Annotated in this window: 116 protein-coding genes, 1 pseudogene and 1 riboswitch (1 of these 118 running past the window's edge); of the genes and pseudogenes, 67 read left to right on the forward strand and 50 right to left on the reverse strand. The window is 58.7% G+C overall.

Annotation, left to right across the window (positions count from 1 at the left end; all coding sequences use genetic code 11):
- Positions 1-63: 63 nt before the first annotated feature.
- The 4 genes from SHM7688_RS05640 to SHM7688_RS19335 form a co-directional block, all read right to left on the reverse strand.
- Positions 64-654: a L,D-transpeptidase gene (locus tag SHM7688_RS05640; protein WP_058239065.1), complete on the reverse strand. Its 591-nt coding sequence runs from the start codon at positions 652-654 to the stop codon at positions 64-66.
- 42 nt (positions 655-696) lie between these two features.
- Positions 697-1209: a disulfide bond formation protein B gene (locus SHM7688_RS05645; RefSeq protein ID WP_442416241.1), complete on the reverse strand. Its 513-nt coding sequence runs from the start codon at positions 1207-1209 to the stop codon at positions 697-699.
- Positions 1210-1322: 113 nt separating this feature from the next.
- On the reverse strand, positions 1323-2585 hold the full coding sequence (locus SHM7688_RS05650; protein ID WP_058239066.1) for a multicopper oxidase family protein: 1263 nt from the start codon (positions 2583-2585) through the stop codon (positions 1323-1325).
- A gap of 125 nt (positions 2586-2710) precedes the next feature.
- Complete coding sequence (locus tag SHM7688_RS19335; protein WP_082204816.1) at positions 2711-3292, reverse strand: L,D-transpeptidase; 582 nt, start codon at positions 3290-3292, stop codon at positions 2711-2713.
- A 179-nt stretch (positions 3293-3471) separates the two neighbouring features.
- Between SHM7688_RS19335 and SHM7688_RS05660 the strand changes: the two genes are divergently transcribed.
- Entirely contained in the window at positions 3472-4308 is an 837-nt protein-coding gene (locus tag SHM7688_RS05660; protein ID WP_012187184.1) for a DUF305 domain-containing protein, read from the forward strand.
- A 12-nt stretch (positions 4309-4320) separates the two neighbouring features.
- Positions 4321-5085, forward strand: coding sequence for a MauE/DoxX family redox-associated membrane protein (locus SHM7688_RS05665; protein WP_012187037.1), 765 nt, complete (start codon positions 4321-4323; stop codon positions 5083-5085).
- Between the two features lie 21 nt (positions 5086-5106).
- On the opposite strand, the gene cueR (SHM7688_RS05670) is transcribed toward SHM7688_RS05665, so the two are convergent.
- Entirely contained in the window at positions 5107-5505 is a 399-nt protein-coding gene (gene cueR / locus SHM7688_RS05670; protein ID WP_038008399.1) for a Cu(I)-responsive transcriptional regulator, read from the reverse strand.
- 12 nt (positions 5506-5517) lie between these two features.
- The gene (locus SHM7688_RS05675) at positions 5518-8028 is read right to left on the reverse strand and encodes a heavy metal translocating P-type ATPase (RefSeq protein ID WP_058239123.1); all 2511 of its coding nucleotides are present in this window, start codon (positions 8026-8028) and stop codon (positions 5518-5520) included.
- Positions 8029-8180: 152 nt separating this feature from the next.
- Here SHM7688_RS05675 and SHM7688_RS05680 point away from each other — a divergent pair, with 152 nt between their 5' ends.
- Positions 8181-8381, forward strand: a complete 201-nt coding sequence (locus tag SHM7688_RS05680) for a heavy-metal-associated domain-containing protein (protein ID WP_058239067.1) — start codon at positions 8181-8183, stop codon at positions 8379-8381.
- A 42-nt stretch (positions 8382-8423) separates the two neighbouring features.
- On the opposite strand, the gene SHM7688_RS05685 is transcribed toward SHM7688_RS05680, so the two are convergent.
- The 7 genes from SHM7688_RS05685 to SHM7688_RS05715 all read right to left on the reverse strand — a co-directional run bounded on the left by SHM7688_RS05685 (position 8424) and on the right by SHM7688_RS05715 (position 14019).
- Positions 8424-9155 carry a DsbA family protein gene (locus SHM7688_RS05685; RefSeq protein WP_040182558.1) on the reverse strand — a complete coding sequence of 244 codons (732 nt, stop codon included), beginning with the start codon at positions 9153-9155 and terminating at the stop codon, positions 8424-8426.
- A 1-nt stretch (position 9156) separates the two neighbouring features.
- Positions 9157-9639: a c-type cytochrome gene (locus tag SHM7688_RS05690; RefSeq protein WP_058239068.1), complete on the reverse strand. Its 483-nt coding sequence runs from the start codon at positions 9637-9639 to the stop codon at positions 9157-9159.
- Positions 9636-11030, reverse strand: coding sequence for a multicopper oxidase family protein (locus tag SHM7688_RS05695; RefSeq protein ID WP_058239069.1), 1395 nt, complete (start codon positions 11028-11030; stop codon positions 9636-9638). The genes SHM7688_RS05690 and SHM7688_RS05695 overlap by 4 nt, the downstream gene beginning before the upstream one ends.
- 43 nt (positions 11031-11073) lie before the next feature.
- Positions 11074-11991 (reverse strand): c-type cytochrome, encoded by a 918-nt coding sequence (locus tag SHM7688_RS05700; protein ID WP_040182554.1) that lies wholly within the window; start codon positions 11989-11991, stop codon positions 11074-11076.
- Positions 11992-11993: 2 nt separating this feature from the next.
- Positions 11994-12587: a c-type cytochrome gene (locus SHM7688_RS05705; RefSeq protein ID WP_040182553.1), complete on the reverse strand. Its 594-nt coding sequence runs from the start codon at positions 12585-12587 to the stop codon at positions 11994-11996.
- A 372-nt stretch (positions 12588-12959) separates the two neighbouring features.
- A complete protein-coding gene (locus SHM7688_RS05710; protein WP_046212138.1) occupies positions 12960-13430 on the reverse strand; it encodes a c-type cytochrome in 471 nt (156 codons plus the stop codon).
- Between the two features lie 28 nt (positions 13431-13458).
- Positions 13459-14019 carry a L,D-transpeptidase gene (locus SHM7688_RS05715; protein WP_046212139.1) on the reverse strand — a complete coding sequence of 187 codons (561 nt, stop codon included), beginning with the start codon at positions 14017-14019 and terminating at the stop codon, positions 13459-13461.
- Positions 14020-14175: 156 nt separating this feature from the next.
- On the opposite strand from SHM7688_RS05715, the gene SHM7688_RS05720 reads away from it, so the two are divergent.
- On the forward strand, positions 14176-14478 hold the full coding sequence (locus SHM7688_RS05720; RefSeq protein ID WP_046212140.1) for a DUF2933 domain-containing protein: 303 nt from the start codon (positions 14176-14178) through the stop codon (positions 14476-14478).
- 285 nt (positions 14479-14763) lie between these two features.
- Positions 14764-16893, forward strand: a complete 2130-nt coding sequence (locus SHM7688_RS05725) for a protein-disulfide reductase DsbD family protein (protein WP_046212141.1) — start codon at positions 14764-14766, stop codon at positions 16891-16893.
- A 28-nt stretch (positions 16894-16921) separates the two neighbouring features.
- On the opposite strand, the gene ccmI is transcribed toward SHM7688_RS05725, so the two are convergent.
- From ccmI to SHM7688_RS05790, 13 genes are all read right to left on the reverse strand, one after another.
- Positions 16922-18073, reverse strand: a complete 1152-nt coding sequence (ccmI, locus tag SHM7688_RS05730) for a c-type cytochrome biogenesis protein CcmI (protein ID WP_050686135.1) — start codon at positions 18071-18073, stop codon at positions 16922-16924.
- Positions 18070-18543 carry a cytochrome c-type biogenesis protein gene (locus SHM7688_RS05735; protein WP_058239070.1) on the reverse strand — a complete coding sequence of 158 codons (474 nt, stop codon included), beginning with the start codon at positions 18541-18543 and terminating at the stop codon, positions 18070-18072. The genes ccmI and SHM7688_RS05735 overlap by 4 nt, the downstream gene beginning before the upstream one ends.
- Positions 18540-19106, reverse strand: a complete 567-nt coding sequence (locus SHM7688_RS05740; RefSeq protein WP_046212144.1) for a DsbE family thiol:disulfide interchange protein — start codon at positions 19104-19106, stop codon at positions 18540-18542. Before SHM7688_RS05740 ends, SHM7688_RS05735 begins: the two co-directional genes overlap by 4 nt.
- Before the next feature lie 8 nt (positions 19107-19114).
- Entirely contained in the window at positions 19115-21115 is a 2001-nt protein-coding gene (locus tag SHM7688_RS05745; protein ID WP_046212145.1) for a heme lyase CcmF/NrfE family subunit, read from the reverse strand.
- 65 nt (positions 21116-21180) lie between these two features.
- Positions 21181-21486 carry an SHOCT domain-containing protein gene (locus SHM7688_RS19975; RefSeq protein WP_223229242.1) on the reverse strand — a complete coding sequence of 102 codons (306 nt, stop codon included), beginning with the start codon at positions 21484-21486 and terminating at the stop codon, positions 21181-21183.
- Positions 21422-22888: an ATP-binding protein gene (locus tag SHM7688_RS05755; protein ID WP_058239125.1), complete on the reverse strand. Its 1467-nt coding sequence runs from the start codon at positions 22886-22888 to the stop codon at positions 21422-21424. The genes SHM7688_RS19975 and SHM7688_RS05755 overlap by 65 nt, the downstream gene beginning before the upstream one ends.
- Entirely contained in the window at positions 22888-23610 is a 723-nt protein-coding gene (locus SHM7688_RS05760) for a response regulator (protein WP_046212146.1), read from the reverse strand. Before SHM7688_RS05760 ends, SHM7688_RS05755 begins: the two co-directional genes overlap by 1 nt.
- A 211-nt stretch (positions 23611-23821) precedes the next feature.
- Complete coding sequence (locus tag SHM7688_RS05765; RefSeq protein WP_058239071.1) at positions 23822-25183, reverse strand: ISKra4 family transposase; 1362 nt, start codon at positions 25181-25183, stop codon at positions 23822-23824.
- A gap of 329 nt (positions 25184-25512) precedes the next feature.
- Positions 25513-26412 (reverse strand): c-type cytochrome, encoded by a 900-nt coding sequence (locus tag SHM7688_RS05770; protein ID WP_046212312.1) that lies wholly within the window; start codon positions 26410-26412, stop codon positions 25513-25515.
- Between the two features lies 1 nt (position 26413).
- Entirely contained in the window at positions 26414-26983 is a 570-nt protein-coding gene (locus SHM7688_RS05775; RefSeq protein ID WP_046212313.1) for a c-type cytochrome, read from the reverse strand.
- Positions 26984-27098: 115 nt separating this feature from the next.
- Positions 27099-27560, reverse strand: a complete 462-nt coding sequence (locus SHM7688_RS05780; RefSeq protein WP_046212314.1) for a hypothetical protein — start codon at positions 27558-27560, stop codon at positions 27099-27101.
- The gene (locus SHM7688_RS05785; protein WP_058239072.1) at positions 27557-28819 is read right to left on the reverse strand and encodes an ABC transporter ATP-binding protein; all 1263 of its coding nucleotides are present in this window, start codon (positions 28817-28819) and stop codon (positions 27557-27559) included. The genes SHM7688_RS05780 and SHM7688_RS05785 overlap by 4 nt, the downstream gene beginning before the upstream one ends.
- 58 nt (positions 28820-28877) lie before the next feature.
- The gene (locus SHM7688_RS05790) at positions 28878-29162 is read right to left on the reverse strand and encodes a copper-binding protein (RefSeq protein ID WP_046212316.1); all 285 of its coding nucleotides are present in this window, start codon (positions 29160-29162) and stop codon (positions 28878-28880) included.
- 880 nt (positions 29163-30042) lie between these two features.
- On the opposite strand from SHM7688_RS05790, the gene SHM7688_RS05800 reads away from it, so the two are divergent.
- From SHM7688_RS05800 to SHM7688_RS05825, 6 genes and pseudogenes are all read left to right on the forward strand, one after another.
- Positions 30043-31857 carry a copper resistance system multicopper oxidase gene (locus SHM7688_RS05800; protein ID WP_083498968.1) on the forward strand — a complete coding sequence of 605 codons (1815 nt, stop codon included), beginning with the start codon at positions 30043-30045 and terminating at the stop codon, positions 31855-31857.
- Between the two features lie 27 nt (positions 31858-31884).
- Entirely contained in the window at positions 31885-32589 is a 705-nt protein-coding gene (locus tag SHM7688_RS05805) for a copper resistance protein B (protein WP_058239074.1), read from the forward strand.
- Positions 32590-32998: 409 nt separating this feature from the next.
- Positions 32999-33403: an IS66-like element accessory protein TnpA gene (gene tnpA / locus SHM7688_RS20145; RefSeq protein WP_050687135.1), complete on the forward strand. Its 405-nt coding sequence runs from the start codon at positions 32999-33001 to the stop codon at positions 33401-33403.
- Positions 33400-33753 carry an IS66 family insertion sequence element accessory protein TnpB gene (tnpB, locus tag SHM7688_RS05815; RefSeq protein WP_050687139.1) on the forward strand — a complete coding sequence of 118 codons (354 nt, stop codon included), beginning with the start codon at positions 33400-33402 and terminating at the stop codon, positions 33751-33753. Before tnpA ends, tnpB begins: the two co-directional genes overlap by 4 nt.
- Positions 33754-33807: 54 nt before the next feature.
- Positions 33808-35366 (forward strand): annotated as a pseudogene (gene tnpC, locus SHM7688_RS05820) (IS66 family transposase).
- Between the two features lie 4 nt (positions 35367-35370).
- Positions 35371-36066 carry a hypothetical protein gene (locus SHM7688_RS05825; RefSeq protein ID WP_223229243.1) on the forward strand — a complete coding sequence of 232 codons (696 nt, stop codon included), beginning with the start codon at positions 35371-35373 and terminating at the stop codon, positions 36064-36066.
- On the opposite strand, the gene SHM7688_RS05830 is transcribed toward SHM7688_RS05825, so the two are convergent.
- The 4 genes from SHM7688_RS05830 to SHM7688_RS05845 all read right to left on the reverse strand — a co-directional run bounded on the left by SHM7688_RS05830 (position 36063) and on the right by SHM7688_RS05845 (position 42429).
- Positions 36063-36578, reverse strand: coding sequence for a disulfide bond formation protein B (locus tag SHM7688_RS05830; protein WP_050687143.1), 516 nt, complete (start codon positions 36576-36578; stop codon positions 36063-36065). The genes SHM7688_RS05825 and SHM7688_RS05830 overlap by 4 nt on opposite strands.
- Positions 36579-36679: 101 nt before the next feature.
- On the reverse strand, positions 36680-37021 hold the full coding sequence (locus tag SHM7688_RS05835) for a copper-binding protein (protein WP_050687155.1): 342 nt from the start codon (positions 37019-37021) through the stop codon (positions 36680-36682).
- Positions 37022-37054: 33 nt separating this feature from the next.
- Positions 37055-40237 (reverse strand): efflux RND transporter permease subunit, encoded by a 3183-nt coding sequence (locus SHM7688_RS05840; protein ID WP_058239075.1) that lies wholly within the window; start codon positions 40235-40237, stop codon positions 37055-37057.
- Positions 40234-42429 (reverse strand): efflux RND transporter periplasmic adaptor subunit, encoded by a 2196-nt coding sequence (locus SHM7688_RS05845; RefSeq protein ID WP_058239076.1) that lies wholly within the window; start codon positions 42427-42429, stop codon positions 40234-40236. The genes SHM7688_RS05840 and SHM7688_RS05845 overlap by 4 nt, the downstream gene beginning before the upstream one ends.
- Before the next feature lie 125 nt (positions 42430-42554).
- Here SHM7688_RS05845 and SHM7688_RS19715 point away from each other — a divergent pair, with 125 nt between their 5' ends.
- The 4 genes from SHM7688_RS19715 (at position 42555) to SHM7688_RS05865 (ending at position 46461) form a co-directional block, all read left to right on the forward strand.
- Positions 42555-42938: a hypothetical protein gene (locus SHM7688_RS19715; RefSeq protein WP_158500669.1), complete on the forward strand. Its 384-nt coding sequence runs from the start codon at positions 42555-42557 to the stop codon at positions 42936-42938.
- A 94-nt stretch (positions 42939-43032) separates the two neighbouring features.
- Positions 43033-43815 carry a DsbA family protein gene (locus SHM7688_RS05855; RefSeq protein ID WP_058239078.1) on the forward strand — a complete coding sequence of 261 codons (783 nt, stop codon included), beginning with the start codon at positions 43033-43035 and terminating at the stop codon, positions 43813-43815.
- A gap of 32 nt (positions 43816-43847) precedes the next feature.
- The gene (locus SHM7688_RS05860; RefSeq protein WP_233486596.1) at positions 43848-44330 is read left to right on the forward strand and encodes a rhodanese-like domain-containing protein; all 483 of its coding nucleotides are present in this window, start codon (positions 43848-43850) and stop codon (positions 44328-44330) included.
- 16 nt (positions 44331-44346) lie between these two features.
- Positions 44347-46461 (forward strand): protein-disulfide reductase DsbD family protein, encoded by a 2115-nt coding sequence (locus tag SHM7688_RS05865; RefSeq protein WP_058239127.1) that lies wholly within the window; start codon positions 44347-44349, stop codon positions 46459-46461.
- A 5-nt stretch (positions 46462-46466) separates the two neighbouring features.
- Here the strand turns inward: SHM7688_RS05865 and SHM7688_RS05870 are convergent, their stop codons facing one another.
- The 5 genes from SHM7688_RS05870 to SHM7688_RS05890 form a co-directional block, all read right to left on the reverse strand.
- On the reverse strand, positions 46467-47120 hold the full coding sequence (locus SHM7688_RS05870; protein ID WP_058239080.1) for a DUF3047 domain-containing protein: 654 nt from the start codon (positions 47118-47120) through the stop codon (positions 46467-46469).
- An 8-nt stretch (positions 47121-47128) separates the two neighbouring features.
- Positions 47129-47896, reverse strand: a complete 768-nt coding sequence (locus tag SHM7688_RS05875; protein ID WP_058239128.1) for a MauE/DoxX family redox-associated membrane protein — start codon at positions 47894-47896, stop codon at positions 47129-47131.
- Between the two features lie 16 nt (positions 47897-47912).
- Positions 47913-48851: a DUF6692 family protein gene (locus tag SHM7688_RS05880; protein ID WP_083498970.1), complete on the reverse strand. Its 939-nt coding sequence runs from the start codon at positions 48849-48851 to the stop codon at positions 47913-47915.
- Between the two features lie 68 nt (positions 48852-48919).
- Positions 48920-49321 carry a Cu(I)-responsive transcriptional regulator gene (gene cueR / locus SHM7688_RS05885; RefSeq protein ID WP_058239082.1) on the reverse strand — a complete coding sequence of 134 codons (402 nt, stop codon included), beginning with the start codon at positions 49319-49321 and terminating at the stop codon, positions 48920-48922.
- A 12-nt stretch (positions 49322-49333) separates the two neighbouring features.
- Positions 49334-51844, reverse strand: a complete 2511-nt coding sequence (locus SHM7688_RS05890) for a heavy metal translocating P-type ATPase (RefSeq protein ID WP_058239083.1) — start codon at positions 51842-51844, stop codon at positions 49334-49336.
- 206 nt (positions 51845-52050) lie between these two features.
- Between SHM7688_RS05890 and SHM7688_RS05895 the strand changes: the two genes are divergently transcribed.
- From SHM7688_RS05895 to SHM7688_RS05905, 3 genes are read left to right on the forward strand one after another with little or no spacing between them, the layout of a single operon-like run.
- Complete coding sequence (locus tag SHM7688_RS05895) at positions 52051-52344, forward strand: hypothetical protein (protein WP_058239084.1); 294 nt, start codon at positions 52051-52053, stop codon at positions 52342-52344.
- Between the two features lie 51 nt (positions 52345-52395).
- Positions 52396-52608, forward strand: a complete 213-nt coding sequence (locus tag SHM7688_RS05900) for a heavy-metal-associated domain-containing protein (RefSeq protein WP_058239085.1) — start codon at positions 52396-52398, stop codon at positions 52606-52608.
- An 8-nt stretch (positions 52609-52616) separates the two neighbouring features.
- Positions 52617-52886 carry a hypothetical protein gene (locus tag SHM7688_RS05905; RefSeq protein ID WP_058239086.1) on the forward strand — a complete coding sequence of 90 codons (270 nt, stop codon included), beginning with the start codon at positions 52617-52619 and terminating at the stop codon, positions 52884-52886.
- Positions 52887-52920: 34 nt separating this feature from the next.
- On the opposite strand, the gene SHM7688_RS05910 is transcribed toward SHM7688_RS05905, so the two are convergent.
- The 8 genes from SHM7688_RS05910 to SHM7688_RS05945 form a co-directional block, all read right to left on the reverse strand.
- Positions 52921-53589 carry a L,D-transpeptidase gene (locus tag SHM7688_RS05910; RefSeq protein ID WP_058239087.1) on the reverse strand — a complete coding sequence of 223 codons (669 nt, stop codon included), beginning with the start codon at positions 53587-53589 and terminating at the stop codon, positions 52921-52923.
- A gap of 54 nt (positions 53590-53643) precedes the next feature.
- Positions 53644-54372: a DsbA family protein gene (locus tag SHM7688_RS05915; RefSeq protein WP_058239088.1), complete on the reverse strand. Its 729-nt coding sequence runs from the start codon at positions 54370-54372 to the stop codon at positions 53644-53646.
- Positions 54373-54382: 10 nt separating this feature from the next.
- On the reverse strand, positions 54383-54859 hold the full coding sequence (locus SHM7688_RS05920; RefSeq protein WP_058239089.1) for a c-type cytochrome: 477 nt from the start codon (positions 54857-54859) through the stop codon (positions 54383-54385).
- Positions 54856-56241 carry a multicopper oxidase family protein gene (locus SHM7688_RS05925; RefSeq protein WP_058239090.1) on the reverse strand — a complete coding sequence of 462 codons (1386 nt, stop codon included), beginning with the start codon at positions 56239-56241 and terminating at the stop codon, positions 54856-54858. Before SHM7688_RS05925 ends, SHM7688_RS05920 begins: the two co-directional genes overlap by 4 nt.
- 198 nt (positions 56242-56439) lie before the next feature.
- Positions 56440-56754, reverse strand: coding sequence for a c-type cytochrome (locus tag SHM7688_RS05930; protein WP_223229255.1), 315 nt, complete (start codon positions 56752-56754; stop codon positions 56440-56442).
- A 125-nt stretch (positions 56755-56879) separates the two neighbouring features.
- The gene (locus tag SHM7688_RS05935) at positions 56880-57449 is read right to left on the reverse strand and encodes a L,D-transpeptidase (RefSeq protein WP_058239091.1); all 570 of its coding nucleotides are present in this window, start codon (positions 57447-57449) and stop codon (positions 56880-56882) included.
- 121 nt (positions 57450-57570) lie between these two features.
- Positions 57571-59016 (reverse strand): ATP-binding protein, encoded by a 1446-nt coding sequence (locus SHM7688_RS05940; protein ID WP_223229244.1) that lies wholly within the window; start codon positions 59014-59016, stop codon positions 57571-57573.
- A gap of 5 nt (positions 59017-59021) precedes the next feature.
- The gene (locus SHM7688_RS05945; protein ID WP_058239093.1) at positions 59022-59750 is read right to left on the reverse strand and encodes a response regulator; all 729 of its coding nucleotides are present in this window, start codon (positions 59748-59750) and stop codon (positions 59022-59024) included.
- A gap of 245 nt (positions 59751-59995) precedes the next feature.
- On the opposite strand from SHM7688_RS05945, the gene SHM7688_RS05950 reads away from it, so the two are divergent.
- Genes SHM7688_RS05950 through SHM7688_RS05965 form a run of 4 tightly spaced genes read left to right on the forward strand, consistent with a single transcriptional unit; the run spans position 59996 to position 62506 of the window.
- Positions 59996-60382: a DUF6010 family protein gene (locus SHM7688_RS05950; protein ID WP_223229245.1), complete on the forward strand. Its 387-nt coding sequence runs from the start codon at positions 59996-59998 to the stop codon at positions 60380-60382.
- A 3-nt stretch (positions 60383-60385) separates the two neighbouring features.
- Positions 60386-61045 carry a TVP38/TMEM64 family protein gene (locus SHM7688_RS05955; RefSeq protein WP_058239095.1) on the forward strand — a complete coding sequence of 220 codons (660 nt, stop codon included), beginning with the start codon at positions 60386-60388 and terminating at the stop codon, positions 61043-61045.
- Between the two features lies 1 nt (position 61046).
- Entirely contained in the window at positions 61047-62060 is a 1014-nt protein-coding gene (locus tag SHM7688_RS05960; RefSeq protein WP_083498972.1) for a cation diffusion facilitator family transporter, read from the forward strand.
- On the forward strand, positions 62057-62506 hold the full coding sequence (locus SHM7688_RS05965) for a DUF411 domain-containing protein (protein ID WP_058239096.1): 450 nt from the start codon (positions 62057-62059) through the stop codon (positions 62504-62506). Before SHM7688_RS05960 ends, SHM7688_RS05965 begins: the two co-directional genes overlap by 4 nt.
- Here the strand turns inward: SHM7688_RS05965 and SHM7688_RS05970 are convergent.
- Positions 62503-63066: a Crp/Fnr family transcriptional regulator gene (locus tag SHM7688_RS05970; protein ID WP_058239097.1), complete on the reverse strand. Its 564-nt coding sequence runs from the start codon at positions 63064-63066 to the stop codon at positions 62503-62505. The genes SHM7688_RS05965 and SHM7688_RS05970 overlap by 4 nt on opposite strands.
- 76 nt (positions 63067-63142) lie before the next feature.
- Here SHM7688_RS05970 and SHM7688_RS05975 point away from each other — a divergent pair, with 76 nt between their 5' ends.
- A complete protein-coding gene (locus tag SHM7688_RS05975; protein ID WP_058239098.1) occupies positions 63143-63667 on the forward strand; it encodes a hypothetical protein in 525 nt (174 codons plus the stop codon).
- Positions 63668-63775: 108 nt separating this feature from the next.
- Positions 63776-64333, forward strand: a complete 558-nt coding sequence (petA, locus tag SHM7688_RS05980) for a ubiquinol-cytochrome c reductase iron-sulfur subunit (protein ID WP_058239099.1) — start codon at positions 63776-63778, stop codon at positions 64331-64333.
- Positions 64334-64403: 70 nt separating this feature from the next.
- On the opposite strand, the gene SHM7688_RS05985 is transcribed toward petA, so the two are convergent.
- A complete protein-coding gene (locus SHM7688_RS05985; RefSeq protein WP_058239100.1) occupies positions 64404-65471 on the reverse strand; it encodes a helix-turn-helix domain-containing protein in 1068 nt (355 codons plus the stop codon).
- 227 nt (positions 65472-65698) lie between these two features.
- Between SHM7688_RS05985 and SHM7688_RS05990 the strand changes: the two genes are divergently transcribed.
- The 27 genes from SHM7688_RS05990 (at position 65699) to SHM7688_RS06120 (ending at position 97263) form a co-directional block, all read left to right on the forward strand.
- On the forward strand, positions 65699-66580 hold the full coding sequence (locus SHM7688_RS05990) for a recombinase family protein (RefSeq protein WP_058239101.1): 882 nt from the start codon (positions 65699-65701) through the stop codon (positions 66578-66580).
- Positions 66581-66714: 134 nt separating this feature from the next.
- On the forward strand, positions 66715-67908 hold the full coding sequence (repA, locus tag SHM7688_RS05995; RefSeq protein ID WP_058239102.1) for a plasmid partitioning protein RepA: 1194 nt from the start codon (positions 66715-66717) through the stop codon (positions 67906-67908).
- On the forward strand, positions 67892-68821 hold the full coding sequence (gene repB / locus SHM7688_RS06000; RefSeq protein WP_058239103.1) for a plasmid partitioning protein RepB: 930 nt from the start codon (positions 67892-67894) through the stop codon (positions 68819-68821). The genes repA and repB overlap by 17 nt, the downstream gene beginning before the upstream one ends.
- A 213-nt stretch (positions 68822-69034) precedes the next feature.
- The gene (repC, locus tag SHM7688_RS06005; protein WP_058239104.1) at positions 69035-70246 is read left to right on the forward strand and encodes a plasmid replication protein RepC; all 1212 of its coding nucleotides are present in this window, start codon (positions 69035-69037) and stop codon (positions 70244-70246) included.
- 1219 nt (positions 70247-71465) lie between these two features.
- Entirely contained in the window at positions 71466-71936 is a 471-nt protein-coding gene (locus SHM7688_RS06010) for a hypothetical protein (protein WP_223229247.1), read from the forward strand.
- A gap of 40 nt (positions 71937-71976) precedes the next feature.
- Positions 71977-72927 (forward strand): ArdC family protein, encoded by a 951-nt coding sequence (locus SHM7688_RS06015; RefSeq protein ID WP_058239106.1) that lies wholly within the window; start codon positions 71977-71979, stop codon positions 72925-72927.
- Between the two features lie 23 nt (positions 72928-72950).
- On the forward strand, positions 72951-73160 hold the full coding sequence (locus SHM7688_RS06020; protein ID WP_005617043.1) for a DUF6330 family protein: 210 nt from the start codon (positions 72951-72953) through the stop codon (positions 73158-73160).
- A gap of 87 nt (positions 73161-73247) precedes the next feature.
- A complete protein-coding gene (locus SHM7688_RS06025; RefSeq protein WP_058239107.1) occupies positions 73248-73637 on the forward strand; it encodes a DUF3768 domain-containing protein in 390 nt (129 codons plus the stop codon).
- Positions 73638-73794: 157 nt separating this feature from the next.
- Positions 73795-75777, forward strand: a complete 1983-nt coding sequence (locus tag SHM7688_RS06030; protein WP_058239108.1) for a ParB/RepB/Spo0J family partition protein — start codon at positions 73795-73797, stop codon at positions 75775-75777.
- A 76-nt stretch (positions 75778-75853) separates the two neighbouring features.
- Complete coding sequence (locus tag SHM7688_RS06035; RefSeq protein WP_058239109.1) at positions 75854-76447, forward strand: hypothetical protein; 594 nt, start codon at positions 75854-75856, stop codon at positions 76445-76447.
- Positions 76447-77100 carry a DUF6927 domain-containing protein gene (locus tag SHM7688_RS06040; RefSeq protein WP_024099305.1) on the forward strand — a complete coding sequence of 218 codons (654 nt, stop codon included), beginning with the start codon at positions 76447-76449 and terminating at the stop codon, positions 77098-77100. The genes SHM7688_RS06035 and SHM7688_RS06040 overlap by 1 nt, the downstream gene beginning before the upstream one ends.
- A gap of 124 nt (positions 77101-77224) precedes the next feature.
- Complete coding sequence (locus SHM7688_RS06045) at positions 77225-77551, forward strand: type II toxin-antitoxin system PrlF family antitoxin (protein ID WP_005668772.1); 327 nt, start codon at positions 77225-77227, stop codon at positions 77549-77551.
- Positions 77548-78066, forward strand: a complete 519-nt coding sequence (locus SHM7688_RS06050; protein ID WP_024099306.1) for a type II toxin-antitoxin system YhaV family toxin — start codon at positions 77548-77550, stop codon at positions 78064-78066. The genes SHM7688_RS06045 and SHM7688_RS06050 overlap by 4 nt, the downstream gene beginning before the upstream one ends.
- 94 nt (positions 78067-78160) lie before the next feature.
- Positions 78161-78325 carry a hypothetical protein gene (locus tag SHM7688_RS19835; protein WP_009819683.1) on the forward strand — a complete coding sequence of 55 codons (165 nt, stop codon included), beginning with the start codon at positions 78161-78163 and terminating at the stop codon, positions 78323-78325.
- On the forward strand, positions 78315-78467 hold the full coding sequence (locus SHM7688_RS06055; RefSeq protein WP_043754116.1) for an antitoxin PaaA2 family protein: 153 nt from the start codon (positions 78315-78317) through the stop codon (positions 78465-78467). The genes SHM7688_RS19835 and SHM7688_RS06055 overlap by 11 nt, the downstream gene beginning before the upstream one ends.
- 102 nt (positions 78468-78569) lie before the next feature.
- Entirely contained in the window at positions 78570-82832 is a 4263-nt protein-coding gene (locus tag SHM7688_RS06060; protein ID WP_058239110.1) for a strawberry notch family protein, read from the forward strand.
- 14 nt (positions 82833-82846) lie between these two features.
- Positions 82847-83149: a hypothetical protein gene (locus SHM7688_RS06065; protein ID WP_058239111.1), complete on the forward strand. Its 303-nt coding sequence runs from the start codon at positions 82847-82849 to the stop codon at positions 83147-83149.
- 124 nt (positions 83150-83273) lie between these two features.
- The gene (locus tag SHM7688_RS06070) at positions 83274-84002 is read left to right on the forward strand and encodes a DUF736 family protein (RefSeq protein ID WP_058239112.1); all 729 of its coding nucleotides are present in this window, start codon (positions 83274-83276) and stop codon (positions 84000-84002) included.
- 154 nt (positions 84003-84156) lie between these two features.
- Positions 84157-84693 carry a hypothetical protein gene (locus SHM7688_RS06075; protein WP_223229248.1) on the forward strand — a complete coding sequence of 179 codons (537 nt, stop codon included), beginning with the start codon at positions 84157-84159 and terminating at the stop codon, positions 84691-84693.
- A 148-nt stretch (positions 84694-84841) separates the two neighbouring features.
- Positions 84842-85423, forward strand: a complete 582-nt coding sequence (locus tag SHM7688_RS06080) for a rhomboid family intramembrane serine protease (RefSeq protein ID WP_058239131.1) — start codon at positions 84842-84844, stop codon at positions 85421-85423.
- A 398-nt stretch (positions 85424-85821) separates the two neighbouring features.
- A complete protein-coding gene (locus tag SHM7688_RS06085) occupies positions 85822-88275 on the forward strand; it encodes an AAA family ATPase (RefSeq protein WP_058239113.1) in 2454 nt (817 codons plus the stop codon).
- Positions 88276-88994: 719 nt separating this feature from the next.
- Positions 88995-89924: a DUF2493 domain-containing protein gene (locus tag SHM7688_RS06095; protein ID WP_058239115.1), complete on the forward strand. Its 930-nt coding sequence runs from the start codon at positions 88995-88997 to the stop codon at positions 89922-89924.
- 156 nt (positions 89925-90080) lie between these two features.
- Entirely contained in the window at positions 90081-91073 is a 993-nt protein-coding gene (locus SHM7688_RS06100; protein ID WP_262974993.1) for a nucleotidyltransferase family protein, read from the forward strand.
- Positions 91074-91612: 539 nt separating this feature from the next.
- Complete coding sequence (locus SHM7688_RS06105) at positions 91613-91819, forward strand: hypothetical protein (protein WP_007120662.1); 207 nt, start codon at positions 91613-91615, stop codon at positions 91817-91819.
- A 515-nt stretch (positions 91820-92334) separates the two neighbouring features.
- Positions 92335-92916, forward strand: coding sequence for a helix-turn-helix domain-containing protein (locus SHM7688_RS06110; protein ID WP_058239117.1), 582 nt, complete (start codon positions 92335-92337; stop codon positions 92914-92916).
- The gene (locus SHM7688_RS06115; RefSeq protein ID WP_058239118.1) at positions 92903-95254 is read left to right on the forward strand and encodes a relaxase/mobilization nuclease domain-containing protein; all 2352 of its coding nucleotides are present in this window, start codon (positions 92903-92905) and stop codon (positions 95252-95254) included. Before SHM7688_RS06110 ends, SHM7688_RS06115 begins: the two co-directional genes overlap by 14 nt.
- A gap of 8 nt (positions 95255-95262) precedes the next feature.
- Positions 95263-97263, forward strand: coding sequence for a type IV secretory system conjugative DNA transfer family protein (locus SHM7688_RS06120; RefSeq protein WP_035252735.1), 2001 nt, complete (start codon positions 95263-95265; stop codon positions 97261-97263).
- A 172-nt stretch (positions 97264-97435) separates the two neighbouring features.
- On the opposite strand, the gene SHM7688_RS06125 is transcribed toward SHM7688_RS06120, so the two are convergent.
- The 3 genes from SHM7688_RS06125 to SHM7688_RS06135 all read right to left on the reverse strand — a co-directional run bounded on the left by SHM7688_RS06125 (position 97436) and on the right by SHM7688_RS06135 (position 99645).
- Positions 97436-98374: a cation diffusion facilitator family transporter gene (locus SHM7688_RS06125; protein WP_058239119.1), complete on the reverse strand. Its 939-nt coding sequence runs from the start codon at positions 98372-98374 to the stop codon at positions 97436-97438.
- A complete protein-coding gene (locus SHM7688_RS06130; RefSeq protein WP_035253419.1) occupies positions 98364-99125 on the reverse strand; it encodes a transglutaminase-like domain-containing protein in 762 nt (253 codons plus the stop codon). The genes SHM7688_RS06125 and SHM7688_RS06130 overlap by 11 nt, the downstream gene beginning before the upstream one ends.
- A gap of 91 nt (positions 99126-99216) precedes the next feature.
- Positions 99217-99645 carry a MerR family transcriptional regulator gene (locus SHM7688_RS06135; protein ID WP_035253418.1) on the reverse strand — a complete coding sequence of 143 codons (429 nt, stop codon included), beginning with the start codon at positions 99643-99645 and terminating at the stop codon, positions 99217-99219.
- A 206-nt stretch (positions 99646-99851) separates the two neighbouring features.
- Between SHM7688_RS06135 and SHM7688_RS06140 the strand changes: the two genes are divergently transcribed.
- The 12 genes from SHM7688_RS06140 (at position 99852) to SHM7688_RS06190 (ending at position 107461) form a co-directional block, all read left to right on the forward strand.
- Positions 99852-100415 (forward strand): SCO family protein, encoded by a 564-nt coding sequence (locus SHM7688_RS06140; RefSeq protein ID WP_046212147.1) that lies wholly within the window; start codon positions 99852-99854, stop codon positions 100413-100415.
- A 5-nt stretch (positions 100416-100420) separates the two neighbouring features.
- Positions 100421-100843, forward strand: coding sequence for a disulfide bond formation protein B (locus SHM7688_RS06145; RefSeq protein WP_035253416.1), 423 nt, complete (start codon positions 100421-100423; stop codon positions 100841-100843).
- Positions 100840-101499: a DsbA family protein gene (locus SHM7688_RS06150; protein ID WP_035253415.1), complete on the forward strand. Its 660-nt coding sequence runs from the start codon at positions 100840-100842 to the stop codon at positions 101497-101499. The genes SHM7688_RS06145 and SHM7688_RS06150 overlap by 4 nt, the downstream gene beginning before the upstream one ends.
- Positions 101500-101545: 46 nt before the next feature.
- Positions 101546-101986, forward strand: coding sequence for a copper chaperone PCu(A)C (locus tag SHM7688_RS06155; protein ID WP_035253414.1), 441 nt, complete (start codon positions 101546-101548; stop codon positions 101984-101986).
- Positions 101986-102618 (forward strand): SCO family protein, encoded by a 633-nt coding sequence (locus SHM7688_RS06160; RefSeq protein ID WP_058239120.1) that lies wholly within the window; start codon positions 101986-101988, stop codon positions 102616-102618. The genes SHM7688_RS06155 and SHM7688_RS06160 overlap by 1 nt, the downstream gene beginning before the upstream one ends.
- 208 nt (positions 102619-102826) lie before the next feature.
- On the forward strand, positions 102827-103981 hold the full coding sequence (locus tag SHM7688_RS06165) for a M23 family metallopeptidase (RefSeq protein ID WP_370001670.1): 1155 nt from the start codon (positions 102827-102829) through the stop codon (positions 103979-103981).
- A 3-nt stretch (positions 103982-103984) separates the two neighbouring features.
- Positions 103985-104440, forward strand: coding sequence for a DUF411 domain-containing protein (locus SHM7688_RS06170; protein WP_035253402.1), 456 nt, complete (start codon positions 103985-103987; stop codon positions 104438-104440).
- Between the two features lie 99 nt (positions 104441-104539).
- Complete coding sequence (gene lspA, locus SHM7688_RS06175) at positions 104540-105022, forward strand: signal peptidase II (RefSeq protein WP_035253400.1); 483 nt, start codon at positions 104540-104542, stop codon at positions 105020-105022.
- Positions 105023-105287: 265 nt separating this feature from the next.
- The gene (locus tag SHM7688_RS06180; RefSeq protein ID WP_035253399.1) at positions 105288-105623 is read left to right on the forward strand and encodes a DUF1636 family protein; all 336 of its coding nucleotides are present in this window, start codon (positions 105288-105290) and stop codon (positions 105621-105623) included.
- 144 nt (positions 105624-105767) lie between these two features.
- A riboswitch (cobalamin riboswitch) is annotated at positions 105768-105981 on the forward strand.
- 34 nt (positions 105982-106015) lie between these two features.
- Positions 106016-106186 carry a CbtB domain-containing protein gene (locus SHM7688_RS19345; protein WP_074964317.1) on the forward strand — a complete coding sequence of 57 codons (171 nt, stop codon included), beginning with the start codon at positions 106016-106018 and terminating at the stop codon, positions 106184-106186.
- 4 nt (positions 106187-106190) lie between these two features.
- Positions 106191-106889 carry a CbtA family protein gene (locus SHM7688_RS06185; RefSeq protein ID WP_035253423.1) on the forward strand — a complete coding sequence of 233 codons (699 nt, stop codon included), beginning with the start codon at positions 106191-106193 and terminating at the stop codon, positions 106887-106889.
- 68 nt (positions 106890-106957) lie between these two features.
- Positions 106958-107461, forward strand: a complete 504-nt coding sequence (locus SHM7688_RS06190) for a hypothetical protein (protein ID WP_035253397.1) — start codon at positions 106958-106960, stop codon at positions 107459-107461.
- Positions 107462-107599: 138 nt separating this feature from the next.
- Here the strand turns inward: SHM7688_RS06190 and mntR are convergent, their stop codons facing one another.
- Positions 107600-108049, reverse strand: coding sequence for a manganese-binding transcriptional regulator MntR (gene mntR / locus SHM7688_RS06195; RefSeq protein WP_035253395.1), 450 nt, complete (start codon positions 108047-108049; stop codon positions 107600-107602).
- 137 nt (positions 108050-108186) lie between these two features.
- Between mntR and SHM7688_RS06200 the strand changes: the two genes are divergently transcribed.
- Genes SHM7688_RS06200 through phnE form a run of 4 tightly spaced genes read left to right on the forward strand, consistent with a single transcriptional unit; the run spans position 108187 to position 112410 of the window.
- The gene (locus tag SHM7688_RS06200) at positions 108187-110040 is read left to right on the forward strand and encodes a cytochrome c peroxidase (protein WP_035253393.1); all 1854 of its coding nucleotides are present in this window, start codon (positions 108187-108189) and stop codon (positions 110038-110040) included.
- Positions 110040-110900 (forward strand): phosphate/phosphite/phosphonate ABC transporter substrate-binding protein, encoded by an 861-nt coding sequence (locus tag SHM7688_RS06205; RefSeq protein ID WP_035253390.1) that lies wholly within the window; start codon positions 110040-110042, stop codon positions 110898-110900. The genes SHM7688_RS06200 and SHM7688_RS06205 overlap by 1 nt, the downstream gene beginning before the upstream one ends.
- Entirely contained in the window at positions 110897-111667 is a 771-nt protein-coding gene (locus SHM7688_RS06210) for a phosphonate ABC transporter ATP-binding protein (RefSeq protein ID WP_035253388.1), read from the forward strand. The genes SHM7688_RS06205 and SHM7688_RS06210 overlap by 4 nt, the downstream gene beginning before the upstream one ends.
- Positions 111667-112410, forward strand: coding sequence for a phosphonate ABC transporter, permease protein PhnE (phnE, locus tag SHM7688_RS06215; RefSeq protein WP_046212119.1), 744 nt, complete (start codon positions 111667-111669; stop codon positions 112408-112410). The genes SHM7688_RS06210 and phnE overlap by 1 nt, the downstream gene beginning before the upstream one ends.
- Positions 112411-112650: 240 nt before the next feature.
- Here the strand turns inward: phnE and SHM7688_RS06220 are convergent, their stop codons facing one another.
- On the reverse strand, positions 112651-113042 hold the 3' portion of the coding sequence (locus SHM7688_RS06220; protein ID WP_046212149.1) for a L,D-transpeptidase family protein. Its footprint extends 85 nt past the window's final position; the window shows 392 of its 477 coding nt (coding positions 86-477); its start codon lies beyond the right edge, outside the window; the stop codon is at positions 112651-112653.

Raw genomic sequence — 113042 nt, forward strand, 5'->3', positions numbered from 1 at the left:
GGCACATATCTTGCTCACAGGTGAATACAGATGGAAAAATCGCTGACATCCGGCCTTAAGGTGTCATTCTGCCCCCAGCCGGAACAGACCCCCGCATCCCGAACTGGCCCGGCCGCCAATGCTGCGAGGGCTCGGCGTTCCGTGAATTCGAAGGTACGTATCCCGATCTCCGACGAATAGATACAAAGCCCTGCTGCCCAAGGCATTGTTGGGGCCGGGCTCCATACCGTCGGCAAACCGCTCGTAAGCCTCCGGATCGCGTTCGATCATTGACTGCGTTGGCGTCCAGTGCGGCCATTCGACCTTTCGGCGGATCGTATAGGTGCCGGGTTCATAGAGATCGCCCTTGGCAATCGCCACCCCGTATCGCATCGCGGTGCCACCTTCCTCGATATGGTACAGATAGCGCGCGATCGCATCGACGTGAATGTCACCCGGGCGCAAACCGTCATTCGCCAAAACGCGTTGCGGCAGCAGCCTGGGATGCAGCCCCCATGGGTTGGTTGTTGCCGGGTCATAGTTGGCGGGCGTGATCTGCGCATCCCAAGCTGCTTTTTCGGCTGTTGACGGCCAGGTCTTAGCGAATGCTGGCGAACTCAGAGAAGCTGAAAACAGCGAGCCGGAAAGTGCAAGGAAGTGTCGTCTTGTAACCATGAAGCGAAGCCCTTTGTTTGTTTTCGATGAATGCGGGACGATTCAAGAAACGTCCGCGACCCCATGCCACCGAACCTTTTGATGTCTTGCGATCGCGACCAACCAGAGGCAAGCAAGGACACCGCTTAGGATCGCGTTCCAACTCGCCATGGACAACGTCAGAAATTCCCAGACAACCTCACTGCACAGAACAAGATTGGACGCATTTGAACTGGCAGAGGGCAGCAATTCCGATACCGACATTTGGGAAACATCGAGGCCGGATCCCGTGCAAGAAGTCGGTCCCTCCCACCAGCCGCGCTCGACACCGGTATGAAACACTCCCAACGCGGATGTGCTGAGTTCCGACAGGGCACCGATTATCAGGATTGGCAAAATCGGCAGAGCAAAGAGCAACAGAGCGCCCATTCCAATGGCGATTGCGTGTGGGTAGCGTTGCCAGATGCACATTGCGCAAGGCGCGTAGCCAAGAGCCTGGAAAACGAAGGCCCCTAACAGCAAGGCGGCTGATCCTGCCGCCGCAGTCATGCCGAGAGATTTTGGTGTCAGGGTCAATGAACGCTCCCGTTGGCAATCGATGGACCTGTTTCTCGCTTGTCAGGTTACGTAAACGGCAGAAGGGCTGTTATCATTCAGAGATTTGTAACGGTATGTATCCGTCGCGACCCTCAGCCGACTCTGATCCACGTTGCCATACCGTCGGCCTGGTGGCTCAACATGTGGCAATGCAGCATCCACGATCCCGGATTGTCCAGGACGACGAGAATATCCCGCGTCTCGCCGGTATCCAGATAGGTCGAGTCCCGGTATGGACCGGCTTCACCCGCCGCATCGAGTTCCCAGAAATGGTGGCCATGCAGATGCATGACGTGTGGGAACCCGGTTTCGTTGCGGATCGAAATGCGCGCGGTCGTCCCCTGCGCGGCGGATAGGAAAGGCCTTCGAGGCAGGCCGGATACGTCATTGAGCGCCCATGTCCCTGTGCCGTTGTGGGACGCGCTTCCCGCACCTCCCTGGAGCACCAGCTCCGCGGTTTGGCCGGGGTCTTTCGGGGCGGGCATTCGGTTGGCGGGCAATGCGGTGATGGGCGCTTTCGCGGGCTCACGGGAACCGGAAACAGCGATTTCGCCAAGGCTCAACGTCTGTTCTCCAAAGCTGTCGTCGAATCTAATAGGCCCGGTCGCATCACCAATCACATCGCATCTTTGCCCCGGAGCGAGAAGGATCGGTTCGAGCGTCCGAGGATGCGCCAGAGGCATGCCATCCAGTGCAACGATCTTGCCTATCAAACCATCCAGGCCGACACGGTGCACCCTGTCGATAGAGGGATTTATGAGACGCAGTCGCAGACGGTCGCCTCGTTTCACAGTCTTGCCGGTTCCATTGAAAACAAGTGCCGTGACCGTATTGCCGATACGGCCCTCGGTTGCGAAATGGGCCGGGTTGAACGCTTCGTCGTACTGCCCGGACTGATCCAGCAAGACATCGAAGAACTGAACAACGATGTCATGGTCGACAGCCGGCGCATTTTGCTCCTCGACGATGAAGGCGCCGAAAAGACCGCGGCTGACCTGATCGTAAGACAGGTAATGCGAGTGATACCAATACGTGCCGGCATCCGGGACGCCGAATTGATAACGATACGAGTCGCCCGGAATGACCACATCCTGAGTGAGGACGTTGACACCATCCATCCGATTTGGAACCCGCAACCCATGCCAGTGAACGAGAGCGCCCTCCTCCAATCGGTTATCGAGGGTAATGCGGGCGGTTTGTCCTTGTCGCATTCTGACTTCTGGGCCCGGCAGACCACCGTTGAAGCCCAACATCGACACGTCGTACCCAGCAAGGTGCGCCTTGATCGATTGGGGCGCGAGGATCAACTCGTGTGTCGCTGCTGGCAAGCGGGTACCAGCCAGCGCAACGGTCATCCCGCCAAGGAAAGACCTCCGGCTCAAAGACAATTCCGTCACCTCATGAATGATAGACTGGCTTTCGCCAACTGCCGCACTTGTGCCATTTCCGGAAGAGGAACTTCAAGGCGACAGAACACTCCTCACGCCGTTGTCACTTTGGGATACAGGAAGACGCGGGCGCCGATTTCAACGCGTTCGTACAGATTCTTCACATGTTCATTCGTCAACCGCGCGCATCCATTCGACACGGCAGACCCAATTGTCTCCGGGGCGTTCGTTCCATGAATGCGAAGATAGGTATCGCGTCCCTCGGCATCGTAGAGATAGAGCGCGCGGGCCCCGAGCGGGTTGTTTGGCCCGCCTTTCAGTCCATCCTTGTACTTTGCGTATTTGCGTGGCTCGCGCCGGATCATGGCGTTCGTTGGCCGCCACCATGGCCATTTGGCCTTGCGCGCTACCGTGAACTCTCCGGGTTCGTACAAACCTTTGCGCCCTACCCCGACCCCGTAGCGGATCGCCATCCCGTCCTCGAGCATGAAATAAAGGAAAAAATCGTCGGGAACGACGTGGACATCGCCTTTAACCCAGTCACCACGACGGGTGTTTACCAATTGTGGTTCGAACCGTTCGGGCAATTTGACTTTGTGGGCCCAGGCAGTTGTGGGCAGAAAGCAACCCATCGCTCCGGCACAAATCAATTCTCGTCTCGTGAAATTCTGCATGGCGCGATCTCCTCGGACCCATGAAAATTCAGTGCGCGTCAGGGGCAAAGAAAAGAAGCCGTGAACCGGGGCAAACGACGCGCCTTTGTTGCCTTGAAACTACGAAAATTCGTGCTTTTGGAACTCTCCAGCGCTGGAATGTTGTTGTTTTACAGAGAACTGCAAGGAGGTGACTGGAAATGCACTACTCACGATTCTTTATGATGATCGGAACATCGACCGTGGTCATGTTCGTTCTGATGTACCTGAACACCTATCTTTGGGGCCATATCTTCTTTTCGGAGACACGCCTTTACATGGCCATCCTGATGGGGGCGACCATGGCCGTGATCATGTTGGCGTACATGTTGTCCATGTATCAGAACACCAAAGCCAACATCGCGATTTTCGTTGGCGCAATAGTCCTTTTCGCGGCGAGCCTCTGGCTGGTTCGCGGGCAATTCACGGTGCAGGACAGGTCCTACATGCGCGCCATGATCCCGCACCACTCGATCGCCATCATGACGTCGACTCGTGCCGAGATCACCGACCCGCGCGTCCGGGGGCTCGCAGACGACATTATCTATGCGCAGGACAAGGAAATCGCCGAAATGCGCTACCTTATTGCTGACATTGGAGCAAACGGCGAAGCATCGGCCACGCGAAGCGAAACGCCGGCGCAGGTTGTGGATGCGCAACAGGCGCTTCAAACGGAGGTCGTGTCGAAGGTCGATCCTGAGTTTCTGACGGAAGACGAAATCGCTGCGGTGTTCCCGAATGGCGGAAATTGCCGCTTTGCTTACACCTCGGACAGTCCGGCTGTACTGGTGACTGGTGAAACCGGCGAAGGGTCTGCCGCCGCAATGAAGATCAGCGGTGATCTGGTGCGCCTGAATGCGCAGGGCGAAAATGCATTTTCTGAAGGCCCGCTGTCGGCCGAGATCGCAGAGACGAACGGTGACCTGACCGATCTGATCGTCAGCGCGGGAACCGACTACGAAGCCGGGTTCCGTGGTCAACTTACGTGCAGCGGATAAGGAGGAAAGGACATGCCCCGCGACACAGACAGTAAATCCGCGCAGCTTTATCGCATGGTCATGCCGGGCCATGTCTGCCCCTACGGTCTGAAATCGAAAGACCTGCTGGAGCGGCAAGGCTTCGAGGTGGAAGACCATCCGCTTGACACCCGTGAAGACACCGATGCTTTCATGGAGAAGCACGGGGTCGAGACGACGCCGCAGACTTTCATCGGGGACGAACGGATCGGCGGTTACGATGATCTCAGGGTGTTTTTCGACATTGACCCACCCGAGGAAGAGCAAAGCGACACGACCTACCAGCCGGTCATCGCGATCTTTTCCGTTGCCGCGCTGTTGGCATTGGGCCTGTCTTGGCACCAGTACGGGTCGGTCCTTACCTTGCGGGGGTTCGAATGGTTCATTTCGCTGTCCATGACCATTCTCGCGATCCAGAAATTGCAGGATGTCGAAGGGTTTTCGACGATGTTCCTCAACTACGATCTGCTGGCGCGCAAATGGGTGCGATACGGCAAGGTCTACCCGTTCGGCGAAGCGTTGGCAGGTGTCCTGATGACTGCCGGCGCGCTGCTGTGGCTCTCGGCGCCTGTCGCCCTGTTTATCGGCACGGTAGGCGCTGTCAGCGTGTTCAAGGCTGTTTATATCGACAAGAGAGAGCTGAAATGCGCCTGCGTCGGCGGTGACAGTTCCGTCCCGCTGGGGTTCATTTCGCTGACGGAAAACCTGATGATGATCTTCATGGGTATCTGGATGCCGGTCCGCGCGATCTGGTTCTGAGGTACAGCCCCTTCTTGCCTGTCACTTGGCCAACCGCTCCGGCGACAGATCCTCGATGATGGGGCAGTCGGGCCGGTGATCCCCGGCACATTTTTCCACCAGTTCGGCGAGCGTCGCGCGCATGGATTGCAGTTTCGCGATCTTTTCCTCGATCTGGCGCAGATGGTCTTCCGCAACCGCCTTCACTTGCATGCTTTCGCGGTTTTCATCCTCGTAGAGCGACAGGAGCGTCCTGCAATCTTCGATGGTGAACCCCAAGGCCCGTGCGCGACCCAGAAACGCCAGCTTGTGAACATGGTTCTCGGTGAACGCGCGATAGCCGTTCTCGCTACGGTTCGGGCGGATCAGACCGATGTCCTCGTAGTAGCGGATCGTCTTGGCGGGCACACCCGATTGTCGGGCAACGTCTCCGATGTTCATGTCGGACCTCCGTTATTCTGCTGGAGCAGGAGTGGCGGCTGCCATCTCTGCCGGGATTGCGCGCTGCTCGTCCATCGCAGGCGCGATGCGCCGCAGCCGCAGGGCATTGGTCAGGACAAACACCGAGGACAACGCCATCGCACCCGCCGCAAGGATTGGTGACAGGAGCAACCCAAAGGCCGGATAGAGCACCCCGGCAGCGACCGGAATAAGTGCCACGTTGTAGGCAAAGGCCCAGAACAGGTTCTGCCGGATGTTGCGCATGGTCCGCCGCGATACTTCGAAGGCGTTCACCACGCCGCGCAAATCGCCCGACATCAGGACGACATCCGCAGATTCGATGGCCACATCGGTGCCGGTTCCAATGGCGATGCCCACATCGGCATGCGCCAGCGCCGGGGCGTCGTTGATCCCGTCGCCGACAAAGGCGATGCGCTTGCCGCCCTCGCGCAAACTGTTGAGCGCCGCGACCTTGCCGTCTGGCAGAACGCCGGCGACGACATGGTCGATGCCGGTTTCGCGGGCGATGGCTTCGGCGGTTTCGCGTTTGTCCCCGGTGATCATCGCAACCGCAAGACCCTTTTCGTGCAGCGCTGCGATGGCTGCGCGGCTTGCCGGTTTGACCGGATCGGCGACGCCGATCACGGCGGCGATACGTCCATCTATGGCAGCGTAAAGCGCCGTCCGACCCTTGCTCGCGATCTTCGTTTCCTCTGGTGCCAATGCCGAGATGTCAATGCCTTCCCGCGTCATGTAGCGGTCGGCCCCAACCAACACCTCCGCGCCTTCGACCAAGGCGCGCACGCCGTAACCGGTGACCGACTGGAAACCTTCGGCCCCCACAAGCGGGGCGCCGTCGCCCCGGGCGGCGCGGACGATGGCGTCCGCGACAGGATGCTCGGAGAGCGACTCCACGGCGGCGATCTTCGAGAGCGTTGTTGAACGATCGAACCCTTCCGCCAGCACAAGGTCAGTCAGTGCGGGTCGCCCCTCGGTCACCGTGCCTGTCTTGTCGAGGGCGACCACATCAACGGAATCAAGTAGCTGCAAGGCGTCGCCCTTGCGGAACAGGACGCCCATTTCCGCAGCACGTCCCGTCCCGACCATGATCGAGGTCGGCGTCGCAAGCCCCATCGCGCAGGGGCACGCGATGATGAGCACCGACACACCGGCGACCAGCGCCATCGTCAGGGCCGGATCAGGCCCGAAAAACAGCCAGACCAGCACGGTCGCCGCCGCGATCGCCATCACGGCAGGCACGAACCACAAGGTGATCCGGTCGACCAATCCCTGGATCGGCAGTTTGGCGCCCTGGGCCTCTTCGACCATGCGAATAATCTGCGCCAGGGTCGTGTCGGCGCCGACCCGCGTGGCGAGGAACTGCAGGCTTCCGGCGCCGTTGACCGTCCCGCCGGTCACCGTATCTCCGGCACCTTTTTCAGCGGGGATCGGCTCGCCTGTCAGCATGCTTTCGTCGACGCGGCTGGTCCCCTCGATGACCTCGCCATCGACCGCGATGCGTTCACCAGGGCGCACGATGACGATGTCACCCTGAACCAGCGCATCGATCTCGATCTCGACGCTTTCTCCGTCCCGCATCACGCGTGCAGTCCGCGCCTGAAGCCCTAATAGCTTCTGGATGGCCGCGCCCGTTCTCCCCTTGGCGCGCGCTTCAAGAAACCGCCCCAGAAGGATCAGAACGACGATGACCGCTGCCGCCTCGAAATAGACGGTGCGCAGCGTGTCAGGCAGGACCGACGGTACGAATGTCGCAACCACGGAATAAAGGTAAGCCGCCCCGGTGCCGACCGCGACGAGGCTGTTCATGTCGGGGGCACCCCGGAACAAGGCCGGGAAACCCTTGGTGTAAAACGTCCGGCCCGGGCCGAAGAGAACGATTGTCGTGAGAACGAATTGAAGAAGCCAACTCGTCTGCTGACCAATCGTGGTCTCGATAAGCATATGAACGGCCGGAATGACGTGGCCACCCATCTCGATCAAAAAGACCGGCAAGGCGAGGATGGCTGCAAAGGTGACCCGTTTGGCAAGCGCCTGAGCCTCTTCCTCCTTGCGCGCAACCCTGTCGTCACCGGCTTGGGCCGTTGCCACGGTTGCTGGATACCCTGCCGCGCCGCTTGCATTTACCAGATCGGATGTCGTGACAAGACCTTCGACGTAAACCACCGTCGCCGTCTCGGAGGCGAGGTTGACGTTCACCTCGACCACTCCAGGCACCGCGGAAAGCGCCTTGTCGACCCGCCCGACGCAAGAGGCACAGGACATGGCTGCAATCGTGAGTTCGGCCTTGGCCGTCCGCGCGGGGTAGCCCAGCTCGCGAAGGGTTTCGATGATTTCCGGAACGCGCTTGAGCGCGTCCACGCTCATACGCGCGGTTTCGGATGCAAGATTCACCGACACATCCTCTACGCCGTCGATTGCATTCAATGCGCGGTCGACCCTGCCAACGCAGGACGCACATGACATGCCTTCGATCGGCAGGCTGATCTGTTTGGGTTCGGGCATATGTGTCACCTGTTTTTCCATTCGAAGTGGAATATGAGGCTTCCAGTTACTGGAGGGTCAATGGGAGGGCGCCAAATAAATTTCTTCACTTGACCTTCCAGCGGGGGGAAGCCCCATGTCACCGACAGAAATCAGATCAAGGAGTGGTTCCGATGAAGTTCAGCGTTCCGGACATGAGCTGTGGACATTGCACCGCAGCAATCGAAAGCGCGGTGAAGAGCGCAGATCCGAATGCAGGCGTAGAATGTGACCTTTCTGCCCGACATGTGCGTGTCGCCAGCGTGTTACCAGCCGATCAAGTCCTAGCGATCATTCGGGATGCGGGCTACAACGTGGAACCTGCGGCCGCTTGATGCAGTGCCTGGACCACCCAAGGGCGGTCCGGGCACAGAATTTCAGTCTTCGACTTTGCGGGCTTCCTCGACCAAGTCGACAAGCTGCGCCTTTTCGACGAAGCCCGGGACCAGCGCGTCACCGATCACGAAAGACGGCGTGCCGTTAAAGCCCAGAGCTTGGGTCAGTTGCATGGATGTCGCAATGTGCTCTTCGACCTCGGGGGCCTCCATGTCCTTGCGCAACTGTGCGATATCCAGGCCGATCTCCTCGGCAACGCGCAGCACGGAGGCCTCTTCCGCGCGGCCTTCCAGCCCCATCATCGCCCAGTGAAACTCTTCGTATTTGTCCTGCTTGCGCGCTGCCAAGGCCGCTTTCGCGGCGAACACCGATCCGTCTCCGAGAATGGGCCATTCACGATAGACGAGGCGAATGTTTGGATCGTCTTCGATCAAAGCCCGCACCTCGGGTTTGACCCGCCGACAATAAGGACAGTTGTAGTCGAAAAATTCCACAACGGTGACGTCCCCTTCCGCGTTGCCGAGAACCGGCGCATTCGGATCGTTCTCGATCAGATCGCGCTGGTCATTCAGAACTTGGGCCTGACTGAGCTCCTGCGCTTGCGCCTGCCTTTGTTCAAGGATGGCGACGGCCTCCATGACAATCTCCGGGTTCTCGCGGATTGCTTCCAGCACAAGTTCCTTGACCCGGGACTCTGACAGTTCGTCGGCGAGTGCCGGTAGCGGAAGCAAGGCAGCTATCGCGACCGTCGTGAAGGCTTGTCTGAAACGCATTTTAGTTCTCTCCCCGTTGTTCGTCGGCTTCTGTCCGCGCGGCCTGGACTTCGCGGATGCGATCTGGCCAGGTGGACCGGATGAAGGCCAGGATGTTGTGAATTCGCTGGTCGGTCAGCACGTCTGCGAAACCGGGCATGCCACTGTCGAATTCGACGCCCTGACGCGCCAGAAGCGTTGCACCCCCCAGTTTTGTGTAATCGAAGAGCAGGCTGTCAGGATGATGCCAGGTGTGACCCGTCTCATCATGCGGTGGTGCTGGCAGGCGCCCATCCGCGCCCGGCGTTCGCCATTCCGGCTGGCCTTCCAGATCCGCGCCATGACAAGACGCGCAGTTTTCTGCGTAGAGCAACGCGCCTTCTTCGATGTCGTAGCTCTCCGCCTTGGACGCGCTGCCGACATCCGAGGATGCACTGGTCGAGAGCCAATACGTGAAGGCGGCTGCTGCGACAGTGATCGGAACGGACCAAACGAGATACCTCATGTGACCCGTATCCAGGTTGTCATGCCGGACGCGGCGTGGCTGAGCATGTGGCAATGGAACAGCCACTTGCCGGGATTGTCTGCCGTAAAGGCGATCTCCCGGGACTCGTTGCCGGCCAACAGGATCGTGTCCCGCATCGGCCCGAACGCGCCGTCGGGGCGCAGCTCACGGAAATGCATCCCGTGCAGGTGCATCGCATGTGGGAACACGGTCTGGTTCTCGATCTTCAAGCGCACCGGCTCGTTCAGGGATAGATCGGCCAGTGGCGTGTCGGTCATATCGGCGACATCATTCAGGGCCCAGAATTTGCCCGCTTGGGCAAGCTGACGGAATCCAAGACGTTCCCCACCGAGCAACGCGGACTGCATCCGCCCCATTGCACCGCCGGACATGACCAGTCGCAAATCTCGCGCATCGGCAAGGTCCGGGGCGTTTGCTGCGGGGTTCGGCGGCAACGGCAGTGGCTTGCCTCTTGGTACTGAACTGGCTGTGCCGTCGATCGGAAAACTCACGAGCGGGGTCGGTTGATCGTCATCGCCGATGCGCAGCAAATGGGCCACGCCGCCTTCGTCTTCGGTCACATCGACAATTAAGTCGACGCGCTGTGCCGGGCCGAGGATCAACTCGCCGTCAATCTGCTGGGGTTGGCCGATTGGCATTCCATCGACGGCCACCCTCCAGCCACTCAACCCCGAGAGCGTCAGCGGGAAAATCCGCGCGCTTGCTGCGTTGATGATCCGCAAGCGAATGCGTTCGTTGCGCTTCGCGGACAAGGTCAGGTCATAGCGCCCATTGGTCGTGATAAAGTTGCCGATGCGTCCACCGTGGCTCATCATCATAGGCTGCTCGAAATTGTCGAAAAGCTGCCCGCTTTCGGGATCGAGCAACCAGTCCTCCAGAACGATGACTTCCTCGCGGTCGATGTCCGGTCCATTGGCCTCTTCGACGATCAAAGCACCGCGCAAACCACGCGCGACCTGCTCGTATGAGCGATTATGCGCGTGGTACCAATAGGTCCCGGCGTCCGGTACGACGAAGTCGTAGTCAAAGGTTTCACCAGGTGCCACGGGCTCTTGGGTCAGCCCTGAAACGCCATCCATCGCGTTATCGATCCGGATTCCGTGCCAGTGAACCGAACTGGGATCGGGTACCTCGTTGCGGAACCTGCGGCGCACCCGATCGCCTTGAGCGACCCGGATTTCCGGGGCCGGAACAAGGCCGTCATAGCCCCAGATCTCTGTTTCCGGGTAGGTGTCCGGAAGAAGCTGTTGACGTGCAACCTTGGCAACCACGTCCTCGAACGGGGTTGCGGCAAAAGCCGACCGCGGGATGGCCGCCGCGCAGGCCGCCAGTGTTGCATGGCGCAAGAAATCCCGACGTGTTTGTCTCATTTCGATCCTCGAGAAAGCGGGGGCTTGTTGCCCCCGCGTGGTGTTAGTTCGACGCGGGGTTCTCCGCCTCGACCGTGTCCTTGTTCAGCAGGAAAAGCGCCATCGCTTCGCGATCGGCAGGTGTCAGAAACCGAGTTCCCTCGCGAACCACTTCCGCCATGCTGCCGCCGAAAGCATCGCCCGAAGGGATGATGCCGGTCTGGAGCGCATAAGCGAGGTTTGAAACCGTCCAGTCATTTTTGGCCAGGTCTTTTGGCCGTATCGCGGGTGCCTTGCTGCCACCGGGAAGCTGGGCGTTGCCTGCAAAGGAAGCACCGATATCGCGACCTCCTGCAAGATTGCGCGGCGTATGGCAGGCTCCGCAATGTGCCGCACCGCGCACCAATTCCCGTCCGCGATTCCATGCGCCGCTTCGCCCTTCAACCGGTTCGGTATCCGGATCGTAGAAGAACGCCGCTCGCCAGAGCTTCAGCCCCCATCGTTGATCGAATGGGAAGCTGACATCGTTTTCTGGTGCAGGTTCGTCCACGGGCGGCACGGTTTGAAACGCCGCCCAGAGGTCAGCGATATCCTGGTCAGAAAAATCCGCATAGAACGTATATGGGAAAGATGGATAGTAGGGCGTTCCATCGGGGCCGATCCCCTGCCGCACGGCTTTTGCGAACTGTTCTGCCGTCCATTCGCCCATGCCATGTTCGGGGTCGGTCGTCAGGTTGGGCGGATAGAACGTTCCGAACGGGGTTTCGAGCGGCGCCCCTCCGGCAAGTGGTGCGCCGCCCGCTTCAAAATTGGTATGACAGGCAATGCACCCACTGGCGCGCGCCAAATATGCGCCCCGGTCGACATTGCCCTCTGTTGCAATCGGAGTCACTGCACTGCCGACAGGCCATGCAATCACCACGCCGAGGCCGGCCGCGCCCAGCACGGCGACCCCGGTGACGAGTTTCAAAAACCGGCGCATGGTTAGTCTTCTTCCGCCCGGAAGCGTTCATGGCATGCGGAACAGACCTGTGTCGTCATCGCGAATGCCGCGTCGGCGGGCATTTCGGCAATGGCGGCAGCATCCATCATGCCGCCGCTGCCCATCATCGTGCTCCCGCCCATCATGGTTGTATCGCTTCCCATCATGGATCCGCCGCCCATCATCGAGGCGCCATCCGTGGAGGTATTGCCGCCCATGCCGCCTAGCCCATTGTCGGCTGCGCGTTTCAGGCCTTCAGAGTATTCTTCCAGCTGATTTGCCAGTGCTGCGAAGCGGTCCCAATCGGTCCACACTTCGTCTTTGGCTTCCGAGGGCATGCCACCTGTGCCCTCTGGGAACAGCTTTGTCATGCTCTCACCGGCGTGCTGCTGGAACAGGCGCGCTGCATCGCCCACTATTTCTGCGTCATAGGCCGTTTCGCCCCGCATCATCGGGGCTACGGTTTTGACTGCCTTTCCCATGGCGGCCATGGCATCCATGCGTTCCTTTACGATGCCCGTGGCACCGCTATGCGCAAATGCCGCGACCGCGGTTCCTGCAATCAACACTGCCGCTGCGATAGTCGTCTTTTTCATGTCTTCGATCCTTTAATGGGTCTGCTCTAAGAGGGGTGTGAAATCAGACCCACTTCCGTGGGGGTGGAGGATCGCTGTCGGGGCGCAATTCGGTTCGTTGGGTCGCGCCGTCTTGCATGACGGCGTTCATAAAATGAGGCTCGTAAACCACCGTTTCTGGGAACAACAACGCTGCCGGAACAGAACAGTCGAGTCCCGGATGACAGTGACCAGAGGTCTCGCTCGTAGATGGCCCCACATTTTCATGACTGTGTGATTCTTGCGCCAAAGACGCTCTATCATGGAACGCTGGTGCCTCAGGGACACCGAGAACCACAAGGAACAGGCCAAAAACGATCGACAGGATCCATCTGTTCGTCTTCGACCAACGCATCAGTTGATCCCGTTGGCCCGCTGTAGTTCTCGGACATAGGCAGCCACCATCTTGACGTCTCCTTGGGTCAGCCCCTCGATCTTGGGCATATTACCGAATTTCCAGTGATGCGCACGCACGCCATTTTGAGCGGCCAGAACAAAGGCCATGTCTGAATGGTGGCTCGGCTCGTAAATCTTGTGCACAAGAGGCGGGGCAATCCCGTTTTGTCCCGCTGCGTTTGCTCCATGGCACTCGGAACACTTAGCCTCGAATATGGTTTTCCCAATCGTGGCTTGCTCCGAGAATTCTGCCGGCAGTTGGACCTGAACGATTGGGTCGCCTGCTTCTATGCTACTCGTGTCAGGAGGCGTCATGGAATGACCCATCGCTGTATCTTCCGCAGAATCTTCCGCAGAAATGAACTGCCAAGTTGCAACTCCCCCGCCAGCTATAACTACGGCTCCAATAAGCGCGGTCAATTTGTCCATGCCTGTATCTTCCGCCTTGTCTCTTGGGTCAGATGAGTTTGACTTGAGTGCCGACGGGCACCCGCTCGTAAAGCTCTTCAACCTGTTCGTTGAACAAACCGATGCAGCCATTTGATGACCGACGGCCGATTTTTCGCGTGTCCTGTGTTCCGTGGATACGGTAGTATTGCCAGGACAGATACAATGCGCGGGTACCCAGAGGGTTGGCAGGATCGCCTCCCTCGACACGTGCCGGCCATTCTGGATTGCGTTCCCGCATGGAGGGCGTCGGCGCCCAGCTGGGGTTTTTGCGCTTTTCCACGACTTCGGTATAACCGCGTTTTGTGAGTTCATCGGTCAGAGGAACGGATGTCGGATAGATCCGCATTGACCCATCTGCTGTCCAATGCTGCAGAGCCCGTGTTTCCGTGTCCGAGATAATGATACCCTTTCCAAGCGTATCGAAATGGTCTTGCCACTCGTGAACTCGGAAAGAAGAGATATTGCGGCGAATGACTTCGGCCCGAACCACGCTTGGGGCAGCCAAAGCAACCGCCGCCAAACCAAATAGGCGTCGTCGGTTAATCTTGTTATTCGGCAAAGACGTCATGACACACTCCCAGCCTCGGTTTTGTCACACGTCTTTTACGCGAGACCCGGCATCTGGCAACCTGACAAGGCCGCGAGAAGTGTATCCATTTGTATCCTTGACCTTACCCTGCTGGAGGGCCGCAAATGACGCGGGAAACGAGACAAAGAGGGTGTCATGGACCACCAGAACCACAGAAAAAAGCCGATCACGGACAGGCTCATGCATTACGGAATGATGGCGTGTTGCGCCGTCATGCTGCTGCCCGTTGCGGGATTTTTTCTTGCCGGCGGCACATTGGCGGGCATGTGGGGCAATGCAGCGGCTTTCGCCCCGCTCCTGCTGTGCGTGGGGGCGCATCTTGCGATGCACAAATTCATGGGGAAATCGTGCCATTCCGACAAGGCAAAGGATACTATCGAGGAAACGACCGAGCCCATGACCTCCGCGATTCCAGTCGTGGTCCGCGACAGGCCGTGATGTACGCGGGAAGGTACGCGTAGGCGCGTTGCTGTTGTCGGGTTTCTTGCTTGGGGGATGTGCAGGAAGTCTAGAAGACTGCCCGGATCGCGGCGCTATCGTGTCCACGAAGCAAGCGTCAGACCTTCTGCCGGATGGGTGTCGGTATCTTTCAACTTCTGCGACTGGCGTCGCGCGAGTTGACTGCGCGGATGGTCGTCAGGGTTTTGCCGTAGGTTTCCGTTGAGGCGACCTCCGCCGTCTTGGCGAAATCTGCGGTAAAAATAAGGGAAGGAAGCAGGTATCTTGATCGATTGCCTTTTGATCCTGCGACGGGTTTTGCTTATTCCCTTCGTGCTCCTGGCCCTTGTCTCTGGAAGTGTCGCGGCAGCAACCTCTGCTGAATACCAGAGCGCGCCACTCACCGCGCATCTCATTAGTGTACAGGACGGCGTTCCCGAGAACACACAGACTCTGTCAGCCGGGCTTCACCTTCAACTGAACGAAAACTGGAAGACCTATTGGCGGTCGGCGGGCGAGGTGGGAATACCGCCTTCGGTCGAATGGAGCGGTTCCGAAAACGTCGCAGATGTCGAATTCATGTGGCCCGCCCCGACGCGCTTCACCGCCTTCGGCATCGAAAATTTTGGTTATGCGGGTGAAGTCGTCTTTCCGCTGCGCATAACGCTCGAAGATCCCGGCGCACCTGTGACTCTTTCCGCGCAGGTCAAACTGCTGGTGTGCTCCAATGTCTGTGTCCCGGAAGAGTTTGACCTGTCACTTCGCCTCGGACGGGGCAACGTCATCGACAGCACTTCGGCTGGGCTGATCGGTACGTTTTCCGAGCGCGTCCCCGAAGGGGCCAAGACGAGCGGCGTCAGCGAGGCAAATGCCTTCATCGACGAAGACCTCACGGAGTTGATCGTCAGCCTTCGCGTCGATGAACCACTCCAGTCGCCGGATGTGTTTCCCGAACTGGGTATGGGTGTTGCGCTTGGCAAACCCGATATCCGTTTGGGAGAAGAGGATCGTTTGCTTTGGGCGCGCTTGCCGATCCTCTCGTCGAATACGGATGTGACAGTGGCTCCGTCGATTACCGTCACCGACGGCGAGAACCGGGCCTTCACGATCATCGCGGATCGCGTGGCGCAAGGAATAGCACCACCCTTTGAGCTGGCCGCCACGACACCGGACATGATGGAACTGATCTGGATTGCCGCGATCGCGCTGCTGGGCGGATTGATCCTGAATGTGATGCCCTGCGTGCTGCCGGTGCTGTCCATCAAGGTGTCGTCTGTGCTCAAACACACCGATCACGACACAACCCGTGTCCGGTTCGGTTTCGTCGCTGCCAGCGCCGGCATCATGACGTTCATGTGGGGTCTGGCGCTCGTCCTCTGGGCGCTCCAGACGGCAGGCCTCAGCGTCGGGTGGGGTCTGCAGTTTCAAAGCCCGCTGTTTCTTGCGGTGATGATCGCTGTCCTGCTCGTCTTTTCGGCAAATCTGTTCGGAGCGTTCGAGTTCGCCCTTCCACACGGCATTCAAACGCGGCTTGCAGGGGCCGGTGGACGCAACGGGTATTCCGCCGACTTTTTCACTGGCATGTTCGGTGCCGTCATGGCGACGCCTTGTTCGGCACCGTTCCTCGGCACCGCTGTGGCCTTTGCTTTGGCCGGGCGTGGCTTGGACATCCTCATAGTCTTTTCGAGCCTCGGGTTCGGCCTCGCCCTGCCCTATCTCGTCATCGCCGCGTTCCCGCGTCTGGTCGCATTCATGCCTAAGCCTGGTCGATGGATGCTGATCATCAAAAGCGTCATGGGGGTCTTGTTGCTTGCAACCGCCGTGTGGCTGTTCTGGGTGCTCGACGGTGTCGCCGGGCTTGTGTCTGTCATCGCGGTCGCGGCGTTGTCCGGTCTCGCCGTTCTGATACTATCTCTCCCGAATGTGCAGTCCCAGTTCAGGTGGTCTATTGCCATAGCCAGCCTTGTCCTGGCCATTGCCGCAGGTCCTCTCTTGCAGCAATCAGCACCTGCGCGTTCGACGCCGCAGTTGGCAATGGCTTGGATCGCATTTGATCGTTCGGACATAGCGAAACGCGTGTCCGCAGGAGAGGTCGTTTTTGTCGATGTGACCGCTGACTGGTGCCTGACTTGCAAAGCGAACAAGACACTTGTCATCGACCGGGAGCCAGTCCGGAGCGCGCTTGAAGCGCCTGGAGTCACGGCGATGCAGGCAGATTGGACACGCCCGGACACGCGCATTTCCCGCTACCTTGAGAGTTTCGGCAGATACGGCATCCCCTTCAATGCCGTCTACGGACCATCGGCACCGAACGGCATTGTGCTGTCCGAATTGCTAACAACCGAAGACGTGATGGACGCCTTGGCGCAAGCCAGCGGTCGGGATGTTTCCGCAAAGGTTGCCGGACAGGAGTGACCTGCCCGGGCGGGACACCGACCAGCAGTCAGCCGCCGAGCCGCTCAAGCGCGGCACGGACCGCCGCACGCCGAGGATCACTGGCGGGCTGCTGCTCCAACAGCGCTTCAGCCTTGCGGTAGGCCTCAACGGCGCGATCGGGCTCCTCAAGGACCGTATAGGCGTTTGCCAGCCGCATCCAACCATCCAGATCGTCCGGTTCATCCTCAAGACGCTCGGCCAGCCGCGAGACCATCGATCGGATGAACTCCGCGCGGTCCGCGTCATTCATCTCCGACGCCGCCGCGACATCTGCCGCACTCGGGCCGGGTGGGGATGTCGGCCCGCTGGGTAGATTGACGACCGGGAGGTCAGCTGCCGCTGCAATCCGGTTGATCTGCAAAACGTATGTTTCCATCCAGGGCACGAACGTCTTTTCCTGGTTCAGCCGGGAAACGAGCAGATCGTAGGCCTTACGCGTCTCTTCTTTTTGAAGATGGTAGAGAGACTCGAAATAGGTTGCCGCAGGATTGGATGGGTCAAGTTCCAAAGCGCGATCAATGGCCAATTTCGCCCGTGGAATAACAACGCCATCATTGGCAACCGCGACAGCCTCCGCCAGCATGGAGAATGTCGCGGAGGTGGCATCCTCCCGTTTGGCGACAACTTCGAATGCTTCGACAGCATCAACTGTTCTGCCCATGCGCTGATAGGTCTGGCCCAACAGCATCCACCCTTCGCTGGGGCCGCCGGTCGGATCGGATATAAGCCTTTCGCGAAGTTGTATTGCCAGCGCCGTCACTTCATCAGTCTGTGCGCGCTCCTCTGCACGGGCAGCGAAGGCCATTGAAGGCACCTCCGGCGATCCCATTGTCAGATAGTAGCCCGCGGCAATAACCGGCGCGAGGACCGCCGCGACAACAAGAGTGCCTCTGCCACCACTACGGGACGATCCGGCTTTTGCTTCCAAATTGCGGGTCGTCGCGAGGATCCGTTTCTTGATCTCGAGTCTGGCTGCTTGAGCTTCTTGTTCAGAAATCAAACCGCGGTCCATGTCTCGTTCGATTTCCTGCATCTGATCGGCGAGGATGGCCGGTACCGCATCTCCTCTGGTGAGAGTGTTCGATTTGGACAGCAGCAGCGGGTAGAGGACTATTCCGATCGCGACCAGCGTCAGAAGACCGAAAATACCCCAGATCATGACGCATCCCCCGCTTCGTTTTGTCTGAGAATCTCGGACACGGTGTTCTCATCCTCCGCGCCCAAATCTTCAAAAGCCTCTTGCTTTCGCCGACTCATCAGTACCCCGCCACCAACGAAAACCCCGATCAGAACGAAAGCGATCGGCGCAAACCAAAGCGCGTAGGTCGCAGGCTCCAGAGGCGGTTTGAGCAGCACGTAATCGCCGTACCGCGCCCGAATGTACTCGATCACCTGGGTGTCAGTGTCTCCTGCGACCAGTCGCTCGCGGACAAGAAGGCGCAGGTCCCGGGCCACACCCGCGTTGGAGCTGTCGATGTCCTGATTCTGACAGACGACGCATCGCAGATCCTTGGAGATCTCCCGTGCACGTTGTTCCAATAGCGGGTCAGTCAGCATTTCGTCCGGTTCGACGGCGTTGGCAGCAAAGGGAAGCGCCCCGATGCACAATGCGAAAATCAGCTGTCTCATGATCCTGCTCCGTTTGGCAGCGCGCCTGCTTGCGTCAGGGCTGTAGTGAAACGTTCAACAGCGTCCGGACCCACAACTGGCCCGACATAGCGAAACAAAACGGTGCCATCGCCATCGACGATGAAGGTCTCCGGCACGCCCGAGAGTCCCCATTCGATCCCGGTGCGGCCCGACAGGTCGGACCCGATCCGCTCGTAGGGATTGCCGAGGTCATTGAGCCACTTCACGGCATCCTCAGGTTTGTCTTTGTAGTTTATTCCGAACAACCGCATGCCGTCTCGTTCGACAAATCTTGTCAACACGGCATGTTCCGCGCGGCAGGGCACGCACCAGGACGCAAAGACATTGACCACGACCGGTCGTTCGTTGCCGACAAGATCGCTTCGGGCCAGGCCGGGTGTCTCCAACCCCGGCACGGGATCGAGGTCGAACGCCGGGGCCGGTTGCGAGATGAGGACGGAGGGGATTTCGTTCGGATCCCGGTCGGGATTGAGCCCCCAGAGGAAAAACCCCCCGAATATGACTGCTGCAATAAACGGCAGCCCGGCGATGAGACGTTTCATCTTCTCTCCTACTCGGCAGGAACAGCGTCGCTGGCAGGCTGTTTGGCGCGGCGCGGCGCCCCGACCCTCAAGCGGCGATCCGACAAGGAAAGACAGCCGCCGATCACCAGCAGGATCGAGCCAATCCAGATCAGGTTGACGAGCGGTTCATAGAGGATCCGCAGGGTCCATGCTCCGGCGTTGTTCACTTGATCCGAGGCTGGCGTTGCAATCGACGTGTAGAGATCGCCCGCAAGTGTGGACCGGATCGCCGATTCCGTCGTCTGGCTTTCCGCGACCGGGTAATATCGACGTTCCGGGAACAGTGTCGTGACCAATTCGTCATCCCTGCGGACCACAAGGGTGCCGCGATCCGCAATGTAGTTCGGCCCTTGAACCTGCGCGGCGCCTTCGAAGGTGATGTCGAACCCGGCGATCGCAACTTCGGTCCCTGGAGCAGCAAAGACGATCTCTTCACTCTTCCAAGCGCTGGAGCCGATCATCCCCATCATCAAAATGGCAACGCCGGCATGGGCAAGCGTCATGCCGTGAGACGCCCGTGGCAGGTTGCGCGCCCGTCTCGCGCTCTCAGCAAAGGAAACCTCGAACAGACGGATGCGTAGCGCCCATTCCCGTAAAGTCGCCAAAAGCAGCCACGCAGCGCCGAGGATGGCAAGATAGGCCATGATCGGCCCACCGTTCAGAAGATACCACGCGGCCAAAGTTGCGATGACAGCCAGCACGGCTACGAACCGAATGCGATCGAGCAACCCAGCGATATCGGCCCGTTTCCACGACAGGAATGGACCGAGACCCATGAACACCACCAAAGCCAGCATCATCGGGATAAATGCGGCATTGAAGAAAGGTGGACCCACCGAGATCTTGTCCCCGGTGACAGCCTCCAGGATTAGCGGATAAAGTGTTCCGAACAGGACTGTTCCGGTAGCGGCGGCAAGAATGAGGTTGTTCACCAGCAGCCCGGCTTCGCGGCTGATCGGGCGAAACAGACCGCCAGGCTCCATTTCGGGCGCCCGCCAGGCGTAGAGCGCCAGCGACCCACCGATGGACACGGCCAGCAGACCCAGAATGTAAAGCCCGCGCTCTGGATCGACGGCGAAGGCATGCACGGATGTAAGCAGGCCCGACCGGACGATGAACGTCCCGAGCAGCGAAAGCGAGAAAGTCAGGATGGCAAGTAGGATGGTCCAGCTTTTGAACGCGTCGCGCTTTTCGGTGACGATGGCGGAATGCAGCAGCGCCGTGCCCAGAAGCCAGGGCATGAAGCTCACGTTCTCGACCGGGTCCCAGAACCACCAGCCGCCCCAGCCCAGTTCATAATAGGCCCACCACGATCCAAGAGCGATACCTGCCGTAAGGCTGACCCACGCGGCCAATGTCCACGGGCGGACCCATCTGGCCCAGGCCGGATCGACGCGCCCTTCCAGAAGAGCCGCAACGGCAAAGGAAAACACGATGGAGAAGCCGACATACCCGAAATACAAGAGCGGCGGGTGCATGGCGAGACCCATGTCCTGAAGCAACGGGTTGAGGTCATTGCCGTCGAGCGGCGGCGGAAACACCCGCTCGAAGGGGTTCGACGTCAGCAGCAGGAAGGACAGGAAGCCGACGCTGATCCACGCCTGCACCGACAAGGTGCGCGCCTTGGTCTCGGCGGGGATGTTCGATCCGAACCAGGCGACGCCCGCGCCGAACACCGCGAGTATCAGGATCCAGAGCAGCAGCGAACCCTCATGGCTGCCCCAGGTCCCGGCCACCTTGTAGAGCATTGGCTTGAGCGAATGGGAGTTCTCGACGACGTTCCTGACGGTAAAATCGCTGACGATGAAAGCCTGCATCAGCGCTGCGAAGGCGATGGCCACAAACAGCACTTGTCCTATTGCCGTCGCCTGGGCGGATTTCATCCAGACGGCGTTTCCACGCGACGCACCTGCAATCGGCAGAACGCTTTGAACAAGCGCAAGCGCAAGCGCGAGGGCCAGTGCGAAGTGACCAATTTCCGGGACCATGGCGTTCTTTCCTATCCAGTGTCGGTGGGCGTCGCGTCGGACGGCTTTGGCGTCCGCGGCGGGGTCTATTCGTCGAGCGTTGCTTTGCGGCGACGGAACTCTTCTTCGTCGATTTCCCCATTCGCAAAGCGGCGCCGGAGCGCTTCCTGCGCGTCCGAGTCCGGGGGACGGGTGCCATTGTCCCGCAGCCTGAGCACCAGAAACACGATCAATGCTATCACGACGCTCCAGAAGGCGAGCATCATGAAGCCGCCCATAAAGCCATAGCCTCCGCCCCACATGTGACCTGTCCAGGAGTCGGGTCCATCAGCTCGCGCCATGCTGGCGGGCAAGCTGGACAGTAACATTGGAAAAAACGTCTTCGGTTTCATCTGTTTCTCCTTTCATTTCTTGGTTTTCATCCAACGGAATGGTCACGACTGCGCGCAAGCCGACACCGTGCCGGTTGACCAATCCAATATCCCCGCCATGGGATTGGATGATTGTCCGCGCGATGGAGAGCCCTAGTCCGTAGCCACCCGTTTCAAGCGACCTCGATTGCTCCAGCCGATAGAAGGGATCGAACACCTTTTGCAATTCATTGTCCGGAATGCCCGGGCCGGTGTCATCGATGTTGAGCACTAGGTTCGCGTCTCGGACCGGCCAGCTGATTTGGGCGCCGCCACCGTAGCGAACGGCATTTTCCAGCAGGTTCCGAAGCGCCCTGCGAAACGCGTTGGGTCGAAGCCGCACGGAAATATCGTCGCTCAGGCCAAACGAGCAGTGTGCCGACATATCGCTGCACAAGCTTTTCAGGAAGTCGCGTAGATCCACCACTTCGGACTCTTCGGATCCGGTCAGGCCTCTAGCAAAGGTGAGCGTCGCTTCGACCATGGTTTGCATCTCCTCAACCGATGCAATGAGGCTTTCGCGAGTCTCTGCATCGTCAACCAGTTCCGCGCGGACCCGAATGGCGGTGAGCGGCGAGCGCAAATCGTGCCCGAGGGCTGCGAGCATCCGTGTCCGATCACTGACAAACCGGGTCAGCCGGATTTGCATGCGATTGAAGGCGACAGTCAGGTCCCTGACTTCGGTCGGCCCTGCAATTGCCAGCTCCGGCACATCCTCGCCTCGGCCGAGATGGTCGGCGGCTTTGGACAAATTCCGAAGCGGACGCGTCAGGCGCGTCATGACAAACCAGATGATGGCCACCAGAAGCAGTCCAGCGGAGATCCCGAAGGTCAGCATCGAATAAAAAGGCCACTGGATTGGTGGCCGCTCGAACCGCGTTCCAATATTCAGCCAACGCGATCCCTCGATCGCGATCGACAAGTTCATTTCAACCGCTGTCAACTCCCCACGCATCATTGCGAGATGCATTTCTGTCATTTCATCAGAGAGATTGGGCAAGGGTCGCAACTCGCCCTCGACCTCATGCAACTCAACACGAATATCCCGGCTGTAGCTGTCATCCATCAGGGCGCGTATGCGTCCCTCTACGATGCCGCCGTCGGAATGGCCGGTGTGTTCGACACTCGGGGTACTCGATAGATCAAAACGGATAAGAGGTGAATTTGCCGCTCGAAGGATCGATTGATGCAAATCCCGCGGCGCCTCCTCGATCAGCCGTGCGACATTCGCCGCTCGACCGGCGGCTTCAAAACCCAAAGCCGCCCGGATAGCCAGGCTGCGCTCATCTGCGAAGAGGAAAAGGCTGATTGCCTGGGCCACGACAAGCGCGGCGACCACAAGCAGGATCAACTGTCCGCTCAGAGAGGCCAACGCACGGCGCATCATATCGCATCCTCGACATCGGCCGCCAGACAGTACCCACCATTTCGCACTGTCTTGATGACGCTTGGTCTTAACACATCCGGCTCGATCTTGCGGCGAAGACGGCTGATTTGATTGTCAATTGTGCGATCCATGGGACCGGCGCTCCGACCGGCGGTCAGGTCAAGCAACTGGTCACGACTGAGCACCATCCTCGCTCTCTCAAGCAGGACCGCCAGCAATTTGAACTCGGATGTCGTCAATGGCGTCTCGGTGGCGGAGCCGTCGATCAGGACCTGTCGGTCGGTATCCAGGATCCAATGCGCAAAACTGACTTTCCGTCCAGCCAGACTTCCGGCCAAGGGTTCATCGCGGTTGCTTCTTCTGAGAACCGATTTGATCCGGGCGAGCAGTTCTCGCGGATTGAAAGGCTTGGCCAGATAGTCATCAGCGCCGATTTCCAGACCCACAATACGATCTGTTTCCTCACCAAGCGCCGTAAGCATAATTATCGGAAGATCACCTTTGGGCGCAAGGCGTCGGCACACCGACAGGCCATCCTCTCCAGGCATCATGACATCGAGCACGAGCAGGTCGAAATGGCCGGTCACGAGTTTCGCATCCATTTCCACGGCGTCTTTGGCGACTGTGGTCCGCATCCCGTTCTTCTCCAGAAAGCGCGCGACGCTTTCGCGAATCTGAGCGTGATCATCCACGATAAGGATATGAGGTGGTGGTCCCATGGCGTCCTTCCTAAATCATAGTCGTTTCATGTTTCAGGGGCAGAATTGTAGCTGTTTGTATCAGGTCAGTCCCTTGCTACACATGGATACAAATCTAAACCTGCACCGCGCGGCACTCCCGGGTAGCGTCGTGCACGTGGCCCGTGACGCATAGAACCGCAACCGATCAAACGATGAGGTTTTCGAACAGGGAGTGGACAAAACATGGGGGTCATGCGGCGCGTTTTCTGTTTGCGACGGTCAGCCGACCATCGAGAACTGCGGCCCTTGTGACGGCTACTCGGTGAGCCCCTTTGGGCGACCACCGCATCCTTCTGCGCTTTCCCATGCGGGCATTGGCAATGTCATCGACTGATCCTTCGGCACGAGATGACGAGATGGGCAGCCCGTTACGGTACCGTCGGCCATAGTCGACAAGGGATTCCATGTTGTTCGCGAGATAGGTGTACAGTGTCCCGCATCGGGCCTGCACACGAGCGGCAGCGGTGCGGACAGCCAAAGGTTCTTCCGCAAGGCGGGTGCAATCGTGCATGAGCCCTTTCAGATAAGTTTCCGCGACCCGTGCTCTGCCATGCCACAGCCACCAGCGAAGGCTTTTCGCGGGGCGCTGGAACAGCACCGGAATTCCAGTGAATCCCGGTATCTGGACCAGACCCTGAACGGCGGCCTCGACATGTCGAATACGCATCGAGATGTGCCACCAGTCGAGGATATGCTTCACCTGGCCGTCGCCACCCATGGCATTCCGTATGAGGTTCGGGAGAGCAAGCTCGCCATCAGAGATTACCGTCAACAGACGGCCCGGCTTCCATCCAAAGTCTGACAGCTCTTCTCGCATCCGGCTGCCTGGCGATGCCGTCGCATTGGCGACCAAGCCAAATCGTCGGCACATATTGCGACTTTCAATCTTACCGACCACAAGATCCAGGTGTCGCTGCTGATACTCCGGTCGACAGCGGATATGCGCACCGTCCAGAAAAACCGTCAAACCCCCTTTGGGAAGTGCTTCAGCGGGATCGCCTGATGCCCTTCGACTTTTCTCGAGCCCCGCGGCTACTCTTCCCAACCGGTCACGCACCGTGGTGTGATGGGGCGGATGGCAGGGGAGGAAGCTTTTCATCAGCCGCGCGGCTTCGCGAAAGGAATGCCGGGACCCGAGTTCCGCATGGAGCCGCTGCAGCTCCGGGGTAGCCCGGTCAGGAAAGAAATAGGCCAGCGGAGAAATAGGTCCGCCTGGCATCGCCGCTGACCTGGCATCACACGAACAGCGGCGCAAGCGCGCGGCTTTGACCCGAACCCGCCCAAAGAGCGTGTCGAGATCGCGCGTGCGATAGTCATGAATGGCACGAACCGAGGCGCAATCCGGGCATACGCGGCTTTCTCGGATGATTTCCTCAACCTGATCGCAAAGAATTGCCCGCTGAATCTGTTCGACAACCCTCTTCCCATCCTCGAGGCGCAACCCGATCCCGTCTGGACAGGTCACCCGGTAGGGTCGTGAAATGCCGTCAAGCTGATGAGTGCGCTTCTCCCCGTTGTCGAAGGTAGTTTCGATTGAAATCCGTACGTCCATGGCAGCCCCACACGCAAAGAACTCACCTTAGCACGGGCCGCAACGACGAAGATGACCCCCATGTTTTGTCCACTCCCAACCTGTCCTTCAATCGCTTCATCAAGAAGCCGAGAAATGCTCCTCTGTTCGTTGACAGCATCGCCTCCGGACCAGTGCTTGGTGAACTGGTATTTAGGGGCGGCTGGTTGGTAGACCTATCCACAGTCTTGCTCCCTCTGTTTAAATCCGTCCAACGTCTCTTGCAGTGCTAACGTCAAAAATCGGCTTGATAAGTGTACACTAACGCAGAAACTAAGTTTTACTGGACCCATCAAATACCTCAGCTGTCTTCACTGTCTTGGTTGATCCATTAAGTACTCGGCCATGGCTGCAAGATCTGCGGCACTGAGAAACTGGGTTCCATGTAAAACGACTTCTCCCATGGCGTTGCCAAAGGCATCTCCGGATGGAGTCAGACCGGTCTTCAATGCATAAGCCAAATTGTCCGCATCCCATCCTTGTTCTTTAAGCGAAGATGTATCGATCGCAGGCGCTTTACCTCCACCTGGGATCAAGTCTGAACCCGCGAACTTCTCAGTTTCTTCTTTACGCCCTCCAGCCAAGTTGCGAGGTGTGTGGCAAGCACTGCAGTGAGTCGCTCCTTCGACCAACCATTTGCCACGATTCCAACTATCGCCTTTGCCCTCCACAGGTTCCGTATCGGGGTCGTGCATAAATGCTGCGCGCCACAACTTTAGACCAGCACGCTGATTGAACGGGAACATCATACTTGGCGCGACAGAAGGTTCCGCCACCGGTGGCACAGTTTGGAATGCCGCCCAGAGATCCGCGATGTCCTGATCTGAGAAGTCCGCATAGAACGGATAGGTGAAAGCGGGATAATAGGGCTCTCCCTCCGGGGATATACCCTGCCTTACCGCGACTGCGAACTGGTCGATTGTCCAATCCCCGATCCCGTGAACAGGATCTGTCGTTAGATTTGGCGAATACAATGTGCCAAATGGCGTCTCCAGAGCTATACCACCTGCCAGAGGAGCGCCGCCCTCTGGGTTGGTATGGCAAGCGATGCAGCCGGATGCTCTCGCAAGATAGGCTCCATTCTGAACATTGCCGTCCAGAGTCGCCAGTGAAGGCGACGGAGTTCGGGAAATCGGCCAAGCAGCGAGCCCAAGAAAGCCGATCACCGCAAGGGCGGCAAACAAGCCAAGGCCAATAGATAAGCGCTTCATGTTAGTTGGACTCGGCGCGGAATTTTGTATGACACGCCGAACATGCTTGGCCGACTTTTGCAAAGACCGCGTCGGCTGGCATCTGCGCAAGCATCTCGATGTCTATCATGCTGCCCGCGCCCATCATGCTGCCGGTGCCCATCATGCCGCCGGTCCCCATCATATTAGTGCTAGCTCCGTCCGCAGAACCTGATGCCGCCAGGCCATTTTCGGCAGCTTGGCCGAGACCTTTGCCAAGGCTCTCCAGTTGCATGGCAAGAACTTCAAACTGCTCCCAGTCGGTCCACACATCGTCTTTCGCCTCGGAGGGCATGCCACCGCTCCCTTCGGGAAAAAGCTTTGTCATTGCTTCTCCGGCATGTTCCTCGATCGTGCGTGCATATTCTCGGATAGCTTCGGCATTGTATTCGACGTTACCGCGCATCATGGGTGTAATCGCCTTTGTCGCCTTGCTCATAGCCACCATGCCGTCCATGCGTTCCTTTACGATCCCTGTGGCACCGCCATGCGCCCATACGAGACTTGCGGCGGAAATCGCGGCTAGTGAGAGTAAAAGGGTGGTCTTTTTCATTTGTATATCTCCATGGGGATTGTTTGATGAGGGTGAGATGCAGCAACTTCGCGATGACGGAATCAAATCGACGTTCCGTTTACGCCACTGAGAAGTTTTTGTGCCTCGGTCACGGTCAGCATTGACCTCGCGGTAATACATGTGCCGTGACCTCCAGCGTTCCGTGCCTGAAGTTCAAGAAAACAGTTGGATGGTCGCCTGGGCTGAGATCTTGTTTGAGATCAGTCAATCGCGCGCCGATGTGGGAACTCGAGACATCAAGTATTTCTCCTTCATCCACGCCAAATCCATTCTGCGTGATCGTCGAACCCACGAGATCTTTGAAGTATAACTCACCACCCAAAGACACATCGGATGCGACACCATCTAGGAACACCATCTCGGCGGAAATGTTCTCGAACACCATCTCAATCTCAGCGTCGCCATCTTGAAGACCGCTGGCAACGCACAGTTTGCTCACGTAGATGCCGTGAAGACCTTCCAAGGACTGTTCGACGCCATCCGCGTGTGCAGGCAGAACAGCCACCGTCGACCAAATTAGTCCCATCACCAAAGCTAGCCGAGCAAAGCGCATCATGAAGCTCCTTCGATTTCAGAGAATTGTGGACGATTACTCCACTGCTTCACGCTCGGCCCATGGGTTAGACTTCCACATTTCATCAAGAAATTTTCATACTCTCTTGATCGAAGTCTGACATCGGACGAATTCTGGTAGTAGAGAATGAGTTCCCGGAAAGGACTGGAAAAATCTTTGAAGGCTGCAATTATTGCCACCAAGGCCCCTAGTGATAATCGGCCTTCAATGACAAGCCAACCTCCAATTGAGTAGAGTAGAAAGGGCGTCAATGACATTAGAAAATTGCTGATTGCTTTCTGCAAATACTTTGCGCGCTGCAAGTCGAGTCTTGTGTTTCTTAGCCGGTGAGCTGCTGAAAGTGTTCTGCGAGTTATGTTTCGGCCGGACACATCGCCGGTTTGCTCACCAAGAATGTCTCCAAATGCGCGAACAGCACGAATCCGGAGTCTCATCCGTTTGTTTACCCACCTTTGCAAAATGGGTATGATGAACAGCTGAACAGGGACGAGTGCCATCGCCGCTGCACCCAATATCGGATCTTGAATGAACATAAACAACAAGACCGTGATCAATGTACCGCCTTGGAAAACAGGTGTTGCCAGAACCTCTCCCGCAAACCCTCCGATGGGCTCTATTTCGCTCGTCGATAGTGGGATGACTTCGGTTCTGCGCTGTCCTTCCGGTGCACGGCGCCATGCCCGGTAAAGCACCAGACGAAGCCTCAAAAGTGTTCGCTCTCCGATCTGCCCCTTTTTGACATTTATGCAATATTTAATTGCTCCACTCGCAATCAGTGTAATAAGATATAGGCCTGACAAGATCCCGAGGTACTCTAGTTGCGTATACTGACCGCTAAGAATCTCGATGGGAAAATGATTTGATTCGATAGCACCATTGACAATGCGTTTCGGCAATTCGAGGGTCGCATATAGAATTGGCTGTGCCAACACACCAAGGAAGATCACGGTAACCTGTTCGTGCCAGCGCAATCCTATCAAATTGCGAACAAGCACAAACTCAGCGCGATCTTCATCGGAAAACAGACTGTTCCGAGCCGCTTTTTTGATAATCTGAGCTAAAAATACCAGGAAACCAAATAGAGCAACCAGTGGAGCAACGACTAGAATAAAGTGCAGCGCCATATGTAGCCAGCGAGGCGGGTTTTCACTGATGTGAAATCCCAATGTGTCTGCAATATGATGCGTCCAGCCGGAAAGACCGGAAAGTGTAAACGCGTCGATTTCCAGGGGCGCACTCATTGTATTTCCTCAAAAAGGCCAGCAGAGTAACGGCCCTGGAGTCTCAACATGACGTTTTCTACTTCATAATCTCTGTTACAATGTACTGGCCATTGACTTGCTCGACGACAAAATGGATCTGGGAGCCTTTGCGAAGGCCTTTCAGCATCGAAGGCTTGGCAACCGCGTAACCCATTTCCATCGCGGGCATGTTGATGTTTTTGAGCGGGCCGTGGTTGATCGTCACCACATTCGACTTGCGGTCCAAGTTCGTGACGGTGCCCATCGACATATCATGGTCGCCGCCAGCAAATGATGTTGTTGCAGTAACTGCCAAAGCGGCCGCGAGTGAGAGAATTTTCATGTTTTGTATGCTCCTTTGAGAGGCACAAGATCGATTGTTAGTGTCGAGGCTTTCTTAATTTCAAAACAGGCAATTTTTGGGTTTTGTTGTAAACCGCCGAGGGAACTCACTCTCGCTGCCAAGTCTGACCGAACGGCCGTTTTGACGATGACAGTAAGGGCGACCTCGTCATTTCTACCTTCAAAGTCCCATGACATACTCAGTTGTGAACGGTGACTGCCTATTCTTGATAAAGCTAAAAACCCCAACCAAATCAATACCACTGGGCCGGTTTGAAATGTATCAATTTGTAAGGTTTACATCGACGAGTACGACCGATAGCAGTTGGTCGGAACACTGGAGAAAGAGACCTATGCGGCTGGAATGGATGACCAAGATAATTTGCGTCTTGTCGCTCGCTTTTTTTGTTTTGTCGCTCATTCCAACTGTGTCTGTTGCTGTTGAGAGCCCGCCTCTAACGTTCGAGGAAATTTGCGCGGAAGATAACTCAGGGCATGCTGCGCTGGTTACTGACCAGCAAGGGCGTCATGACACTGCGTGCTTTGGCTCGATGGCGTACTGTTCGATTATTTCCACAACGCCTCCGACGCCTTGTGCGCCAGGTCTTGTGACAGTTTTTGATGCTCATAAGCTTGAGGCGCAGAGCGCCGAGAGTCGAACACTCGAAGTGAAGTCGCCCCCTCCGCGTTCCTGACATCCCATCCGATCTGCAGGTGGCTCTGTGCGTGTAGTTAACTGCGAACAGCGCTTAGTCCGTGCTTCTGCATGCGTTGAGGGCGGTTGCCGGTAGGCTTTTTCGCAACGCCGCAGAAACCGGTCACCCGATCTCAGATGTTGCTCTTTAACAGATTCCAACAATCTCACTAATGAGGAAAAGAAAATGCCTCTCTTTAGCGCAAAATTCCTTGCACGCTCGGACACTGCTCTGAGTACATCGGAGCATTTGTCGGGTAGCCTTTCCCGGCGACAATTCGGTTTGGCTGCCGCGGCGGCTCTTGCAATGCCATCTGCTTTGCAGGCTCATCAAAACCCTACGATTACATCCAAAGGAACGTATGACATTACAGTCGATCGGGTGCGGATCGATACGGGAGACTTCCGTAAGACGGGTGTCGGTTACAACAATAGCCAGTTCCCAACCGTCCTCCGTTTTAAGGAGGGTGAAGAAGTCACGATCAACGTCAAAAACAATCTAAACGAAACCACCTCCATTCACTGGCATGGGCTAATCCTGCCGTTTAGACAAGACGGCGTACCTGGGATCAGCTTCAACGGAATCCCCCCGGGAGAGACCTTCACTTATCGGTTTCCGATCACCCAGGCTGGCACCTATTGGTTTCACAGCCATTCCGGGTTCCAAGAACCCGACGGTGCTTACGGGGCCATTGTGATCGAGCCTCGCGGAGGCGAACGGGTGCGGGCAGATCGCGATTATGTCGTTCAGTTGGCAGATAATCACCCACACTCCGGCAAAAAAATCATGCGCAATCTCAAGCGGATGCCTGACTACTACAATCGGTCGCAGCGCACGCTCCAGACGCTCATAAAAGACTCGCGCGCTGACAGTCTGCAAGCAGCCCTGCAGGAACGCGGGATGTGGGGCAGAATGCGCATGATGCCGACCGATATCGAGGACGTTCAAGGGTTCACTGCGTCAATCAATGCCCAGAGCACATCGCAGAACTGGACCGGCCTGTTCCGAGCGGGTGAGAAAGTTCGGCTGCGTTTCATCAACGCGTCCGCGATGACCTATTTCGACATGCGGATTCCGGGGCTCAAAATGACCGTGATTCAAGCGGACGGGAATGATGTTAAGCCGGTCAAGGTAGACGAACTCCGTATTGCTGTAGCCGAAACCTACGATGTCATTGTTCAGCCGCGTGAGAACAAAGCTTACAGCATCATCGCGGAATCGGTGGGACGTACCGGCATGGTGCGGGGAACTCTGGCACCAAGAGAAGGTATGGCAGGCGCTGTGCCGGCGATGCGGCCGAAACCACTTCTCACTATGGCCGACATGGGCGGAATGATGGGTGGAATGGGCATGGAGGGTCATGTGATGCAGAACATGGCTGGCATGGATCATTCCAACATGGCCGGTATGGACCACTCCAACATGGCCGGTATGGATCATTCCAATATGGCCGGTATGGACCACTCCAATATGGCTGGCATGGATCATTCCAATATGGGTGGCATGACGGAGCCCAGCAGCGTCGACTCCTCCTATGCCAATGGCAGCGGTTTGATACCGAGGGCCTACAATGGTGGGAAATTCCTGTCCTATGCCGACCTCACGGCTGCGCGGCCCAAATACAAGTACAGGAAGCCGTCGCGCACCATCGAATTGCGGCTTACGGGGAACATGGAGCGCTACATCTGGTCGATTAACGATGTGAAATTCAATGATGCAGAGCCGATCGTCCTGAACTACGGGGAACGCGTGCGTATTCGTTTCATCAACGAAACGATGATGGCGCACCCGATGCACCTGCACGGCCTGTGGTCGCTCGTGGATGTGGGCAAAGGATCTCGTAACCCCATCAAACATACCGTAAACGTGAACCCCGCCATGACGGTGGACATAGATGTCGAGGTCGACGAACCCGGTCAGTGGGCGTTCCACTGCCATCTTTCGTATCACGCCGATGCTGGCATGTTCCGGAAGGTTGTTGTCAATGGCGGCCCAGCCTGATCTTCGCGGCCGAAAAGGAATATAGTAATGCAGAGTTTGAAGATAGCTGGCGTTGCCAGCTTGTTAATCTCCACTTTCTCCGCCGCTCATGCGGAACCTCTCATCTATGGTTTCCAAGCTGAACAGTTTGAATACCGTAGTGGTGACAACGATGAAGGCGTTTTCGTTTGGGACTTCGATTTCGTCATTGGAACTGACGAGTTGAAGTTCGTTTGGCGGAGCGAAGCTGAAATCCTGGAAGGGTCTGGTGACTTCGAAGGCTTGGAAAACCAGTTGCGGTTACAGTTCCCGATTTCAACGTTCTTTGATGGCGTCGTTGGTGTACAGGCAAGTACACCCGATGGATTACCGGATCGGTATAATGCGGTGCTTGGCCTTAAAGGTCTTGCTCCTGGTTTCCTAGAGGTTGATGCTGACTTCTACTTGTCCGATCATTCTTTCTTTCGCTTTGAAGCGGAGTATGAGGGTCTAATTACCAATCGGCTCATCTTGACACCCAGCATCGAAGTGACGGTCCCTCTTGAGGATGATCTTGCTTATGATCAAGCGTCAGGTGGTGCAACAATTGAAGCCGGGTTGAGGCTTAGTTATGATCTGGTTGATCGTTCTTTCTCGCCTTACATAGGGATAAACTACGAAAAATCCTTTGGTGGGACGGCTGATCTTATTCGTGCAAGCGGAGAGGAAAACGGGGTTACCTCTATTGTTTTTGGGACGCGTCTGATGTTTTGACACGGGACCGCCCCTTCTGAACGGAAGGGGCGGTTCAATCTGCCTGTATCAACAGCTAGTCGCAAGTTGATCTACGAAACAATCCGCATTTGTGGCGGATACAGAAGACTCAGATTGCACGCGCTATTGATCTTCTCGCATCATATTTCCTCGATTTCAGGTGAGCCTGCTCTCGAACTGAGGAAACCGTTGATTAAGAGAGGATGTTTCAGCCAAGAAAAAATCATTAGCACACAAGTACACTGGAACTGCTGTTCTGAACTGCGGTCCTAAGGTACGCCCGTGTGAAACGGTAATTTTGGTTCCGAAAATCGACTATATCGTAAGCGGTGCGTGACGGTCACCTTCCAGTCCGATGTCTGATTTGAGATTTCACCTCCAAAGTTGATTTTGCGAGGTGAGTTTCTCCATGGAGACTACAGTTGAGTTTCTCAGGCGCTTGGGTGTTTCGACCTCCAGCGATGGTAGGCGGCGCTGGCCGGATGCGGTGAAGGCGCGGATTGTTGCGGAGACGTTGTTGCCGGGTGCGACGGTGAATGCGGTGGCTCGCAAATATGATGTGCGCGCGAACCATGTGTCGTCGTGGCGACGGATGGCCAAGGATGGTGAGCTTGTTTTGCCGGTACTCGGGAAAGAGGCTGCGTTTGCGCCTTTGGTGGTTTTTGATAGTCCGCCTGCGCCGCCGCCCTCGGAAGTCGATGCGTTGTCGCCTGCTATAGAGATCGTTGCGGGCGAGATGTTGATCAAGCTGGATGGGACAACTCCAGCGGCACGGGTTGCTCAGATTGTTCGCGCGCTTGGGGAGACAGCGTGATATTCCCCTCAAACCGGGTTCGTATTTTGGTGGCAACGAAGCCGGTGGACTTCCGGAAAGGGCACGATGACCTATCAGCACTGGTGAGTTCGGTTTTGCGTAAAGACCCGTTCACGGGAACGGTATTTGTGTTCCGCTCAAAACGGGTGGATCGGCTAAAGTTGCTGTATTGGGATGGAACCGGGTTGGTGATGACCTACAAGCGGCTGGAGGACACGAGCTTTACCTGGCCCGCCATTCGGGACGGTGTGATGTCGCTGAACCACGCCCAGTTCGAGGCGCTTTTTGCGGGGCTGGACTGGCGCAAGGTGAAGGCTTTGGAAAGCCGCCCTCCGGCTGCGGCTGAATGAATCAGGAGGTCGATTGGGCTCGGTAAACTTGGGCCTTCGTGCTATGCGGCGGCCATGTCCGACGCTGCCAATGACCTTGATTTGAGCCTGCTGCCGCCCGAGTTCCGGGCGCTGTTTGAGGCGCAGGCCGCGCAGGTCGCAGAACTCAAGGAGATCAACAAAAGGCTTGAGCATCTGGTGGCTGAGCTGAACCATGCGGTGCATGGCAAGAAGTCCGAGAAGCTGGACGAGAATGACCGGCAGCTCTTATTCGAAGAGCTCGAAGTTGCCATCGCCGAGGTGCACGAGCGCAAGGACACCCAAGCCACCGGAGAAGATGCACCCAAACGCAAACCGGTGGCGCGGCGCAACCTGGGCAATCTGCCCGAGCATCTGGAACGCATCGAGCAGATTGTCGAACCCGACAGCTTGATTTGCCCTTGCGGGTGCGGGGAGATGCACAAAATTGGCGAGGACCGATCCGAGCGTCTGGACATCGTGCCCGCCAAAATGCGCGTAATCGTCACCGTGCGCCCCAAATATGCCTGCCGCCATTGCACCGATGGAGTGACCCAAGCCCCAGCGCCAGCGCGCCTGATCGAAAGGGCGCTGCCGACAGAGGGCAGCATCGCGCATGTGTTGGTGTCAAAATATGCAGATCACTGCCCGCTGCACAGGCAATCCCAAATTCTGGGTCGTGCAGGTATCGACATTCACCGCTCAACGCTGGCCGATTGGGTCGGCAAAGCGGCCTTCCATCTGGGGCCGGTGGTCGACCAGCTGGCCGAACACCTGAAGACATCCACGAAGCTATTTATGGATGAGACAACCGCGCCGATCCTCGATCCCGGCCGCAAGAAAACCAAAACCGGATACCTCTGGGCACTGGCGCGTGATAATCGGAATTGGGGCGGCGATGACCCGCCGGGGGTGGTGTTCTTCTACGCCCCAGATCGGCGGGGCGAGAATGCGGAGAAATTCCTCACCGGTTTCGATGGCATCCTGCAACTGGACGGCTATCAAGGGTACAATCGCCTGACCCGCGCCACGCGCAAGGGCGGCGAGCCCATCGTCGTTGCCCATTGTTGGGCACACGCGCGTCGAAAGCTCAAGGAAATCCATGATCGCGACAAATCCGAGATCGCAGCAGAGGGCCTGCACCAGATCGCCGAAATTTACGCCATCGAAAAAGATATCCGAGGCACATCCCCCGGCCAGCGCCTCTCGGCCCGCCAAGCCCGATCCGCGCCCCTCGTTGCAACCTTCGGCGAGTGGCTGCAAACACAGCGCACCCGCGTCTCTGCCAAATCCCGCCTTGGTGAAAACTGGCGTATATCCACCGCCATTGGGACGGATTACAAACCTTCCTCATCGACGGGCGCGTCGAGATAGACAGCAACCAAGTCGAAAATTTAATCCGCCCAATTGCGCTAAATCGGAAAAACGCACTGTTTGCAGGCCATGACGAAGGCGGCAAAGCCTGGGGCCGGATCGCCTCGTTGATCGAAACCGCCAAAATCAACGGCGTCGAGCCTTTCGCCTATCTGAAATCTACACTCGAAGCGATCGCCGCGGGTCATCCGAAAAAACGCATCGACGACCTGCTGCCCTGGAATTTCCCGTCAAGCAGATAATCCTGTGCTCGCCAGCCGCCGCTTACACTATATCCTCCAGACATGCCAACCTGCTTACATGCAACGCTTCTTTTCAACCAAGATGCCGGGCGCGCAATTTGTAACGAACGTCTTGGTCTTCAGCCTGATCGGGCTCCTACCGGTCTTGCTCGTTTATGTCATGCGTGCGCCTGGATTTGCTTCGGCCTTGATTGACGGAGGACCGGCGCTTTTACGGTTTTTCAGGCAGGTTCTGACGAATGGGCTTCCGGTCATCTTTATCGTCAACTACGTCGGCTTCTTTCTGTTTGCGGTGTTGAATACCAAGGACGCCAATGGCCGTGATCCAGCGTCGTTCATTCTCCTCGATCTTGGTATCCGAGTCGCTCTCTTTCTCGTTCTCCACGCCTTCATTTACGTGCTTTCCGCCGGTTGGTTCGGCTCTTTTGGAGGTAGTCGGGCGACGGCCCTTTCAGTGGTTGCGCCCACACTGGCGCGGTCCGCACTCTTTGAAAACATATCCGGAGTCTACCTGTACGCCACTTTGGTAAGTGCACTGCCGCTCTATGTTACGGCAGCCGGAAAGTCGGCAATCCTGAGACCATTCGTTGATCTCTTCCCAAGAAACATGGGCGCGGTTTCGGTTGCTCTCGTCGCTTTTTTGTCGGCCGCTGTGTGTCTGACGGCTATTGCCGTCGTCATCCTGCGTCTTCAGAGCTAGATTGCCGTCGCGCTCTCACGTGAGCGCGACGCGCGCCATGCTTGGGCAAAGGCCAGAACCCAGAGCCCTGCAAGAAGGAAACTCCAAAGCGCGTTCCAACTCGCCATAGACAGGCTGAGGAACTCCCAGGCGACTTCGTCGCACATGACCAAGGCCGATGGTGCAGATGATGCAGAGGGCAGAAGGTCCGCAGCTGACAAGTTTGACATATCAAGACCTAAGCCTGTGCAGGATGTCGGACCTTCCCACCAACCCCGTTCTACGCCGGTATGAAACATCCCGATGCCCGCTGTCACGAACGCGGCGGCAGCGCCTGCCATCAGTAGCGGTAAGATGGGCAAACCAACCATGAGGAGCGCGCCAATAGCGATGGCGATCGCGTGAGGGTATCGCTGCCAAATGCACATCGCACATGGTGCATAGCCCGCCGCCTGAAACAAGAAGGCGGCCAGCAACAGAACGGCCGATCCGCCGGCAGCGATCAAACCAAGTTGTTTCGAAGACAGCGCCATTCACTTTCCTTTCGCCTACACGCAGCTCGGCGGTCGAACTCGGTGTAACTCTCCCAGTACGCGCCGCAGCTGCCGATTTCTCGGCAACTGCGAATCCTTGATCAGTTTGGCATTATGCCCCCGATTGCATACATCCCATCTTCGCCCTTGACGAGCATCAGGGTCACCTCGTCACCATCGGTCACCTCTCCCATCATCTGCGCGTTTTCCAGAACCGTCATATCCATCGTCATTGCAGGCCAGCCGATCTCTGGAATCGGGTCATGGCTCACGTTTGCAGTGCCGTCGCCGATGGAATTAATCACGGCCTTCGCGTGAACCGCGCCCTCCATTTGTTCGGCGGACATCGGCATGTCCGAATGATCCATATTGTGGTTCATTTGTGCGATAGCCCCTGTCGCGGACAGGGTCAGAAGTACGAGACTTGCAGTCAGTATCTTCATGAGAAGCTCCATTCTTGAGGTTTGTGCGTTCGATTATTCGGCAGGCAGTGCTGCATCGACGGGCTGCTGAATTGGGGACGTGATTTCGCGGTTTACGCGTTTCAGCGCGAGCCGTTTCCAAATCACGAAGATGGAAGGAATGACAAAAAGCGTCAGCAGGGTCGCTGTCACCATACCGCCGATCATCGGTGCAGCGATGCGTTGCATGATCTCCGAGCCGGTGCCGGTGCCATACATGATCGGTATCAGCGCCGCGAAGATGGTGGCCACGGTCATGACTTTGGGTCTCACCCGAAGAACAGCTCCCTCAAAGACGGCCTCCTCGATATCGTCTTTTGTCAGCTTGCGGACTTCGGATTGACCGAGTTTGCGTCGCTTTTCCCAGGCGAGATTGAGATAAAGCAGCATGACGATAGCTGTTTCGACGGCCACGCCGGCCAGGGCAATGAAGCCGACAAGGACGGCGATCGAAATGTCGAAGCTGAGATACCACAGAAACCAGACACCGCCTGCCAACGCGACAGGAAGCGCGGCGAGAATGATGCCAACTTCAATCACCCTATTGAACGCCATGAACAACATCAGCGTGATGATCATAAGCGTGGCGGGGGCGACGATCGCCAGCCGGTCCTGCATCCGCTCGATGTAATCATACTGCCCGGACCATGTCAGAGAATATCCGGGCGGTAGGCGCACCTGATAGGCCACGACCCTCTGCGCCTCGGCGACATATCCGCCGAGGTCTCGTCCTGCGATATCGATAAACACGAATCCTGTGCGCCGAGCGTTCTCTGATCGGATCATGCCCGGACCATCGATAATACGGACATCGGCCAAGGCGGTCAGCGGCACATGAGCCCCTGATGGGGTGACAACGGGCAAGTTTTCGAGGCGTTCGGGGCTATCGCGCCAGGCCTGCGGATAGCGCAGGTTAATCGGAAAGCGCTCCAGCCCTTCAACGGATTCCGATACCTGCATCCCACCGATGGCGGTTTGCACCACATCCTGAACATCCCGCACGCTCATCATGTATCGCGCTGCGGCGTCGCGCTTGACGTCGATTTCTATGAAGCGCCCGCCTACCGGGCGCTCCGCATAGGCGGAGGCAGTGCCCTCGATATCCGACACGGCCCGTTCCACTTCGATCCCGATGTCTGTGATGACGTTCAGATCAGCACCCGAGATCTTGACACCAACCGGCGTTCGTATCCCGGTGGCAAGCATGTCGATCCGGTTCTTGATCGGCTGGATCCAGACATTGGTCACGCCTGGGATCTGCACAGTCCGATCAAGCTCATCGCGAATTTTTTCCATGGTCATGCCGGGGCGCCACTTAGCTTCTGGCTTTAGTTGGATCGTGGTTTCCACCATCGTGAGTGGTGCAGGATCGGTCGCTGTCTCTGCGCGCCCCACTTTGCCGTGCACAGTTTCAACCTCTGGGATTGTAGCGATCAGGCGATTGGTCTGTTGGAGGACTTCGCGCGCCTTGCCCGTCGATATGCCGGGATAAAAGCTCGGCATGTAAAGGAAGTCGCCCTCATTCAGCTCGGGCATGAATTCTGAGCCCAGCCGCTGATAGGGATACCACATCGAAGCGACCAGCGCACCGGCCAGCAAAGTGGTGGCCCAGGGCCATGCGATCGCTGCATCGAGGAACGGGCGATAGATGAAGACAACCAGCCTGTTCAACGGGTTCTTGCGCTCAGGTAAAATCCGCCCGCGCACGAAGTATCCCATCAGAACTGGCACGAGCGTGATCGACAGGATCGCCGCTGCGGCCATGGCGTAGGTTTTTGTATAGGCCAGCGGAGAAAACAGCCGCCCCTCCTGATTTTCCAGGACGAAGACAGGGAGGAAACTGACCGTGATGATCGCGAGGGAATAGAAGAGTGCCGGGCCGACCTCGGCCGCACATTCCTGTACAATCCGCCATCTGTTCTCTGCGGTCAGCTTCTCCTTTTCCAGTCTTCGGTGCATCGCCTCGATCATGACTATAGAGGCATCCACCATTGCCCCGATCGCGATGGCAATACCGCCCAAGGACATGATGTTGGCATTCACACCCTGTGCCTTCATCAGGATGAAAGCGGCGAAGATGCCCAATGGCAGTGACAGCAGGATCACCAGCGAAGATCGCAAGTGCAGCAGGAAGGCGGCACAAACCAGAACCACCACAATGAATTCCTGCGTTAGCTTCTTCTGCAGGTTTTCGATGGCCCGCTCGATGACGCCCGACCGGTCATAGGTCGTTATGATCTCAACGCCTTCCGGCAAATTGGGCCGCAACACCTCGATCCGACTCTCGACTGCTTTGATCGTCGCCAGAGCGTTGCCGCCCCAACGCAGAACCACAACGCCTCCGACGGCGTCTCCTTCCCCATCGAGTTCTCCGACGCCGCGCCGCATCTCCGGTCCCAACCGAATGTCCGCAACGTCCCCAAGGGTGAGTGCTGCGCCGCGGTCGTTGACCATGAGAGGCGCACTTGCGAGATCTGACAGCTCGTCAATGTAGCCGGAGGAGCGGATCATGAATTCCGCTTCGCCCATCTCGATGACGCTCCCGCCGGTTTCGCGGTTGGCCGCTTGGATCGCGTTCCTGAGCTGGGCCAGCGTGATGTCATAGGCCCGGAGTTTGTTGGGATCGACAACAACCTGATATTGTTTGACCATACCGCCGATTGTGGCGACCTCGGACACACCGTCGACGGCCTGCAATTCATATTTTAGGAACCAGTCCTGGAGTGTTCTGAGTTGGGCCAGATCATGATTTCCAGTCCGATCAATCAGCGCGTACTGATAAATCCATCCCACGCCCGTGGCATCGGGTCCAAGCTGTGGTGAGACCCCCTCCGGCAAGCTGCCTGAAATCTGTCCAAGATATTCCAGCACGCGCGATCTGGCCCAGTAAAGATCCGTGCCGTCTTCGAAAACAACATAAACAAATCTGTCGCCGAAAAAGGAAAACCCACGGACGTCCTCAGCACCGGGCACCGCAAGCAGCGCCGTCGCCAGCGGGTATGTTATCTGGTTTTCAACGACCTGGGGTGCCTGTCCCGGATAGGGTGTGCGGACGATCACTTGCACATCGGACAAATCTGGAATGGCATCTACCGGCGTTTCGCGGATGGCCCAAATACCTGCTGCACCCATCATGAACGCTAGAGCAACAATGACGAACCTGTTGGCGAGCGAGATGCGTATTATCGCCGGGATCATTGCGTCACGCTCCCGTCAACGGTCACATCCAAGAGCGTCATCGAAAAGTCAGGGTTTCGCCGCAGGATGAGCGTCACGTCAGTTCCAATTGGCAGGCGTGCAACCTCGACGTCCTCCGACAATGGAAAGTCCATGGTCATGCCCGGCATCCCGATTTCGACCATGGGGCCATGAGTGACGTTTGCTGTCCTCGCATCATTGTCGATGGAGTTGATCTGACCTGTGACCTGCATGGGTGGAGGGACCACTTCAGCCGCGGCCAGAACCATATTCATTCCATCCGGACGCGCAAAGGTCAGCGTCATTTCCGCGCCGGTCGCCAATGCAGTCGCATCCAAGGCTGAATCGATGGGAAACTCCATGGTCATCCCGGGCATCCCGATTTCAGCCATCGGTCCGTGTGTGATCGTCGCTGTCCCATTCTCGGCGTTCAACGCATCAATGATCCCAGAGACGACGATTGGTGCAGCCCCTTCCGCGGGCTCCTCTTCTGGCTCCATCGCGGCTCCGGAGTCTGCGCCTTCCGCACGGACTGCTATGACAGAGAACATTCCGCCGTCGTCCGCTGCCAAATCAAACTCAATAGGTGCATCAAGCGGCACTGCGTCGAGATCGACACCAACCACCGGTAGATCCATGGTCATGGCGGGCCAGCCAAGCTCAGGGATTGGACCGTGCTCAAGGGTCAATTTGCCGTCTGGCGTGACGGCCAGAGCCATCCCGGTTCCCGTGCCAGCGATGCCGTCATCAGGTGCAAGCTCCATCAAGCTGAGAAGCCCGTCGGCACCCCTTGCAGCAAGAAAGGCGACCTCGTCACCCGCATTCAGCCGGTCAAGCGAAACGCCAGCCCTTACAGGAAACTCGGACGTCATCGCGGGCCAGTCCAGGCTCTCGAGCATATCATGACGAACGCGCGCGACCCGGGTTTCGCGGTCGAGATCTACGAGAATGCCTTTGCCGCGGGCAGGCTCCGCATCCGTCGGTGCCATGCGCATAAAGCCGGCACTTAGAGCGCTTTCACTGTCGATCAGGAATTGTGCGGAGGCAACCACCTCCTCGCCGGGGCCGATCCCTTGCAGAATTTCGGTTCGTCCACCTTCGCCGAAACTGTCCCGCAATCCTGTTGTGACCAGTCTGGGCTTGAAGGTCCCCTCACCCGTTTTAAGGATGACCCGTTCCGCTGATCCGGTGCGGATCACGGCCTCAGACGGCACGGTCAACACTGTCCGTGTTTCTGTCGGTATCAAGCTTACGCTCCCGAACATGCCGGGACGAAGAACACCATCGGAATTGTCGAACCTTAGCCTTACAGGCAGGGTCCGGGTCTGAGGGTCGAGCTCGGGATAAATATAGTCGATCTCACCTTCGAAACTGCGTCCCGGAAGATGTTCGAACTGAGCGACCGCCCGCATATCCTCCGAGAGCCTTGCGATGTCACGTTCGAAGACATCGACAATGAGCCAGACCCGAGACAAATCGGCGACTGAAAACGCGAGTGTCCCAGGTTGCAAATACATCCCGTCCGCCGCATTCAAGGCGATGACAACACCGTTCTGCGGGGCTTCGATTTCGATGTTGCGGACAAGTTCACCCCCAGCCTCGATTTCCGCAATCTGACGTGCTGACATGCCGTGGCTCATCAGCTTATTGCGAGCCGCCTCCAGAATGCGGGGGTCGCCGTCCTCTACGGCGCGAACAAGGTCTCCGGTAGCTGCTGCTATGAGTGGTGAAAACAACTCGAACAGCACCTGCTGCCCTTCGACGCGGTCGCCCACGGCCCGCACTTTAAGCTTCTCGATCCACCCTTCGACACGGGTATGCACGTGGCTGGTCAAGTGCTCATCATATCCGACGAACCCAACAGTCTCGATCCTAGGTTCGACATCCGTCATGCGCGACAGCGCTGTGCGCACCCCAATTGCGTTGATTTCAGCGGCATCCAGCGTGACTTCCGAAGGATCCCCCGAAGGCTCTTCGCCCTCGTACACAGGAACCAGATCCATCCCCATAGGCGATTTCCCCGGGCCGGGTTGCCGGAAATTCGGGTCCATCGGGGCAACCCAATACAGGATTTCAGGCCCGTCCAAGCCAGCTTGCGCTGTAGGGTTTAGGTAAAGGCGTTCTAGCAAAACTCCGCCCCCAACACCGGCAGCGAGAGCAAGGACTGAAAGTGCCGCGTATCTTCCACGCATAGAAATCAACTCCTGACGGCTGCATCGAATGCAGCGATCGCATGATCAATCAGCCCGCATAGGCGGACACCGAATTGTCAGGAGTGTTTAGGTGGCCGATCTGGACCGAGGGGCACACGGGATGAATGCGTGTTCACAAATGTGACCTGCGTTGGCGAAGGACTGGCGGTCTCTTCAAACCAATGCTCGAGCTGTTGCTGGTAATCCATGAAACAGCAAAGACTAGTGTGGCAGCCATCGCCGTGTCCGGTGTGACCGTCGGTCTTCCGCTCGGCTTTGCTGACTGTGTGGTGCGCATGGATGTGGCCGGACAATTCTTCCTCAAAATCGGCATTGGCTATATGCAGGCCGCGCTCGAAGCCGCTGGTATCTCCGTCAAACGGCACCGCTTGCGTTCCGACGACAGACATCGTCAGACAAACGAATGCCAGGCAAAGCGACCGCAGGGCGATGAAAGTGTTCCACAACATGTGCGTGAATTAGTGCTATCTGTTTTTGCGGCAACATAAAGCGCGATCCAAGGATTGTATCAATATCTAAAGTTGACCATTTGCAGGACTTCTCGTTACGGGATTAACGGCGGGCGGGCAGATTAGGCAGCAGATGGATTCCAAGAGACGGTCAACACTTTTGACAATCGGGGTGGTCATCGCAGGGTACGCGGCCCTGCGCACGGTCCCGTCGCTGCTTCCGGAAAAACTGGAGCTGCAGGCGCTCGATAGTCCAGCTGGATTTCGAAAGTATGTTGCGGGTGAGACGTCAGGCGGCTTCGATCCATTTGTAGGCCTGGGCACGGCGGACAGCACCGAGGTGGCAGCGCAGAAAGCAGCAGCCTTGCAGCGTGTTTCCGAGAATATTTGTTCGGCCCTTTACGGTGATCTGAGTCCTACGCCAACCCAGGTCCCGATGGCGTCGTTCTCGGATTACTATTGCCCCTTTTGCCGGGTGCAGACCAAACGGTTGGCCGACATGACGGGCGAGATGCCTGACAGGATTACAGTGGCCTGGCACGAGTTGCCGCTCCTCGGCGATACGTCGAATCTCGCGGCCAAAGCGGCTTTGGCAGCGAAACGGCAAAACGCCTATGTCGCCTTTCATGAACGGCTGATGAAATCTCCTTTCCAGGCAACGCCAGAATATCTCTCGCGCCTCGCCTCTGATCTGGGCGTCGATAGCGACAAATTGGTTGCTGACATGCAGAGTGCTGCGATCGCGCGCGAATTGGAGGACAGCGCGGCTCTTGCACGCGTATTCGCTTTTGTTGGCACGCCAGCCCTCGTGATCGGCCGGACCGTCGTTCAAGGTCAGATCAGCGACAATCTGGTTCGGGAAATCATCGCGTTGGAGCGCGAAGAGGGTTGGCGAGATGTTTGCACGGCTGCATAGGCTGGAAGGCTCGGCCCGGGATGTCTTGGTGTTTGTCGTCAATCGACTGTGGAGACGATATGGATAGGCGGTGTTTCCTCCTGCTTGGCTCGTCGTGGGTCGTGGCCCCGCAGGCCGTCTCGGCAGCGAAGCGCACGATTTGGTCGGCTGCCGAGACGGCAGACGCATTGGCGCAGAACAGGGTTTCCCTGATTGATGTGCGATCGCGCGCTGAGTGGATAGAAACGGGCGTCGCAAAAGATGCATGGCCGATCAGCATGCATGAACCGGGATTCGAGCACCGCTTGTTCGCCGCACGCGATTTTTCAGGCGAGAAACCCATTGCTCTGATCTGCGCCACCGGAGGGCGCAGTGGCCATCTTTTGAGCGCCTTGAAGCAAGCTGGATACACGGGCTTCATCGATGTCTCAGAAGGGATGCTGGGATCACCGAAGGGGCCAGGCTGGATCGCACGCGGATTGCCCGTGACGGATATGGAGGCGGCGTTGGCAAGCCTGCCTGGCGCTTTGCGTTGATCGCATGTTCATCCAAATGACCGTCCGGGTTTCTCATCTCGGGGCTTGGCCTCTGCTCTTTTTTCTCGGTTTCATGGGCATCTTCCTATCCGATGCCGTCAAGGCTGCCGAATCCGAGAGCTTTTCAAACCCCGCCGTAACCGCGCGTCTTATCTCGGCCGAAGACGGGATTGCGCCAGATGCCGCCTCCGTCTCACTTGGATTGGCCTTGGAGTACGGCGAGGGCTGGAAGGGATACTGGCGCACGCCCGGCGAGGTTGGCTTGGCACCGAAACTCGACTGGGCTGGTTCGACCAATCTGAAATCCGCCGAGCTTCTCTGGCCCGCGCCGGAACGTTTCGAAGCCTTCGGGATCGAGAACTTCGGCTATTCAGGTCAGGTTGTCTTGCCGATCCGCGCGAGACTTGAGGACGCCGGCCACCCTCTGGAACTGCGTGCCCGTGTGTCCTTGCTGACATGTTCGACTGTCTGTGTGCCCCATGACTTCGAACTTTCGCTCGCCTTGCCACAAGGCGTCGGGATCGATACAAAATCGGCTGGCCAGATTGCTACTTACGCCGATCGCGTTCCCGCGGTGCCCGAGAACAGCGACATCAGGATATCGGTCACGGCCCTAGATACGCGCGACTCGGCTCTCATCGTTGTGGCAAAGAGCGACACACCGTTCGGTCAGGTCGACGTGTTCCCGGAATTCGGACCGCTTGTGACCTTTGGCAAACCAGATATCCGGTTGGATCGCGATAGAACGGAACTCTGGGCACAAATACCGATCAACGCTTGGACCGAAGAGCATGCAGAGCCTTCGGTTACGATCACTGACACCGGGCGTGCCATCACGGCACCGGTCACGCTCACTTCGGAGCCCCCTGCCCCACCGTTTGCAAGCGCGGACCCTCGGGCGAGTGTACTCAAGGTTGTGGCGGTGGCCGCCATCGCCTTTCTCGGGGGTCTGATCCTGAATGTCATGCCCTGCGTATTGCCCGTTCTATCGATCAAGCTCACATCTGTATTGAAGGCAACCGGTCAAACCCGGCAGATGACGCGCAACGGGTTCCTGTTTTCAGCTTTGGGGGTACTGACATTTGTCTGGGCGCTTGCGGCTGCCTTAGTGTTTCTTCAATGGATCGGAGTGTCCGTCGGCTGGGGAATACAGTTCCAAAATCCGGTCTTCGTGACGCTGATGTTCATGGTCATCGCCGTCTTTGCCGCCAATCTCTTCGGTGCATTCGAGATATCCTTGCCCGTGGCCCTTCAAGACCGCCTCGGTGCCAGCGGTGCCCGATCCGGGTATATCTCAGACTTTGGCACGGGTCTGCTTGCGGCCATCCTCGCCACGCCCTGTTCCGCCCCATTCTTAGGCACCGCGATCACCTTTGCGCTCGCGGGCACACGAATGGACGTGATGGTGATATTCACAGCGCTCGGTCTTGGACTGGCCCTGCCCTACCTCGTCATAGCCGCACGTCCCGAGTGGGTCACGCGGCTACCCCGCCCCGGGCGATGGATGCTTATGGTCAGGCTGCTGCTCGGCGGTCTGTTACTGGCAACAGCCGCTTGGCTTTTGTTCGTTCTCGTCGGCGTGGCAGGTGGACGGGCAGCTGCCTTTGTCTCGGTACTCACAGCGGTGTTCATCGTCGCTGCATCAATCCTGCGGGCAAACCAGTGGGTACGGCGCGCGGTTCTCAGCGCCTGTGCTTTTCTGGCGATTTTCGGGGCAGGTCTCACCTCAACCCCTGACCGCACCACTCCGGGGGTTGATGCGACGTCCCAGTGGACGGATTTCGAACCCATCGGCATTGCGCGTCACGTCTCAGAAGGGAAGACTGTCTTCGTCGATGTGACCGCAGATTGGTGTTTGACCTGCAAAGCCAACAAGTCTCTCGTGCTTGACAGGGATCCGGTGCGTGCTCAGTTGCGCGGAGGTTCCGTGGTTGCCATGCAAGCGGATTGGACCCGCCCGAATGAAAACATCGCGCGGTTTCTCGAGCGATATGACCGCTACGGCATTCCGTTCAATATCGTCTTCGGGCCAGGGTCGCCTTCCGGCATCGCTCTCCCGGAAATTTTGACGCCACAGGCAGTTCTTGACGCTCTCGACACAGCGTCTGTTCGAAGTGTCGCGTCGGAGTAACGCGTTTAATCGAGCTGAAGATCGGAAATCGACGCAACGATTCTGCCCTTGGTATCATCGCTGTCTGCCGACACGGCCAATCCAATCAGGGCACCCGGCTCGCTCCCGAACGCAGTGCGATGATCTGATGCGAGATCGACCTGCTCACGATACTGCCCGACCTCTGAAGGGCGCAGGACTTTGCTGCGCAACCGGGGCGAATAGGGGCTGGGCAATATCGCATTGGTCGGGTGCGTACCGCCCCACACGTAGATCAGGGCGCGTGCGCTGTTCTCTTGAAGAATGCGCCGCGCGCTCTTTCCGCTCAGAGCGTCCACCCTCTCCGGATCGACGAAAACGAAGTAGATCGCCAGATTTCTGTCGTCACCACCTTTGATCGTAAGATCGGTCGGTCGGACACCCTCGTGGACCCGCCAGACCCAACGCGCAGACCCAGCCGAACGATTGAGGGCCTCAACGGGGCGCCAGAGCAACGAGACCGTACCGTCCGAGAGGATGTCCAACTGGCGTCCCCGTTGACCAAAATCGTTCGAGAAAAGGCGCAAGAAGCCCTGCTCTTTCCAGCTGCCGTCAAAAGAAATGACCTCGTTGGCGGTGCCCGCGGCTGGTGCAAACACGGCGCATGTCAGCAAGGTCAGGACTTTGGCGACATGGACCATTGCTCCTCCTATATCCAACCGATTGCGCGCGCGGGCATCCAGACCCCCATGAAGATCATCATCAGATTTTCGGTCAGCGACACAAATCCCAGTGGCACGTTCGACCCGCCACCAACACAAGCGCATTTCAACTCTCGCCCGTCGATATAGACCGCCTTGAACACGGAGACCGCCCCGATGGTCCCGATTACGAGGGCGATTGGTGCACTGATCCATACAAGTGCGCCCGCGACCATGAGAACGCCCGCGATGGCTTCACCAAAGGGATAGATGTAGCCGTAACGCACCCAGCGTTGCGCGAGCAGATCGTAGTTCAGAAACATCGTCGAGAAGCCTTCGATATCCTTCAGCTTCTGGACGGCAAGGAAGCACATGGAGATCGCGATAAACCACTCGAAAGCGCGAAGGGTAAGTATCGACCCGTAGAACGCCCAGCTGAGGCCCAGGGCCATGAGAAACGCTACCGAGAAGATCGCGATGACCGGCTGATAGGTCGTCTCGTCCGCCTCCTTAACCTCTTTCCCGAAGTGCTCGCGCAAGGCGTCATAGCCGCCGATGCGCGTACCGCTGATGAAGGTCTGGGGTGTTGTCGATACGTTGTGTTCCGCCTTGAACGCGTCCGTCTCTTCGCGCGTCGTCAGATGATGGTCTTCGACCTCATACCCTTCGCGCTCCAAGAGATCTTTCGATTTCAATCCATAGGGGCAGAGGTGGTCTTCCATGACCATGCGATAAAGAACAGCCTTTCCTGCGGCCTGGTTGGTATCTTTCGGCATCATGTCCTCCATTGGTCTAGCTGTTGCAGGTCCAATAGCCCATGAAGCCAACCGCGAGCGGGGTTTCACCGGTCAATTCGAACAAAAGGGTAGAGCCTTCTCCGTTGTCAGCATCGTTCGTTGCGACGGTCATCTGACCACCATCGGCCATCAGAACACCTCCAGAGGCCACATTGCCGGTCGCTTCGAATTGCACCAGCGACCCGGAGACCTTCGCGATTCCCTGCCCGTTTCCATCGGTCGCCAATATGGGGTCGGCGTTGACGGCGCGAACGAACGTACACATCGGCTCGGTGCCGAGCCCGCTCGCGATCTCCGCGTCCGAAAGAGGAGCAGGACGGATGCCTGCAATGACCGGCGTCGAGATTGCCTGCGTCAGGCTTGCCACACTTGCAGGTCCATCGGATTTACCCAATGGCCATTCTGGCCCAGCTTCACCATTTGCTTCGATGTCGGCGAGCAGAAAACGCATTTCCGCGATTTCCCGATCTTGGGCCACGACAATTTCTTCAGCAAGCGCTTTGACACGCGGGTCGGTGATTTCCGCCCTCTTGCTGGTCATGATTGCAATCGAATGGTGCGGGATCATGGCACTCATCCAACTTTCATCCTGCACGGTTTCCTGGCTGCGTACGAGCCAGAGAGCTCCGACGAACAGGACTGCCGAGCCTGCGAGAATGGCGACATTGACGGCGACGTTTTTGTACATGCCCCACATAAACAGGAGCATCACGACTGCCATCGTTGCACCCATAACAAAGGTCATGTAGAACCGCGTCTCGCTCCAATAGATATGCTCGAGCGCATAGGTGTTCAGATACATCAGGCCGAACATGATGGCGGTCGACGTTGCAACCATCGCAATGAAGCGCCCGTAAGAAGACTTGCCGTGACTGTCCGGTTTGGCGGTAACACCAGATTGATGGTCGTAATGAGATATTGCTGAATCTGACATGTGAACTCCTTTCGCTTTTTTATCAAACGAGATTCCAGCGCTGGAGGGTTCCCAATTAGAACATGTTTTCAGCGGATGCTTTCCGCGTCGCCAGAAAGATCCTTCAAGATCGGGCAATCCGGTCGGTGGTCGCCGTGACAGGCCTCGACGAGATGGGATAGGGTCTCGCGCATCTCCTGAAGCTGAGCGATCTTGTCGTCGATTGCGCTCAGGTGCTCTTCAGCGATGGTCTTCACCTGGGCGCTTTCCCGCGTTTCATCCTCATAGAGGCTCAAGAGATTGCGGCAATCCTCAATCGAGAACCCGAGCGCGCGCGCGCGACCCAAGAATGCAAGCTTGTGCAGATCGGTCTCGCGGAAGGCGCGGTATCCGTTGCCACTGCGCTGCGGCCTGACCAGGCCGATATCTTCATAATAGCGGATGGTTTTGGGCGGGATGCCGGACCGCTCTGCAACTTCTCCAATGTTCATGATGCGATCCTCCTATTCTGCGGGTTGGGTCAGTGCACTGATCCGTGGTGCGGCGGTGTCTCTGTCTTCACGCAAGGCCGGTACGATGCGGCGCAGACGCAGGGCGTTTGTCAGAACCGATACCGACGACAGCGCCATCGCACCCGCCGCAAAGACCGGGGAAAGAAGTAAACCAAAGGCCGGATAGAGAACCCCGGCGGCGACCGGGATGAGCGCGACATTGTAGCCAAAGGCCCAGACGAGGTTCTGGCGAATGTTCGACATGGTGCGGCTGGAAACCTCTACCGCATTCACCACGCCGCGCAGATCGCCTGACATCAAGACCACATCGGCGGATTCGATGGCGACATCGGTTCCAGTACCGATGGCGATGCCGACATCCGCATGGGCCAGAGCTGGCGCATCATTGATGCCGTCGCCCACGAAAGCGATCTTTCGGTCTCCCGCGCGCAGATTGTCGAGGGCTGCGACCTTGCCATCCGGCAGGACTCCCGCGATGACATGGTCAATCCCGGTCTCGCGTGCGATGGCCTCCGCCGTCTCGCGTTTGTCTCCGGTGATCATCGCAACCTTGAAACCGCGCGCGTGCAGGGCTGCAATGGCCTCCTGGCTGGCGGGTTTTACGGGATCCGCCACGGCAATCACTGCGGCCAGTTTGCCGTCGATTGCCGCATAAAGCGCTGTCCGGCCCCGCCCGGCCAACTCGGCTTCGGTTTCGACCAAGGCGGCGATCTCAATGCCTTCGCGGGTCATATAACGGTCCGCGCCGACCATCACTTCCTGACCTTCAACGGTCGCGGCGACGCCGTAACCCGTGATCGAGCGGAAGCCAGCGGCAGTCGGAACGGCAATCCCTTCTGTCTGTGCGCCGCGCACAATTGCTTCGGCGATGGGATGCTCAGACTGAGCCTCGACGGCAGCGATCAGGCTCAGCACCCTGTCACGGTCCTGACCCTCGGTGGTGACCAGATTAGTTAGCGATGGTTGACCTTCGGTGACCGTCCCTGTCTTGTCGAGTGCGATGACATCGACTTCGGACAAGGCCTGGAGCGCATCACCCTTACGGAACAAGACTCCCATCTCTGCAGCGCGTCCGGTGCCCACCATGATCGACGTGGGCGTGGCCAAGCCCATGGCGCAAGGACAGGCGATGATCAGAACCGAGACGCCGGCGACCAACGCGAAGGTCAAAGCCGGGTCCGGTCCGACAAGCAACCAGATCACAACCGTGAGCGCTGCAAGCACCATGACGGCAGGCACGAACCACAGGGTCACGCGGTCAACAAGTCCCTGGATGGGCAGCTTGGCACCTTGAGCCTCTTCGACCATGCGGATGATCTGCGCGAGTGTGGTATCTGAACCAACCCGTGCGGCCTTAAACGTCAGGCTTCCAATGCCGTTGACAGTCCCGCCAGTGACAGCGGCACCAGCGGTTTTCTGCACGGGCACGGGCTCTCCGGTAATCATGCTCTCATCGACATTACTCGACCCCTCGGTCACCTCGCCATCCACGGGGATCCGTTCACCCGGTCGGACAAGGATCACATCGCCGACGGCGAGTGCGTCGACATCGACCTCCGCCGTTTCATCTCCCCGAATGACGCGCGCGGTGCGGACCTGCAGGCCCAGCAAAGCCTGAATCGCTGCGCCGGTGCGACCCTTCGCGCGTGCCTCAAGCCAGCGCCCAACCAGAATGAGGACGACGATGACCGCAGCTGCCTCAAAGTAAACCGCGCGTACCCCCTCTGGCAAAAGTCCGGGAAGAAAGGTTGCGACCACCGAATATCCCCAGGCCGCGCCGGTGCCGACGGCGACGAGGCTGTTCATGTCCGGAGCGCCCTTGAAAAGCGCGGGAAACCCCTTGGTGTAGAAATGGCGTCCCGGCCCGAAGAGGACGAGTGTTGCGAGGACGAACTGGATGATCCAAGACGTTTGGAGACCAACCGTCGTCATCACCAAGTGATGAAATGCCGGTATAAGATGGGAGCCCATTTCTAGGATGAAGACCGGGAGCGTTAGAATTGCTGCCAAAAGGACGCTGCGGCGCAGTCCGTCGGCTTCTTCTGCCTTGCGTGCGACGCGAGACTGGCTCGCCTGCTCCTCTGCAATTTTGGCCGGATAACCAATCGCCGCCGATGCGGCCATCAATTCGCCCAAGGATACCGCGCCCTCGAGATACTCGACCGTCGCAGTTTCTGCCGCCAGATTTACGCTAGCGGAAAGCACTCCGGGCACGTCCGCCAATGCCTTGTCCACCCGCCCGACGCAAGACGCGCAGGACATGGACGCAACGTTCAAGGTGACCTTGGATGTCCGTGCGGGATACCCCAAGGAGGCAAGCGCCTGCGTGGCGTCCGTTAGTCGAGACGGATCATCCAGCGAAAGGCGCGCGGTCTCAGACGCGAGGTTGACAGCGACGTCGGAAACCCCGTCGAGGCTAGCCAAGGCCTTTTCAACACGTCCCACGCAGGATGCACAGGTCATGCCTTCGATGCTGAGCGTTGTTTGGCTGGTGTCGGTCATAACGTATTACCTCGATTGCGTGCTCGAGGCAGAAATGGGGCTTCCAGTAACTGGAAGCTCAAGGGGTCATCGGAGATTTCTTTTTGTGATCGGCACAGCATCAACCTGAATCATCTCTAACCCCCTGTTTCCAATTGAAATGTATCGATTTGTAAACTTGTCGGACAAGCCATTGGTGCGCTATCCCCCGGTCAGGAGAGTGCCCGATGAAAATGTCAGATCAGGAACAGCAGCCACAGAATTCAAAAATGATGCACGTCGGGATGTGGGTGTGCTGCGCGGTGATGCTGCTTCCGCTGCTTGTTTTCTTTGCCCGCGGCGGCTCGTTTTCTGGCTTGCAGGATAGTTTGGGCGTTTTGGCACCAATCGCCCTTTGCCTCGGCGCACATGGCGTGATGTTCTTCTTCATGGGGAAGTCCTGTCATGGAGGCAGCAAGTCATCGGATAGCAACGCACCCGTGCCCTCAAAAGCCCCTGTTCCAACATCGACGGATGCTTGACCTTCCACCCACTGGAACCCTTAGTTCCTACGGGTGAGAAGAGGATACACCATGAAATTTCACGTCCCAGAGATGAGCTGTGGCCATTGCGTTGCTGCTATCGAAAAAGCGGTCAAGGCTGCAGACCCGTCCGCAACCATCCGGACGGATTTGGCTGCACACACGACAGAGATCGACTCGACAGTCTCCTCGGCTGCCCTGCTTCAGGTTCTTGCGGAAGCTGGTTATCCGGCGACCGCTCTGGGAGAAGGTCCGGAGGATTGAAGAGCCGGATGAACGGGACCTCTAAGGCGTTGGGCCTGTTTTTTGGTGCGTATCTGTTAACCGGATGTTCCACGACACCGGTGGTCGATGCGGACGGTGCCTTCACCGAATTGCCTGAACCACTCGTCGGTCTCGCTGCGCCATACCAGAACCTCAACAAGGTACGGCTGGATCCGAATGACAGTTGCTTCTGGTATTTGCACAACGGCCCGGTCGAAGCGACCTGGTTGCCGCTCAGAACGTCACAAGGCAATCCAATCTGCCAGGCGGTGAGCTAGTTCAAGACGCTTTGAGCAACATCACGATGCCCCATTAGCCCCCGATCGCATCTTCGGGCGGATACAGGTGAGCGGTTTTGCCCGTTTCCACGTTGGGATAGAGATCGTTGATATGTGCCATGATCATGCGCACGCACCCTGAACTCGCACGACCTCCGATCGAACGCGGCTCAGGCGATCCATGAATACGCAGATAAGTGTCCCGATTCCCCACGTAGAGATAAAGCGCACGGGATCCCAATGGGTTGGTTGGCCCCGCGTCCATCCCCTCCGCATGCTGTGCATAAAGGTCCGGTTCGCGTTCGATCATGTCGTCCGTTGGACGCCAAGTGGGCCACTTGGCTTTACGCCGGATCGTGTAGATACCCGGCTCGTACAATGTCCCGCGTGCGATGGCCACGCCATAGCGCATCGCCGTGCTGCCGTTCGGCTCGATATGGTACAAGTAGCGCGCAACGGCATCGACATGGATGTCGCCCGGCACGAGGCCCGCCTTTGCCTCCACCCGAACAGGAAGGAACCGCGGATGAACCCCCCACGGATTGGAAGTCGAGGGGTCATAACTCGGAGGCGTGACTTGCGCATCCCAGACATCCCACATCGCGCGCAGGGACGTGGGCGCTGCCGATATCGACGTGGCGAGCGGTGCCGAAAAGAGCATTGCAGACCCTACCACAAAGTGCCGACGCGTCTGTTTGGCCATCAAAATACCTCTTTCACTCGTTTTGACTGTGTCTGTTCGTCCATTGTCAGGAAACTATTGGCCTGCGGCGCGTGCCTCCTGCGCAAGACGGATCATCTGATCCGCCTCGATGACCCCCGGAACCAGCGCGTCTCCGATCACAAAGGATGGAGTGCCATTGAAGCCGAGCGCGCTGCTCATCTCCATTGACGCCGCGATATGGGCATCGATCTCTGGCGCCTGCATGTCCCGTCTCAGCTGCGCGACATCCAAACCAATCTCCTGTGCGACCTGGATGACGGACGCTTCCTCGGCTCGGCCCTGCATGCCCATCAACGCCCAGTGAAACTCTTCGTATTTGCCCTGCTCTCGGGCGGCCAATGCGGCGCGCGCGGAAAAAACGGAGCCGTCGCCGAGGATCGGCCACTCACGATAGACCAGCCTCACATTGGGATCTTCGTCCAAGAGCGCTTCGATATGCGGCTTCACGCGACGACAATAGGGGCAGTTGTAGTCGAAAAACTCCACGATCGTGACGTCGCCTTCAGGATTTCCGAGAACCGGCGCGTTCGGGTCGTTCTCGAGGAGATCGCGGTTTTCGGAGAGGACACTCGCCGCTGCGGCCGCCTGCCGCTCCTGTTCACGCCGTTCAATGATCTGAACCGCCTCGAGGACAATCTCGGGGTTTTCCCGGATGGCCTCCAGAACCAATTCCTTAACCCGGTCTTCGCTGAGTGCGTCAGCATGAGACGCGAGTGGTGCAAGCAGAAGGGCGACCAGCGGCATTGCCATTGCGATCTTCATGGGAGTTCTCCTAGTTCACCGGCACACCATGGGTGCGCTCGTACTGCATATCCTGTATTTCCTCGGGCCAGGTCGACTTGATGTAGCCAAGGATGTTCCAGATTTCCTGGTCGGAAAGTTGGTCGCCGAATCCGGGCATGCCGCTGTCGAACTCCATGCCCTGAGCGGCCATCACCTCTCGGCCTCCAAGCTTTGTGTAGTCGAACAGAACCTGGTCGCTATGATGCCAGGTGTGACCCGTTTCATCATGCGGTGGTGCAGGAAGCCGGCCGTCCTCGCCCGGACTCCGCCAGTTCTCTTGACCTTCCAGATTGACCCCATGGCACGCGGCACATGTCTCAGCATAGAGCGCCTTGCCGGCGACGAGATCGACGCTCTCCGGCATCACTCCGTTTTGGACATCGTCGGCAGACCCGGTCCAGACATAAGCCGCCGCTCCGAGTGCTGCCAGGACACCAATGCCGAGGATGGCCGCCAGACCCCTCATGCCACACTGACCCATGTCATCATGCCGGAGGCCGCGTGCGACAGCATATGACAATGCAGCAGCCATTTGCCGGGGTTATCCGCCACGAAGGCAATGTCGCGCACTTCGCCCCGGTCGAGCAGCGTGGTGTCGCGCAGCGCGCCGAGGCTGCCATCGGGTGCGATCTCGTGAAAATGCATGCCATGAAGATGCATGGCATGCGGAAACGATGTGTCATTGGTGATCTTCAGCCGAACGGTCTCGCCACGCGACAGTTCCGCCAGTGCTGGACCATCCATGCCCCCCACCGCGCCATTGAAGGCCCAGAAGTTTCCTGCCTCCATCATGTCACGCGTCGAAGACATGCGACCGCCCATCATGGCACCGCGCATGCCGCCCATGGCCCCCCCTTCCATCAGCAAGGCGATGTCCCTTGCCGATGCCAGATCGGGCATGGCATGGGCATTCGGCGGCAGGGGTTGAGGCGTTCCGCGCCGCGCGCGTGTACCGTCGCCGCTCACTTCGAAAGCCACCTGAGAAAAGCTTTCATCGCGGCTCAATTGCACGATGTGGCCTGCGCTGCCGACCTCTGCGGTCACGTCTACGATCAGATCCACCCGTTGCGCCGCCGACAGCAAGAATGGACCTTCCACAGGCTGCGGCACGGCCAGAGGCATCCCGTCCAAGGCCACAATCCAACCTTCGAGCCCCTCCAGCGCGAGTTGAAAAATCCGGGCGTTGGACGCATTGATCAGCCGCAGGCGCAGACGCTCATGCCGTTTCACGGTCTTTGCAAGATTATAGACGCCGTTCGTTGTTTTGTAGTTTCCAAGGCGCCCGGCATGGCTAAGGTCATGCATCGCTCCGAAGGTATCCGCGATCTGGGCAGTCTCCGGATCGATGCGCCAATCGTCGAGGATCAGGACCTCTTCGTGGTCAATATCGATCGGCTCCGGCTCTTCGACGATCAGCGCACCCTGAAGACCACGTGCGGCCTGCTCGAACGAGCGGTTGTGCGCGTGATACCAATAGGTGCCCGCGTCGGGGGCAACAAAATCATAGCCAAAGCTGTCGCCGGGTCGAATGGCGTCCTGCGTTAGACCGGCCACCCCATCCATCGCGTTGTCGATGCGGATCCCGTGCCAATGGGTCGATGTCGGATCGGGCAAATCATTAACAATACGCCTCTGTACCCGTGCGCCTTGCTTGACGCGGATTTCCGGGCCCGGTGCGATACCGTCGAACCCCCAAATCTGCGTTTTTCCGTAGTCGTCAGGCAAAAGCTGAATATCCGCGACCCGGGCTGTCATAGAAAGCAAATCCGTTTGCGCAGACAGCGAATTGGGCATGCACGCCAAACCCGCTGCACCTATCCTAAGAAAGTCACGTTTTGTTATGTTCATGGTGGCACCTGCAGGATAATTGCGAAGACGGTCGTGACGAGCAACATGACCCAGTGGTGAACTCAATCCAAAGACGTCGATCTTGAAAGGTCTCAGCTTCGTTCACGAAATGAGCCAGCGCTTGCGCAGCGGTTGGCGGCAATCAAAGTACCTTTGTCAAACTGTATTTCAAGTGGCGTCCTTAGTTGGTTCTTTCGGTTAATTTATACCATTTGCGCGTTGCAACTCACGCACATAAACAATGATCATTTTAACATCGCCATCGGTGACACCTTCGACCGGAGGCATGTTCCCAAAGCGCCAATGGTGCGCACGGACACCATTCTTGGCCGCCAGAAGGAAGGCGGCATCCCCATGGTGGCTGGGTTCGTAGATCTTGTGCACCAGAGGAGGCGCCACACCGTCCTGCCCGGCGGCATTTGCACCGTGGCAAACTGCACATTTAGCATCATAGGCCAATTTGCCGATCTCCGCGTTGGCGGACAGCGTTTCCGGCAAAACGACATCGACCATGGGACCGTTGGTGCGAGACGCGTTCTCCGCGCTCGTCGCCACCTCATCACCGGTTGGTCCTGTCCACCAGACGCCGATGGCAAGAACCACCGCAAGGGCAATGGAAAAGGTCACGTAACGCCCCATCAGATCAACTTGACCTGAGTTCCGACCGGCGTCCGATTGAAGACTTCAATGATATGCTCGTTGTAGAGGCCGATGCAGCCGCTCGACGAACGCCGACCAATTTTGCGCGTATCGTGTGTCCCGTGAATGCGATAGTATTGCCATGTCAGATGCAGCGACCGCACCCCGAGCGGATTGTCCGGACCCGGCGGCATGTAGGCCGGTAAGGATGGATCGCGTTCGCGCATAGATGGCGTGGGCGTCCAATCTGGCTCGGGATCTTTGAAGACGATCTCAGTATAGCCTCGCTGCGTCAGCTCATCCGTCATTGGAACAGATGTCGGATAGAGAAACATTTCACCATCAGCGGTCCACTGCTGAAGCGCCCGGGAATTGGTATCCGCAATAATGATGCCTTTGCCCAGACGATCGAAGTGGTCTTGCCAATCGTGGGTTCTGAAGCTTGATGCGTTACGCCGAACCGATGCGCGTGTTTCGGCGCGCAGCACCGACGGTGCGAACAGGAGCGTCGCACCGATGCCGCCGATCAGCTGACGACGTGACCGAAGGGGTCGATTTCTTGCCTGCATGGTTCTGCCTCGTTTCCATGTCGAACGCCTTGTTTTCTATCGAAGATCAGCAAGCGGCGAAACGCAGGGAGAGCCAGAATTTTGTAAGATTATGTATCAACCCACCGGTTGGACGGCGAGCCTAGGCCTTTTTGATCGGGGCCGAAAATCCGGCTTCGGCGCGCACCTCCGAATGCTCGGACAAGGGTGTCATCGCCGCTTGATCCGCAGTCACGGGCAAAGCAATCCGCGCACAGAGCCCACCCTCCGCGCGGTTCGACAAGGTGATCGTGCCGCCGTGTTGCAGAACGATGCTGCGGGCGATTGAAAGGCCCAGCCCATGGCCACCGGTTTCGCGCGAGCGCGATCCTTCCAAGCGCAGGAAGGGCTGAAACACATCGCCCAAGCGGTCGTCCGGGATCCCGGGTCCACTGTCCTCGACCAAAATCTCGATGCTGCCGTCAGAAATGCGCCAGGATAGGGTTGGGTTGGACCCGTACCGCCCCGCATTGTCGATGAGATTGCGCAAGGCACGGCGCAGCGCCTTGGGCTTGATCTGCACTATTGCCTCGGGTCCTCGGCGTACGTCCAACGCAGCGTGGGCCGCGTCCCGAATGTCGGTCAGGAACGTGCCAATTTCGATCCGCTTCAGGGCTTCGTCCTGACCCACACCGCGTGCATAGGCCAGTGTGGCCTCAACCATATCCTGCATCTCGCCGAGAGAGGCCGTGATGCCGGTCTTGGTCTCCGCATCCTCCACCATCTCGGCATGAACCCTGAGCGCGGTGAGTGGCGATCTCAAGTCGTGGGCCAGGGCTGCCAGCATATGCGTCCTGTCCGTGACGAAGCGGGCCAGACGCATTTGCATGTCATTAAATGCGGTCGTAAGATTGTGCACTTCCTTTGGGCCAACCGGCGTGAGGGGTCCCTGCCCGCCACCGCGCCCGAACTCCTCCGCCGCCGCGGCAAGGTCATTTAGGGGACGCGTCAGGCGCGTGAGCAGGAACCAGAATATAGCCAGCAGCAATCCTGCCGCCGTTAGCGCAAGGGAAAGCGTAGACGCCCAAGACCATTGGATCGGCGGTCGCTCGAACCGAGTGGCAACGTTCAACCACTGGCCTCCGGAGATTGCGATCGAGACCTCCATTTCGATGGCTGCAAGCGTGCCTTGCATCATTTCCGCGTGCATCTCGGCCATTTCCGGAGACAGGTTCGGAAGCGGTAGAAGACCTTGCTCAATCTCATGCACTTCAATCCGGATTTCCCGGCTGTAGGCATCGTTCATTAGCGCACGGACGCGCGCTTCGACGGCGCCATTTTCATTGTGGTGGGTATGTGTCACCGCAGGGCTATCAGCAAGATCGAAACGTACTAAGGGCGAATTCGCGGCCGCGACGATGTCGTCATGCAGCTCTGGAGGGGCTTCCTCGATCAGAAGGGCAACGTTCGCGGCGCGCCCAGCTGCCTCACTGCCGATGGCCGCTTGCACGGCAAGCGAACGTTCGTCGACGAAAAGCCACAGACCCACGACCTGCGCAACGAAGAGGACCACCACCACCAAAAGGGCGATCTGTGAGCGGAACCCCATCTGCATTAGGCCTCGATCTCCACATCACAGTTCAGACAATACCCACCATTGCGCACCGTCGATATGATTCGAGGGCGAAGCACATCGGGTTCGATTTTCCGGCGCAGGCGCGAAACCTGATTGTCGATGGTACGGTCAAGTGGTCCGGCGACACGGCCGGCGCTCAATTCCAGAAGCTCATCCCGTCCGATCACCGCCCGCGGACGCTCCAGCAAGACCGTCAGCAGCTTTGCTTCCGCCGTGGTCAGTGTATTGACCGTGCCATCGGGGCAAATGACTTGACCGGCGTCGTGATCGAATGTGATCCCGGCAAACACGGCCCGCTTACCCGCGAATGTTCCGCCATGGGGTGCGTATCCGTCTCCCGCGCGGCGCAGTATCGCATTGATCCGGGCCAGAAGCTCGCGCGGATTGAAAGGCTTGGCCAGATAGTCATCCGCACCGGTGTCGAGACCCTTGATCCGAGCGTCATCGTCGCCGAGCGCCGTCAGCATGAGAATCGGCGTTTGCTGCTGCTCCCGGCGCAACCGTGCGCAGGCCGCGAGCCCGTCCTCTCCCGGCATCATGATATCGAGCACGATCAGATCGAATTTGTCCTGGCCCAATCGTGCATCCATCTCACCCGCGCTTTTGGCTCCCGTCGCGCGCAGCCCATTTTTCTCCAGGTAGCGTGTCACGGAGTGCCGGATCTCTGCATGATCATCGACGACCAGGATATGCGCCGACGACGCCATCAGCGATCGGGCTCCGCAAATCGGCACCTCTGGCCGTTCGGCCGTCTGTTCAATAGATCAAATTCCATACCACTCAGAATAGATTATTCTTTCGGGAAAGACCCGCACTTCGTTTGTCGCAATATGTATCAATCGGTCTGATCCGTCTTGACCTTCCAGTTACTAGAAGTCCCACCTGATGTGACATGATAGTCGCACGACCAGACCCATCGGGGCAGAAACCCTCCAACTCAGCGCATCAAGCCATGGCTGCACCCGCGTGGATCGGTTTGGCGCTTTTTGTGGTCACAATGCCCGCCCACTTTCTTCTTGAAACGGACGACTCGCTTGCCCTGGCGGCGGTCACACTGGCCCTGATCGGCGGGGCCTATATCGGGTTCGGTGCCGCCGACGGCCGTCGGTCCGTGTTCTGGTTTGAGCTCGGCGTCGCCGTTTTTTTCGGGGCGGCAGCCGTATCGGGCCTTCTCTGGCATTGGGTGGCCTTGCCTCTGGGCCTTGCCGTCCATGCGTTGTGGGATCTGGCCCATCACAATCTGGGCCGCCTTGCCCGGGTCCCGCACTGGTATATCCCGTTTTGCGTTGTCTTCGACCTGATGGCGGCAGCCTTTCTGGTGCTGCTTTACACGAGGTAGCCCATGGTACGTGTCGTCGTTCTCGTCCTTCTGGGGCTGGTGCTACTTGTTTTGGCGCGTCCGAACCTTGTGGGCCTCGACATCGATCTGCCGGGGCGCGATGACCTGCGGCGCTGGATCGATGCGGCTGGATTTCTTGGCCCGGTTCTGGTCGTGGCGCTCATGACGTTGGCGATCGTGGCCAGCCCCCTGCCATCGGCGCCGATCGCACTCGCGGCCGGGGCCGCTTACGGTCACACCTTCGGAACCTTGCTCGTCGTGCTCGGCGCAGAGCTTGGCGCGCTTGTCGCGTTTCTGCTCGCGCGTGGGCTCGGGCGCCCTTTTGTGGAACGCCATATCGACGAGAAGATCGGACGCGGACTTCTGGGATCACAGAATACTCTGACACTTCTGGTGTTTGGTAGCCGGCTGCTGCCATTCCTGTCTTTCGACATGGTCAGCTACGCCGCAGGGTTGAGCGTCCTGCATCTCTGGCGGTTTGCCCTGGCGACACTCGCAGGGATCGTTCCGGCAAGCTTCTTGCTCGCTCATCTCGGCAGCGAGGCCATGAATGGCGACGTGCAAACCGCCACCTGGACGGCCCTTGCGCTCGGCGGGTTCACTGCGCTGTCCGCCCTATTTGCGGTCTGGCGCGGCACCCACACTGCAAAAAAGGAAATCTGATATGGCCGCTCATTCACACACAGGACATATGCCGTCTTCGGGCAAGGCTCTGGTTATATCTGCCTGGTTGACCGGCATATACTTCCTGATCGAACTTGCAGTTGGGCTCTGGACCGGATCAATCGCGGTTCTGTCGGATGCGTTTCACACTTTGTCCGCCGTAGGCGGTGTGCTTGTCGCCATCATCGCGCAACGGATCGCGCGCCGCCCGGCGGATATGGCGCGCAGTTACGGGTGGTATCGCGCCGAGATCATTGGCGCGCTCGTGAACGGCGGCTTTCTTCTCGGCATGGCGCTTCTGGTAATCTGGATGGGGGCGATGCGGCTCGGAAGTCCGATCCATCTGCCGACGGGACCGATGCTCTGGGTGGCCTTCGGCGGCTTGGTCACCGAGGTGATCTCGCTCGGCCTGATGTGGAAATCCAGCCAGGATGATCTGAACGCCCGCGGGGCCCTCTGGCACATCATCCAGACCTTCGTCGGCAGCCTGTTGATCATCGTGACCGCGCTTGTCATCGAGTTCACCGGCTTTCTGGCGATCGACCCGATCCTCGGCATGGGCTTCGGGGTCGTGCTCCTCTGGGCCTCGGTTGGAGTAATCCGCGAGGCGGTGCATATTCTGTTGGAAGGGACACCTGAGGACACTGATCTCGAGGCCGTGACCGCCGATCTGCGCGCGCAGGACGGCGTTCTTGATGTTCACCATGTCCACGCTTGGACACTGACCAGTGGCAAGCATGCCTTCTCGGCCCATCTGCGTCACGCAGTCCCTGCCGATGCCGCGCGCATCCTTGAGGCCGCATATACGCACCTGATCAAGCATCATGGGTTTCACATGGTGACGCTTCAGCTTGAAACGGATTGCCTCGACGAGCGCTATGCAGATGATTTGGACGTCACACAATCGATGGGGCCGCAGGCAGAGCTTCATGCACCAACCGCGCATCACGATCACCTCGACAGTGCCGCTCCGGATGCTAATCTCGAACAGAATTCAAGAGGAAACGACAGATGAAACGACGTAGCTTTTTGCCGACCGGTGCTGCCGCCACAATCGCGCTCCCGGCCATGGCCGATGGCGGGCCCATCATCAAGGTTGTCAAAACCCCGACCTGTGGATGCTGCACCGCCTGGGTCGATCATGTGAGGCAGGCCGGGTTTCAAATCGAGGCCCAGGATGTCGACCAAGACACCCTTTACGCGCTGAAAGACAGGCTCCAGATCGCCCCGGAGCTGACCGGGTGCCACACCGCAGTGGTCGGCGATTATTTCATTGAGGGCCATGTGCCGGCAGAAGACATCGCCCGGCTTCTCTCGGAGCAACCCACGGCGCGCGGGCTGAGCGTGCCGGGTATGCCGATGAGTTCCCCCGGTATGGGCGGTCCAGGTGCCGGAGACACCTTCGATACGCTGCTTGTCGGGCGCGATGGCGCGACATCGGTCTTTGCCAGTCATAGCTAGGCCAATCGGTAGGTCCCGCGGGACGGGTTTATGACTCGACCCGCTTCGACCAGCGCCCGCAGTGCGCGGTAGGTGGTTTCCTGCGTCAGCTGAAGGCGCACAGCAAAATCAACAACGGTGCCATCCAGAAAACCCGCGACGATCCCCGCCATCACCCGATCCTCAGCGCGGCGGATGCCGACTATTTCCATGATTTGCCGGTGCGCCTGAACCTGTTGGGCCGCTAGGCACGCATAGGCCCGCGCGAAGTCCGGGTTTCCAAAAGCGGCGAGAACCGCGGATTTATCGATCCGGACCAACTCGCCTGCATCCATTATGATGGCATCGCAATGATAGCGCTCTGAAAAGACCGAGGCTTCAGCAAAGCTGGTCCCCGGTCCCGCCCTGTGAATGATGAGGCGCTCGCCATTCGGACCGACCCGCTCGAGATGCACACGCCCGCTCTTCAGCACATAAAGGCCACGGGTCCGTGTACCCTGTCGAAAGAGCACGTCGCCAGCGGCAACCGATTGCGGCGAAAGCGCAGTTGTCGGGAGGAGATCATAGGGTTCAGGCAACATATGATCGAAGTCATATTCTAGAGCAGGCCTGCGTGCTAGGAAAAATCGGTATCGTGCCGTTCAAGAGGATCCCGCCATGCGCCTTGTTGCTCTTCTGTTTGCCCTGTCTTTGTCGGGGCCCGTCGCGGCCCAGCACAGCCATTCTGCGACCGGGCATGCGATGCCAAATCCGCAGGAAACCGGACAATCGGCATTTGCCGCCATGGCCGAGATCGTGGCGCTATTGCGCGCCGATCCGGAAACCGATTGGGCGAATGTCGATATTGCAGCTCTGAGGCGACATCTCGTGGACATGGAACTTATAACGATGGAGGCCGAGGTTACCCGCAGTGTGCGGCCCGCCGGTATCCGGTTCGAAATCCGGGGGGCACCGCGCGTCCTCGAAGCCATTCGCGCCATGGTGCCTGCCCATGCGCCTTTTTTGGCGGCCGAGACAGGTTGGGCAGTCACGACAGAGGAGCTTGGTGATGGTGTTGCCCTCGTCGTTGATGGCGATACCGACCAGATACAGGGTCTTGGGTTCTTCGGGCTGATGACCATCGGCGCGCATCACCAAGAGCATCATCTCATGATGGCAAAAGGTGCACCGCCCCATGACTGAATCGATGATCGGCCACAGTTTCTTTGCGACAGCCCCTGGTTGGCAGACAAAACGTTACAAAACCTGCGTTGACCTTCCGGCGCAGGAAGGTTGCACACTCCATATGATATGGAAGCGTCTGATGACACTCAACGCAGGGATTTCCTGTATTTTGCCACTGCTGGCGCGGGCGTGGTCGTCTCCGGTGCGGCGCTCTGGCCGCTGATCAATCAGATGAACCCTTCGGCGGATGTGCGCGCTCTGGCGACGATTTCGGTGGATATCTCCGGGCTCGCGGAAGGCACGCAACTGACCGTCAATTGGCGCGGAAAGCCCGTCTTCATCCGCCACCGAACGCAAGCTGAGATGGCCCAGGCGCGTGAAGAGGCGGTCTCTGCCTTGCCGGACACCGATGCGCGCAATCCCAATCTTCCCGGCGAGGCCACAGCCCTGGATGAGAACCGCGCCATTCCGGGCCATGACGCCTTTTTGGTGATGATCGGTGTCTGCACGCATTTGGGATGTGTTCCGCTAGGCGATGGTGCAGGTGATTTCGGGGGATGGTTCTGTCCGTGCCACGGGTCGCATTATGATACCGCAGGACGTATTCGCAAAGGGCCCGCGCCGGAGAACCTGCACATTCCACCTCTGGCCTTGTCCGACAACATGGTGCTGACGCTCGGGTGACGCACTTCAATGGCTGACCATATATTTTCAGCCTGAATTCAGAGCATAATTCAGATGGTTGCCGGTAAGCTTAGTGTGCAATACACCACATACGATATCGCCCGTGCCCAGTCACCTCGCGGATCAAACCGCTTTCTTCCATCCACGCCAGATTTCGCTGAACAGCGGAGCGACTAGCTTTGGTTATTGCCTCAGCCATTGGGGCGGAGACCAGAGGCCACCCCGTGAGAACCTTTCGCAAGGCGGCTGGCGTCCGACCAAACAGTTGCTCCATGACGTTTTCTGCCCGCCCGTTCCACGCTTCAATATCATCAAGCGTTCGCATCGCCGCCAGAATTGCGCTGTTCATCCCATCCAACCAGCGTGGCAAGCGTTCGGCTGGCAAACCCGACACACGTAGCCCCCCTGCCCCGCCCAAGGCGAGCGGCGCGAAGATGGCGCCGCTTCCATCGCTGGCCGCGATCCTGGATGCGGTGACGGCGGCTTCCATCTGATTGCCGTGCTGTCCGAGGCCGGCCAGGCTCCAGAGATGAAAGCCCATGCAAGCCCGCGTGATTGGGTGGAGTTGGGCTGCTGCCGCCATTACGTCCAACCATCCGCCCGCGCGATCTTCGAAACGCTCAGCGCTGCCTTCAATGTTCTCGGGATCCCGGCGGTCCAGGAAAGCCGCCAAGTCAGCCTTCGGTCCGGGACCGCCTGTCAGGCGCCGAACAGCCCATCCAACTCTTGCAAGGGCGTATTGGTCATCCTGTGCACCTGATAGCCGCATCGATATCCAGAGCGCCAGACGATCAGAGCTCACCCTATCCCCTGCGAACCAGCTGAGGTTCGCTGCCTCGATCAAAGCGAGGCGATGCCGCCAGCCTTTGGGGCCGCGCAGCAGCCGGTCATCCAGAGCACCCAGACGTCCAGCCACGCGTGCCAGTCGCGCAGCGTGAACGCTTTCTGCCTTCGCCCAGTCTTCGATGACGGCAGTGTCTGGCGGTTCCGCTCGCGGCCCGGGAGGCAAATCATCTGGTTCTTCTTCGGGTGGTCCCGGCAGAAACCAGAGATCCTCTTCGTGAGCCTCTTCATCCTCCTCGTTAGTGATGATGGGGTCATTGATATTATCCGTAAAAGCGGATGCTTGCGTCTTCATGTGTGCAAAATACTGTTCTTTTGCACATTACCCAAGTGATTTTTTTGGCGGTTGCCTTCGTTCTTTATATTGTACGCGCGCGCAACTGCCGGTGAAATCTCTCAGATCGCACTCAGCGCAAGGAAATCAAGGGTTTTTGGACGAGCGCGACGAGAGAGCACCTACTTGCATTCGTTTACAAACGGTCGTTTAGTAACGGTATATGAAATTGCAAACGGCCGATTTTCATGCCCCTGATAGGCTACGCCCGCGTATCGACAGAGGATCAGACCCCCCTGCCCCAGTCTGAGGCCCTGCAAACTGCGGGCTGTGCCGAGATCTTTGAAGAGCACGCCTCAGGCGGCAATCGCGCGCGTCCTGTACTCGCGCGTTTGCTCGAACGCGTTCAGAGCGGCGATACGCTGGTCGTTGTGCGGATCGACCGGCTTGCGCGGTCTCTGTCGCACTTGCTGGAGGTGATCGAACGTCTGGAGGCCAAGGGAGCGTTCTTTCGTTCCATTCAGGACCCGATCGACACCGGATCCCCTCAAGGAAAATTCACATTGCAGGTTCTGGGCGCCGCGGCCGAGTTCGAGCGCGCGCTGATACGTGAGCGCACAAAGGCCGGGCTTGCCTCTGCGCGCGCCAAAGGGCGCGTTGGTGGCAATCCTGGGCTTCGCACCAAAGACCCCGACGCGCTGCGCAAGGTGCGGCTGGCACGACAGGACGGCTACATGGAGCGCCTGAACGAAACCGCGCAGGATTGGGTGCCCCACGTGCGACGCCTACGGCCGGATATGGCCTGGGAAGATGTTTTGCGAATCATTAATGGCCCCCTGCCCCACGACCGGCACTGGACCCAAAGCCGCCTACTTCGTGCTGTGAAAGCCTATGTCCGCGACGGGTTTCTACCAGATGAAGTCCTTGGCCGCGCCGGACGCCGCGAAACCGATGACCGCCTGCCGGCTATCGTGGCTGCCATCAAAGGCTCGGACCCCGAAATCACACTGCAGGCGATCTGCGACCGGCTAGAATCGATGCGTGAGCGCACCCCTCGAGGCCGCACTAGCTGGCAGCCGTCTTCGGTCAAAATGCTGCTTGAGCGTGCGAAAAAGTTGGGGCTCCTGTGAACACGACACTTGTGTTGGCCTAACGGATTGCCACTAAATCTAGAAAGTGCTTGCACGAATCTGGCTGGTCGGGCAATAGTCTCGAAAAATAACGCGCGGTCACATAAAAAACGCGCCCACGGATCGGGGCAGACATGAGCGAAGCAGAACAGGATCTAGATATCGCGATCGGGCACTACGCGGAACTTCTCGCGTCGAACCTGCATGCTCAGCGCGCTGCGCACTTCCCACCGGATGCAAAGAAGGTGATGCGCACTTTGACCAGCGGCGAAGCTGCTGAGCTCCTTGGCGTCGACCATACCTATCTTCGGAAGCTTCATCGAGAAGGAAAGATCGTTGACGTCGAGACGACGGCGGGAAGTCATCGCCGCTATACGCTCGACGATATCTGGGAAATCCGGCAGACGCTTGAAGGAAACGCAAAAAGGTCTGGAACTTACGTGCCTGGGCGTCGCGACGGTGACGAGCTTCAGGTCATTTCAGTGGTGAACTTCAAGGGCGGAAGCGGCAAAACGACGACGTCTGCTCACCTCGCTCAGCGCTTGGCGCTCAAGGGGTACAGAGTTCTTGCGATCGATCTCGACCCCCAAGCATCTCTTTCGGCTCTTCACGGAATCCAGCCAGAACTCGACCTCATGGAGGGCGGAACCCTCTATGATGCCGTTCGCTACGACGATCCGGTTCCGATCTCCGAAGTGATCCGCAAGACTTACATTCGCGGCCTTGATCTCATCCCAGGCAACCTTGAACTCATGGAGTTCGAGCACGAGACGCCTGCTGCTATCCAGCGAGGCGGAGCGAAAGCGTTCTTCGCGAGAGTTCATGACGCACTCGATAGTGTTGAAGCGAACTACGACATTGTTGTGATCGACTGCCCGCCGCAGCTTGGTTTCTTGACGATGTCAGCACTTTCCGCGTCCTCGGGCGTCCTCGTGACGGTTCACCCGCAGATGCTTGACCTTATGTCGATGTCCCAATTCCTGCGAATGACGGCGGATCTCCTGGGAGTAATCAGGGATGCAGGCGCAAATCTGCGCTTCGATTGGCTGCGCTTCTTGCCAACGCGATACAAAGTCGGCGACGCGCCACAAACCGAAGTCATCGCCTTCATTCGCGGGCTGTTTGGGAGGTCGGTCCTGACCAATCACATGGTTGAATCGACCGCAATTTCTGATGCCGGCTTGACCAAGCAAACGCTCTACGAAGCTGACAAGAGGGACTTCACGCGTCAGACGTTTGATCGTGCGATCGAATCTATGAACGCAGTGAACGATGAGATCGCTGAAATCATCCAGAACACATGGGGGCGGAATGGCAAGAAAGCCTAAACTTGGCCTGCCGCTGCAGACCCTTCGCAACGCTCCTGACGCTCTTGAAGGGCGCCGACTGCGTGGCGGTGTTTTTGAGATCGATCCGGCGCAGATTGTTACCGAAGGACGGTTGGATGACAGGCTTCAGATTGAAGTTGAGGGCCTGAAGAACTCTATTTCCAAGAACGGTCAGCGTGTGCCTGTCTTGGTCCGCCCACTGGAAGGCGATCGCTACAACCTGATCTATGGCCGCAGACGCTTAGAGGCATGTAGCGAACTCGGTATCAAAGTTCGAGCCATCGTCACAGAGGTTGAGGGTGATCAAGCGCTTCGAGATCAGCTTCTCGAGAACCAAGAGCGTCGTGATCTGAGCTTTATTGAGCGTGCGCTCGTTGCGACGGCACTTCTGGACGGTGATCATTTGGAAGGGGCTGAGCGCACCAATCGAGGTGTCGCCGAAGTCCTTAACCTCCACGAAGCTGGGGTTTCACAACTCTTGAGTGTCGTTCGGACGGTCGGCGAAGAACTCATCCAGGCAATTGGTGCGGCTCCCGGGATTGGTCGCCCGAGATGGGAAGAGCTCAAAAAGGCTTTGGGTGCCTACGACGGTGATCGAGACCAACTGCAAGCCGTAGCTCATGCAGCTAAGTCCGAAAAATCCGGCTCGGTCGATGAGGTTTCTGAGCGTGCGTTTCTCGCAGTTCTGGCAGCTGCGAAGAGCGCAGAGAAGAAAGCAAGCCCGTCTAGAAAAGGCGTGCCTGCTTTGGCGATCCCCGGTGTCGGAGCTGCGACGGTCAAGACCGGCCGCCAAGGCAAGCAGCTTAAACTCGATCTGACGACGGATGAACCTGATTTTATCAGCTGGTTGGAGGGCAATGCCCCAAAGCTGATTACCGAGCTTCATGAGCGCTGGAAGCGTTCAGAAGACTGAGGAAGAGCAACCAACAAGAAGGAGGCACGATACAGGCAAAAAGAAAAAGGCCCCGAGAAGCTAGCTTCACGAGACCTTTGTAAGGTTTCGCACCGGGATCAGCCCGCTACAAAATCTCAGTTTTCGCACCTCTGAATGTAGCGTTCTGGCCCCTACCCCGCAAGCGCAAAGCGATTCGCGGGCCCTAGAATTTTTGTCTTCGTGAACATTTTTATGGATTACACACCAATTTCGCCGTTTATGCGGCCGATTTCGCACGGCCATTTGCGCGTCATCGAGCGACCCGAGGCATCTGTTCCGGCCAGACCCGTTAACAAGTGGGAACTCCTGCGCGAGCTCTCCAAGGCGCAAGCGGCCTTTGGCGTGTCAGAACGTGATTTGACTGTTTTGCAGGGGCTCCTCAGCTTCTTTCCAGACGATGCACTTGGCGGGAACGCCGAGATGGTAGTCTTCCCCTCGAACAAGGCGATCTGTGAGCGCCTGAATGGTATGCCCTGCTCCACTATGCGTCGTCACCTCGCGCGTCTTGTCGAGGCTGGCTTGCTCCAGCGGCGTGATAGCCCCAATGGAAAGCGCTACGTCCGCAAGCACGGCGAAGAGCGCGTCGCCTTTGGCTTCGATCTTTCCCCGCTCTACTGCCAGTCCGAGGAGATAGCACGGGCGGCAGAGGCCGTACGTGAGGCTGAGGAGCGCGTCAGGCGTCTGAGAGAGGTCGTAAGCCTCATGCGGCGTGATCTCACGGCCCTCGCAGAGTTCGGAGACGAGATGCAGCCAGGCCTAGGCTTCTGGGATCAGCTTCGCGACAAGGCTGCCCTCACAGCCCGCGCGCTTCGCCGCAAGCTTTCAATTGAGGACCTTGCGGCCTATCGAGCCGACCTTGAAGCTCTCCTTGACCAGGCACGCAACATCATTGATGGCCCTGAAACAGAAGAAATGAACACCAATGATGCCCAATCTGAGCGTCACCATCATAATTCAAATAAAGAATCTATAGATCTTGAACCTGCTTTAGAAAAAAGCGGGGCGGCGGCGGGTGTGCCAGATGTGGATACGAATGAGCCGGTGGCTGACGTTGATGAACAGGACACAAGACACCTGCCAAAGATCCCGCTCCACCTAGTGATCGCGGCATGTCCCTCGCTCAAGACCTTCTACCAAGGTGAGATCCGGCATTGGCATCAGCTCTTCGATGCGGCGTGCCATGTGCGGCCAGCCATGGGGATCAGTGCGTCTGCATGGGAAGAAGCACAGCGGTTCATGGGTCCGGAGCAAGCGTCGATCGTCGTTGCTGCCATGCTGGAACGCTTCGCCGACATAAGATCGCCTGGTGGATACTTGCGAGCTCTGACTACCAAAGCTGCGGCAGGCGAGTTTTCCTGTGGCCCAATGGTCATGGCATTGATTGGCCGGCGGAACGCGGCTTAACAGCTGTTAAACTCCGATCTCGTGCGGCTGGCATGGCATAACTTAACAGCTGTTAAGTAGGCTCTCGGCACACAAACGGTGTTCGAGAGAGAAAAGTTAGGGGGTTGAGGTGTGGCGATATTTGAGATCGTGAAAGTGGCTTTCGCCTTCGTCGCGGCGAAGATCTGATGACGAGGGCATCCCGATCATCATGATAAAACCTCAGCTGGTGACCATCGCTGCTAGTAGCGCAAAGGCGGCTAGCGAAGAACATACAGAGTGTTGCGCTGCAGCCAACCTAGCAGTTGCGCGCCTCCGCGGCCCCTGCCCTTTTCGATGTCTGAGATCTGATGATGAATACCCTCAACAATTGGCTCTACGCTATCCGGCGCCTGCTGACGGCGATTTGGGTCCTGGCCTCGGATATTCGCTTGGCCTTCATCGGTGCTAATGCTTGAGAGGTAGGTTGTGGATGTCTGTTGCATGATATCGTGGCTACGGGCCGTAGCGCACAAGGAGCAGACGATTGATGGTTACCAAAACCGTTTGACCAAGGGCTCGATCCTCCAATTCCCGCGCGCTGGGAAGGGGACCCCGTAACTTCTCAGTCACTTCGATAATGGCGACATGGCCAGCGAGGCAATCGGCTCCTCAAGCGCAGCAGCTAGTTGCCAGCGGTCCCGCGTTCCGCTGATTTGGTCGTAGTGGACGACGAGGACATCTCAGAACAGCGGTTGCAACTCAATCTCTTGATTTCATGACACCCGAACTATTCAAAAGAGTGCTTTGATGTTGGCTGCGGAATGATCTGATCCATCAGATGGAGGAAAACGATTTAATAACAATAGGTTATTGCGCTTTTTGGTATTCGCGATGAGAAATCATGCCCATAACAGCCTTCATCAACATGGTTTCCCTTTCCAGGGTGCCGATCCGCTACATCGACGGGAAGCCAAAGTATCAGCACGCTCTACCAAGAAGTTGGCAGTTGCGGGCCGATTGAGCGGTCTGGGCTATCTCGTGAAGAAGGAACCGCCACAGGTCTAGCCGATGGGCCCTGTGGAAGTTCTGATCCCGTCGTACCAGTACAGTTCGGTGGCGGTTGGGTGTTTCATGGGTTTGGTCCACGAAAAGTAAAAGTGTTCTTCGGGTTTTGTGACTGACGGATGTGGGCCTTTGGGGTCCCTCAGATGGGTCCGGGCCGGATTCCGGTCTGTCTTTCCTGATGAAGGACATTCCCATGCAAACAGGTGTCTTGCGCGTGTTGCGCGCGACCGCTGCCTCGTGGTGGCGGCATAGAGAGCTGCGCCGAACTGGCCAGACGGCGCTGGCACAGCGGCTCGAACGCCAGACCGTCCTGCGTGATCTCGGCTATCTGAAGCAGGCGGCGGCATTGCCAAACGCGCATGTGATCTGCGGGGAGGGTGGGACCTTCCTCCATCTCGGTTGGACCACCGTGTCGACCTTCGCGCCGATCGAGCGCTTTCCCTTGGCCGCCCTCGCGGTCGCACGAGGAACCCCGTTCATCGATATCCGACCCATCAGTGACGTCATCGCCTTCGCGAACCTGCCGCGGGTGACACGGGACGGATCGGCCGACCTTGAACCTTGGGGGCTTGGCAGTTCTGTTTCGCTGATCACCTACATCGACATGGTCGAAGGGCTCGGCGCGAGGATCGTCAACGATCCGCGGCCCCGTCAGTCAATCTGATCCCCATTCCCTCTCACCAAAACTCGAAAGGACGCCAGCCATGGCTCGATCCCGCACGCCCAAATTCGATGCCTCCGAGGTCATCACAAACGAAATTATCCGGATCATCGAGCGCGGCGTTCTGCCGTGGCGCAAGCCATGGACGGCAGGTGGCAGCTCTCGCCCCCTGCGCGTGGGCGGTGAACCCTACCAGGGGGTGAACAACTTCCTGCTGACGATGCGCACCGTGATGGCGGGCCATAGCTCGCCCTTCTGGATGACGTTGCCGCAGGCCAATGCGTTGGACGCAAAGGTCCGCAAGGGCGAGAAATCCTCTGTCGTCGTCTATTACGGCCAAAGCCGGAAAGACGCGGGCGGCCAGGACGACCGCAGCGATGGCGATGATCGCTCCGAGGAGGCCCGCATCTTCCGCTTCCAGAAATCCTACCGCGTGTTCAATGCCTGCCAGATCGAGGGTCTGGCGGACAGCTTCTACCCTGACCCGGAGCCCGTGCCCGAGCATCCGCCGTCCGAGCCCATCCCGCACATGCAGGCGTTTTTTGATGCCATCGACATCACAACCGTCTTCACGGGCACGGAGGCGTACTATTTGCCGCCCGTGGACAAGGTCTACATGCCGTCCATCACGCGGTTCCAGGACCCGCGCAATTTCTACGGGGTCTGGGCCCATGAGCTGGCCCATGCCACGAAAGCCCCCCATCGACTGAACCGTGATTTCGGTCTCTCGAAGTTCGGCAACACCTCTTACGCGACCTCTTACGCGCGCGAGGAGATCGTCGCGGAATTGACCTCTGTGTTCCTGGGTCAGACGCTCGGCTTCACGGCGCATACGCTCGAGATGAATGCCGCCTACCTCCACAACTGGTTGCGCGTTCTTCGGTCGGACAAGGGTGCGATCTTCAAGCACGCCGCGGATGCGCAGCGCGCCTGTGATTATCTGATCGCCAGATCGGAGGTGGGCAGGGCAGGTCGCAGTGCCGAGGCCGCCTGACCGCACGGAGAACGGAGACACCCATGTCACGTAAGGAACCCAAAACGCTGCGGGTGGCCTGCTTCAACGACGGCCGCCGCAAGATCATCACCTTCAAGCGCGGTGCCTATTGGTGGAGCGCTGCCGAGGGCGCTTACCCGCTCTCGGCAGCGCTCGAGAGCATCAAAGAGCAAGGCGGCTGGATCGAAACCATCCCCAACCCGAATTACAGACCCAAGGGGCTGTTCGGGTAGGGCACCTTCTGCTTCGGTACTTCCGCCAAGCAGAAAAGACAAAGCTGGCTTTGGGAAGGGTGTTTCAACTTCTCAAAGGAGATCCCCATGTCCATGACCGTTCAACCCCAGCCAGACCGTCCGGATCCGACCGTGATCGCGGCGCAGAACGACGCGTTTCGCAAGCTCGCGTGCCTTGGAGTGCCGCCCGCCCAGCCCATCCAGGGCCGGATGCATGTCACCCGCTCGCTTATGGAGGCCAGCGATGGCTTCATGGCCGAGGCGGTCAAGGCAACCGGTGAGTTTGCCACGTTCGAGCCTGAGAATGATCCCGAGGGCTGGCACGATTTCGGGGCGGTCGAGATCCGGGGCGAGACCGTGTTCTGGAAACTGGATTTGTACGAAGCGGATTCCGACTTCCGCTATGGCGCCGAGACCCCGGACAATCCCGCCACCACCATGCGCGTACTGACCATCATGCTTTCGCGCGACTGGTAGCAGGGCAGGGGACACCCCCTCCTGACATTCCAGCCGATGAAGGCCCGCTGCCCCACAAAAAGGCAAAGCGGGCCTTTTGTCGTGGTGATCCCTGAAGCCGGGGATTGGTCACGCGCGAGCGCGCGGGCCGCATCTCACCCACCTGGAAGGATATCCCATGACCACAAGCTTTGCCCCTCTCACCGTCGCCATCCGCGATCTCACTGCGCATCCCGCCAATGTGCGCAGCAACTCTTCGGAAACCTATGACCCCGAGAACATCGCGCATCTGAAGGCCAGCATCGCTGTGCTGGGCCTGCTCCAGCCGCTCCTCGTCCAGAAGATCGACGGCAAATATGCCGTCCTCGCCGGTGGCCGCCGTCACGCCGCCCTGAAGGAGCTGGTTGCCGACAAGGCCGCCAAGGGGTTCACCGCGAAAACCAAGGTGGACTGCCGCCTTGTCCCTGAGGAGTGCGACGTCACCACGGCGCTGTCGCTCGCCGAGAACATCACCCAGGCACCGATGAACGCCATCGACGAGTTCGAGGCCTTCGCCCGGATGATGGAGGTCGACGGCCAGACGCCCGAGACGATCGCAAAGACCTTCGACGCCACGGTGGCTGCCGTGAAAGGCCGGTTGCGCTATGGCCTTATCCACCCCGACATCCGCGCCGCAGCCCGGGGCAAGGTGATCACGCTCGACACGATGAAAGCCTTCGCCGAGCACCCGAGCCAGGAGGCGCAGCGCGAGGTCTATGAGGCGCTCACGAAAGACGGCGGCTATCTGCAGGCCTATACGGTCCGTCAGGCGCTCAAATCCCGCGGTGTGCAGGTCAGCGATGATATCGGGGCTTTCGTGCGCGCGGACTACGAGGCCCGCGGCGGCACCGTCGCAGCCGATCTGCTGGAAGAGCATTCCGTGCTTGAGGATGCGGCGCTGGTCGAGACCATCCTGCTCGAGAAGCTCGGTGCCGCTGCCGAAGAGGCCCGTACGAGGCTGGGCTTTGCCTGGGCCGATGCGATGGTGCGCTACGATTACGCGACCATGGCGGACTATGGCCGGGTCTATCCCAGCCCGATCGAGCCGGATGAGGCTGCCCAGAAGCGCATCGATGAGATCACCGCCGAGCTTGAGAAATTGCAGCTCGAGATGGAGGATGAGGGGCTCGAGGACGGTGCCTACAATGCCCTTTACGAGCGCGTGGACGCTCTGGAAGACGAAGCCCGCGATCTGCAGGAGGCCTACAGCGCCGAGGATCTCGCCCGTGCAGGCGTGATTGCGTCTTGGTCGAACGGGCAGATCACGCTCCATGTGGGCCTCGTCCGCCCGGAGGACACCGTGAAAGAGAAGGGCGCGCCCAGTTCCTCGACCAACACCACGGGAGAGGAGGCCCCCGACGCTGGCGAAATCACCTATCCAGCCTCGCTGGCAGAGGACCTCAAGACCGAGCGAGCCATGGCGCTTGGGGCCGCGATGGCGCTGCATCCGGAAGCCACGCTCGATCTGACGCTCTTCAAGCTGGTGAGCGACGTCCTGGCCAGCGGAATGAGTGTCACGCAGGCGATCAAGGTCGAGGCCCGCAAGGAATACCGCAGCCATGCCAAGATGGACGAGATCGACGAGACCTCGCTTGAGCAGGTGGCGGCGGCGCATGATGCGCTTGACCTCTCGTGGCTCGATGACGCCCGCGCGCCCGCCGATCAGTTCGCGGCGTTTCGCGCGCTGGAGGCAGGCGAAAAGGCCAAGCTCGTCGCCTTTGCAACCGCCAGCACCACGCAGTCCTGCTTCGCGCGGGACCCGCGGCGCGACAGCCTTATGCATGACTTCGAGATCGAGATCATGCCTGACGTTCGCGCGCATTGGACGCCGAACGCGGCGCTGTTCAATCGTTTCAAGAAGGCCTGGCTGCTGAAGATTCTGGGCGAGGATCTGGGTCTGGCCCAGGAGGCGGTGACGCTGGCCTCGTCGAGCAAGAAGGAAATCGTCGCCTTCTGCGACAAGCTCTTTGCAGAGCCCTTCGCCACGCTCACGGACGCGCAGCGCGCTGCCGTGGCCGCCTGGTGCCCGCCGATGATGCAGACCGCCGGTGTCGCCTTTGATGAGGCGGAGCCCGCTGCGGAAACCCCGGAGCCTGACGGCGACATCGCGCAAGCGGCCTGAGTCCTCACGCGACCCGCGCGTGGACCATGCCGCCCGCGCGGGTCGACCCTCCCACACCCAACGGAAAGACATCCCTATGGCTATTCTCAAGTTCTCTGCCTCCGCTGTTGCGGCGCAAATCGCGCATGCGCGCGCCTGCAAAACCTTCCTGCCCAACTGGAACGGACCGGTGGACAGGCCCGCCCTGATCCTCATCGTCGGCAATGGTGTGCATCTGCGCTCAAACGGCATCGACGGTACGACCACTCGGATCGTCACGACCGAGCAGGCCGATCCCTCCTTCGCCTTTGCCGATGGCATGAACCCGTTTCGGGACAGCGACTGGATGGCGCAGCGCCGCATGGCGTTTCGCGATCTGACCGGCCAGTTCTACACCGACATCCTGGATGACGTGCAGGTGCTCATCGACCGGGGGCGCGGCGCGATCCGGCTTGCCACCGATGGCCACAGCATCCGCGTTTTCGTGCGCCGGGCCTCGGATTATCTCATCGGCGGGACCTACGAGGTGCCGTCAGGCCTCGGCGGCACCTTCCGGGTCATCCTCAAGGATGCCTGCGACACCTTCGCGATCGTGCAGAACTGCGGCAATTGCGAGGATTTCGACGCCATGCAGCCCTACCGCGTGCCGCTCGATGCGCTGATGGAGATTGATGATCGGAGGGCGGCGTGATGGGTTGGCTCTTCTACACCGACGGCCGCGTCCAGACCTACGCGGATGAGAAAGCGGAGATTGCTCGGCTGTGCACCTTCGAGGGCGAAAGGCGCAAGACGGAACTGGTCAAAGCCTGCAAGGTGGGTTCGACTTGGTACGCGGCGGCAAAGGTCACAAATATCGACGGCACCCCTGTCGAAGACACGACCTATGTCACCGATGCGGATGGCTCCATCACTTTCGCCGCCGTATTCCTTACCCGATATGATGACGGCTGCTGGGGCTACAAGGACATGGAGGAAAGCGCGGGACCGGTCGAATCCCGCGCGCCACTGAGCCTATTGGCCCTGCTGTCCGAGCTGAAAGACCCAGACAGCTATGCTCATGCCTGGCGCCAGCGCTGCCAGGACTGGGCTGCGATCCCGGACTACGAGGAAGGCGACAAGATCAAGCTCGCCACCCCTGTGACGCTCACCGATGGCAGTACCTGCCAGATTGTCACCGCGACCCACTACAGGCGTGGGCGGCAAAAGCGCCGCTGCTACCGCATCGAGGAAACTGGTGGGCTCGTACGCCTGTCGAAGGCCTCGCTTGCGGGCTCGGAGCTGCTCAGCTCCACGAAAGGTGCGGCTAGCCCGGTGCTGGCGGAGTTCCTGGCGGGGCGAAATTAGGTCCTGCGCCGGACGGTTCATCGACCTGCCCGGCGACAGCAGATGCTGCGGCTTGTCTTGACAAGGCAATGCAAATGCATTACCTATCGCGGGCAGCAAAGCCCCTTTTCTTCAGGAGACTGCCATGACAGCCCTCGCACAAGATGTCTCGAAACTCACGGATCGGTATCAGACGACCGTGCCGGCGGGTGTGCGCAAACAGCTCAAGCTGGGCAAGGGCGACCAGATTCGTTACTGCACCGAGCCGAGTGGCAGGGTCTATATCGAGCCCGTGCGCAGCGACGAGGAAGATCCCGTGCTCGGAGCCTTTCTCGATTTTGTCGAGGCCGATATCAAGGCGCATCCGGACCGCATTCGGGCTTTCGATGGGGCTTTGCATGACCGTCTTGCAGCACTGGTCGGAGACGTTGATGTCGATCTCGATGCGCCGCTATCGCTCGAGGATGAATGAGCGGCGATAGCGTGCCCGCCCAAGCGCCCCTTGTCGTGAATGGATGGTCGATTTATGCGCACCCACTCTTTCTGGACCAGCTCGAAGGGCTGGTCGAGGAGGTAGAGGCGCGTAAGGCTCGCGATCCCAAGACCTGGCACAAGAAAAACCCGACGAAACGGCTGGCCGCCATCTTCAAGCTGGTCACCGAGGCCATACCTGCAGATCCGGGTGCCGCCGCCTTCCGGCAAGGCGGCACACTCGGCGATCACCGCAAGCACTGGTTCCGGGCGAAATTCTTCCAGCAGTATCGGCTGTTCTACCGGTTCAACAGCGATGCGAAGGTCATCGTGGTGGCATGGGTGAACGACGACAAGACCCTGCGCGCCTATGGCAGCAAGACGGATGCCTATGCGACGTTCAAAGGGATGCTGGAAGATGGCAACCCACCTGACAATTTCGACGCGCTCTTGAAAGAAGCTGCAGCGGCAGGCAAGCGGTTCGAGAAATCCCTTGAAGCGGTGCCCGATCGGTAAGTGGGCCAGCTTGCTATGACCCTTTGGCATTATCATTTACGACGCCACGCTCGAAGATGTAGCATCGGCTGATAATGCGGTCGGAGAAAGCACAATGAATGAGACGGAAAAGGATAGGCAGCACCTCGGTCTAGAGGAGCAATGCGCGCCTGACCTGACGGGGCACCGTTTCCCAATTGCTGTGCGCGTTGCAGACATGCCCGATGACCTCGGCAAGCTGCTGGATATCGGGCTCGAGGAGCATTTCCGTGGCCGCTGAAGCGAATTCTTATGACACGTGGTTTTGCGCGCAGGTGCAGGCCGCGCTGGAGGATGCACGCTCGGGAACATCTCAGGTTCAGGTGATGCAGGCCGCACAGGCATTGATTGATGCGAAGCGGCAGGTCGAACCCAAGTCCTGACCAAGCCTTTGAGGTCGGCGCGGTCTGACTACGTCACCCTGAAAAGCGAAAGCGGGCTTTTTGTCCTTTGTAACTCAGACCCTGATCCAAAGGAAAATCCCCATGTCCAAACCCAGAACGGCCAACCCGGCTCTCGCAATCTCCGAAGCCGATCTCGCCTCTGCCCTCGCGCAAATCGGCACGGAGGTCGATGACCAGCCCCTGCGCAGTTCAGCGCTCGCGCGTATCATGCGCGAGGCGTTTCATGGCAGCGATGCCGGTGGCGCCTGGGACTGGCGCATGGCCTATGACATGATGCAGGCAGCGGCTGTCCAGGTGCTGCTGCGTGGGAACGGCGCGGCAGGTGACACCGCCGCTGCAAGGCTACTTGCCTCACGGCTCCTGACGGAAACCCGCCGGTCAGAGCAGCAGATCCGGCTACAGCAGTTTTCCACGCCGCTGCCATTCGCGGCGCTGGTTTTGCGGGCCGCGGCGATCCGCAAGGGCGAGACCGTTCTGGAGCCCTCGGCTGGCACCGGTGCCCTGGCTGCTTTCGCCGCCCGGGCCGGTGCCACGCTTCTGCTCAACGAGATCGACCCCTTTCGCCAGCGCCTCCTGCGCGCGGTTTTCGGCGGCGAGGTCACAGGCCATGACGGCGAGCATATCGATGATCTGCTGCAGACGCCGGTTCTACCCGAGGTCGTGGTGATGAACCCGCCCTTCGCCTCCTCGGTCGATCGCTCCCGAGACAAGCACATCGCCGCCAAGCATCTCATCGCGGCTGCAAAGCGCCTGGCACCCGGCGGGCGGCTGGTGGCGATCATGCCGCCGGGATTCACGCCCGAACGCGATGCCGCGCATTGGTCCCGCGCCTGCGGTCTCCTGACGCCGCGATTGGCGCTGACGATGCCGGGACAGGTCTATCGCAAGCTCGGCACCTCTGTCGAAACCCAGCTGATGGTCTTCGACAAGGTGCAGGAGGACGGCGAAATGATCCGCGCCAGTGTCCGGGACTTGGATGAAGCCCTTCCTTTTGTCGACGCAGTTGCCGCGACCCGGCCCGAGATGCGCCCCGTCCAACGGGCTGAAGCGATCCCTCATGCGCGACCGATCGTTCCATCATCTGCCCCGCGCAAGACCGCTGCTGCGCCTGTCGCCGCCTCCAAATCTCGGGCCAATGCCGTTGTCCCGCTCACTTTCAAGAGCCTCGATATCCCGCGCGACAACACGCCCATCTCGGACATCTATGCGCGCTACCGTCCGCAGCGGATCGAGATCGCGGGTGCGCAAGAACATCCCACGCCGCTCGTCGAGAGCATCGCCATGGCCTCGGTTGCCCCGCCCATGCCCTCAAACACGGGCAGTGATGACTTGCGCCTGCCCGCACGGTTGATCGAGGAGGGACATCTCTCCGAGGCGCAGCTGGAAACCATCATCATGGCGCATGACGCCCATGGGCGCGACCTGCCGGGTCGGTTCGCGATCGATGACGACCAGACCAAGCTGACGCGCGCCGATGATGATCCAGACGCACGTGCCTATCGCCTTGGCTATTTCCTCGGCGACGGCACCGGTTGCGGCAAGGGGCGCGAATGCGCGGGGCTCATTCTCGTGAACTGGCTGGCCGGGCGCAGAAAGGCGATCTGGGTTTCCAAATCCGCCACGCTCATCGAGGACGCCATCCGCGACTGGACCGATCTCGGCGGCTCGCCAGCCGACATCCAGCCGCTCTCAAAATGGAAACCGGACCAGTCCATCCCGATGGGCGACGGCATCCTATTTGTCACCTACGCCACGCTGCGGTCCGCGGGCAAATGCGGCACCACGCGACTGAGCCAGATCCTCGCCTGGATGGGCGAAGACTTTGAAGGCGTGCTGGCCTTTGATGAGGCCCATGCCATGCAGAACGCGGCCGGGTCCGAGCAGGGCAGGGGGGTCAAACCCTCCCAGCAGGGCCTTGCTGGCCTCCGGCTGCAACTGGCAGCACCCCGCGCTCGCGTCTTCTACATTTCGGCCACGGGTGCGACGAGCGTCCACAACCTCGCCTATGCCGCGCGCCTGGGGCTCTGGGGGCAGGGCCCCGAATACCCCTTCCCAAGCCGCGAGAGCTTCGTTTCTGCGATGGAAGCCGGCGGCGTGGCTGCCATGGAGGTGGTCGCGCGCGATCTCAAGACGCTCGGGCTCTACACGGCGCGTGCCCTCAGTTTTGATGGGGTGGAGTATGACGTGCTCGAACACGCGCTGACCCCGGCCCAGATCGAGATCTACGACGCATACGCGGGTGCTTTTCGGATGATCCACCACAATCTCGAAGCGGCGCTGACTGCGACCGGCGTCAACGACGCCTCGGGGGAAACTAATGCGTCGGCCGCACGCGCCTCGGCCAAGTCCCGCTTCGAGAGCACGAAGCAGCGCTTCTTCAACCATCTCCTGATGGGCATGAAAGCCCCGACCATCATCCGCGCCATCGAGGATGACCTCGCGGCGGGCAACGCTTGCGTCATCCAGGTGGTCTCGACAGGCGAAAGCCTGTTGAAGCGTCGGCTTGAGACGATGGACCCGGGGGACGAGCTGGTCGAGGGTGCCTTGACGCCGCGCGACTACGTCCTGGGCTACCTCGAACAAGCCTTCCCGATCCACGCGCAAAAGCTCGTGGAGATTGACGGCAATATGGTCGCGGAACCGCTGCGGGACGAGACGGGCGCGCTCGTTGTCTCGCGCGAGGCGCTCGCCCTACGAGATGCGGCCATGATGGAGTTGATGACGCTGGCCCCGATCGCGTCGGCGCTGGATCAGATCCTCTGGGCCTTTGGTGACGAGGCCGTGGCGGAGGTCACGGGGCGGTCCATCCGGCCCCTCAAGGCCGCGGATGGCCATCTCTTCATCGAAAAGCGCGCCGCCAGCAGCAATTCCTCCGAGACCCAGGCCTTCATGGATGGCGAAAAGGATATCCTGATCTTCTCCGACGCGGGCGGTACGGGCCGGTCCTACCATGCGGCGCAAACCGCGAAGAACCAGAAACGGCGGCGGCACTATCTTCTGGAGCCCGGCTGGCGCGCGGATGCAGCCATCCAGGGGCTCGGCCGCACGCATCGCTCGGCCCAGGTCAGCGCACCGTTCTTTCGGGTCTGCACCTCCGATGTGCATGGCGAGAAACGTTTCACCTCGACGATCGCCAAACGCCTCGACCAGCTGGGGGCCCTGACCAAGGGCCAGCGCGAGACCGGCTCGCAAGGCATGTTCCGCGAGGAGGACAATCTCGAAAGCCCGATCGCGCGAGCGGCGCTGCGTGGGTATTTCGCCGATCTTGCCGCCGGGCGCGCCGAGGCGATGAGCTACGAGAGCTTCACCGACTGGACGGCCCTGCGGCTGATCGACAAGGACGGGGTGCTGCTCGAGGAGCTTCCCCCGATCCAGCGGTTTCTCAACCGGGTGCTTGCCCTTCCCATCCACATGCAGAACGCGCTCTTTGCCGAGTTCATGCGCCGGATTGCCGATCAGTCTGAGCGGGCGCGCGCGGCGGGCACGCTCGATCTCGGCGTGGAAACCCTACGTGGCGAAAAGATCGAGCAGGTCTCCACCGAGGATCTCTGGACCTGCCCGAAATCCGGCGCCGTGACGCGGATTATCGGACTTGAGGTGACGGACCCAGTGTATGTCCTGGTCGCCGAAGAGGCCATATCGCGCAATCCCGACAAGCTGCCGATGGTGAATCGCGCCTCCGGTCGCGCGGCGCTCATCTCGGCGCGGCCCATGCAGATGTATGACGAGGACATTGTCACGCTGATGCGCAAGGCGGTGCGGCCAAACGGGTCGAGCTATCTCGAAGAGGCACGGTTTGAGTCCTCGGCTTGGGAAGAGATCGACAGGCCCGAATTTGCGCAGATTTGGGAGGCCGAGGCTGCGTCCCTGCCAAAAACCACCACGACCAAGCTCTACCTGCTGACCGGGCTGCTGCTGCCGATCTGGAAGGACATTCCGACCACCAATGAGCGGATCTACCGTGTCACGCCAGACGGGGCGACGGCCATGATCGGGCGGACGCTGAGTGAGGAAGGGGCGGCGGCGCTGCGCGCCCGCTTCCTCGTCTCCAATCCGCAAACGCCACAGGAGATGTTGACCGCCGCCCTCGGCACCACCGCACCTGTCGATCTGGGCCGGGGTCTGACCCTGACCCGTCGCCGGGTCGCAGGCGAGATGCGCCTTGAGTTGGGTGGTGCGGATCGGGGCATGATCGAAAGCCTCAAGGCAATGGGGTGTTTCACCGAGATCATCGCCTTCCAGCTGCGGGTGTTCCTGCCGCATGGGGACGGGATCGACACAGCGGGCATTCTGGCCCGGATCGTGGGGCACCTGCCACACGCCGCGTCTGTGGCAGCGGAATAGAGAAGGGTGAGATCATGACTCTCGAAGACATCAGGGCGGCCGTCGATGCCGGCCAGACCGTGCACTGGGCCAATACCGGCTACGTTGTCCACAGGGACAGGCTCGGCCAATACCTGATCACCTATCTGCTGAACGGGAGCTGCATCGGTCTGACCGACCGCGAAGGGGACCGGTTGAACGGAAAAGCGGCGGAGTTCTTCATTGCCCGATCGGAGGACGGTGCGGAAAATCCGGGCAGCCAAGCAAGACCAGACGGGCAGGGGAGGGGCGTAGCACCCGGCGGCGCGGGGGCATTCCCACTCGGACGGCAGCTCTGACCCGTGGGCGAGGCTGAAAGGAAAGCGAGCTTTCTGATTTGTGATCCCTCAAGGGGTCGAGAAAGCAATCCCGGATGCGTTGGCAAGAACGTCAGGCACCGGCCAATTCAAAAGGAACCATCCCATGTTCGCAGGAACCCTCACCCGCAATGTCGAAACCGCCGCCGCCAAGTACACCGGCATGATCCATTCGACACGTTTCGATATCGCCATCCAGCTTGAAAACCGCCCGAAGATGTCCGAACGCAGCCCGGATTTTGACGTAACGGCAGTCAACAAATCAGGCCGCAAGGTGCGCATCGGCACGGCCTGGAACGAGACCGGCAATACCAGCGGAAACCCTTACATCTCGATGCAGATCGATGTCGGCTTGGGCCCGTTCCGGGTCAATGCGGTGCAGACGAAAGAGGCGCGCGCGGCCCAGAGCGGCGAATTCGAGATCATCCCGCTGGTCTCGAACGGCCTGATGAAATCCGGCTCGATCTCGGGCGAGCTCACCGCTATGGACGCCGACAACGCCTTCACCGGCTACATCGCCAACATGATGTTCGATCTGGAATTCATGCTGATCGAGAACAGCTATAAATCCGAGGAGACTCACCCCGATTACCGGATCGAGGTCAGCTCGCCCCGGGGCACACCGATCCGCGTCGGCTCGGCCTGGATGGCGAAAAGCAGCCGCACGGGCAATGACTACCTGTCGCTGCTGATCAACACGCCCGATGGCGACCTGCGCGTGAACGCCGTGCAGAACGAAGAACAGCGCGGTGGGCAGACCTTCTCGATCATCCCGTTCATCGACAGCGGTGAGCAGCCGCAGGATGCAGGCACGGGGCTGTCGTTGGTCGCCTAATCGGCGCGCGAGATAAAACGATACGAACCGAAAGGGGAGCCGTGGGACCACGGTTCCCCTTTTTCCATGTCTGGCGGTACGACGCACACATCTGCTTGCGATCTGCTGAATATGATATACGATAATATATTATTGAGAGGACGAGGGTAGGCACATGGTGGCGAGACTGGGAAAAGCTCCGTGGTTCGAGAGCTTTGATGTAGACGCCGAGGTTGAAGAGCTTCTTGCTCATATCGTGCGTTGCACCGGATTTGCGCTGCCTGAACGACAGCGTGATGTCATCATGACCCATGCAAGGTCGAAGCTCGACAGGACAAGGCAGGCATATCTGGACGCCAAGGCGGCGGGAAAGCCGGTGTCCACATCGCGGCGTGCGTATCTGACCGAAGTTCAGGACACGATCTTCATGGCGATCCCGGAGGAGAACCTCGCGCGGATGCCGCTGCGCGAGCAGGTTCTCAACGACCCGTCATTTTACGCGGATGCCATGCACCGCGCCGCTGCGATTAGCGAGGATGAGCTTTTCATGGCGCTGTCCTCTTCGCTGAAAGACATGACAGTCCAAGACGCCCGGGCCTTCGTCTCGAAGCTTTGGCACAACACGATCGATGACAATGCGAGCAAATACGCCGAAGCCCTGAAGCGTCCCGAGCGTGAACCGCAGCCCTTTCGTCCGGGAAACACCGTGTAAGATCCGAGCCATTCTCTTGGCTTGAGCCGTACCGAGGTTGGCCGCCTCAAACCCCCTTTCCTGGAGGTGGCACCCTGTGCAGCGTGCGAAAGCCGTTGAAGGTGCTGTGGGGACGTCTACTGTCGCCAACATGATGAACCGGGATCACATGCGCGCCTTCTTCCGGCGCGCCGCGGCGCTTGTCGCTTTTGTCGCACTGCTCTGGGCGATTCACCTCCTCAATTGGATCATCGGTTACGGCTTGAACCCGGCCTTCGGCCTGATCCCCCGGCACGTCAGCGGATTGGATGGCGTCATCGCCATGCCCCTCCTGCATGGAAGTTTCGCACACCTGATGGCCAATACGCCGCCGCTCCTGGTGATGGGTGGGCTGCTGGTGGCCACGACCACGAGGGCCTTGCTGCCGGTGAACGCAGTGGTGATCGGCCTCGGCGGCGGACTCGTCTGGCTGTTCGGAAGCTCCGCCATCCATATCGGTGCGTCAGGGTTGGTCTTCGGCTGGTTTGGCTTCCTCGTCGCGCGCGGCTTCGTGGATCGCTCATTGATCACGCTGGGCGCGGCACTGGTGGTCGGTGTCCTCTATGGCTCAATTCTCTGGGGCGTTCTTCCGGGCCAACCCGGCGTCTCGTGGGAGGCGCATCTCTTCAGCGCCATCGCGGGCGCGGCCGCTGCAGCCCTTGTCCGGACGCATGTCCATGTGCCGCGCCTCGGCGGTGTCGATCTGGACTGAAGCCGTACGCCCGACGTGGTCGACCCGGTGCTGTCATTCGTAAACGCCGAGATGCTGCAGTGCAGTTTCCTCAAAGCGGCCATTGCATATGTCCCAGCTCCTAACCCCCAAAAATCGGCGCTGGTTGAACCTTCGGCAGTAATCCCTCACCTTCCTGCAAGAGACCTCTTTCCGCAGGGCGGTGCTCAGCCTAAAGTGGAACCAGTTATTTAGATATGGTGCAAAATGGCGTCGCTTCAGGATTCAGTCGCAAACAAATTCCTCGAGACACTTTCGAATGATGAAAATTTTGATGCATCCAAAACACAAAAGCTTGAAGCGCTCTTGAAAGAAGGTCGGAAAATTAAGGCCGACGATCTAGCCGAGATTTTCACTCTTCCAGACGGAGGGGAAGTTCTGTGATCAAGATCATTTCAGCGCACATCGAGGAATTTCGTGGAATTCGTAAGTTGGACATCAACTTGGCTGAGAAGACCTTCGCGATATCCGGTCCGAACGGCTCGGGAAAAAGTGGGGTCATTGACGCCATCGAATTTGCACTAACTGGTCAAATTGGCAGATTGACCGGAACCGGAACCAAAGGGCTCTCACTAGCAGATCATGGTCCACATGTAGATCACATCAAATTCCCAGATGCCGCATTTGTAGAGCTGGAAGTATCCTTCCCGACGCTTGGCAAAAAAGCCAAGCTCACTCGCAAAGTCTCTGCCCCCAAGAAGCCAAGTATCGAACCGAACGATCCGGACATCGTGGAGATTCTGGACGAAGTTTCTCAGCATCCCGAAATCACTTTGGCGAGAAGAGAAATTCTGAAATTCATCTTGGTCGAACCAACGAAGCGATCTGCACAGATTCAAGAGATTCTAAAGATCGATGAGTTGGGTCAGACCCGTTCGGCACTGAACACAGCATACGGCAAGCTCAACCGGGCAGCGATTGCGGCGGAAAAGGATACGCAGGACAAAAGAAATACACTGTTGCAGCACCTAGGCATCACGTCGTTGTCTGCAGCTGAGATGCTCAAAGCCGTCAATGCAAAGCGCCAGCTGCTAGGACTAGAAATCCACGACACCATAACAGCTGATACAATCATCGACAAAGGCTTGGCAGAGCCTGCTGGTGAACAATCGCTCAATAAATCCGCAGCACTGATCGAACTGGACAAGCTTAACAAAAAGCTCGTCGAGCTTGGACAATCTCCGTCGCCGGATGCAGAAGCTCTTGTCGATCAGATAGAGCAACTTGAAAACGACGCACAGCTCCTTGTTTCGTTGCAACAACGCGATTTGGTGGAAAGTGGATTAAAGCTGGTGGACGGCCCGTCATGTCCGATGTGCGATCATGAATGGCCGGATGAAGCACATCTTCTTTCGCATTTACACGCCAAGCAGCGGAAATCGCAAGCGGCAGGAGAGCTCAAGCAAAAGCTCGTTGAACATGCATCATCGCTTTCGAATGAAGTGGGGAACTTGAAGGCGCTGCTGCTCGAAACTCACCGTATTGCCAAGATTGAGAACGCAGTTGAAATGCTGTCCAGCGTCGTCGCATGGGGCAAAGACTTGGCGTTTTTTCAGGAACAACTAAAGTCTTTCGCAACAATCTTGGAGTTGAAGGATCGCTTGGCCAATGGATGGCCAGCCATACCGGAAGGCTTTCGGGCCAAACTGGCGGACTTTGTGAGCGCTATTCGCGCGAAGCCTGATCAATCAGCTTCGTTGGCCGCACAGAGCTATCTGATCAATGCTGAACAGCGGTTCAAGGACTACAAAGCAGCACGTCTTACCGAGACAGCTTCCCAAAAGGCACGAGACGCCAGCAAAGTCGCATATGACGCTTGGTGCGCAGCGATGGAGTCGGAACTTGACGAGCTTTACGAGGCCGTCGAAGATGATTTCAGCAAGTTTTATCGGCTTTTAAATGACGGCGATGAGCAAAAATTTGTCGCGCGCTTTAAAGCAACTGAAGGGCGTCTCGATTTTGATGTGAATTTCTACGAGCGGGGACTTTTCCCACCAGGTGCTTTTCATAGCGAAGGTCATCAAGATGGCATGGGTGTATGCCTATACCTAGCATTGATGAAGCGGCTATTGGGTGACCGTTTTACCGTTGCGCTGCTCGATGATGTTGTGATGTCTGTCGATGCAGACCATCGCTACCAATTTTGCAAACTTTTGATGGCAGAATTCCCAAACACGCAGTTCGTAATTGCCACCCATGACAAAGTTTGGGCAGAGCAGATGCGTTCGGCAAATCTAGTGACCCGAAAAACATCTATGGCTTTTGATAGTTGGTCTGTGGACACTGGTCCGTTGGTGGAATCAAATCCAGAGATTTGGGCAGAAATTGATGCAGCTTTGACTAAGGGTAAGGTCGAAGTTGCGGCTCCGATTTTGCGGCGTCACATGGAGTTTGTAGCGCGACTACTTGCGGATCAACTGGGGGCGCAAACGGTCTTCAGGGCGGATAACAGCTACGATCTAGGGGGGCTATTACCGAGCGCCTTTTCTAGATTGTCAGATCTCCTAGGAAAAGCCGTCGACTCGGCGCAATCCTGGGGCAACGAGGACCAAAAGTCCAAAGCGCAGGCTCGCAGGCAACGTCTCAAGGAAGCCAATACTCACAAGGGCGAAGAAGACTGGACCGTCAATAAGGCCGTACATTTCAACGAGTGGGCCAATTTTAGTCCCAACGACTTTATGCCTATTGTAAATGCGTTTAAGGATTTGCTGGCATGCGCACAATGCGATGACTGTGGATCATGGCTGTACATTACTCCCAAAGGCACTTCTCCCGAAGGACTTCGGTGTTCATGCAATTCTGTGAACCTAAACCTCAAGAAAAAGCCTAAGTAGCCGCATTTGGGACTTTTATCTCGTTAGCGCGGTGAAGCGAGGTCTGCTTAAGAGGAAACTACCAAGTCATCTGGCACTTGGAGCAAAAGCCCGCGTTCCGCCCATCACGTCGAATGCTGGAGTAGATACTTTGTATAGCTGGCGGCGTGGTCGCCTGCACGTCAACCTTGGGCTAGGCCTTGCGGCCTCCCCTGCTCGGCTTCGCGTGTCGCAGGGGAGAACGGCCCTTCGGTCCGTCGCGCATTCGGCCATGCGGCCTCACCGCGGCGTCGCGCCTGGCATCCCGGTTTGCCCGCCTCGCGAGCACGTCCCTCTCCGGCCGCTCCGCCGGATTGCGCTCTGGTCTGTTTTGGCCCGAGGCCAAAACGATCCCGCCGCTCCATCCGTCTTTCGCGTCCGGTCGGGCCGTTTGCCTGCTCGGGTCGGGCAAACCTACCGTCAAAACACACACACATGAGTGCGGAAGCATATCCTCCGGATGGCCCCCAAATCAGCCCGCGTCAAGGATCGCAAAACTTTTCGGCGAGGGCGGGGCCGGTGGCTTGGGGTGAACCCGTGCGTCAGCGCGCGCATGTGTCGGGTGCCGCGCGCAGAAAACTTTTGCGCCCGGCAAGCCGGCGGCTGCGCCGTCCCTGACCCGGGCAGATTCGGAAACCAGGCATTCGGCCATGCCCCCACACTCACGTGGTGGCCTTGCAACCGAACACTGGAGACCAGACATGGCTTACGACACCGCAAACACCTACGAGACGATCGAGCTTTTCGGGCTGACCGAGAAGGACGCACAGCTTCCGATCCCGGAAGATCACATCCTGACCGACCGCGTCATCCGTGAGAGCTTCGAGGCTCTGCTTGGTCAGTTGCGCGGGACCGGGCTCGAAGCGGAAATCGAACCGCTGGCCCATGGGCTCGCGACGATCCTCCAGCGCCGCAAGGTGGCGCTCGGCAAGGAGGTCGACCGCACCGCCGACAAGATCGGCGCGCTGGCAAAATCCCATGACGGATCGGAGATCGCCGAGACCGCGCTCGAAGAGGCGCAGGCGCGCTTTCTGCAGCTGCGCGAGATCGTCAGCGCAATCGAGGTGATGAGCGAGGCGGCGGCGGAATGCTACGAGATCGAAACTGGCCACGCCTTCATCCCGGCAGCCGGGTCGCGCGCAAGCGTCAGGGCGCAAGAGACCGGGGCGGTCTTCGAGGCACGGCAGCTCCTGGAGCAGCACGACCGTGAAACCGCCGAGAAGTCGAAAGTCGAGGGGGTGCCCCTGATCGTCTCAGGAGCCACCGACTGGACAGATGTCGATGTGATCTTCAACACGCTCGACAAGGTTCGCGAACGGATCAAGCAGAACCGCAACCAGGAGATCTTCCTCTGCCACAAGGGTGGCAAGCACGGGGCGGAGATGATTGCGGCTCGGTGGGCCCGGGCACGCGGGATAGCGCAGGCGCGCTTCGATCCGCGCTGGTCCGCGCACGGGCGGGCGGCACCGTTCAAGTGCAACGACGAAATGCTGGACGACAAGTTCGCGGCGACGGGGGTTGTACTCTTCGGCGGCAACGGGGTCGCGCTGAACCTCGGGCAGAAGGCGGAAGCGAAAGGCCTGACGGTCATGCGGGTTGCGGACCCGGCGAAGAAGGCGTCGCAGGATTGAAGAGAGAGGGTCGCCTTCGGGCGGCCCTTTCGTCGTTTCTTATGGGTGTGGACGTTCTCCAAATCACTTTGCCTAGCAATTTCCTGTTTTGATAGGTATAAGTATGCCAAGCAAAACTTGGAAATGATTGGCATGACTCCCCTCAGCAGCATCGCGATGAGCGCCTATACCGACCTGGTGCGACTTTTGAAGGACGACGCCTTGTCCGGTGTCGAAGGCAAGCCCACGCTGAAGGAGCGTGGGGTTAAGGCCTATTGGTATGCCGCGCGCCGTGTCGGGACGGAGATGCGGTTCATTTATATCGGCGAAGACAGCGACGAGACGCGCGCGCGCATCGACCGGATCGAAGAGCTGCGCCGGGCGGCCAAGGATCGGAAGGTGGAACGGTCGCGGCTTGTCCGGCTCTTGCGTGCGGAAGGCATGACGCCCATCGACCGTGCGACCGGTTCCATCCTGTCGGCAATGGCCGCAGCCGGAACCTTCCGGTTGGGTGGCACCATCGTCGGAACCAATGCATTTCGCCTCTATGAAGGCGAGCTTGGTATCCGTCTGCCAATTGGCGGTATGGCCAATACTGGCGACATCGACATCGCGCAGTTCGAAAAGCTCAGCGTTGCCTTGCAGGATCAGGTCGACCCGGGTCTTGCCGAGACGTTCTCGGCGCTCAAATTCGATCCTCTGCCATCTCTTGACCAAGGTCGGACATGGCGATGGGCCCAGGGTGGCAGCGGCCAGTTGGTCGAGTTTCTCACACCGGCGTTCGGAGATGAGACCCTCCGTGATCTGCCAGCATTGGGCGTGAACGCCCAAGGATTGAACTATCTCAACTTCCTGATCGCTGAGCCGATCCACGCGGCGGCGATCTATAGATCCGGCGTTCTGGTGCAGGTGCCCCGCCCGGAGCGCTATGCGATCCACAAACTGATCATTGCCGACCGGCGCCGCGATGGGGCAGGGAGCCTGAAATCCGCGAAGGACCGCGAGCAGGCGGCTTTCCTTATCGAAGCGATGGCCGAGGACCGGCCCGATGATCTGGCTCGGGCCTATGCCACCGCAATGGAGGTTGGGCCGCGCTGGCGGGAGCACATCGGCAACTCGCTGAAGCGAATGCCTGATACCAGGGGGATGCTCGACAGCTTGGGCGCGTGATGGCCATAACCGGGTCGCCTTCGGGCGGTCCTTTCGTCATATCTCATGGCGCGTGCGATCGGTCACACTTGATCTGCATCTCACGGCGTCCAGCACCGTCATCCCTCTACCCAGCCCGTCAGAGTTCGGCCCATCCGCATCGGTACGGGCTGGGGATGGTGCGCACCTAGCACATCGTCAGCAGCGCAAGACGCGAGGGGTCGAGACGTCGCACTTGAGGCTGAAGCCCTGCTCGACCCTCGGGTGGTGTCGCGGAACATCGCATCCACGCGGGCGGGCGTCATCAGCACCCCGGCCAGGTTCGGCAGGACGTGGACGCGGATGGTGGCGACTGCGTGATGGCACAGGTCAATCGGGTCCCTCCTTTTTGCTATGCATGTGGATCGCACGGGGTCGGCCCGTTCGTGCCCTCTGCTCACGCTTCGGCAAGCACAAATACGGCTTCCACGGCGGAGCCGCGGACCCTCCGCATTTGCGCTTGCGACCGGGCCTCTTGCCCCCGTGCTGGGTGATCCCCATCGCAACAAGGAGTAACCCAAATGACCAACCACTACGTCGCCACCGTCCCCGTTAAGTTCACCGATACCGATGGCCAGGAGCGCACCCGCTTTCAACGCGTGGGCGCCATGTTCCGCAACACCCGCAACGGGGATGGCTCGGAGTTCTTCAGCCTCAAGCTCGATTTTCCGGTCGCGGTCTCGGAGCTGGTGATGTTCCCGCCGAGCGCGAAAGATCCCCAGGACTAAATCCTCTGACGAGGATGGGCCGCCCCAGGACGATCTTGGGGCGGCCCGATCCCTGTTCGAGGGATGCTGGTCCTTGCGCGTTCAACGGACGCACTCCGCCCGGAATGACCAGGCCGCGACAGACCGGCCAGTCAGCCTCAAGGGGGCCATCCACAAAAACCTATCGGCCAGGGCCTCCCGGTTTTTGCGGCAGAGATTTGGGAACCCAAATCTGGCCCTCCTTGACCCTGCCTGTCCGCCCTGTCGGTGGGGTTTGCGCCCGCCCGCGGTTCCGTCCGAACACATGCGTGTTCGGCCAGAGCCTCGGGCGGGGCTGGCGGACCGGACCCCTAGGACAGGTGTCGCCTGGTGGTGAGGTCGGCAGAGCCGCGTCCCTGCGGGCCGCGGGGGAAGCGGACACCAAGGCTGCCTGAGCCTGAATGCGACGGCAGTATATAATTGACATCTTGGTATATTATCGTAAGGTGGGGCAGCCTTGGTGGAAGGTGGCAGGAAATAGGGGGTCTTTCTTCCGCATGTCCCGAACAAAACGCCTGACAGAGATCGAGAAAATGCAGATCGTTCGCGAGGCCGCGGAGGGTGTGTCGACGTCTGAACTTGCGGAGCGTTTTGGGGTTACGTCGCGGGCCGTGCGCTACGTCCTGAAAGCCGATGCCGAGCGCCAGACGGATGCCGCGATCCCGGTCTCGGCGGTCAGTGTGAAGGTCACCGCTGCGGAGCTTGCGGCGCTCGACGAGGTGCTGGCCGCCGCCGGGATCGAGAGCCGGGCCGAGGGGCTGCGGCGGCTCATTCAGGCGGCAGGCGGGGTGTTCGTTCCGGATGCGCAGATGGCAGCAGAGATGGCGCGCTACAGGGCCTCTCTGCACGAGGTCGGCAATGGGGTCGCGCAGATCGCCAAGCAGATGACTCAGGCCAATCGGCAGGGGCAGGGGGGCGGCTCGGAGTTCACCGAATTGCGGCTTGCGCAGATGCGCGGGCTGGCGCGGTTCATCCTGGATTCTGCTGACGAGATCGATCTGCTCCTGCGCCGTCGTCGCGACGCGATGCAGCTGGAGGCTACGGCCGCGCTGAGGGAGTTTGCCCATGCGGCTGAATGATGCCGTCCATACCGTCACTGGCGAGGTCTTCCGGGACGGCTGGAGCCGAATCCGAGGCTCGATGCAGGGGCTGCATGTCGCCAAGCAGAGCCAGCTTTCGCGCGCGGCAGCAGGGCATCGGCCAGCGGTCTTCAAGGCGATCCGGGGTGGGGGCACGCATACCAAATCGCAGCTCGCAAACCAGCTCGATTACCTCACCACCAAGTCCACCCATATCGTGGACAGTAGCGGGTTCCTGGATGGCAAGACGAAGCTCGAGGCGGGTGACATCAAGGACCTGACGGAGCGCTTTGCCAAGCGGTGGGATGCGGGCTTCAAGCCCAGGCTCGGACAGACCACCCACATGCTCATGTCCTTCCCCGTGGGCACGCGTGGGGAGGATGTGCGCGACATTGCGACGGACGTGGCCGAGCGGTTCTTCCAGACCGACGCGGGGCATTTCGACTACATCATCGCGGTGCATGAGGACCGCGATCACCCGCATGCGCATCTGGTGCTGAACCGTCGCTCGCAGGAAGGCGAGTTCTTCTTTCTGGGGCGCAATCATCGCTTCAACTATGATGATTTCCGCCTCGCCATGGTCGAGGAGGCGGAGAAGTACGGCGTGCGGCTGGAAGCCACGCGCCGGGTGGATCGCGGGGTTGTGCATTACCCAGCCCCTACCCGCGAGGTTTATGCGGCGAAAGAAGAGGGTCGCGCACCCCGCGAGCGCGAACGCGTGGGGGCCGACTTGACCCGGACGCTGGCGGAGATCGCCAACACCAGAACCGTCTACCATTCGCTTGCCGTGGAGGCCTCCCGGGAGACCTCCGAGGTCCGCGGGGCCCGCGAAGACATTGCCGCGGCACTCTTCCGCGCGGGCGAGGTGCTGGCGCATGGCGGGCAGGTGGACCGAACAGGAGATGTGTATATGGCCGAGGATCAAAGCTTCGAGGATCTGAGAAGCCTCTATGCGGAAAAGCTCGCGCGGGTGCAGGGCATGATCGCCGAGAAGTCTGACGCGGAACGTCCCGTGCTGGAAAAACGCCTCATCGAGATCCAGACGCAGGTCCAGCACATGCAGCCCTTGGGGCTGCGCTCGGGTTCGCTCTCAGACGCGCCCTCGGAGGGCGGGATCTATTCCGAGGCCAATATTGACGCCAGCCAGCGCGAGCGACTGGCCGAGCCCGATCTGAGATCGCGCATTGACGCGGCACTACACGGCACGGGGATCAGCACATCGGAAGTGGTGGCCCGGATCGAGACGGGCGCCTCAAATGCAGCGCTCGAGCATCAATGGATCGCCAATGATCTCTCCAAAGTGGCTGAGGCGCGCGATCTGAACCTTGAACGCCGCGCCAATCTGGAACAGGCGCGCGATATTCTCAACGATGTGCACGTCGAACTTGGCACGCTTTTGGAGCGGGAAAACGTGCTGCGCCGGGACGGCGTTGTGGAAGCCGAACCGGTCAGCGAGCGGTTCCACTATCAGGAGGACGCGGTCCGGGAGATGGAAGGGACAATCCGTCAGGAGATGCGCACGGAGGGTCTGACAGCGCAGCAGATCGACGACCGGGAGCGGGAGGTTGTCTCAAGGGCGGAGCGCCGGATCGAGACGGAGCAGCGCACGTATCTCGAAGCACATCCGGAACTGCTCGCACGGCCTGGCGATGTGATCGACCGGTCTGAGCCCTACAAGGAGACCATCACCGATGTGGCCCGCGCCAGCGAGATCACCCGCGAGGTCGACCGGATCATGGAGGTACGCGACCTCCGCACGTCCGTTGCGGATGCTGTCGCAGATGACTTGCGCGCGCGCTATCCGGACATGCCGTCCCACCTCACCCGTGGGCTCGGCGCGACCTATGCGGCCGTCGCCGAGATACGCGACACGGAGGCCATCAATCAGGTCCGCCGCGAAACCGTGATGCGCGAGGGGCTTGGGGTTGGCACCCGCGACGAAGTTCTCGCGGCTCGCGATGAAACTGCGCCGCTGTCTGAACGTTCCGACCGCATCGCAGACGAGATTGTGCGTGTCCTGGATCATGAGCGGGCGGGAGAGTTGTCCGCGCCCTTCGAGACCGAGGCGGAGCGGGACGCTTTCCGCGAGGAGATCGCGCGGGTGCTAGACGACCGCCAATTGGGCCGGCTCACTTCCGGCGATGCCGATGCGCTGGACAAGGTTCTCGAGGACCGTCTCGACCGGCTCTATGTGGCCAAGGTCTACCTGCAATCGGATGCCGCGACGGCCAACACCGAGGCCCTGCGCCAAGTGGTCGATGATCTCGCCGACGCCGAATACGAAAAACACCGCGCGACAGACGTGGATGGCGAAACCGAGAGGGGTCAGGTCCATTGAGCGCCTCCATGGGAAAGGTGCGGATCGCCACGGGTGTCTTGCTCGTGACGCTGGTGACCGCCGCGATAGGCTACACCATCGCCTCGGCGGTGCTGACCTACCAGGATCTCGGCTTCGGGGCCGAGTTCGACTTTGCTTATATCGCGCAGAACTATCTGGCGATTCTCGATCGCCGCCCCGAGGATGCCCAGCTCATCCATCTGATCATCGGCAGCTTTGCCGCCGCCGGCATGATGCTGAGCCTCGCCCTGTCAGGGTCCGCCCTGACACGCTTTGGCCAGACCCATTGGCAGACCGCGCGCGAGATGAAGGCCAATGGCTTCTTCGGGGCCCCCGGGACCGGGTTCATCCTCGGCAAACTCGGCTCTCCTAAATCCCGCGCGAAGTACATCTGCTCGAAGGTCTTCCCACACGCGCTGATCGTGGCCCCCACGGGTCGCGGCAAGACCACGGGCTTTGTCATTCCGAACCTGCTGACCTGGCAAGGCTCCGCCGTGACGCTCGATGTGAAGGGCGAGTGTTTCGAGGCCACGGCCCGGCACCGCGCCGCCCAAGGTGACAAGGTCTATCGCTTTGCCCCTACCGATTGGGAGGGCAAGCGCACGCATCGCTACAATCCGCTCCTGCGCATCTTCGAACTGAAAGACCCCGCGCGCCAGCAAATGGAATTGCAGCTCCTCGCGACGCTGTTCCTGCAGAGCGACAATGACCGGGTGCAGGGCCTTCTCAAAGGCGGGATCGATCTCTTCGTGGCGGCAGGGCTCTTGGCCTTCCAGCGCAAGCGTCCGACCTTGGGCGAGATCTACCGCATCGCCGCCTCGGGCGGGAACAAGCAAAAGGAGTATTTCGCACGGGGTCATGAGGTGGAGAACAGGGCCGCCAAGCTGATCTTCACGCGGCTTGCCTCAACCAACAACGACACGCTGACCTCCTACGTTTCGCTTTTGATGACCTCGGGGCTCGATCAATGGCAGAACCCAGCCATTGATGAAGCGACGGCGGTGTCGGACTTTGATTTCCGCACGATCCGCAAGAAGCCCTTCTCGGTCTATCTCGTTGTCCAGCCGTTGATGGTGAAGCCACTGGCGCCCCTGATCCGCCTCTTCTTCTCCGATCTTCTCTCCGCCATGCAGGAAAAGGACCCCGGGCCGGATGAGCCGTGGCCCGTGATGATCATGCTCGACGAGTTCAACCGTTTGGGGAAGATGCCCATCGTGGTCGAGAGCATCGAAACCCTGCGGACCTATCGCGGCCACCTGGCAGTGGTCACCCAGACCATCCCCGCCCTCGATGAAATCTATGGTGAGAACACCCGCCGTGCCCTGCAAGGCAACGCTGGTGTAAAGCTCTACTTGACGCCCTCCGACGAAAAAACCGTCGAGGAGCTGAGCAAGGCTGTCGGCAAGACCACGAAAACCGTGGTCACCCGCTCGCAGTCTATCGGCAAGAACCCCTTCGAGGGCCGCAGCCAGTCGACCCGAACGGAAGAAAGCTCGCTGCTCCCCGAAGATGAGGCGCGCCGCCTGCCGCTCGACGAGATCGTCATGGTGATCGATGCGCAAATGCCGGTCCGCGCAAAACGGATCCAGTATTTTGATGATCGGCTGTTCAAGGCGATCCACGCGGCTCAGACGGGCGAGTTGCCGTTTCCGCAGCCTGGGGGAGGGGGGCCGCAGGGCAATCTGCCGCCGAGTATGCGCGCCATGCCGATGACACCGCCACCGAACGGGTCAAGCGGACCCGGGGCCGACGCGGAGGGTGTACGCCAGGCTGCTGATGGCAAACCGTCAGGGAAAACTGATGTCGCTCCAAAGAAGACCGCGCCTGTCGTTCAAGCTGTGATCGCCGAGGAACAGCGACAGATGGAGATGGATTTTGAGGGCCTGGTCGCGGATGCCGAGACAGTGGGGGTGGATGATGACGCGCAGATGCGCTCTGCCGTTGATGGCTTGGACGATATGGAAGCGATGCTGCAGGAGGAGGGTGGCAAAAAGCCAATTCACCGGTAGGGCGGTGGGCATGGTCTGACGGTCATAGAGGGCGGGAAGCGGTCATTCACTGCACTTGGCGCCAAGGTCTGCTACGCGGACAAAGTGCCCTTTCGCTGCAGCAGCAACAAGGTCTGCTTCCACGTCGTCCTAGGTGCCGCCCCAAAGATATCAATCATGCATATCACCTAAGCTATTCGATCTGGTGCTTGTCATGTCCAAACAGCGGCGCCTCGACGTCACAAGCTTCATTACGCTCAAATTCCAGCGTGGAATGATCAATCCCAAACTCAGCGCCAATTTGCGTCTTTAGCTCTGCCTTGATCTGCTCCAACTGGCCCCATGCAACATCTTCGACGACGACATGCGCATCGAGCGCTGGAGCATTCTCTTCCATCTGCCACAAGTGCACATGGTGGACGTCGCTAACGCCCTCTGTTTGGCGCAAAACGGCCACCACGTCACCTCCATCAATGTCCGGCGGGCTGCCAAGCATCAGCGTCCGGATCGGGCCACCAATCTCAGCGAAGGCCAGGTACAGAATATAGAGCGCGATACCAATCGTGATCGCAGGATCAACCCAACGCATGTCATAGAGGATGATCAGCGTGCCACCGACAATCACAGCGACTGAAGCCAAAGCGTCGGAGAGGTTGTGGAGGAACAAGGCGCGGGTGTTCTGGCTGCCCTTCTGCATGGAATAGGTCAACCCCGCCGTCAGGGCATCAACCACCAGTGCCAGTCCCGCGATGATGACGACTGTCCACCCTTTCACCTCAGGCGGCTCGATAAGGCGCATGCCGCCTTCATAGATCAGATAGAGCCCGATCACGATCAGCGTCGTGTAGTTGATCAAGGCCGCCACGGTCTCGATCCGGCCATAGCCGAAGGTCATTCGCTCATCAGCGGGCCGCCGCGCGATCTTGCGGGCCGCAAAGGCAATGACAAGCGCGGCCATGTCCGAGAAGTTATGCAGCGCATCCGCGATCAGGGCGAGAGACCCTGCGAAGATGCCGCCGACGATCTGCGCAACCGTCAGAAGACCGTTCGCCCAAATCGCAATTGCTACCCGGCGATCCCCGCTGGACGGGTCCAGATGGGCATGGCTGTGACCATGGTGATCATGCGGCACGGGTCTCTCCCTCATGCTGGTGCGCAATTGAGGCGTCGGGTTTCAGACGGCCTGCGCGGAAGGCCCGCACACGCGCATTCATCCAGTGCCGGATGATGTTCCGATAGAGCCATCCGCGCAAACGCCCGAATTTCTGCTCATGCTCTGCATAGAAAGCGTCGGGCGTGTCGAACGTTCCGAAATCCTGCACGATCCCGGTATCCTGGATATATGTGTCCTGCCCTGTCCACTCGACAGGCGGCGCGTTGAGGCAATCCGTCCCAGCACCGTAACCGCACAGACTCTCGCGGTCGGTAAACGACGATTGCAGAACCTTCAGGAACGCGCTGTCGAGAATGAAGCCTTCGAGATTGATCCACTTGCCGTCCAGTGCGACCTCGATCCACGAATGCAGGATCTCTTCCGGCGCAATCGGGTAGACCAGCTCCGGCACAACACCGCGCTGAAGGCCCTTGTGGATCGTGAACCCGTGGATTCTGCACTTTATGCCCACACCCCGAAGGAGCGCCATAAGGAGCGTGCCCTTCGTATTGCACTGACCATAGCCATCAGACAGCACCTCGGACGCTGGAATGTCGTCGGCGCGGTTGTAGCCGAAGGCGATCTCGTTGCGGATATAGTCATAGATCGCGCCAATCTTGTCGGTGTCGGACAGATCACGCCAACCCCTTGCAGCGATGAGCTCCGCTATGGGCGCCGCCCCAAAATCCAGGATCGGGGTTGCGGTCAATAAAGGGTCATTATGTGCCACGATGGGGCTCCTCGAATCTTTCGAGTACAGAGATAATTGCTACAGTCGCTGTAGGTTCAAGCAAAAACTTCGAATAGTTTTCTGTGCTCACTCACACCCCAATTTGATCGTGCTCGGTCAGACACTCCGAATGGTCTCTTAGCACTTCAAGGACGCGGCATTGCGATGCGTTGCCGCCACTACATTCCTTGACCATGCGTTTCAATTCCGCGCGCAACGCTTTCAAGCGCTCCATTCTCTGCTCAACGAGCTTCAATTGTCGGCGTGCGATCTCATCGGCTTCGTGACAGGGCCGGTCCGGCGCGTCGGACAAATCAAGCAACTCCCGGATCGCGTCGAGCGGAAATCCCAACTGTCTGCTGTGCCGGATGAATGCGAGGCGATCAAGTTCAGCGTCACCATAGCGACGTTGCCCGCCTTCAGTCCGACCAGGTTCCGGCATCAATCCAATCTGCTCATAGTAGCGGATCGTCTGAACCTTGGTGCCGGTCCTCTTCGCAAGAGTCCCAATTGTGAGCATGTCGAAACCCCGTTAATCCTCTAGTGAATGTAGATTTATCTCACTCATGGCGCAACCGCGGAAATCACGTTTTGGCGATCTCTGGCGCGCTCTTTAGAAAACCACTTGAACCTACAGTAGCTAGAGGATGTAAACCGGCTCAAAACCGAGAATCAAACGGGCGAAATAACGTGCGTCTTTCAGTTATTCAGAGACTATTGTGGGGTCTGGCAGGCACAGCGCTTCTTGCCTTTGCGGCATTCCAGTATTTCGAACCTTCGACCGATACCGACGCTAATGCCTCTAACCCTGCGTTTTACGCCGATTTCGAACTGACCGATCATCGTGGATTGGTGCAGACGGATGAGTACTTTGCCGGGCGGTGGATGCTTGTCTTTTTTGGCTTTGCCAACTGCCCAGATGTATGCCCAACGACGCTCGCCGAAGTTGCCGCCGTCATGGAAGACCTAGGAACAGATGCAGAGAAAATACAGCCTATCTTCATCTCGATTGATCCTGAACGCGACACACCCGCTGCGCTGGCCGAGTATGTGCCCTTGTTCAATGCAGGCATCATTGGGCTGACCGGCACGCCGGAGCAGATTGCTGAGACGTCCGAGACCTTTCCGATCTTCTATGAGCGGATCGAGGAGGCCTCAGCACCAAATGGCTACACAATGGGCCACACATCGCATCTATTCCTCTTCGATCCAAAGGCGCGCTTCACCGACTCTTGGGCTTATGGCACCTCTGCCGAAGAGATACTTACCGATCTAAGAGAGAGGCTCTGACCCAAATGAACCGATTATACGGAGAAACTGCCCTCGGGCTGGCTTGGGTGATCGCCCTCATCGCCTCGCTTGCTGTTCTGTTCATTGGCGAAGTGCTGGGGCAGACACCTTGTGTTCTTTGCTGGTTCCAGCGCGCCTTCATGTTTCCACTGGCGATAATTCTTGGGCTGGGACTATGGTGGCAAGATCCGCGTGTTGGTCGGTACGGTGTCGTACTCGCACTTGGTGGCGCAGCAGTGGCTGCTTGGCATATGGGGTTATATGTCGGGATCATACCTGAACGCGTCCAACCTTGTACTGCGACGGGGCCCTCTTGCACTGACGACAACCAGTTGGTGTTAGGCATCCCCATTCCGCTGATGGCCGTTGTTACATTTGCGCTTATTGGTGCGCTTTCAGTCCTATCTCTCAAGGAGAAAAAATCATGAACCGACGCGGGTTGATTATTTCCGTTCTCGCAATGGGTGCTGCCGGTTTTGGTGGGGCCGCGTGGTATGTAAACCAACCAAAACCGTCATCTGAACGTGCGGTTGTCGCGCCAGAGTTGGCGGACGCTTTGATGCGACCATATTCGCCTGTTTTGGGGCCCGCTGAAGCCCCCGTGACCATCGTTGAGTTCCTCGATCCAGCCTGCGAGGCCTGTCGCGCATTTCACCCCGTCGTAAAAGATATTTTGGACAAAAATCCCGAAGCCGTGCGTGTTGTCATACGATACACCCCGTTTCACGGACCGATTTCGGATATAGCCGTCAAGTTGCTAGAAGCGGCCCGGATGCAGGGCAAGTTCGAACAGGTGCTAAATGCTCTAATGGCTTATCAAGACGCGTGGGCGGCGCATGGGGCGTTTGATCAACAAAAGCTGGGAAAGATCGCGGCCGGAGCCGGGCTCGATCTCGAACTTGCGATAGAGCAGATGAAATCACCCGATATCGTGGCAATCGTCAATCAGGACAAAGCGGACGTAGAAACAATGGGCGTTCGCCAGACCCCAACGTTCTACATCAATGGCAAGCCGCTAGATCCGTTTGGAATGGACGAATTGAGACAACAGGTTGACGCCGAAGTAGCTGCAGTTGGCAGCTAGTGGTCAAAAAGGGAACCGCAAAGTGAAGACAGTACTCTATGGCCTGATGGCCGCAAGCATGTTCGCATCAAGCACAGCGACCCCGGTAGAAGCTGGTTCGGAAGACGTTGTCGTCGAAGATGCCTGGGCGCGCGCGTCAATCGGCGTAAACCGTCCGGGTGTCGCGTATATGACAATCCGCAATACAGGCGACGAGGCTGTGATACTTACTGGCCTCCGCACGGATTTGGCGATGATGCCTGATATTCACCAGACATCCACAAATGCCGATGGTGTTAGCTCAATGGCACCTGCAGGCGAGATCGAGATTGCGCCGGGTGAATCTGTGTCTCTGGAACCGGGTGGCCTTCACGCCATGCTGATGCGCTTGCAGCGACCGATGGCCAAGGGCGAAAGCTTTTCCTTGACGCTCGACTTCTCGGACGGTGGTGAGATCGTGGTCGAGGTTCCAATTCTAGGTATTGCAGCGCGCGGTCCCGAGAGCTAATGACCCGACGGTCGATCCTCAAGTATGCCTTCGCTGGCATCGCGGCGATCGTCCTGACACTTGTTGTTGGGTGGTGGCAGGTCGATGGCCCCGGCGCGCCCGAACAAGCGGGGTTGCGCCCGGTTGCCCTATCTGAAATGGAATTCCGCCTGACAGATCACGAAGGTAACGAGGTTGGACCCGAAAACCTTATCGGCAGCCCGTCAATGGTCTTCTTCGGCTTCACCTATTGCCCGGACGTTTGTCCGACGACTCTGTCGGATATTTCCGGCTGGCTTGATGACCTGGGCGAAGAGGCGGAGGGAATGAACGTGGTGTTCATCACCGTCGATCCAGAGCGGGATACTGTCGAGGCAATGGCCGAGTATGTCGGCTATTTCCATCCGTCGATCCGCGGGTGGACTGGCCCGGAAGAGGAAATTGCGCGCGCAGCACAGGGCTTCCGCGCACGCTATGGGCGGGTGCCGACCGAAGGTGGCGACTACACCATGAACCACACTGCCAGCGTTTTCCTTTTCGACGCGAAAGGCCGGTTCAGCACCATGATCGACTATCACGAGCCGAGGGAATTCGCAGTGCCGAAAATCCGGCGTGCGCTCAATAGAGAAACTGGGGGGCAACATGAGAATTAGAACAATCGCGGCAGGTTTCGCATTCGTATCGGTGCTGTCGGTGGGCGGGTTGGCAATATCGGGCATCTGGTCGAAGGATCCGATCCCTCCCGGTCTGGCAGCTGCAACCACTTGGTCGCCACCTCAACTCCCGCTTCCCACTTCTATTGAAACGGAAACACCGCAGGTCGCACAAACACGTGTGGAGCCCGCAATACCACTCCAGTCCATGCCACGTCTGGAGGTTGCGAGCGCCGATACTCTCTTACCGACGATAGAACCTCCGCTCTCCAACTGGTCACGCGATATCGCAACCGGCGAGACGCTCGACACCGTTCTTGAAGAAGCAGGTCTCTCAGCGACTGACCGTGCCGAGGTCGCTCTGGCCCTCGGCGCGGAATATGATCTGAGGCGACTTAGGCCTGGGCATTCGGTCACCGTTGTCTCGACGATGGACGGCAGCCCGCGCAGCGTCGCGCTCTCCGTCGAGGACGGTGTGCGGATCGAGGCGATCTTTGGCGAAGAGTTGGCCACGCAGGTCGTGACCCCGGCTCCCGACTTCATAACATCGGCGGGCGAAGCGGTGATCGACAGCTCGCTTTTTGCCGCGCTGGAAGAAGCCGAGATGCCTGCCCGCTTCGCTGTCGATTTGGCACAGATGCTGGGTGGAATCGTCGACTTCCGTCGTGAGGTGACCGGCGGAGAAACGCTTCGGCTACTGTGGCGCGAGGCCCGTGTTGGCGAAGACAGAATTGGTCAGCCGGAACTTACCTTTGCATCGCTGGAGATCGGCGGCGCACTTTATGAAGTTGTCTGGCCGGTAAGCGGTAGCGATCGGGCAACGATTTACGTCAATGGCACGGTTCTCCGCGTTTTTGCACAGCCTGTCGAAGGGGCGCGATTAAGCTCGGTATTTGGCCGCCGTACGCACCCGGTCTACGGCAATGTCCGGATGCACACAGGTGTCGATTTCGCGACGGCAAGCGGAACGCCGGTTCAAGCGACAGCACCGGGACGGATCAGCTTCATCGGCTGGCGGGGCGGCTATGGTCGCGTGGTCGAAATCGCCCACGGCTCAGACACAATGACACGCTATGCGCATCTCAGCGCTGTGCCCGAGGGCCTGGCACAAGGCCAACGCGTTGCGGCGGGAGATGTGATCGGTCGCGTCGGCGCGACTGGCACGGCGACGGGCCCGAACCTGCACTACGAAGTCCTCGTGGATGGACGCCCTACTGACCCCCTCTCTGACGACAGACTTGCCGAAGCGGCTGAGAGCGAAGCGGATGATACAGCCGCGCTTTTGCGTCTGGTCGAGGCGCGGGCGCTTCTGAATGAAAACCTCGGCAGCGACATTGCCGAAACGACAACCGAAAGGCTCTGACCCATGAGACGCATGATCCAAGCTCTTGCCATCACACTCGCCCTGTTACCGGCGGCGCAGGCCCTCGCGGAGGCAACCCCAATAGACGTCCGCAAGACCAATGGATGCGGTTGCTGTCTGTCCTGGATGAATCATCTTGAGGAGAACGGCTTCGCACCAATAGGCCAGGACATGTTCGGCGGCCTTCTCGTGCGCTTCAAACTCGACAACGGAGTGCCGCAGCGCATGGTCTCCTGTCACACTGGGCTCGTGGACGGTTACGTGATCGAGGGACATGTGCCTGCAGCCGACATCCGCCGCCTTCTGAACGAACGCCCCGATGCGGTCGGTCTCGCAGTCCCCGGAATGCCCTATGGTTCGCCAGGGATGGGGCCGGAAGACGAACGCGATGCCTACGACGTCTTCTTGATCCAGAAAGACGGCTCGACCGAAATATTTTCGAGCTACCCAGCAGGGTAACCGAGCCGAATTATGGAAGTCCTTTCCCCAATCTAGCTAACCTATTCAGCCGCTTCAGCGCAGACCGGCCAATGGTATCCAAAGTAGTTACGTTGCAACATGTTGACAGTCAACAAAACACAAGTACTCGGCATACTAGCTGTCGTCGGCGCCGTCGCCACTGATCAGGTAACAAAAGCCTGGGTTGTCGCGAGCGCCGATACCCTAAAAGACGGGATCGCTGTCTTTCCCGGGCTTAATCTCACGTTCCATCGCAATGATGGCGTAACCTTCGGGCTTTTGGGTGGCGCCCCCTGGTGGGGCCTCTTGCTTCTTGCGCTTATCATTTGTGCCTGGCTCCTGATCATGATGCTTCGCACAGAGAGCAGTATAGAAGCGATTGCGTATGGGGCGATCATAGGTGGCGCGCTCGGCAATGTCGTTGATCGCATCCATTATGGAGCCGTAACAGACTTCCTTGATTTTTTCATTGGATCTGCACACTGGCCGACTTTCAACATGGCAGACGTATTCATTGTCGGAGGTGCCGGATTACTGCTGGTGGTACCAGTGATCCAGAGGCACTTCGAGGGCGATCATTGAAGACATTGCCCCAAGTTTCATTCGGCGGATTTTTTGCCTGAGCAACTGTTTCCTCGATTTGCCGGACAAGAAAAATTTCTCGTGCCACAAGTCTGAATAATCTATGTTGGCATTGTAGGTGCCTACTCCGGCGAGCTTGCCGATCGCTCAAGTATTGACTTTTCTAAAGGCACCGCGACAAAACCAAGTTTCGAAATCGAACCAGTAACCACCCGCAGATATTGAATCATAAAGAAGGTTGCTCAAAAAAGGACTTGCTCGGCGCATGCACCTACCAACGCTTACTTTATGCCGAACCTGCCGTGACGCGGATCCAACCCTGTATGATCAAGTGGTATCAACGCTAAAGGCAGCGAATGTGAAGGCAAAATTGCAGCACGTCGATTGCATGTCCGGCTGCATGCGACCACAAACGCTTGCAGTCCGACAGAACGACAAGACTGCTTATCTTTTCGGTGAGATAACTGCTCAAGACCTGCCGGACATCCTGACATTCATCCGGATGTATCAGGAAAGCCCAGACGGTAACTTCGCGGATGCAAGGCCACTTGGAAAGCTGCGTTTCAAGGCTATTGCTCGCATTCCCGCAGATGTGCAGTAAACCACCCGCACCACGATATTAGTAGCTCCTGCGGTGAATTATTGCATTCAGTACAGTGTTGACAGCAGCAGATTTCAAATCAATTTGGCGCTGCGGAACTTAGGCATGCCGGTTTCGTACTTGACCTGCTACCGCCTAATCGGACAGAAACAGTCATTACGGTGCTCAAAGGTGCAAATGCATTAGAGCTGAAACGGGAATGAGGACGGTGGACCAAATCGCGGCACCGAAACCTCAACCGCCCCCGCGACTGTGAGCGGCGAGCTACCTTCCATTTCCACTGGTGCGAGAGTGCTGGGAAGGGGGAAGACGGCATCGACCCGCGAGTCAGGAGACCGGCCGTATATTGAACGTAACTTGCGCCGTCGGGTGTGACGGCAAGGAGGACTAAAATGACGACAAACGCTATCAAAGCATCCGCTGTAGGATCAACCATTCTGCCCGCAGTGTTCGCCCTTATTCTGGGTTTGGGTGTTGTTACTGTGACCGGCCATGCTCAAGCTTCTGGCCTGCATGACGCTGCTCACGATGTGCGCCACGCAACTGGCTTTCCCTGCCACTAAGACCATGTTCAGTCGTATTCTGACCAGCGCGTTGTTCGCTGGTGCTGCAGCGGGGCTGATTGCCGCCTTGCTGCAGCTTTATTTCGTGCAGCCTGTACTTCTCCACGCCGAACTTTATGAGGGTGGCGATTTGGTGCATTTTGGCGCTGATCCTGTGACTGCGCATCCCGAGTTGCCCGGCATGTTCGCCGAGCCGGTGCGCGACGGCCTAAGCATCATCTTCACGATGCTGACGTATACTGGCTATGCATTGGCCCTTGTGGCGCTTATGTCGATTGCCGAACAACAGGGTCGTGAGATTAACGGTCGCACCGGTTTGCTTTGGGGCTTGGCTGGCTTTGTTGCCTTCCACTTTGCGCCTGGCTTGTCGCTGGCGCCTGAAGTGCCAGGCGTAGCCGCAGCAGATGTCGGTGTGCGCCAAGTATGGTGGACTGCTACTGTTGCCACAGCTGGCGTCGCCATGTGGTTGATCGCCTTTGGAGGCAACTTGGTGAGCTATCTGATCGCCGCTGGACTGCTGATAGCGCCTCACGTCGTCGGTGCGCCTGAACCCGACACCTTCGCTGGCCCGGTTCCGACCGAGATCGGCGCGCTATTTGCCGCCCGAGCCTTTGGCATCGGCATGGCCGCTTGGGTGTTGCTGGGAAGCTTTGCCGGATACTTCTGGCAGGCTGAAGGCAAACGCGCGAACGCCGCCGCCTGATTCCTTTCCTCTATTGCTTTCCCGCCGGTCACCGCCGGCGGGAGCTTTCATTTATTGAGGAGGACAAAATGTCCCGTTCACTCGCTCTCTTCGCCATCGGGCTGATTTTTGGCGGCGGCGTCGGCTTTGTGATCGCGGCCGGCAGCGGCAGCACCTTTGACAGCCACGACCATGCTGACCCGTCTCAACATGGTAGCAATGCGGAGATGGCAGCCCATGACCACTCTGCTGTCACTAACTTACCGGCCGACAGCAATGCCCCCAGCGTGGCGATCAAGATGATTAAAGATCCGATGGCAGGTTGGAACTTGCACGTGACACCGCAAAACTTCCGATTTTCTCCTGAGAATGCCTCTACTGAGGAAATACTTGGTGAAGGTCACGCGCATGTCTATATCAACGGCGAAAAGCTGGGGCGCCTTTATGCCAACTGGATACACCTCCCATCACTGCCGGATGGCGACGTTGAGATAAAAGTTTCCCTCAATGGCAACAGCCACAGCCCGCTAATGGTTGGGGGCTTGCCCGTCGAGGCCAAACTAATCGTTCAAGCAGACGATGACGGCTCCTGAGCAAAACTCAGATCTTGACTGAACTTCGGTCGCAGGGGCCTTGCGCCCCTGCATTGCCATGGTTTGCATGTCAGGATCGAATGCAATCCTCCCCTGAGCGCATCATTATGGCAAATGGCAATAGCATGAACCAACTCGCTATCGGCTCATTTTACTCTGTGAAAAATCCTTGAATACGCGAAGCGTCTCTTCGCTTACATGATGCTCGATACCTTCAGCATCGTGCTCGGCCACGTCTTTGGAAATACCCAGGGCGATAAGGAACTCCACAACAATTCGGTGCCGCTTTCGACAAGCCTCGGCCAATCGCCGCCCAGCATCCGTTAGGCGTATTGATCGGTAAGGTTCCTGCACAATGAAGCCCTCGCGTTTAAGCCGGGTCAGGTTCTTGGACACAGTGGGCTGGGTCACGCCGAGCCGCTCGGCAATCTCCACGGGCCTCGCTGAACCGTTCTGGTGAATCAGCTCCGCGATCAGCTCGACATAATCCTCCACAACTTCGCTTTGTCGGGCGGCGCGGGCTGCCTCGAAACCGCTCACCTGGTCGTCAGGTTTACGTCCGAATAGTTGTGGTTTCTGATCGGTCATTCTGCTCTCGGTGTCTATTGCTGGTGCGGAACCCTGCTTGCCGCGCCTTATTGTGTATGCACCAGCGACGCGGGCCTTGACAATGACATAGACTTTTCTACAAAACTTAGCCAAGGCTAATAATTATAGACTGAACCATGAAACACCTGATTGCATCTGCCTTGATTGGCCTGCTTCCGCTTAGTGTGGGGGCCACTGCCATTGAAGAAGCCCCTTGGGCACCTCGGGCCGCAGCCTACCGGCTGAGCCTATTCATGGCGAACTTGACACCCGTTCCCTGGGAGAAGATTGAAAACAATTGGACTGCTCCGGCACCCGGCAGCGCAGTTGCGGTGGAGGCACTGTCACGGGTATCGGATAGCGACGCCCAGAACATTCGTGCAGCGCTGGCTGCGGAAGACCGACAGGCCCTGTTTGCTGCCATTACAACGGCATTGGCCAAAGGTATTCTGCAGCACCTAGAGGCAGCCGAGGCGACACTTGGCCAGCCTGAAGCCGCATTTGAGGTTGCGCAGTCTGCGGCCTTGTACCGCGCGTTCGAGGACGGCATCCTGGCGGCGGACAAGCAGGCCGCACACGACCTAGGTCGCGCCTGGCTGGTTCTGAATTCTTCTCTGGGTAGCACCGGTATTTTGAACAATGGCGCTCAAGACCCGAATGTGGCGCGATTTGCTGAGGCGCAAAAAGTTATCGTGGAGTACATTGAGACAAACTATCTGCCCTCCGTTTTTGTCGAACGTGGCAAGCTGACCCCGGCACCGGAGAGCGCAGTGCGCTCCGGTACGCCGGTAGTGTTGCCCGCCACACTCCCACCGGGCTCCAATATTGCTGATCAGCGCGAGCTACCCCGGCTGGTGCTCCAGTTTGAAGAGGCTGGCGAGGATGAGGCCAACCTGCCGCTTGTGGCCTATGGCGACATGCTGTTCGACAGCCCTGAAATCTTTGGTTCCCCAGCACGTGACCTGGGCATTGCCTGTTCAACTTGCCACAACCGGTCCGATGTGAACCGGGATTTCTTTATCCCCGGCCTCTCTAGCCATGCTGGCGGGATGGATGTGGACAGCTCCTTCTTCAATCCGATGTTCAATGACCGGGAAGACGATCACCTGGATACGCCGTCAATGCGAGGCATCCGCTTTACAGCGCCTTACGGGCGTGATGGGCGCGAGCCGAGCCTGCGCAGTTTTGTACGCAATGTGATCGTGACCGAGTTTGCCGGAGCGGAGCCAACGCCGTTCCAACTCGATGCGATGGTCGCCTACTTGCGCGCCTTTGACTTTCTGCCCAACCCACAGATAGACGAGGCCGGGCGGCTGACTGACAAGGCCTCTGAGGCTGCGAAACGCGGTGAGGTACTGTTCAATACCGAATTTGCCGGGCTTGGCGACAGGTCCTGCGCCTCCTGCCACACCCCGGACCGGTTTTTCCGAGATGGGCAGACCTATGACATTGGCTCGGCCGAGCCGCCGTTCCCGGGCGGCACCGCAACCCCATTCGAAACGCCCACATTGCGCAATGTCAACTTCACCGCGCCCTACATGCATGACGGATCGCTGGCGACCCTAGCGGGGGTTGTAGACTGGTTCAACGATACCAAGGATCTGGGCTTGGATGCGGAACAGCGCGCCGATTTAACTGCCTATCTGCGCGCGGTAGGAGATGGTGAGGAGCCCTACCAGCGCTTTGAAGGCCGAGACAGCGTGTTCCGCCTGTCGTGGGAAGAGCTTACCACTTTTGCTTCGACGCTGGACACACTGATCCCGATGCGGGATGCGGAGAACATCGCCGTATTGATTGATACTGTTGCACCGGATCTGGCGGCAGATGCGAGCGTTATGATCAATCAAAACGCTAAGCCAGAAATCTACCGATTTGCCGCAATTCTTCAGGCAGTTGGCGATGCCAGCGCCGCTGGCGACTGGGCTGAGGCGAGCCTCCAGTGGGACGCTTTCAAAACCATGCAAGCCGAGATTGATGAGAGGATGTTCTGATGCTGTCGCGCCGTACCTTTTTGACCACTGTCGCTGCCGCCCTAACAGTGCCAGCAACTGCCTCTGCGGAAGAGGCACTGAAACTCGCCTTCATTCCGCAAGAAAACCCAGAGAAGCTGTTGGGGGATATCGAGGCGATCACTGCCTGGCTGTCCCAGCAGTTGGAGGTTCCAGTCACCGGCTTTGTTACCTTTGATCATGCTGCGGCAGTTGAGGCATTGCGCAATGGTGATGCCGATATCTCCTTCATGGGTGCCTTGCCCTTTGTGCTGGCAGAAGACCAGATCGGGGCGGTGCCACTTCTGTCCGAGGTTTACCGCGGCCAGCCGAGCTATTCGGGCCGGGTGTTTGTGCGCAAGGACAGCGGCATCGAGACGCTGGCCGACCTGCAGGGCCGTGACATTGCCTTTGCCGATCCGGTGTCGGAGTCCGGCTATCTCTATCCGCTCGACCTGTTTGTGCGCGAAGGACTCGTTGCGGATGCAGGCGATGCGGACCGGTTCTTTGGCCAGAAGTTCTTTGCCGGTGGTTATCAGCAGGCAATGCAGGCTATGGCCAACGGGTTAGTGGATGCTGCGGGTGCCAGCCAGTATGCCGATCTTTATCTGACGCCTGAGCAGCAGGCCGAGGTCAGGGTGCTGGGCGAAAGCGCGCAGATCCCCAGCCATGCCATCATTGCCCGGCCTGGTCTAGATGCGGCCTTGCAGGCCCGCTTCGTGGATGCCATGCTGCGCCTGAACCAGGCTGAGAACCAGTATTTGCTGGCCTATCTCTACGGCCCAGACGGCTATGTGGCAGCAGATCCCAAGGTCTATGACGGGGTCAGGCAGATGGCACGCCGTTACGGCTATCTAAAATGACCCAAGCGCTTGCCCTCCATGCTGTGTCGCATTGCTTTGACGACGCTGAGGCCCTGCAGGATGTGTCGCTGCAGGTGGCACCGGGGGAATGTGTGGCCTTGCTGGGGCCTTCGGGCGCCGGCAAGTCGACCCTGCTGGCCTTGCTGGATGGGCGGGTCCGGGGATGGCGCGGTCGGGCTGAGGTACTGGGCAACCGGCTTCCAAATGATCGGGCACCAGAACGAAAAACCCGGCTAGAGACTGGCTTCATCTTTCAGGAGTTCGCCCTGGTTGACCGGCAGAGCGTTTACCAGAATGCGATGAACGGGCGGCTGGGGCGAATGCGCCTCTGGCCGTCGCTTTGGGGGCGATACGGTGCGCAGGATCACCTCAAGACGACCATCGCGCTGGAGGACACCGGCCTAACGGAGTTGGCACAGCGCCGTGCAGATCAGCTTTCAGGTGGTCAGCGCCAGCGAGTGGCCATCGCCCGCTGCCTGGCGCAGGAGCCTGAGTTGATACTGGCGGATGAACCGGTCAGCAACCTCGATCCAGCCCACGCCGAACGCATTCTGGAACTGATCACCAACACAGCGCGAAATCGCGGCATCGCTGTAGTCTTCAGTTCGCATCAGCCAGAGCTTTCGCGGCGCTTTGCCGACCGTATCGTTGGATTGCGCGCGGGCGCGGTGCTGTTTGACAAGCCCTCCGCGATGGTCGGCAACGATGACATCAGCGATTTGTACCATGGAACAGTACCTGGTGACGGATTGCGGGTGGTGAGCTGATGAGCCGGATCTTGGTTTGGATGGTACTCGGGCTTGCTGTGCTGTGGGCTGCAGGAAACGCTGACATCGGCTTGGAAAAACTGCCCGGAGCGGGTCCGAGGCTAGCAGAATTTCTAGGCCGGATGATACCACCGGACCTTTCTGTCTGGCCGGAAGTCCTTACAGGCCTAACCGAGACACTGAGAATCGCCATTCTTGGGACGCTGTTTGCGGTCGTCCTGTCGGCGGGGCTGGCTGTACTTGCGTCTGAGACCCTTGTACCCGCAGCCATCTGGCGCCCGGTACGTGCGCTGCTGGCAGTGATCCGGTCGATTCCGCTGATCTTGGTGGCGATGCTGATGGTGGGGGCAGTCGGGCTGGGCCCACTGCCCGGTATTCTTGCAATCACTTTTCATGCCACCGGCATGCTGGCCAAATTCTATGCTGAAGCAATCGACAATGTCGGTGCCGCACCACTTGCTGCATTGGAAAGCGCAGGTGCCAGCCGAGCGCAATTATTGCGGTGGGCGATCTGGCCACAGATGGCACCAGTTGTGCTCCGCGACACTGTCTTCCGCTTTGAACTGAACCTCCGCGAAAGCTTGATCTTAGGTATCGTTGGCGCCGGGGGCATCGGTCTGTACGTTCAGACTTACGTGCGTTCGTTCCAATACGACAAAGCTGCAACTGTCACGCTTGCCATCATCGCTCTTGTGCTGCTGTTCGAAGGTCTAAATTCGGTTTTACAAAAGCGGTTTTCGTGACGATTTTGATCAAGGAAGGTCGGAAAATTCAGATTTCGCAGCGTTTTCAGTTTCGTAGTGCCATTCGAAGAGCTTTCCCTACCATTCATCGTTCGCCAGACCCACTGAACTGGGGTTCGCCTATCTTGCTCATTACCTGTGTTCTTCGGTTTGATCAGTCTACCTTGAAACTGTCAGTCTGCCGCACCGACAACAGTTTTTTTGAGAAGCACAGCCGCCACCGTTTCCAGACAAATTCGGTTATGAGTAGATATCAATAGGTGTCCCGTTCTTCACCATTGCATAGATATCTTCTATCTCCCGATCCGAAACGGCAATGCATCCGGCCGTCCAGTCGCGCTTGTTTGTCGGGTCAATGCCAGGGCGCGGCCCCCCATGGATGAAAATATCTCCACCAGGGGAACGGCCCTGAGCCTTTGCGTATGCGATATCCGCCTCGTTCGGGTACGAGATCCCGATGGAAAGATGAAACAGGCTTTCGGGATTTCGCCTGTCAATCACGTATGATCCTTCTGGCGTGCGCCCGTCCCCTTCGAATTGCTTGTGACCCTCAGGCGCAAAGCCAAGGCCCATTGGGATAGTGCGCAAAACACCCTCTGGTCCATCAAGGACAATCATGCGCTGCCCCTTGT

This window comes from Shimia marina (assembly GCF_001458175.1).
Lineage (GTDB): Bacteria > Pseudomonadota > Alphaproteobacteria > Rhodobacterales > Rhodobacteraceae > Shimia > Shimia marina.

What these genes read in the sequence shown, in the direction of transcription:
- SHM7688_RS06160 (WP_058239120.1), top strand. Translation starts at nt 101,986, where the DNA reads ATGACCCGACGGTCGATCCTCAAGTATGCCTTCGCTGGCATCGCGGCG.
- SHM7688_RS05715 (WP_046212139.1), bottom strand. Translation starts at nt 14,019, where the DNA reads ATGACGTCTTTGCCGAATAACAAGATTAACCGACGACGCCTATTTGGT.
- repA (WP_058239102.1), top strand. Translation starts at nt 66,715, where the DNA reads ATGAGCGAAGCAGAACAGGATCTAGATATCGCGATCGGGCACTACGCG.
- SHM7688_RS06045 (WP_005668772.1), top strand. Translation starts at nt 77,225, where the DNA reads ATGACAGCCCTCGCACAAGATGTCTCGAAACTCACGGATCGGTATCAG.
- SHM7688_RS05895 (WP_058239084.1), top strand. Translation starts at nt 52,051, where the DNA reads ATGAAAATGTCAGATCAGGAACAGCAGCCACAGAATTCAAAAATGATG.
- SHM7688_RS05920 (WP_058239089.1), bottom strand. Translation starts at nt 54,859, where the DNA reads ATGAGGGGTCTGGCGGCCATCCTCGGCATTGGTGTCCTGGCAGCACTC.
- SHM7688_RS06115 (WP_058239118.1), top strand. Translation starts at nt 92,903, where the DNA reads ATGCGGCTGAATGATGCCGTCCATACCGTCACTGGCGAGGTCTTCCGG.
- SHM7688_RS05900 (WP_058239085.1), top strand. Translation starts at nt 52,396, where the DNA reads ATGAAATTTCACGTCCCAGAGATGAGCTGTGGCCATTGCGTTGCTGCT.
- SHM7688_RS05940 (WP_223229244.1), bottom strand. Translation starts at nt 59,016, where the DNA reads ATGGGGTTCCGCTCACAGATCGCCCTTTTGGTGGTGGTGGTCCTCTTC.
- SHM7688_RS06015 (WP_058239106.1), top strand. Translation starts at nt 71,977, where the DNA reads ATGGCTCGATCCCGCACGCCCAAATTCGATGCCTCCGAGGTCATCACA.
- SHM7688_RS06185 (WP_035253423.1), top strand. Translation starts at nt 106,191, where the DNA reads ATGTTCAGTCGTATTCTGACCAGCGCGTTGTTCGCTGGTGCTGCAGCG.
- SHM7688_RS05905 (WP_058239086.1), top strand. Translation starts at nt 52,617, where the DNA reads ATGAACGGGACCTCTAAGGCGTTGGGCCTGTTTTTTGGTGCGTATCTG.
- cueR (WP_038008399.1), bottom strand. Translation starts at nt 5,505, where the DNA reads ATGAACATCGGAGACGTTGCCCGACAATCGGGTGTGCCCGCCAAGACG.
- SHM7688_RS19715 (WP_158500669.1), top strand. Translation starts at nt 42,555, where the DNA reads ATGCGTGTTCACAAATGTGACCTGCGTTGGCGAAGGACTGGCGGTCTC.
- SHM7688_RS06080 (WP_058239131.1), top strand. Translation starts at nt 84,842, where the DNA reads ATGCGCGCCTTCTTCCGGCGCGCCGCGGCGCTTGTCGCTTTTGTCGCA.
- SHM7688_RS05865 (WP_058239127.1), top strand. Translation starts at nt 44,347, where the DNA reads ATGACCGTCCGGGTTTCTCATCTCGGGGCTTGGCCTCTGCTCTTTTTT.
- SHM7688_RS05775 (WP_046212313.1), bottom strand. Translation starts at nt 26,983, where the DNA reads ATGAAAAAGACCACCCTTTTACTCTCACTAGCCGCGATTTCCGCCGCA.
- SHM7688_RS19335 (WP_082204816.1), bottom strand. Translation starts at nt 3,292, where the DNA reads ATGCAGAATTTCACGAGACGAGAATTGATTTGTGCCGGAGCGATGGGT.
- SHM7688_RS05950 (WP_223229245.1), top strand. Translation starts at nt 59,996, where the DNA reads ATGGCTGCACCCGCGTGGATCGGTTTGGCGCTTTTTGTGGTCACAATG.
- SHM7688_RS05840 (WP_058239075.1), bottom strand. Translation starts at nt 40,237, where the DNA reads ATGATCCCGGCGATAATACGCATCTCGCTCGCCAACAGGTTCGTCATT.
- SHM7688_RS05930 (WP_223229255.1), bottom strand. Translation starts at nt 56,754, where the DNA reads ATGGTCGATGTCGTTTTGCCGGAAACGCTGTCCGCCAACGCGGAGATC.
- SHM7688_RS19975 (WP_223229242.1), bottom strand. Translation starts at nt 21,486, where the DNA reads ATGAAACCGAAGACGTTTTTTCCAATGTTACTGTCCAGCTTGCCCGCC.
- SHM7688_RS06060 (WP_058239110.1), top strand. Translation starts at nt 78,570, where the DNA reads ATGTCCAAACCCAGAACGGCCAACCCGGCTCTCGCAATCTCCGAAGCC.
- SHM7688_RS05975 (WP_058239098.1), top strand. Translation starts at nt 63,143, where the DNA reads ATGCGCCTTGTTGCTCTTCTGTTTGCCCTGTCTTTGTCGGGGCCCGTC.
- SHM7688_RS05700 (WP_040182554.1), bottom strand. Translation starts at nt 11,991, where the DNA reads ATGCGCCGGTTTTTGAAACTCGTCACCGGGGTCGCCGTGCTGGGCGCG.
- SHM7688_RS06030 (WP_058239108.1), top strand. Translation starts at nt 73,795, where the DNA reads ATGACCACAAGCTTTGCCCCTCTCACCGTCGCCATCCGCGATCTCACT.
- SHM7688_RS05800 (WP_083498968.1), top strand. Translation starts at nt 30,043, where the DNA reads ATGCCTCTCTTTAGCGCAAAATTCCTTGCACGCTCGGACACTGCTCTG.
- mntR (WP_035253395.1), bottom strand. Translation starts at nt 108,049, where the DNA reads ATGACCGATCAGAAACCACAACTATTCGGACGTAAACCTGACGACCAG.
- SHM7688_RS06070 (WP_058239112.1), top strand. Translation starts at nt 83,274, where the DNA reads ATGTTCGCAGGAACCCTCACCCGCAATGTCGAAACCGCCGCCGCCAAG.
- SHM7688_RS06150 (WP_035253415.1), top strand. Translation starts at nt 100,840, where the DNA reads ATGAACCGACGCGGGTTGATTATTTCCGTTCTCGCAATGGGTGCTGCC.
- SHM7688_RS05955 (WP_058239095.1), top strand. Translation starts at nt 60,386, where the DNA reads ATGGTACGTGTCGTCGTTCTCGTCCTTCTGGGGCTGGTGCTACTTGTT.
- SHM7688_RS05970 (WP_058239097.1), bottom strand. Translation starts at nt 63,066, where the DNA reads ATGTTGCCTGAACCCTATGATCTCCTCCCGACAACTGCGCTTTCGCCG.
- repB (WP_058239103.1), top strand. Translation starts at nt 67,892, where the DNA reads ATGGCAAGAAAGCCTAAACTTGGCCTGCCGCTGCAGACCCTTCGCAAC.
- SHM7688_RS05680 (WP_058239067.1), top strand. Translation starts at nt 8,181, where the DNA reads ATGAAGTTCAGCGTTCCGGACATGAGCTGTGGACATTGCACCGCAGCA.
- SHM7688_RS05880 (WP_083498970.1), bottom strand. Translation starts at nt 48,851, where the DNA reads ATGTCAGATTCAGCAATATCTCATTACGACCATCAATCTGGTGTTACC.
- SHM7688_RS05960 (WP_083498972.1), top strand. Translation starts at nt 61,047, where the DNA reads ATGGCCGCTCATTCACACACAGGACATATGCCGTCTTCGGGCAAGGCT.
- SHM7688_RS06200 (WP_035253393.1), top strand. Translation starts at nt 108,187, where the DNA reads ATGAAACACCTGATTGCATCTGCCTTGATTGGCCTGCTTCCGCTTAGT.
- SHM7688_RS05780 (WP_046212314.1), bottom strand. Translation starts at nt 27,560, where the DNA reads ATGATGCGCTTTGCTCGGCTAGCTTTGGTGATGGGACTAATTTGGTCG.
- SHM7688_RS06075 (WP_223229248.1), top strand. Translation starts at nt 84,157, where the DNA reads ATGGTGGCGAGACTGGGAAAAGCTCCGTGGTTCGAGAGCTTTGATGTA.
- SHM7688_RS05935 (WP_058239091.1), bottom strand. Translation starts at nt 57,449, where the DNA reads ATGCAGGCAAGAAATCGACCCCTTCGGTCACGTCGTCAGCTGATCGGC.
- SHM7688_RS06190 (WP_035253397.1), top strand. Translation starts at nt 106,958, where the DNA reads ATGTCCCGTTCACTCGCTCTCTTCGCCATCGGGCTGATTTTTGGCGGC.
- SHM7688_RS06110 (WP_058239117.1), top strand. Translation starts at nt 92,335, where the DNA reads ATGTCCCGAACAAAACGCCTGACAGAGATCGAGAAAATGCAGATCGTT.
- SHM7688_RS06025 (WP_058239107.1), top strand. Translation starts at nt 73,248, where the DNA reads ATGTCCATGACCGTTCAACCCCAGCCAGACCGTCCGGATCCGACCGTG.
- SHM7688_RS06180 (WP_035253399.1), top strand. Translation starts at nt 105,288, where the DNA reads ATGCACCTACCAACGCTTACTTTATGCCGAACCTGCCGTGACGCGGAT.
- SHM7688_RS05785 (WP_058239072.1), bottom strand. Translation starts at nt 28,819, where the DNA reads ATGAGTGCGCCCCTGGAAATCGACGCGTTTACACTTTCCGGTCTTTCC.
- SHM7688_RS05685 (WP_040182558.1), bottom strand. Translation starts at nt 9,155, where the DNA reads ATGCGTTTCAGACAAGCCTTCACGACGGTCGCGATAGCTGCCTTGCTT.
- SHM7688_RS05650 (WP_058239066.1), bottom strand. Translation starts at nt 2,585, where the DNA reads ATGACCGTTGCGCTGGCTGGTACCCGCTTGCCAGCAGCGACACACGAG.
- SHM7688_RS06120 (WP_035252735.1), top strand. Translation starts at nt 95,263, where the DNA reads ATGGGAAAGGTGCGGATCGCCACGGGTGTCTTGCTCGTGACGCTGGTG.
- SHM7688_RS05890 (WP_058239083.1), bottom strand. Translation starts at nt 51,844, where the DNA reads ATGACCGACACCAGCCAAACAACGCTCAGCATCGAAGGCATGACCTGT.
- SHM7688_RS06035 (WP_058239109.1), top strand. Translation starts at nt 75,854, where the DNA reads ATGGCTATTCTCAAGTTCTCTGCCTCCGCTGTTGCGGCGCAAATCGCG.
- SHM7688_RS05985 (WP_058239100.1), bottom strand. Translation starts at nt 65,471, where the DNA reads ATGAAGACGCAAGCATCCGCTTTTACGGATAATATCAATGACCCCATC.
- SHM7688_RS06145 (WP_035253416.1), top strand. Translation starts at nt 100,421, where the DNA reads ATGAACCGATTATACGGAGAAACTGCCCTCGGGCTGGCTTGGGTGATC.
- petA (WP_058239099.1), top strand. Translation starts at nt 63,776, where the DNA reads ATGGAAGCGTCTGATGACACTCAACGCAGGGATTTCCTGTATTTTGCC.
- SHM7688_RS05710 (WP_046212138.1), bottom strand. Translation starts at nt 13,430, where the DNA reads ATGGACAAATTGACCGCGCTTATTGGAGCCGTAGTTATAGCTGGCGGG.
- SHM7688_RS06165 (WP_370001670.1), top strand. Translation starts at nt 102,827, where the DNA reads ATGCCACGTCTGGAGGTTGCGAGCGCCGATACTCTCTTACCGACGATA.
- SHM7688_RS05845 (WP_058239076.1), bottom strand. Translation starts at nt 42,429, where the DNA reads ATGCGTGGAAGATACGCGGCACTTTCAGTCCTTGCTCTCGCTGCCGGT.
- SHM7688_RS05675 (WP_058239123.1), bottom strand. Translation starts at nt 8,028, where the DNA reads ATGCCCGAACCCAAACAGATCAGCCTGCCGATCGAAGGCATGTCATGT.
- SHM7688_RS19835 (WP_009819683.1), top strand. Translation starts at nt 78,161, where the DNA reads ATGAATGAGACGGAAAAGGATAGGCAGCACCTCGGTCTAGAGGAGCAA.
- SHM7688_RS05745 (WP_046212145.1), bottom strand. Translation starts at nt 21,115, where the DNA reads ATGGTCCCGGAAATTGGTCACTTCGCACTGGCCCTCGCGCTTGCGCTT.
- ccmI (WP_050686135.1), bottom strand. Translation starts at nt 18,073, where the DNA reads ATGATCTGGGGTATTTTCGGTCTTCTGACGCTGGTCGCGATCGGAATA.
- SHM7688_RS05925 (WP_058239090.1), bottom strand. Translation starts at nt 56,241, where the DNA reads ATGAACATAACAAAACGTGACTTTCTTAGGATAGGTGCAGCGGGTTTG.
- SHM7688_RS19345 (WP_074964317.1), top strand. Translation starts at nt 106,016, where the DNA reads ATGACGACAAACGCTATCAAAGCATCCGCTGTAGGATCAACCATTCTG.
- SHM7688_RS05755 (WP_058239125.1), bottom strand. Translation starts at nt 22,888, where the DNA reads ATGCGCCGTGCGTTGGCCTCTCTGAGCGGACAGTTGATCCTGCTTGTG.
- SHM7688_RS05660 (WP_012187184.1), top strand. Translation starts at nt 3,472, where the DNA reads ATGCACTACTCACGATTCTTTATGATGATCGGAACATCGACCGTGGTC.
- SHM7688_RS05945 (WP_058239093.1), bottom strand. Translation starts at nt 59,750, where the DNA reads ATGGCGTCGTCGGCGCATATCCTGGTCGTCGATGATCATGCAGAGATC.
- repC (WP_058239104.1), top strand. Translation starts at nt 69,035, where the DNA reads ATGGATTACACACCAATTTCGCCGTTTATGCGGCCGATTTCGCACGGC.
- SHM7688_RS06095 (WP_058239115.1), top strand. Translation starts at nt 88,995, where the DNA reads ATGGCTTACGACACCGCAAACACCTACGAGACGATCGAGCTTTTCGGG.
- SHM7688_RS05765 (WP_058239071.1), bottom strand. Translation starts at nt 25,183, where the DNA reads ATGGACGTACGGATTTCAATCGAAACTACCTTCGACAACGGGGAGAAG.
- SHM7688_RS05640 (WP_058239065.1), bottom strand. Translation starts at nt 654, where the DNA reads ATGGTTACAAGACGACACTTCCTTGCACTTTCCGGCTCGCTGTTTTCA.
- SHM7688_RS05875 (WP_058239128.1), bottom strand. Translation starts at nt 47,896, where the DNA reads ATGCCGAAAGATACCAACCAGGCCGCAGGAAAGGCTGTTCTTTATCGC.
- SHM7688_RS06100 (WP_262974993.1), top strand. Translation starts at nt 90,081, where the DNA reads ATGAGCGCCTATACCGACCTGGTGCGACTTTTGAAGGACGACGCCTTG.
- phnE (WP_046212119.1), top strand. Translation starts at nt 111,667, where the DNA reads ATGAGCCGGATCTTGGTTTGGATGGTACTCGGGCTTGCTGTGCTGTGG.
- lspA (WP_035253400.1), top strand. Translation starts at nt 104,540, where the DNA reads ATGTTGACAGTCAACAAAACACAAGTACTCGGCATACTAGCTGTCGTC.
- SHM7688_RS05770 (WP_046212312.1), bottom strand. Translation starts at nt 26,412, where the DNA reads ATGAAGCGCTTATCTATTGGCCTTGGCTTGTTTGCCGCCCTTGCGGTG.
- SHM7688_RS05705 (WP_040182553.1), bottom strand. Translation starts at nt 12,587, where the DNA reads ATGAAAAAGACGACTATCGCAGCGGCAGTGTTGATTGCAGGAACCGCG.
- SHM7688_RS05835 (WP_050687155.1), bottom strand. Translation starts at nt 37,021, where the DNA reads ATGAAGATACTGACTGCAAGTCTCGTACTTCTGACCCTGTCCGCGACA.
- SHM7688_RS05990 (WP_058239101.1), top strand. Translation starts at nt 65,699, where the DNA reads ATGCCCCTGATAGGCTACGCCCGCGTATCGACAGAGGATCAGACCCCC.
- SHM7688_RS05720 (WP_046212140.1), top strand. Translation starts at nt 14,176, where the DNA reads ATGGACCACCAGAACCACAGAAAAAAGCCGATCACGGACAGGCTCATG.
- SHM7688_RS06050 (WP_024099306.1), top strand. Translation starts at nt 77,548, where the DNA reads ATGAGCGGCGATAGCGTGCCCGCCCAAGCGCCCCTTGTCGTGAATGGA.
- SHM7688_RS06170 (WP_035253402.1), top strand. Translation starts at nt 103,985, where the DNA reads ATGAGACGCATGATCCAAGCTCTTGCCATCACACTCGCCCTGTTACCG.
- SHM7688_RS05805 (WP_058239074.1), top strand. Translation starts at nt 31,885, where the DNA reads ATGCAGAGTTTGAAGATAGCTGGCGTTGCCAGCTTGTTAATCTCCACT.
- SHM7688_RS06135 (WP_035253418.1), bottom strand. Translation starts at nt 99,645, where the DNA reads ATGCTCACAATTGGGACTCTTGCGAAGAGGACCGGCACCAAGGTTCAG.
- SHM7688_RS06065 (WP_058239111.1), top strand. Translation starts at nt 82,847, where the DNA reads ATGACTCTCGAAGACATCAGGGCGGCCGTCGATGCCGGCCAGACCGTG.
- SHM7688_RS05965 (WP_058239096.1), top strand. Translation starts at nt 62,057, where the DNA reads ATGAAACGACGTAGCTTTTTGCCGACCGGTGCTGCCGCCACAATCGCG.
- SHM7688_RS05665 (WP_012187037.1), top strand. Translation starts at nt 4,321, where the DNA reads ATGCCCCGCGACACAGACAGTAAATCCGCGCAGCTTTATCGCATGGTC.
- SHM7688_RS06020 (WP_005617043.1), top strand. Translation starts at nt 72,951, where the DNA reads ATGTCACGTAAGGAACCCAAAACGCTGCGGGTGGCCTGCTTCAACGAC.
- SHM7688_RS05910 (WP_058239087.1), bottom strand. Translation starts at nt 53,589, where the DNA reads ATGGCCAAACAGACGCGTCGGCACTTTGTGGTAGGGTCTGCAATGCTC.
- SHM7688_RS05855 (WP_058239078.1), top strand. Translation starts at nt 43,033, where the DNA reads ATGGATTCCAAGAGACGGTCAACACTTTTGACAATCGGGGTGGTCATC.
- SHM7688_RS05790 (WP_046212316.1), bottom strand. Translation starts at nt 29,162, where the DNA reads ATGAAAATTCTCTCACTCGCGGCCGCTTTGGCAGTTACTGCAACAACA.
- SHM7688_RS05735 (WP_058239070.1), bottom strand. Translation starts at nt 18,543, where the DNA reads ATGAGACAGCTGATTTTCGCATTGTGCATCGGGGCGCTTCCCTTTGCT.
- SHM7688_RS06155 (WP_035253414.1), top strand. Translation starts at nt 101,546, where the DNA reads ATGGCCGCAAGCATGTTCGCATCAAGCACAGCGACCCCGGTAGAAGCT.
- SHM7688_RS06040 (WP_024099305.1), top strand. Translation starts at nt 76,447, where the DNA reads ATGGGTTGGCTCTTCTACACCGACGGCCGCGTCCAGACCTACGCGGAT.
- SHM7688_RS05690 (WP_058239068.1), bottom strand. Translation starts at nt 9,639, where the DNA reads ATGAGGTATCTCGTTTGGTCCGTTCCGATCACTGTCGCAGCAGCCGCC.
- SHM7688_RS05830 (WP_050687143.1), bottom strand. Translation starts at nt 36,578, where the DNA reads ATGGCGCTGTCTTCGAAACAACTTGGTTTGATCGCTGCCGGCGGATCG.
- SHM7688_RS05760 (WP_046212146.1), bottom strand. Translation starts at nt 23,610, where the DNA reads ATGGGACCACCACCTCATATCCTTATCGTGGATGATCACGCTCAGATT.
- SHM7688_RS06105 (WP_007120662.1), top strand. Translation starts at nt 91,613, where the DNA reads ATGACCAACCACTACGTCGCCACCGTCCCCGTTAAGTTCACCGATACC.
- tnpA (WP_050687135.1), top strand. Translation starts at nt 32,999, where the DNA reads ATGGAGACTACAGTTGAGTTTCTCAGGCGCTTGGGTGTTTCGACCTCC.
- SHM7688_RS05740 (WP_046212144.1), bottom strand. Translation starts at nt 19,106, where the DNA reads ATGAAACGTCTCATCGCCGGGCTGCCGTTTATTGCAGCAGTCATATTC.
- cueR (WP_058239082.1), bottom strand. Translation starts at nt 49,321, where the DNA reads ATGAACATTGGAGAAGTTGCAGAGCGGTCCGGCATCCCGCCCAAAACC.
- SHM7688_RS06010 (WP_223229247.1), top strand. Translation starts at nt 71,466, where the DNA reads ATGCAAACAGGTGTCTTGCGCGTGTTGCGCGCGACCGCTGCCTCGTGG.
- SHM7688_RS05695 (WP_058239069.1), bottom strand. Translation starts at nt 11,030, where the DNA reads ATGAGACAAACACGTCGGGATTTCTTGCGCCATGCAACACTGGCGGCC.
- SHM7688_RS06205 (WP_035253390.1), top strand. Translation starts at nt 110,040, where the DNA reads ATGCTGTCGCGCCGTACCTTTTTGACCACTGTCGCTGCCGCCCTAACA.
- SHM7688_RS06210 (WP_035253388.1), top strand. Translation starts at nt 110,897, where the DNA reads ATGACCCAAGCGCTTGCCCTCCATGCTGTGTCGCATTGCTTTGACGAC.
- SHM7688_RS05870 (WP_058239080.1), bottom strand. Translation starts at nt 47,120, where the DNA reads ATGGTCCATGTCGCCAAAGTCCTGACCTTGCTGACATGCGCCGTGTTT.
- SHM7688_RS05915 (WP_058239088.1), bottom strand. Translation starts at nt 54,372, where the DNA reads ATGAAGATCGCAATGGCAATGCCGCTGGTCGCCCTTCTGCTTGCACCA.